At 44.3% G+C, this 115,343-nt stretch carries 97 protein-coding genes, 1 pseudogene and 2 other annotated features (1 of these 100 running past the window's edge); of the genes and pseudogenes, 28 read left to right on the top strand and 70 right to left on the bottom strand.

What is annotated here, in order from left to right; genetic code table 11:
* The 3 genes in view from AC58QT_RS30090 to AC58QT_RS30080 are tightly spaced (at most 1 nt apart) and all read right to left on the bottom strand, a layout consistent with a single transcriptional unit that may run on beyond the window.
* Positions 1 to 509, bottom strand: the 5' portion of a protein-coding gene (locus AC58QT_RS30090; RefSeq protein ID WP_497412198.1) for a metal ABC transporter substrate-binding protein. Its footprint begins 445 nt before the window's first position; only the first 509 of its 954 coding nucleotides appear in the window; it begins with the start codon at positions 507 to 509; the stop codon falls past the left edge of the window.
* 1 nt (position 510) lies between these two features.
* Positions 511 to 1,392, bottom strand: coding sequence for a metal ABC transporter permease (locus AC58QT_RS30085; protein WP_497412197.1), 882 nt, complete (start codon positions 1,390 to 1,392; stop codon positions 511 to 513).
* Complete coding sequence (locus AC58QT_RS30080) at positions 1,338 to 2,042, bottom strand: metal ABC transporter ATP-binding protein (RefSeq protein WP_497412213.1); 705 nt, start codon at positions 2,040 to 2,042, stop codon at positions 1,338 to 1,340. The genes AC58QT_RS30085 and AC58QT_RS30080 overlap by 55 nt, the downstream gene beginning before the upstream one ends.
* Before the next feature lie 278 nt (positions 2,043 to 2,320).
* Between AC58QT_RS30080 and AC58QT_RS30075 the strand changes: the two genes are divergently transcribed.
* Both AC58QT_RS30075 and AC58QT_RS30070 read left to right on the top strand, forming a co-directional pair.
* Positions 2,321 to 3,325: a permease gene (locus AC58QT_RS30075; RefSeq protein WP_497412196.1), complete on the top strand. Its 1,005-nt coding sequence runs from the start codon at positions 2,321 to 2,323 to the stop codon at positions 3,323 to 3,325.
* Between the two features lie 21 nt (positions 3,326 to 3,346).
* Entirely contained in the window at positions 3,347 to 4,306 is a 960-nt protein-coding gene (locus tag AC58QT_RS30070) for a TIGR03943 family putative permease subunit (RefSeq protein WP_497412195.1), read from the top strand.
* Positions 4,307 to 4,335: 29 nt separating this feature from the next.
* On the opposite strand, the gene AC58QT_RS30065 is transcribed toward AC58QT_RS30070, so the two are convergent.
* Positions 4,336 to 5,046 carry an AAA family ATPase gene (locus tag AC58QT_RS30065; protein ID WP_497412194.1) on the bottom strand — a complete coding sequence of 237 codons (711 nt, stop codon included), beginning with the start codon at positions 5,044 to 5,046 and terminating at the stop codon, positions 4,336 to 4,338.
* Positions 5,047 to 5,545: 499 nt separating this feature from the next.
* Positions 5,546 to 7,024, bottom strand: a complete 1,479-nt coding sequence (locus AC58QT_RS30060) for an Lsa family ABC-F type ribosomal protection protein (protein ID WP_497412193.1) — start codon at positions 7,022 to 7,024, stop codon at positions 5,546 to 5,548.
* A 181-nt stretch (positions 7,025 to 7,205) separates the two neighbouring features.
* Between AC58QT_RS30060 and AC58QT_RS30055 the strand changes: the two genes are divergently transcribed.
* Entirely contained in the window at positions 7,206 to 8,228 is a 1,023-nt protein-coding gene (locus AC58QT_RS30055; protein WP_310224349.1) for an ATP-binding cassette domain-containing protein, read from the top strand.
* Positions 8,225 to 9,037, top strand: coding sequence for an ABC transporter permease (locus AC58QT_RS30050; protein ID WP_173109143.1), 813 nt, complete (start codon positions 8,225 to 8,227; stop codon positions 9,035 to 9,037). Before AC58QT_RS30055 ends, AC58QT_RS30050 begins: the two co-directional genes overlap by 4 nt.
* Positions 9,038 to 9,116: 79 nt before the next feature.
* Here the strand turns inward: AC58QT_RS30050 and AC58QT_RS30045 are convergent.
* The 3 genes and pseudogenes from AC58QT_RS30045 to AC58QT_RS30035 form a co-directional block, all read right to left on the bottom strand.
* Positions 9,117 to 9,395: pseudogene (locus AC58QT_RS30045) on the bottom strand (zinc-binding dehydrogenase); the annotation flags it as partial.
* Positions 9,396 to 9,413: 18 nt separating this feature from the next.
* Positions 9,414 to 10,058, bottom strand: a complete 645-nt coding sequence (locus AC58QT_RS30040) for a DUF2238 domain-containing protein (protein WP_497412192.1) — start codon at positions 10,056 to 10,058, stop codon at positions 9,414 to 9,416.
* 94 nt (positions 10,059 to 10,152) lie between these two features.
* Positions 10,153 to 11,442, bottom strand: a complete 1,290-nt coding sequence (locus tag AC58QT_RS30035; RefSeq protein ID WP_497412191.1) for a DUF4309 domain-containing protein — start codon at positions 11,440 to 11,442, stop codon at positions 10,153 to 10,155.
* A 376-nt stretch (positions 11,443 to 11,818) separates the two neighbouring features.
* Between AC58QT_RS30035 and AC58QT_RS30030 the strand changes: the two genes are divergently transcribed.
* Positions 11,819 to 12,145 carry a hypothetical protein gene (locus AC58QT_RS30030; protein ID WP_497412190.1) on the top strand — a complete coding sequence of 109 codons (327 nt, stop codon included), beginning with the start codon at positions 11,819 to 11,821 and terminating at the stop codon, positions 12,143 to 12,145.
* A gap of 24 nt (positions 12,146 to 12,169) precedes the next feature.
* On the opposite strand, the gene AC58QT_RS30025 is transcribed toward AC58QT_RS30030, so the two are convergent.
* The gene (locus AC58QT_RS30025) at positions 12,170 to 12,658 is read right to left on the bottom strand and encodes a DinB family protein (RefSeq protein WP_497412189.1); all 489 of its coding nucleotides are present in this window, start codon (positions 12,656 to 12,658) and stop codon (positions 12,170 to 12,172) included.
* 144 nt (positions 12,659 to 12,802) lie between these two features.
* Between AC58QT_RS30025 and AC58QT_RS30020 the strand changes: the two genes are divergently transcribed.
* Positions 12,803 to 13,207, top strand: a complete 405-nt coding sequence (locus AC58QT_RS30020; protein WP_497412188.1) for a CBS domain-containing protein — start codon at positions 12,803 to 12,805, stop codon at positions 13,205 to 13,207.
* Here AC58QT_RS30020 and AC58QT_RS30015 read toward each other — a convergent pair.
* The 9 genes from AC58QT_RS30015 to AC58QT_RS29975 all read right to left on the bottom strand — a co-directional run bounded on the left by AC58QT_RS30015 (position 13,204) and on the right by AC58QT_RS29975 (position 24,692).
* Positions 13,204 to 14,298, bottom strand: a complete 1,095-nt coding sequence (locus AC58QT_RS30015; protein ID WP_497412187.1) for an HD-GYP domain-containing protein — start codon at positions 14,296 to 14,298, stop codon at positions 13,204 to 13,206. The genes AC58QT_RS30020 and AC58QT_RS30015 overlap by 4 nt on opposite strands.
* A 117-nt stretch (positions 14,299 to 14,415) precedes the next feature.
* Positions 14,416 to 14,940: a hypothetical protein gene (locus AC58QT_RS30010; RefSeq protein WP_497412186.1), complete on the bottom strand. Its 525-nt coding sequence runs from the start codon at positions 14,938 to 14,940 to the stop codon at positions 14,416 to 14,418.
* 482 nt (positions 14,941 to 15,422) lie between these two features.
* Complete coding sequence (locus tag AC58QT_RS30005; protein WP_497412185.1) at positions 15,423 to 16,691, bottom strand: neutral/alkaline non-lysosomal ceramidase N-terminal domain-containing protein; 1,269 nt, start codon at positions 16,689 to 16,691, stop codon at positions 15,423 to 15,425.
* An 18-nt stretch (positions 16,692 to 16,709) separates the two neighbouring features.
* A complete protein-coding gene (locus tag AC58QT_RS30000; RefSeq protein WP_497412184.1) occupies positions 16,710 to 17,927 on the bottom strand; it encodes a DegT/DnrJ/EryC1/StrS family aminotransferase in 1,218 nt (405 codons plus the stop codon).
* A 17-nt stretch (positions 17,928 to 17,944) separates the two neighbouring features.
* Entirely contained in the window at positions 17,945 to 19,675 is a 1,731-nt protein-coding gene (locus AC58QT_RS29995; protein WP_497412183.1) for a polysaccharide deacetylase family protein, read from the bottom strand.
* 27 nt (positions 19,676 to 19,702) lie between these two features.
* A complete protein-coding gene (locus AC58QT_RS29990) occupies positions 19,703 to 20,953 on the bottom strand; it encodes a DegT/DnrJ/EryC1/StrS family aminotransferase (RefSeq protein WP_497412182.1) in 1,251 nt (416 codons plus the stop codon).
* Between the two features lie 151 nt (positions 20,954 to 21,104).
* A complete protein-coding gene (locus tag AC58QT_RS29985) occupies positions 21,105 to 22,727 on the bottom strand; it encodes a type 2 periplasmic-binding domain-containing protein (protein ID WP_497412181.1) in 1,623 nt (540 codons plus the stop codon).
* A gap of 132 nt (positions 22,728 to 22,859) precedes the next feature.
* On the bottom strand, positions 22,860 to 23,747 hold the full coding sequence (locus AC58QT_RS29980; protein ID WP_310224319.1) for a carbohydrate ABC transporter permease: 888 nt from the start codon (positions 23,745 to 23,747) through the stop codon (positions 22,860 to 22,862).
* 15 nt (positions 23,748 to 23,762) lie between these two features.
* The gene (locus AC58QT_RS29975) at positions 23,763 to 24,692 is read right to left on the bottom strand and encodes an ABC transporter permease (protein WP_310224317.1); all 930 of its coding nucleotides are present in this window, start codon (positions 24,690 to 24,692) and stop codon (positions 23,763 to 23,765) included.
* 185 nt (positions 24,693 to 24,877) lie between these two features.
* Here AC58QT_RS29975 and AC58QT_RS29970 point away from each other — a divergent pair, with 185 nt between their 5' ends.
* A complete protein-coding gene (locus AC58QT_RS29970) occupies positions 24,878 to 26,278 on the top strand; it encodes an extracellular solute-binding protein (protein WP_497412180.1) in 1,401 nt (466 codons plus the stop codon).
* Positions 26,279 to 26,306: 28 nt separating this feature from the next.
* Here AC58QT_RS29970 and AC58QT_RS29965 read toward each other — a convergent pair whose 3' ends face one another.
* Together AC58QT_RS29965 and AC58QT_RS29960 are read right to left on the bottom strand one after the other, a co-directional pair.
* On the bottom strand, positions 26,307 to 28,196 hold the full coding sequence (locus AC58QT_RS29965; RefSeq protein WP_497412179.1) for a golvesin C-terminal-like domain-containing protein: 1,890 nt from the start codon (positions 28,194 to 28,196) through the stop codon (positions 26,307 to 26,309).
* Positions 28,197 to 28,218: 22 nt separating this feature from the next.
* Positions 28,219 to 28,950 (bottom strand): hypothetical protein, encoded by a 732-nt coding sequence (locus tag AC58QT_RS29960; protein ID WP_497412178.1) that lies wholly within the window; start codon positions 28,948 to 28,950, stop codon positions 28,219 to 28,221.
* Between the two features lie 129 nt (positions 28,951 to 29,079).
* Between AC58QT_RS29960 and AC58QT_RS29955 the strand changes: the two genes are divergently transcribed.
* From AC58QT_RS29955 to AC58QT_RS29945, 3 genes are all read left to right on the top strand, one after another.
* Positions 29,080 to 29,892 carry a helix-turn-helix domain-containing protein gene (locus AC58QT_RS29955; RefSeq protein ID WP_497412177.1) on the top strand — a complete coding sequence of 271 codons (813 nt, stop codon included), beginning with the start codon at positions 29,080 to 29,082 and terminating at the stop codon, positions 29,890 to 29,892.
* A gap of 121 nt (positions 29,893 to 30,013) precedes the next feature.
* Positions 30,014 to 30,157: a hypothetical protein gene (locus AC58QT_RS29950; RefSeq protein WP_497412176.1), complete on the top strand. Its 144-nt coding sequence runs from the start codon at positions 30,014 to 30,016 to the stop codon at positions 30,155 to 30,157.
* A gap of 12 nt (positions 30,158 to 30,169) precedes the next feature.
* Positions 30,170 to 31,171, top strand: a complete 1,002-nt coding sequence (locus AC58QT_RS29945; protein WP_497412175.1) for a metallophosphoesterase family protein — start codon at positions 30,170 to 30,172, stop codon at positions 31,169 to 31,171.
* Positions 31,172 to 31,424: 253 nt separating this feature from the next.
* Here the strand turns inward: AC58QT_RS29945 and AC58QT_RS29940 are convergent, their stop codons facing one another.
* Both AC58QT_RS29940 and AC58QT_RS29935 read right to left on the bottom strand, forming a co-directional pair.
* Complete coding sequence (locus AC58QT_RS29940) at positions 31,425 to 33,785, bottom strand: 3-keto-alpha-glucoside-1,2-lyase-like domain-containing protein (RefSeq protein WP_497412174.1); 2,361 nt, start codon at positions 33,783 to 33,785, stop codon at positions 31,425 to 31,427.
* Positions 33,786 to 33,809: 24 nt separating this feature from the next.
* Positions 33,810 to 34,937 (bottom strand): M14 family zinc carboxypeptidase, encoded by a 1,128-nt coding sequence (locus tag AC58QT_RS29935; protein WP_497412173.1) that lies wholly within the window; start codon positions 34,935 to 34,937, stop codon positions 33,810 to 33,812.
* A 135-nt stretch (positions 34,938 to 35,072) separates the two neighbouring features.
* On the opposite strand from AC58QT_RS29935, the gene AC58QT_RS29930 reads away from it, so the two are divergent.
* Genes AC58QT_RS29930 through AC58QT_RS29905 form a run of 6 tightly spaced genes read left to right on the top strand, consistent with a single transcriptional unit; the run spans position 35,073 to position 41,952 of the window.
* A complete protein-coding gene (locus AC58QT_RS29930) occupies positions 35,073 to 36,641 on the top strand; it encodes a helix-turn-helix domain-containing protein (RefSeq protein WP_497412172.1) in 1,569 nt (522 codons plus the stop codon).
* The gene (locus AC58QT_RS29925) at positions 36,638 to 38,344 is read left to right on the top strand and encodes a sensor histidine kinase (RefSeq protein ID WP_497412171.1); all 1,707 of its coding nucleotides are present in this window, start codon (positions 36,638 to 36,640) and stop codon (positions 38,342 to 38,344) included. Before AC58QT_RS29930 ends, AC58QT_RS29925 begins: the two co-directional genes overlap by 4 nt.
* A 37-nt stretch (positions 38,345 to 38,381) precedes the next feature.
* On the top strand, positions 38,382 to 38,918 hold the full coding sequence (locus AC58QT_RS29920; protein ID WP_497412170.1) for a helix-turn-helix domain-containing protein: 537 nt from the start codon (positions 38,382 to 38,384) through the stop codon (positions 38,916 to 38,918).
* Complete coding sequence (locus tag AC58QT_RS29915; protein WP_497412169.1) at positions 38,809 to 40,161, top strand: ABC transporter substrate-binding protein; 1,353 nt, start codon at positions 38,809 to 38,811, stop codon at positions 40,159 to 40,161. The genes AC58QT_RS29920 and AC58QT_RS29915 overlap by 110 nt, the downstream gene beginning before the upstream one ends.
* Positions 40,162 to 40,172: 11 nt before the next feature.
* On the top strand, positions 40,173 to 41,099 hold the full coding sequence (locus AC58QT_RS29910) for a carbohydrate ABC transporter permease (RefSeq protein ID WP_497412168.1): 927 nt from the start codon (positions 40,173 to 40,175) through the stop codon (positions 41,097 to 41,099).
* A gap of 22 nt (positions 41,100 to 41,121) precedes the next feature.
* Positions 41,122 to 41,952 (top strand): carbohydrate ABC transporter permease, encoded by an 831-nt coding sequence (locus AC58QT_RS29905; RefSeq protein WP_497412167.1) that lies wholly within the window; start codon positions 41,122 to 41,124, stop codon positions 41,950 to 41,952.
* 50 nt (positions 41,953 to 42,002) lie between these two features.
* Here AC58QT_RS29905 and AC58QT_RS29900 read toward each other — a convergent pair whose 3' ends face one another.
* The 6 genes from AC58QT_RS29900 to AC58QT_RS29875 all read right to left on the bottom strand — a co-directional run bounded on the left by AC58QT_RS29900 (position 42,003) and on the right by AC58QT_RS29875 (position 47,715).
* A complete protein-coding gene (locus tag AC58QT_RS29900; RefSeq protein WP_497412166.1) occupies positions 42,003 to 43,343 on the bottom strand; it encodes a sugar phosphate nucleotidyltransferase in 1,341 nt (446 codons plus the stop codon).
* 37 nt (positions 43,344 to 43,380) lie between these two features.
* Positions 43,381 to 44,184, bottom strand: coding sequence for a DUF6492 family protein (locus AC58QT_RS29895; protein WP_497412165.1), 804 nt, complete (start codon positions 44,182 to 44,184; stop codon positions 43,381 to 43,383).
* 121 nt (positions 44,185 to 44,305) lie between these two features.
* Positions 44,306 to 45,397: a toxic anion resistance protein gene (locus tag AC58QT_RS29890; RefSeq protein WP_310224306.1), complete on the bottom strand. Its 1,092-nt coding sequence runs from the start codon at positions 45,395 to 45,397 to the stop codon at positions 44,306 to 44,308.
* A gap of 15 nt (positions 45,398 to 45,412) precedes the next feature.
* Positions 45,413 to 46,072 carry a hypothetical protein gene (locus tag AC58QT_RS29885; RefSeq protein ID WP_497412164.1) on the bottom strand — a complete coding sequence of 220 codons (660 nt, stop codon included), beginning with the start codon at positions 46,070 to 46,072 and terminating at the stop codon, positions 45,413 to 45,415.
* Positions 46,073 to 46,191: 119 nt separating this feature from the next.
* Complete coding sequence (locus AC58QT_RS29880) at positions 46,192 to 46,800, bottom strand: LysE/ArgO family amino acid transporter (RefSeq protein ID WP_497412163.1); 609 nt, start codon at positions 46,798 to 46,800, stop codon at positions 46,192 to 46,194.
* Positions 46,801 to 46,839: 39 nt separating this feature from the next.
* On the bottom strand, positions 46,840 to 47,715 hold the full coding sequence (locus AC58QT_RS29875; protein ID WP_497412162.1) for a DUF3221 domain-containing protein: 876 nt from the start codon (positions 47,713 to 47,715) through the stop codon (positions 46,840 to 46,842).
* A 154-nt stretch (positions 47,716 to 47,869) separates the two neighbouring features.
* On the opposite strand from AC58QT_RS29875, the gene AC58QT_RS29870 reads away from it, so the two are divergent.
* Entirely contained in the window at positions 47,870 to 48,292 is a 423-nt protein-coding gene (locus AC58QT_RS29870; protein WP_497412161.1) for a DUF1801 domain-containing protein, read from the top strand.
* Between the two features lie 46 nt (positions 48,293 to 48,338).
* On the opposite strand, the gene asd is transcribed toward AC58QT_RS29870, so the two are convergent.
* Both asd and AC58QT_RS29860 read right to left on the bottom strand, forming a co-directional pair.
* On the bottom strand, positions 48,339 to 49,424 hold the full coding sequence (gene asd, locus AC58QT_RS29865; RefSeq protein ID WP_497287009.1) for an aspartate-semialdehyde dehydrogenase: 1,086 nt from the start codon (positions 49,422 to 49,424) through the stop codon (positions 48,339 to 48,341).
* Between the two features lie 154 nt (positions 49,425 to 49,578).
* Positions 49,579 to 49,841 (bottom strand) — a binding site (T-box leader).
* A gap of 123 nt (positions 49,842 to 49,964) precedes the next feature.
* Positions 49,965 to 50,384 (bottom strand): GNAT family N-acetyltransferase, encoded by a 420-nt coding sequence (locus AC58QT_RS29860; RefSeq protein WP_497412160.1) that lies wholly within the window; start codon positions 50,382 to 50,384, stop codon positions 49,965 to 49,967.
* Between the two features lie 183 nt (positions 50,385 to 50,567).
* Here AC58QT_RS29860 and AC58QT_RS29855 point away from each other — a divergent pair, with 183 nt between their 5' ends.
* Positions 50,568 to 51,053 carry a substrate-binding domain-containing protein gene (locus AC58QT_RS29855; RefSeq protein ID WP_497412212.1) on the top strand — a complete coding sequence of 162 codons (486 nt, stop codon included), beginning with the start codon at positions 50,568 to 50,570 and terminating at the stop codon, positions 51,051 to 51,053.
* A 37-nt stretch (positions 51,054 to 51,090) separates the two neighbouring features.
* On the opposite strand, the gene AC58QT_RS29850 is transcribed toward AC58QT_RS29855, so the two are convergent.
* Both AC58QT_RS29850 and AC58QT_RS29845 read right to left on the bottom strand, forming a co-directional pair.
* Entirely contained in the window at positions 51,091 to 52,371 is a 1,281-nt protein-coding gene (locus tag AC58QT_RS29850) for an L-cysteine desulfidase family protein (RefSeq protein ID WP_497412159.1), read from the bottom strand.
* A gap of 152 nt (positions 52,372 to 52,523) precedes the next feature.
* Positions 52,524 to 52,832, bottom strand: coding sequence for a hypothetical protein (locus AC58QT_RS29845; protein WP_497412158.1), 309 nt, complete (start codon positions 52,830 to 52,832; stop codon positions 52,524 to 52,526).
* Positions 52,833 to 52,989: 157 nt separating this feature from the next.
* Between AC58QT_RS29845 and AC58QT_RS29840 the strand changes: the two genes are divergently transcribed.
* A complete protein-coding gene (locus AC58QT_RS29840) occupies positions 52,990 to 54,114 on the top strand; it encodes a stalk domain-containing protein (RefSeq protein WP_497412157.1) in 1,125 nt (374 codons plus the stop codon).
* A 99-nt stretch (positions 54,115 to 54,213) separates the two neighbouring features.
* On the opposite strand, the gene AC58QT_RS29835 is transcribed toward AC58QT_RS29840, so the two are convergent.
* From AC58QT_RS29835 to nirB (AC58QT_RS29795), 9 genes are all read right to left on the bottom strand, one after another.
* On the bottom strand, positions 54,214 to 54,765 hold the full coding sequence (locus tag AC58QT_RS29835) for a VanZ family protein (protein ID WP_497412156.1): 552 nt from the start codon (positions 54,763 to 54,765) through the stop codon (positions 54,214 to 54,216).
* A gap of 38 nt (positions 54,766 to 54,803) precedes the next feature.
* Entirely contained in the window at positions 54,804 to 55,670 is an 867-nt protein-coding gene (locus AC58QT_RS29830) for a M15 family metallopeptidase (protein WP_497412155.1), read from the bottom strand.
* A 95-nt stretch (positions 55,671 to 55,765) separates the two neighbouring features.
* Positions 55,766 to 56,854 (bottom strand): sensor histidine kinase, encoded by a 1,089-nt coding sequence (locus AC58QT_RS29825; protein ID WP_497412154.1) that lies wholly within the window; start codon positions 56,852 to 56,854, stop codon positions 55,766 to 55,768.
* Complete coding sequence (locus AC58QT_RS29820) at positions 56,847 to 57,542, bottom strand: response regulator transcription factor (protein WP_497412153.1); 696 nt, start codon at positions 57,540 to 57,542, stop codon at positions 56,847 to 56,849. Before AC58QT_RS29820 ends, AC58QT_RS29825 begins: the two co-directional genes overlap by 8 nt.
* Before the next feature lie 134 nt (positions 57,543 to 57,676).
* Positions 57,677 to 59,812 (bottom strand): assimilatory nitrate reductase catalytic subunit NasC, encoded by a 2,136-nt coding sequence (gene nasC / locus AC58QT_RS29815; RefSeq protein WP_497412152.1) that lies wholly within the window; start codon positions 59,810 to 59,812, stop codon positions 57,677 to 57,679.
* Positions 59,813 to 59,816: 4 nt separating this feature from the next.
* Positions 59,817 to 62,198 carry a nitrite reductase large subunit NirB gene (gene nirB / locus AC58QT_RS29810; RefSeq protein ID WP_497412151.1) on the bottom strand — a complete coding sequence of 794 codons (2,382 nt, stop codon included), beginning with the start codon at positions 62,196 to 62,198 and terminating at the stop codon, positions 59,817 to 59,819.
* Positions 62,199 to 62,227: 29 nt separating this feature from the next.
* Complete coding sequence (locus AC58QT_RS29805) at positions 62,228 to 63,403, bottom strand: MFS transporter (protein ID WP_497412150.1); 1,176 nt, start codon at positions 63,401 to 63,403, stop codon at positions 62,228 to 62,230.
* A gap of 18 nt (positions 63,404 to 63,421) precedes the next feature.
* Entirely contained in the window at positions 63,422 to 63,757 is a 336-nt protein-coding gene (gene nirD / locus AC58QT_RS29800) for a nitrite reductase small subunit NirD (RefSeq protein ID WP_497287022.1), read from the bottom strand.
* A gap of 14 nt (positions 63,758 to 63,771) precedes the next feature.
* Complete coding sequence (nirB, locus tag AC58QT_RS29795) at positions 63,772 to 66,204, bottom strand: nitrite reductase large subunit NirB (protein ID WP_497412149.1); 2,433 nt, start codon at positions 66,202 to 66,204, stop codon at positions 63,772 to 63,774.
* Positions 66,205 to 66,822: 618 nt separating this feature from the next.
* Here nirB (AC58QT_RS29795) and AC58QT_RS29790 point away from each other — a divergent pair.
* Positions 66,823 to 67,284, top strand: a complete 462-nt coding sequence (locus AC58QT_RS29790; protein ID WP_497412148.1) for a GNAT family N-acetyltransferase — start codon at positions 66,823 to 66,825, stop codon at positions 67,282 to 67,284.
* Positions 67,285 to 67,352: 68 nt separating this feature from the next.
* Here the strand turns inward: AC58QT_RS29790 and AC58QT_RS29785 are convergent, their stop codons facing one another.
* On the bottom strand, positions 67,353 to 69,503 hold the full coding sequence (locus AC58QT_RS29785; protein WP_497412147.1) for an alpha-galactosidase: 2,151 nt from the start codon (positions 69,501 to 69,503) through the stop codon (positions 67,353 to 67,355).
* Between the two features lie 107 nt (positions 69,504 to 69,610).
* Between AC58QT_RS29785 and AC58QT_RS29780 the strand changes: the two genes are divergently transcribed.
* Positions 69,611 to 70,486 (top strand): helix-turn-helix transcriptional regulator, encoded by an 876-nt coding sequence (locus AC58QT_RS29780; protein WP_497412146.1) that lies wholly within the window; start codon positions 69,611 to 69,613, stop codon positions 70,484 to 70,486.
* Here AC58QT_RS29780 and AC58QT_RS29775 read toward each other — a convergent pair.
* On the bottom strand, positions 70,469 to 71,356 hold the full coding sequence (locus AC58QT_RS29775) for a helix-turn-helix domain-containing protein (RefSeq protein WP_497412145.1): 888 nt from the start codon (positions 71,354 to 71,356) through the stop codon (positions 70,469 to 70,471). The two genes, AC58QT_RS29780 and AC58QT_RS29775, sit on opposite strands and share 18 nt — an antisense overlap.
* Before the next feature lie 91 nt (positions 71,357 to 71,447).
* Between AC58QT_RS29775 and AC58QT_RS29770 the strand changes: the two genes are divergently transcribed.
* Positions 71,448 to 72,842 carry a sulfatase family protein gene (locus AC58QT_RS29770; RefSeq protein WP_497412144.1) on the top strand — a complete coding sequence of 465 codons (1,395 nt, stop codon included), beginning with the start codon at positions 71,448 to 71,450 and terminating at the stop codon, positions 72,840 to 72,842.
* Between the two features lie 49 nt (positions 72,843 to 72,891).
* Here the strand turns inward: AC58QT_RS29770 and AC58QT_RS29765 are convergent, their stop codons facing one another.
* The 11 genes from AC58QT_RS29765 to AC58QT_RS29715 form a co-directional block, all read right to left on the bottom strand.
* Entirely contained in the window at positions 72,892 to 74,625 is a 1,734-nt protein-coding gene (locus AC58QT_RS29765) for an arylsulfatase (RefSeq protein WP_497412143.1), read from the bottom strand.
* A 12-nt stretch (positions 74,626 to 74,637) separates the two neighbouring features.
* On the bottom strand, positions 74,638 to 77,346 hold the full coding sequence (locus AC58QT_RS29760; RefSeq protein ID WP_497412142.1) for a right-handed parallel beta-helix repeat-containing protein: 2,709 nt from the start codon (positions 77,344 to 77,346) through the stop codon (positions 74,638 to 74,640).
* A gap of 230 nt (positions 77,347 to 77,576) precedes the next feature.
* Positions 77,577 to 79,895 (bottom strand): helix-turn-helix domain-containing protein, encoded by a 2,319-nt coding sequence (locus AC58QT_RS29755; protein ID WP_497412141.1) that lies wholly within the window; start codon positions 79,893 to 79,895, stop codon positions 77,577 to 77,579.
* A 95-nt stretch (positions 79,896 to 79,990) separates the two neighbouring features.
* Positions 79,991 to 81,046 (bottom strand): alpha-L-fucosidase, encoded by a 1,056-nt coding sequence (locus AC58QT_RS29750; RefSeq protein WP_497412140.1) that lies wholly within the window; start codon positions 81,044 to 81,046, stop codon positions 79,991 to 79,993.
* 13 nt (positions 81,047 to 81,059) lie between these two features.
* Positions 81,060 to 82,385 carry a sulfatase family protein gene (locus AC58QT_RS29745; RefSeq protein WP_497412139.1) on the bottom strand — a complete coding sequence of 442 codons (1,326 nt, stop codon included), beginning with the start codon at positions 82,383 to 82,385 and terminating at the stop codon, positions 81,060 to 81,062.
* Between the two features lie 4 nt (positions 82,386 to 82,389).
* Positions 82,390 to 83,970 carry a sulfatase family protein gene (locus AC58QT_RS29740; protein WP_497412138.1) on the bottom strand — a complete coding sequence of 527 codons (1,581 nt, stop codon included), beginning with the start codon at positions 83,968 to 83,970 and terminating at the stop codon, positions 82,390 to 82,392.
* Positions 83,971 to 84,051: 81 nt separating this feature from the next.
* Positions 84,052 to 85,704 carry an ABC transporter substrate-binding protein gene (locus tag AC58QT_RS29735; protein WP_497412137.1) on the bottom strand — a complete coding sequence of 551 codons (1,653 nt, stop codon included), beginning with the start codon at positions 85,702 to 85,704 and terminating at the stop codon, positions 84,052 to 84,054.
* Between the two features lie 24 nt (positions 85,705 to 85,728).
* Complete coding sequence (locus AC58QT_RS29730; protein ID WP_497412136.1) at positions 85,729 to 86,622, bottom strand: carbohydrate ABC transporter permease; 894 nt, start codon at positions 86,620 to 86,622, stop codon at positions 85,729 to 85,731.
* Positions 86,623 to 86,658: 36 nt separating this feature from the next.
* Positions 86,659 to 87,612 carry an ABC transporter permease gene (locus AC58QT_RS29725; RefSeq protein ID WP_497412135.1) on the bottom strand — a complete coding sequence of 318 codons (954 nt, stop codon included), beginning with the start codon at positions 87,610 to 87,612 and terminating at the stop codon, positions 86,659 to 86,661.
* Positions 87,613 to 87,854: 242 nt separating this feature from the next.
* Positions 87,855 to 89,357 carry a hypothetical protein gene (locus AC58QT_RS29720; RefSeq protein ID WP_497412134.1) on the bottom strand — a complete coding sequence of 501 codons (1,503 nt, stop codon included), beginning with the start codon at positions 89,355 to 89,357 and terminating at the stop codon, positions 87,855 to 87,857.
* A gap of 149 nt (positions 89,358 to 89,506) precedes the next feature.
* Positions 89,507 to 92,077: a chondroitinase-B domain-containing protein gene (locus AC58QT_RS29715; RefSeq protein WP_497412133.1), complete on the bottom strand. Its 2,571-nt coding sequence runs from the start codon at positions 92,075 to 92,077 to the stop codon at positions 89,507 to 89,509.
* Positions 92,078 to 92,442: 365 nt separating this feature from the next.
* Between AC58QT_RS29715 and AC58QT_RS29710 the strand changes: the two genes are divergently transcribed.
* From AC58QT_RS29710 to AC58QT_RS29700, 3 genes are all read left to right on the top strand, one after another.
* Complete coding sequence (locus AC58QT_RS29710) at positions 92,443 to 92,871, top strand: DUF1641 domain-containing protein (protein WP_497412132.1); 429 nt, start codon at positions 92,443 to 92,445, stop codon at positions 92,869 to 92,871.
* 21 nt (positions 92,872 to 92,892) lie between these two features.
* Positions 92,893 to 94,074 (top strand): NAD(P)/FAD-dependent oxidoreductase, encoded by a 1,182-nt coding sequence (locus AC58QT_RS29705; RefSeq protein ID WP_497412131.1) that lies wholly within the window; start codon positions 92,893 to 92,895, stop codon positions 94,072 to 94,074.
* 118 nt (positions 94,075 to 94,192) lie between these two features.
* The gene (locus AC58QT_RS29700) at positions 94,193 to 95,038 is read left to right on the top strand and encodes a helix-turn-helix domain-containing protein (protein WP_497412130.1); all 846 of its coding nucleotides are present in this window, start codon (positions 94,193 to 94,195) and stop codon (positions 95,036 to 95,038) included.
* A gap of 44 nt (positions 95,039 to 95,082) precedes the next feature.
* On the opposite strand, the gene AC58QT_RS29695 is transcribed toward AC58QT_RS29700, so the two are convergent.
* The 7 genes from AC58QT_RS29695 to AC58QT_RS29665 form a co-directional block, all read right to left on the bottom strand.
* Entirely contained in the window at positions 95,083 to 96,936 is a 1,854-nt protein-coding gene (locus AC58QT_RS29695) for a rhamnogalacturonan lyase (RefSeq protein WP_497412211.1), read from the bottom strand.
* A 173-nt stretch (positions 96,937 to 97,109) separates the two neighbouring features.
* The gene (locus AC58QT_RS29690) at positions 97,110 to 98,087 is read right to left on the bottom strand and encodes a YutH/CotS family kinase-like spore coat protein (RefSeq protein ID WP_497412129.1); all 978 of its coding nucleotides are present in this window, start codon (positions 98,085 to 98,087) and stop codon (positions 97,110 to 97,112) included.
* A 159-nt stretch (positions 98,088 to 98,246) separates the two neighbouring features.
* Positions 98,247 to 99,545 carry an NCS2 family permease gene (locus AC58QT_RS29685; RefSeq protein ID WP_497412128.1) on the bottom strand — a complete coding sequence of 433 codons (1,299 nt, stop codon included), beginning with the start codon at positions 99,543 to 99,545 and terminating at the stop codon, positions 98,247 to 98,249.
* 46 nt (positions 99,546 to 99,591) lie between these two features.
* Entirely contained in the window at positions 99,592 to 100,734 is a 1,143-nt protein-coding gene (locus AC58QT_RS29680) for a GerAB/ArcD/ProY family transporter (RefSeq protein ID WP_497412127.1), read from the bottom strand.
* Positions 100,735 to 100,767: 33 nt separating this feature from the next.
* Complete coding sequence (locus AC58QT_RS29675) at positions 100,768 to 100,977, bottom strand: hypothetical protein (protein WP_497412126.1); 210 nt, start codon at positions 100,975 to 100,977, stop codon at positions 100,768 to 100,770.
* A gap of 25 nt (positions 100,978 to 101,002) precedes the next feature.
* Positions 101,003 to 102,184 (bottom strand): Ger(x)C family spore germination protein, encoded by a 1,182-nt coding sequence (locus AC58QT_RS29670; protein ID WP_497412125.1) that lies wholly within the window; start codon positions 102,182 to 102,184, stop codon positions 101,003 to 101,005.
* Between the two features lie 17 nt (positions 102,185 to 102,201).
* Entirely contained in the window at positions 102,202 to 103,704 is a 1,503-nt protein-coding gene (locus AC58QT_RS29665) for a spore germination protein (RefSeq protein ID WP_497412124.1), read from the bottom strand.
* Positions 103,705 to 103,963: 259 nt separating this feature from the next.
* Between AC58QT_RS29665 and AC58QT_RS29660 the strand changes: the two genes are divergently transcribed.
* Positions 103,964 to 104,182 carry a hypothetical protein gene (locus AC58QT_RS29660; protein ID WP_310224260.1) on the top strand — a complete coding sequence of 73 codons (219 nt, stop codon included), beginning with the start codon at positions 103,964 to 103,966 and terminating at the stop codon, positions 104,180 to 104,182.
* A gap of 19 nt (positions 104,183 to 104,201) precedes the next feature.
* Here the strand turns inward: AC58QT_RS29660 and AC58QT_RS29655 are convergent, their stop codons facing one another.
* The 5 genes from AC58QT_RS29655 to AC58QT_RS29635 form a co-directional block, all read right to left on the bottom strand.
* Positions 104,202 to 105,218, bottom strand: a complete 1,017-nt coding sequence (locus tag AC58QT_RS29655; RefSeq protein WP_497412123.1) for a Gfo/Idh/MocA family protein — start codon at positions 105,216 to 105,218, stop codon at positions 104,202 to 104,204.
* Between the two features lie 135 nt (positions 105,219 to 105,353).
* The gene (locus AC58QT_RS29650; RefSeq protein WP_497412122.1) at positions 105,354 to 105,962 is read right to left on the bottom strand and encodes a class I SAM-dependent methyltransferase; all 609 of its coding nucleotides are present in this window, start codon (positions 105,960 to 105,962) and stop codon (positions 105,354 to 105,356) included.
* A 124-nt stretch (positions 105,963 to 106,086) separates the two neighbouring features.
* Positions 106,087 to 106,269 (bottom strand): twin-arginine translocase TatA/TatE family subunit, encoded by a 183-nt coding sequence (locus AC58QT_RS29645; protein WP_310224254.1) that lies wholly within the window; start codon positions 106,267 to 106,269, stop codon positions 106,087 to 106,089.
* Positions 106,270 to 106,304: 35 nt separating this feature from the next.
* A complete protein-coding gene (locus tag AC58QT_RS29640; RefSeq protein WP_497412121.1) occupies positions 106,305 to 107,513 on the bottom strand; it encodes a ZIP family metal transporter in 1,209 nt (402 codons plus the stop codon).
* Positions 107,514 to 107,532: 19 nt separating this feature from the next.
* A complete protein-coding gene (locus tag AC58QT_RS29635) occupies positions 107,533 to 108,582 on the bottom strand; it encodes a multicopper oxidase domain-containing protein (protein ID WP_497412120.1) in 1,050 nt (349 codons plus the stop codon).
* Between the two features lie 335 nt (positions 108,583 to 108,917).
* Between AC58QT_RS29635 and AC58QT_RS29630 the strand changes: the two genes are divergently transcribed.
* Both AC58QT_RS29630 and AC58QT_RS29625 read left to right on the top strand, forming a co-directional pair.
* Positions 108,918 to 109,091, top strand: a complete 174-nt coding sequence (locus AC58QT_RS29630) for a hypothetical protein (protein WP_497287055.1) — start codon at positions 108,918 to 108,920, stop codon at positions 109,089 to 109,091.
* Between the two features lie 109 nt (positions 109,092 to 109,200).
* A complete protein-coding gene (locus tag AC58QT_RS29625; RefSeq protein ID WP_497412119.1) occupies positions 109,201 to 109,512 on the top strand; it encodes a hypothetical protein in 312 nt (103 codons plus the stop codon).
* A gap of 66 nt (positions 109,513 to 109,578) precedes the next feature.
* Here AC58QT_RS29625 and AC58QT_RS29620 read toward each other — a convergent pair whose 3' ends face one another.
* The 4 genes from AC58QT_RS29620 to AC58QT_RS29605 form a co-directional block, all read right to left on the bottom strand.
* Positions 109,579 to 110,808, bottom strand: a complete 1,230-nt coding sequence (locus tag AC58QT_RS29620) for a CapA family protein (RefSeq protein ID WP_497412118.1) — start codon at positions 110,806 to 110,808, stop codon at positions 109,579 to 109,581.
* 97 nt (positions 110,809 to 110,905) lie between these two features.
* Positions 110,906 to 112,618 carry an arginine--tRNA ligase gene (argS, locus tag AC58QT_RS29615; protein ID WP_497412117.1) on the bottom strand — a complete coding sequence of 571 codons (1,713 nt, stop codon included), beginning with the start codon at positions 112,616 to 112,618 and terminating at the stop codon, positions 110,906 to 110,908.
* 50 nt (positions 112,619 to 112,668) lie between these two features.
* Positions 112,669 to 112,888, bottom strand: a binding site (T-box leader).
* Positions 112,889 to 112,938: 50 nt separating this feature from the next.
* A complete protein-coding gene (locus AC58QT_RS29610; RefSeq protein ID WP_497412116.1) occupies positions 112,939 to 114,351 on the bottom strand; it encodes a hypothetical protein in 1,413 nt (470 codons plus the stop codon).
* Positions 114,344 to 114,913 (bottom strand): sigma-70 family RNA polymerase sigma factor, encoded by a 570-nt coding sequence (locus tag AC58QT_RS29605; RefSeq protein ID WP_497412115.1) that lies wholly within the window; start codon positions 114,911 to 114,913, stop codon positions 114,344 to 114,346. The genes AC58QT_RS29610 and AC58QT_RS29605 overlap by 8 nt, the downstream gene beginning before the upstream one ends.
* Positions 114,914 to 115,343: the final 430 nt, after the last annotated feature.

Below are 115,343 nucleotides of genomic sequence, written 5' to 3'. Positions count from 1 at the left end.
GCCTGAATCAAGCCTTGCGCAATTGCCTCTACTTCTTGTTGAGCTAAAGTTGGATCTAGCCATACATGCGGATCGGAGTCATGGGCATGGTCGTCATGATCAGCTTCATGATCCTCTTCATAATCCTCACCCTCATCTGGCACACCTTGCATGAGCGCAATCCCTTTGCTTGCTTCAATGACGACACGCTTCGAATTTGCAGCGCTTTGCAATGCCTGTTCGGCCCATCCTTCAACAAGACCGTTGTAAACAAATACGTCTGCTTCCTTGACCTTTTTCATATCCTTGGCGCTAGGTTCCCAATCATGGGGTTCTGAACCTGCAGGTATTAAGGCAATGACATTCGCATGTTCACCTGCGATTTGCTTCGTGAATTCATACATTGGATAAAAACTTGTTACGATATCGAGTTTACCATCGCTAGTTACGGTTTTGGATGAGCATCCGGCCAACAGTGCAAAGGATACTGCCGTAATAGCGATTGATTTGGCAATAACATATACGTTCATTCTAAAATTCCTCCTTGTAGGTTTGTAAGATAGGTACGGATACCTTTTCTTCAACTATGAATGGCTTCGTTGTTTTTCGTAAACTCCTCATCACTTTCTGAGTACTTAAGCCAAGGATAAGTAGGAGCAAGAGGATGATTGCAATCGTCCCTCCTGGCGGTGTACTCAGTGAGTAAGATGCCGTAAGGCCTGAAAATACCCCCAGCAGGCCCACGCCGATTGCGACTAGAATTGCAGCTGTAAAACTAGACGAAATGCGGATCGCCAAGGCCGCTGGTAGTACGATGAGGGATGAAACGAGAAGCACCCCTACAATCGGCATCGCAGCGGATACGATCATCCCCGTTAGTACACTAAAACAGAGTGATAGCCATTTCACAGGAATACCATTCGTTCTCGCTGTATCTTCATCAAATGTGATTTGATACAGTTGTCGACGGAAAAGGTAAAAGAATAAGACGCCAATGACCGTCACACTTCCCATAAGCACAAGTTCCGTTTCATTCACAGCTACAACGGAGCCGAATAAATAAGCGGATAAACCTTTGTTCATGCTGGGACTTAAACTCATTAGAATAACAGCCGAGGACAGCCCGCCAATCATGATAATGGCAATCGAAATTTCACTATAAGACTTATAAGACCTTCTGACATATTCAACAATGACAGCACCTAGCGATGCTACCACAAAGCCCGTCAAGGTAGGATGAATATGGATAAAAGCACCACCCGCTACACCGGCTAACGACACATGCGAAAGCATGTCAGCCATAAGTGCTTGTCGGCGTAATATGAGGTAAACGCCGAGTACCGATGCGATGATCGCGATCAGCCCACCGGCACAAAATGCCCGTTGCATGAAGTCGTAGTGCAGCATTTCCATCCGCCTTCCTCCTTTCTCTCCAAAGTTACAATTCTGTTTATGTAGGGGGTGACTTCCTCCAACTGATGCGTGACCATCACAACCGTTCGACCCATCTTCACTTGGTGATGCATAAGTTGATACAAGCCAAGGCGGCTGGCCAGATCCATCCCTGTCGTTGGTTCATCGAGCACAAGCATATCCGGCTCTTGCACTAAAGCCCTAGCAATACAAATTCGCTGCTTCTGACCACCTGAAAGCTCGCCAATTCTTCGCTTGCGCAAATCCCACATACCCAATTGACGAAGAAATACTTCGGTCATCGTATCATCTTCTTTGCGAAGCCTGCGCAGCCACGGTCCTTGGGCAAACCTGCCTGATCGTACAAACTCCCAAATGCTAGTTGGGAATCCGCTATTGAACGCAGCGATCTGTTGGGACACATAGCCTACGCGCAATTTATCTCCTTTCTCATTGGTCGGCGATAAGTATCTGTGGCCTTTCCACGGTGCAACCAAACCCAATATAAGTTTAAGCAAGGTTGACTTTGCGGCACCATTGGGACCAATCACTGCAACGAATTCGCCAGACTGAATGTCCACTTGAGCATCTTGGATGCAGGCGATATCCGTATATCCGAACTCCACCTGTTGTAAAGAGGCAAGTAGCATCATCTTCAACTCCCTTGTATTTAATGCGTAAATTTTACGATTATAGCATAGAATGAAATCAAAAGAAGATTGACCGTGTGTTCTCGTTATTCTGTCTATTTTCTGCTCAACCGACGACTTAATAGTAAAATTTACGCTTTACCAAATGTAATATATCTTGCTTTTTCCACGGTGTCAAGATCCTGCTTGCCAGAATTAGCATCTTCGCATATGATTTTAATCGTAATCATTACTTTTAAGTCACAGTAATAAAATGTTCATTAAAGGAGTTAACAGCCATGTTAAGTAGCGTGTACCGTACAACCATGACCGTTCTTGCAACGCTCTGTCTCATTCTTCTTGTACTTCTTCTCAAAAGAATTGATTTCTTGTACAGCTTTTTTACAGTTGAGCACTTGCAATCGTTTAAGACCATCTTCATTAGCCTTATTCTTGAAGCATTACCGTTCATTTTACTTGGTGTCATTATTTCCTCCTTGCTGCAATCTTTCGTGCCAGAGACAGCCATTCGCCGCTTTATACCTCGAAACCCTATGCTAGGCATCCTCTTCGCGTGTCTGTTAGGATTACTTTTCCCCATGTGTGAATGTGGCATGATTCCGATCGTTCGCAGACTTATTCAAAAAGGAATGCCTGTTTACATCGCTGTCGTTTTCATTGTTGCTGGCCCGATTCTTAATCCCATTGTCTTTGCAGCTACACTTATGGCTTTTCGCAACCAACCTTCGATTGCCTATTCTCGTATGGGACTTGCTCTAATGGTGACAATGGTAATCGGTTTGATTCTCTATCGATTCGTACGGCACAATCCGTTAAGGAGCGCTCAAGGTCATTCATTCCATCATCACCATCATAACCATGACCATCACGGTGGCTTTTCAAGTAAAGTAACGACATTCTTCGTACATACATCCAATGAGTTTTTTGATATGGGAAAATACTTAGTCTTCGGCGCTCTATTAACCGCACTGATTCAAGTCTTTATGCAGAGAGACAGCCTGCTAACCATCGGGCAAGGCCCTCTCTCTTCGCACATTTTTATGATGGGATTAGCCTATATCCTTTCTATTTGTTCGACCTCTGACGCTTTTGTTGCATCTTCTTTCCAGACTTCGTTTACATCCGGTTCTTTGCTCACGTTCCTAGTCTTCGGTCCAATGCTTGATTTTAAAAGCACACTCATGCTGTTATCGGTATTCAAAACTAAATTCGTCTTGTTACTTGCACTGTTAATTGCTTGCACGGTTCTTATATGTTCATTGCTTTGGGAATCTATCATGTAATCATTTCGGGGAGGAATTCGTATGAATCACATTCGAGTAACGAGCTTTCATCATGTCTTTCGCACGCTGATATTACTTGGCTTTTCCAGCTATATTGTTGTCCTATCGAAATCCGATACATTACAGCTCTATATCGCTCCACGTATGATGATTTACGTCAAACTAGCTTCCGTTTTGTTGTATATCATTGCTTGTTTTCAGGGCTATATGGTCCTTCGTTCCTACTGGGGAAGACCAGTTGCCTGTGCGTGCAATCCATCAGAAACCCGCTCGCCCTTACGACATGTCATGGCCTATGGGCTCCTTCTTTTACCCTTAATTCTAGGCTTCCTTCTGCCAGACACAGCCCTAAACAGCACGATGGTAGCTGCCAAAGGAATGAATCTTTCCGCTGCTACGTCGAGCATAGCTAGCACCCGAGTCGAGTCCAGCACGCTACCCAGCGAACCTGAGAATGTCACGATACCAACAAGGCCAGCCTCTCCAGCCGCTGCTCCAAAGGGAACACTGTCAGAGTCTGACATTGAGCAATTATTTAAAGCGCCTGACGAATGGAACGAGGATTTTGCCAAAATGGGGGTGATTCTATATCATAAGGATCGAATTATTGTAGAGCCAGAAATCTATATGGAGATCTTGTCGACCGTTGATCTCTTCAAGGAAAACTTTATTGGGAAAGAGATTGAATTAACAGGTTTCGTATATCGCGAGGATAAAATGAGGACGAACCAATTCGTTGTTGGTCGATTTGCGGTGAGTTGTTGTTCAGCGGATGCATCGCCTTACGGGGTATTGGTTGAATTCCCATCAGCGCAAACATTCCCACAGGATATGTGGGTAAAAGTGACGGGAACCGTTCAATCTGGCAACTATAACAGCAACGAGATATTCACCATTGCGGCTACTCACATTGAGGAGATCACGGCGCCAAGCTCACCGTATGTGTATCCACATTTTGAACCCTTAACGGTACTCAAATAGTTAAGCTAGTCACCGTTCTTAGCGCAACCTCAATCTTTAAATAGCTCCTCTAGAATCATCTTTCGATTGTCAAGAAATCGCTTAGTAATCATGTAGTGCAGCGTTTCCTCATACGCAATTTCACTGATCGGCTGGTCATCGAAACTAAGAATTTGTGCATCTGGATAGCCAAGCAGTATTGGAGAATGGGTGGCGATAATAAATTGAGCTTCCTTCTCCAAGTCTTTGATAACACGCATGAGGGCTAACTGCCTTGCAGGAGATAACGCTGCCTCGGGCTCATCGAGGAGATATATGGCCTTTTTCCCAAATCGATGTTTAAAAAGGGAGAGAAACGCTTCGCCATGCGATTGCTCATGTAACGAGCGTCCACCATAATAAGGTAAACTTTCTGGAATCGTGTCTAAATAACTAGCAAAATTATAGAAGGTTTCGGCTCTTAGGAAAAAACCATTTGTTATTTTCGGCATCCAAGACAGACGTAAGTGCTCCCCCAAAATGGAGTGAGCCGCATCGACGTCATAGACATTATTTTTACCGCCACTGGCCGTGTTAAATCCGCATTGGTAGGCAATCGCTTCCAGAATCGTTGATTTCCCTGACCCATTCTCGCCAACAAAAAAAGTAACATTCTTCTCAAACCTGATGGAAGTCAACGATTGAATCGATGGGATCGTGAAAGGATATTTCGAAGCATCTATATTCGCTTGTTTTTGGATTTCTAGTCTTCTCAAATACATGATGTTCAACTCCAAATCAGATTTCGAAGCTCATCTTCTATTGTAAACTTTTCTAACTCGAAGTAAAGAAATGCCGCAACCCACGATAGTTAATAACATTAACTATTGATCGTAAAAAGCGAGAAACACGACTGCTCCGTCCTCGAAAAGTTAGCATCTAAAAATGATGCGCATATACATCTTTTTCTGCTAGAGAAGTTACGTTCTATTAGGAAAGATGGGATTATGCATCTTTTTGCATCACATTTATCCTTTTTAAGAAATATCGGTAAAAAAAGATGTATTTTCGCAGCAATTCTTCGATAAACGGTCTATTCCCCTTAAAAAAGATGTATTATCGCAGTTCTCTGCACTGGCATCAAAAAAAAGCCCAATTACATCGCCCAAGGCGCCTGCTCCTCTTCCCCGCCTCGGGGTAAGACAAAAACAGCAAAAAAAACTAAGCGCTATTTACTCAGCTTAGCTCTTTTATGAATAATAAGGGGGGATCCCCTCATCCTTAAAGTTCAATGATCTTCGTTGCAACGTGATGGCAAAATTCCGCGTCATGCTCAACGAAAAGAAGGGTTGGCGCGTATTGAATCAGCAATTCTTCAATCTGCATGCGCGATATAACATCAATAAAATTAAGCGGTTCATCCCAAATGTGCAAATGAACGTTTTGACTCAGACTTTTTGCAATAAGGACTTTCTTCTTCTGGCCGCCGCTAAAAGCGGAAATATCTTTCTCGAATTGTACTCTGGCAAAATCCAGCTTTCTTAATATGGCCTTAAACAGACTCTCATCAATGCCATTTTGCTTTGCGAAATCCGTCAAATTGCCTTGCAAATGAGAAGTGTCTTGGGACACATACGAGATCTGGAGCTGACTTCCCTTTCGGAAGGTTCCCGAATAGGTGATATCCTGACCGCAAAGCAGCTTGATTATACTTGATTTGCCTGAGCCATTTTGACCTGATAGTGCAATTCGCTCGCCTTGCTCGATTGTAAAGCTGACATTCTGGCAAACGACCTTTTCGCCATACAATATCGACACATTCTCAAGCTCAGCAAGTTGGTTTCTATGATAAGCAAGTTGAGATATCTTCAAATCATCTGCGCTTTCCATATTTCGAAGGAGCTTTGATTTCTCGTCGATGGCTGTTTGCTGTCTATTCTCAATTGATTTAGAGCGTTTCATCATTTTGGCCGCTTTGTGACCAATGTACCCCTTATCCACCTTGGAACCTGAATTTCTAGTACCATTTTTGGTTTTCTCGACTTCATGTGACCAGTCACCCGTTCGTTTCGCAGAATCGGATAGCCGTTTAATATCCTTCTTCAGCTTTTCGTTTTCTGCAAGTTCGAACTGATCCTGCCTCTGTTTATTTTCCCACCAATCGCTAAAATTCCCTCTTTGAATATCAATATTCGTCTTGTTGATGGAAAGAATATGATCGACACAGTTATCCAAGAAAGCTCTGTCATGCGACACCAAGATGAATCCGCTCTTAGATTTAAGGTAGGAGCTGACCAGCTTTCGCGCTTTCATATCCAGATGATTGGTGGGTTCATCAATCAACAGAAAGCTGTTTTCCTTCAGAAATAGTGCAGCCAACAACACTTTCGTCTGCTCTCCATTGGATAATGAATCAAAGGAACGATACAGTACATCCTCAGAAACCTTCAACAAGGAAAGCTCACGCATTAATTCCCAATGTTGATAATCTGCTAAAATGTCATTGATAATATTAATGGTATTATTTCCCTTATTATTCACTTTAAAAGGAAAATACTCAAAACTGACATTTGCGGAAATATGTCCGCTGTATTCATACTTCCCAAGCAGTAAGTTGAGAAAAGTCGTTTTCCCTCTTCCATTTCTTCCAGTAAAACCTAATTTCCAATCCGTATCGATATGAAAATTGACATCCTCAAATATATAATCATAGCTGCCATCATAGGCAAACGTGAGGTTTGTAACTTGTATTAATGACATTATTGAATCCTCCTAACCACGCGTGATGCTGAACCCATCATATCATAATAGGATTTACCATTTCGAAGGAAAGGATAACTATAGATAAACTATCCTTCTCCATTCAAATACATTTGTTTACATTCAGTTTAAAAAGGTACGTTACAATCACGTTATCAATTGTTCTTTAGGAGGAATTACATTGGATGCTTCACAACGAAAAGAATTCGCACAGCATGGCGATTGGGCTGTCGAAGCGAATGGACTTGTCAAAACGTTTGGCGAAAATCGAGCGGTAGACGGTGTGAATTTGAAAGTAAAGGCAGGCACGATTTACGGCGTACTTGGTCCGAATGGCGCGGGTAAAACAACCACTATCAATATGCTTGCGACCTTATTACGTCCCGATGCGGGATCTGCGAAAATCTTCGGATACGACGTCGTGAAGGAGTCCCAAATCGTACGTCAATTGATCGGCGTAACAGGTCAATACGCATCTGTCGATGAGTCGTTAAGCGCGACAGAAAACTTGATCATTTTCTCCCGTCTCCTTGGGCTCAGCCGTAAAGAAGCTCGTCAGAAGTCAGACGAATTGCTTGAGGAATTTGGATTAACAGAGGCTGCAAAACGTCCATTGAAAAATTTTTCCGGCGGTATGCGCCGCAGATTGGATCTTGCAGCAAGTCTTATTGCCCAGCCTCCACTCATCTTCTTAGATGAGCCGACGACCGGGTTAGATCCGCGTACACGTGCTCAGATGTGGGAAACAATCCGTCGATTGGTAGACACAGGTTCAACCATATTGCTTACAACGCAATATCTGGAAGAAGCGGATCAACTAGCTGATCGAATCGCGGTCATTGATCGCGGGCGCGTCGTTGCAGAGGGTACCGTGGATGAACTTAAAGCTTCTGTGGGTACGTCTTCTTTGCAGCTTACTGTCCAGAATCCGCTAGACATTGAGCAAGCTCGTAGAACGGTTGAGCAAGTTCTCCACGTAGCTTCTACTGTGGTTGCTGGTCAAATCTCGGCTCCAATGGCGAACGCTGATCGCGTCACGGACTTGCTGATCTCCCTGCGCGAAGCTGGCATTCACTTGGCGGAGTTGAGTGTTCAGAAGCCGACACTCGATGAAGTATTTTTAACCATTACAGGCCATGGCGTCTCAGAGCAAGATTCAGAAACGTCTGATTCATCAAGTAAGAAACAGGAGGCACGTGTATGAGTACATCAATTAAACCTGTATCCGAGCGCCATTTGCGAAACCACACCAGCTTCCGTCAGTCCATACGTAATTCATTAACCATGGCTTACCGCGGATTGCTAAAGATCCGTCGTACACCTGAACAATTGTTCGATGTCACGCTTCAACCGATCATCTTTACTTTGATGTTTACCTATATTTTCGGCGGAGCCATCTCCGGTGATGTCGTGAGTTATTTGCCTGTCATTATTCCCGGCATTCTCGTTCAAACCGTGATCACCACATCCATCGTTACGGGTGTCCAGTTACGAGAGGACATGGATAAGGGTGTGTTCGACCGATTCAAATCATTGCCCATTGCCCGGATAGCCCCACTTGCGGGAGCCCTATTAGCTGACACCATACGCTACACCATTGCGACGGTACTTACCTTCTCTATGGGCTTCATCATGGGTTACCGACCTGAAGGCGGATTGGCTAACGTTGCCATCGCCGCGCTGCTTGTTATTTTCTGCTCATGGGCCATTAGCTGGATCTTCGCATTCTTCGGCGTCATTGCACGTACAGCATCCAGTGTACAAGGGATCTCGATGCTGGTCCTATTTCCACTTACGTTCCTATCGAATGCCTTCGTACCGGTCGACACTATGCCGAACTGGCTACAGTGGTTTGTCAAAATCAATCCAATTTCGCACCTTGTCTCCGCTGTCCGCCAGCTAGCGAATCAAGGAACCGTTGGTTGGGATCTAACGATCTCCCTTTTCGGTGCAATCGTGATCGTGGCGATTTTTGCACCAATTACGGTGATTGCTTACATGCGCCGGACATAGTCGTTGAACGAAAGAGGCCGTTTCAAAAAGTCGATCTAGACTTTTTGAAACGGCCTCTTATCATTTCGTAGCTTCCCATTTATTTGACATGAATCATAATCTTCCCCACGTGACGACCTTCACCAAAATAATGAAGAGCTTGAGCTACATCACCCAAGGGGTAATGCCGATCCATGACAGGCACGATTTTCCCCGCCGCTCTTAGTTCCATTAGTTCATTCTGATCCTTCTTATTTGGCTTGTGCAACAGGAGTCCCATTTTCTTCGTGCCAAACATTGAAATCAAGGGTCCCAATAACATGACTTGCAAAATCCGATGCATCGGACCTCCCACCATCACATATTGGCCTTTCGGATTTAAAGCTCGTTTGCAGGGTTACCCTTCATCCAGCTTTAATTTATCACTTTTAGTTCGCCATATCACATAAGCCAGAATTCCGAGTGTTACAAGCGCTCCAGCCAACGCAAGCCCCATGTCTTTATTAGAATCGAATACATCTCCCTGCATGCCCACGTATTCTTCTCCGTATTTCTCAACCGCATAGGCTGCACCCATTTCTACAATTTCAAAAAAGGCGCTAATCCCAAGGACAACTACTGTAGTAATGGCATATGACCAGAAGCCCCGCTTGATAGCGACCCGGGTAAGCAATTCGCGGAAGGGATAGGCCCAGAACAGTCCGAATGCGAAATGAACGACCCGATCATAGTAACTTCGCTGAGTACCCATCGTTGCTTTCAGCCAGGTATCAAAAGGTGTGGCTTGGTACGTATAATGAGCTCCGTAGGTGTGCAAGCAGAGAAAGATAAACATGCACAGATACGATAAATTTGAGAATTTGAAAACATGATAAGTGAACGCTAGAACCAATACAACGGCCACTGGAAGCAAGCTCTCCATCAGCCATTGCATACGCTGTGTTGGTGAAATGGCTGTGATTACAAAGTAAGCGAAGTAAATGACAAGCATCACATGCAGAGGCCAATTACGTGAAAATGATACATCATGTTTCGTCAGCATAGTAGCAGGCGACCTTCATTTTTAGTTAGGTTCGTGCATCTAGTGTTGACAAGGATCCCCGCTAGATATACATGAAGTCAACGTGCTTACACGACTACGGTTTCATTTTTAACATCAGGGATTCAACCTGCCCGTCTTTGGTCGCCGCATTAATGTACAATTCGTAAGCACCTACTCGGTAATGTAAGCCCCAGACACCATCTTCACCATTGATCTCACTACTTGGCATTCCTAAAGCTTTTTTCACCTCAGGTAAGCTGTAATCAACCGCCGCACCAAGTACCCGAATGGCACCGATTCGTTGATCTGGCGGCCAGAAGTACAATTGATAGTGATGCCATCGCTGAAATTCGACTTGCCTCGTTCCCACTTCATGAGGTTTACCCCATTTGGCTATCACTTCATTCTCCGCGGCTCCGATACCAAATTCAACACCAACAATTTTCCCCGTAGCGGCTATCTCCAAAAACTTCGGATTAAGCACGATCTTTTTTGTCAAATGAGCAATCGAACTTGCATCACCAGGCACGGGCTCCTTGCCATCGACCATTGAAAAGTTACTGTACGTATTCTGGAAGTTTACCTCCCTTAGATCAAAACCTTTTATTTCTAACAATACGTAATCGTTGATTAAATCCTCATCACTTCCCGCGCCATATTGATACGACTGATACGCAATCATAGCTTCTCCCGCTGAAACCAATACATCTTCCAACTCCACGGAATCAGAGTACGACGAGGAGGACTTGATTAAAGCATAAGTTCGATCACCGAAGGTTTGATATTCCTTTTTCCACTCAGGCTGCTTCAAGATTGTTTCCGCCCATGTCTTCACTTCAACCGGAGCTTGAGCTAATGAAATTCGTGTATAGAAGTCGGGCATCGAATTCTCTCCAGGTGTATAATCCGTACACGCGTGAATGAGCCATATGCCATCATGGGTATAATCTTTTCTCATTGTGACCATATAAGCAACTTGATCCGCAGTGGTAACCAGCAAGGAACGTGGATTTTGAGGTTTACCTATCGTTTGAAAGTTCATAATTTCCTTCTTCAACTGTGTCTGAACGAATTTCTGCAGCACGTGGACATAATCTTTATTTTCAGGATCGGCCTGAAGTACCTTGCGTTGATCTTCTGTGTATTCATACCCGACTATGCTATCGTGAACTCTTGAAAGCTGTTGTAACAACCTATCCCTATCCTGCAATTTGGAAATTGCTACAACGGGATTTGGGGAGGCTGTGTTCCCCTTATAAGGCGTTGGACTCGGACTAACCGATATCTTCACTTCTTTTGGAATTCTAAAATTCGAGACTGAATACCCCACACCACCGCCTATTACCAATGCACATAGAACCACAAGCAGATATTTTGTTGGCATCTATATCCCCCCCTCTTTCACCCACCAGATATTTCCAATTAGTTAGACGTAAACAGTGTAGTGAATGTTCTGTGGTTTTCAAATTTTAAGCTGCAATTCCCCCTTACATAAATCCACCATGTTTGTATCACAATAGCCTTGAGGTGTCGAAATGTACGGTATCCGAAACATACGGTATCCCTGGGCGATATCATTCATAAAGATAACCAAATTTCTTTTAAACGCATGACAAGTAAACCTGCTTATATTAGACCTGTCTATGAGCCGCACTGGCATAGTACCTATTGGGGTGGTAGATGGAGTTACCTACCTTCTCGCATTTATTATGCCTCTCATCGCCTCTTTCCCACTTATGATATTGGGACTTTCGAATTGGATGAATTTCGAGACAGAAATGGGTTTTCAGATGGACATGTTTCAAAATGAGACGGCTCTCGATATGTATCTCGTGGTTTTTCAAACGGAGGTTACAGCGGTATATACAAAAGGAAATCAAATCGTTATCGTGGGTAATCCTAAGCGTGATGGCGTTGAAGTGATTACGATTAAAACGGGAGATCTTCGACCTGAAAATAAAAAAGATATGCTGCTAGTTCAATTATCCACTGATTCAGGTCATGAGTTAGATTATTCACTAATCAACTATGTGCCGCCTGATTTTTGGTTGCAACATAAAGCTAAACATCGTAATCCAAATAAATAGGCGCTTTTACAAGCGCCTATAGCATTACATTCTATTTTGTATTTGCTTTTTCAACAGCATGATTTGTCCGATATGATACGCGTTATGGATACATAGATTCGAAATCACACCCCACCACGGTGCTTCGAAGTAGAAGGGTAATCTTTTCTCCAATTTCTCATCCTCACAACTCGTAATGGCCTCACGCCAAAGCTCGAAACCATCGCTTAACTTCAGTATTGACGCCTTCCAATGCTCTTCATCTTGATATTGGCCTGTATCGAATGTTTCGATATTGGCTATGCCACTTTCTTCAAACGGAACATCTTTTACGAAGCGATTTAACCACATCTCATTCCAAAATATGAGGTGATTCGTGATCTCCCAGATGGATTGCGAGTTATCCTCTGCTTTCCAAGCAGCCTCATCTATAGAGATATCCGATAAGATTTTTGTCGAAGATTTGAACCAACTCTCATCATTATGGCATGCAGCTAATTGATCAAGTAGTACAAGTTTCACACTTGTCAGCATAATTACCTCCAAGGTATTAGGACTTCCACCCTAAAAATAATTTTCAATTTCCAGTTATTACACCCTTCCATTTCACACTTTCATGACGAATTTATGTTTTAATTAAATAGTGAAAGTATTTTAGATGTAAAGGAGAGATACAAAGTGGAAATTAAATCGTTTTTGTTACCTAAGGACAAAGTCTCCTACCTAACGACATCAGCTTCGATGAAAGAAGCGATAGAGCGGCTGGAAGCCTGCCATTACACAGCGATTCCGATTATTGATGAGGAAGGAAAATATGTCGGCACGTTATCCGAAGGAGATTTGTTATGGAAGCTGAAGTGCACTCCGGGTCTGACTTTCGATAATATGCACGAAGTTTCTGTGACGAATATCCGCAAACGAATTTATAATGAGTGCGTCGCTATCCATGCCCATATGGAAGATATGTTGGCACTAGCTGCGGATCAGAATTTTGTTCCCGTTGTTGATGGGGACCGTGTTTTTCTCGGCATCATTCGACGCAAGGACATCATAGCCTATTATACGAGAAATATTACCGATTAAATCAAGTCAATCATAACATGAAGCGAGGAAGATAAGTCAATTTCAAAAGGTGACTTGATCTTCTCACCTCGCTCGTTCGTAAGTACTCTAACGACAGGTCTAGAGGGAATGTGCGTATTATATCGGCAAACAACACCGAGTGCACCCGTGCTTAATTTCACGCCTTGTCCAACTGGGAAAATGGCGACTTTATTCCGGAATTCCGTAACTTTCTTGATATCAAATAAGGTTCCGGCATTCGCATATAGGATTTCCAACGCGTAATGCGGCGCTATCGAATTCCGATAAGCTCTCGGATGGGTCATCGCATCATACGAATCGAGCATCCCGATCCAACGCGCATATTCATGAATTTGTGTTCCTTGAAGGTTATGCGGATAACCACTTCCGTTAATTCGCTCATGATGCTGTAAGGCACAGATTGCAGTCAACAATGGAATGCCCATATCCTCTTTAAGCATATGAAAGCCTAACTCAGTATGTTTCTGAATCTCCACAAATTCGCTAGCTGTAAGCTTCGTACGACTTAATAATAGCTTTGCTGGAAGCTGAATGTTACCGACGTCATGTAGTAACGCACCTAGTCCTAATTCCGTTAACTCTTTCTGAGAATATCCATGGAGCATACCAAGCTTCGTTGCATAGACACAAACATGAATCGCATTTTGGCAAAAATGTTGTTCTAACGTAGTAGCAGGAACCATATTAAGAGTCGTAAGGGAGACCAAATTGTGTCTCCCTTTTCTCATATCTTCAATCACCCTAGTGATACCTTCAAACAGTAAAGTGGTGATTTCTACCGAATTCGATGAACCATGCAAAGATGAGGTCGCACTGAATTTGCTGAAAATTTTACTCAACACGATTCGCAGCAATGCACGTGTCTCTTCGTGAATGGATTCTTCAATCGTAATGTCATCCGTTTCTCTATCCTCAATATACAAGAAGTCAAGTCCCATGAGGACTAACTTTCTTATCATGAATTGTGTAAGTTCTACGCCATATCCAATCATGACTCGCCCTTGTTCAGATAAAATGGCTTTACCAATCCGCATGCCCGGTTGGCATTGAGTCGTTGGAACTATAATCATGGTCTATACCTCCGCCGAAAGATACATTATGATCCCTGTATTCTTTCTCAGTATACGGAGTGAAATTCAAAAAAACTGTCGAAAGAACTGCAAGGATTGAAGCAAAATCCCTCAAAATCAGACATCTGTTACAACTTTATTTCTCGCTTTCCTCTTGCCCCAAGGCTTAAATACGGATAGTACAAAAATGGCCAGTAACGAAAGCAATTGGAGACCAATGCCTATAAATAAATACACGGTATTCGTCACATAAGCTCCTTGATTCGCGCCTTCTATACCTACATCCGTTAGTAATGTAATTCCTTTCAATGTCCACACGTACATGCCAAAAGGCCCTAGGACCACAGCAATTAGGGTAAGTATTTCTTTGACAATAATCCAATTGTATTTCACCAAACCCCAATGCGTTCTTACTGAGAGCAGCACGCCTGTTACGACTGTCCCAATGAGCGAAGCGCGAACAGAACTTCCTGATAATACATGCATGGCCTTATAACAGGCAAGTACTAGGACGGAATCTTGGGTGCTTACTGCGGTTATACTCAAAATGAGAAACGTGACACTTGTCCCCATCATGATGGCTGAGAATACAATGTGCAGGCTTAATAGCCACTTTTTATTCATCAAGCTCATGGTTTTCATCGTTCCACATTCTCCCTTGTCATCTTTCTTACATCTAAGATAATCAATGGAGATTAACTGGTTGTAAACCATTTCTTAAATATATCTAAACTGATGAAAACGCACCCCATGATGTAAGAAATACGACTGCTCCGTCCTTGGAAAGTCAGAATCTAAAAAAGATGCGAATTTACATCTTTTTCCACTAGAAAAGTCGAAATCTATTAGCAAAGATGCAATTGTACATCTTTTTCCACCATATTTTCCTTTTTTCGGCGTATCGGTAAAAAAGGATGTATTTTCGCAGCAATTCCTCGATAAACGCTTTATTCTCCTTAAAAAGATGTATTTTTGCAGTTCTCTGCTCATAACGAGATGCTGAATGGGAACCAAAATAGAGGTAAGTGCTGCTTTCCCGAAAACCCAAAACATATATTTATGTCAAAAAAAGATGTTCCCGCGCACATGGCAGGAACACCTTCGTTTCAAATATGATGACTTATTTAAGTCAGCAGCTTCAGCAAGGCATCTTTCACGGTTAACTCCACACTGTGATCGAAGCTCGCAGGCATTGCAAAGTAGAAGGTCGATTCGTGCGTCTCATAGCCACCTTCTTCCAGCTGTTGAGCGGTTGGGATGTAGCCAAACATGCCATTCGTATACCCGATTGGCAACATGCTGCCAGCTGTGATTCGCTTGATAAACAACCCGTAATCGACTACGACTTCAGCATTCATGCCAAGCAGTGAGAGGTTATCCGCGAGCTTCAATACCGTTAACTCAAGCGGTATGTAAGGCGTTAAATCGTCATATCGCTCCAGCATGAGGCGGCTCCATTCACCCAGCACGTCTGGCTTCAAGGCTGATTTCATTAACTGATCACGTTTTGGAAGATCAGCTAGCGGAAGTTCTATCACTGTCTTACGCCATCCCACATGAGAAGAGACTGCTTGACGCAAACGCATACGCAGTGTTTCAAGCACACAATCTGCAAAATCGATCCCGACTCGCTCAACTACATCGTTGTTACCACGTATGACTTGCTTACCATCCCCAGGATTGATATCACCGCAAGTTCCCTGTAGAAAAGCAACGACTACCTCTTCGCCAACAGCTTGCTCCACCAACGTCATGGCAACTCCTGAATATTCCGATGACACCAAATTGTCCCTGGTAATAACGGGGTGGCACGCGTAATGGACAAGTAGTCCTTTGGTGCCCCCGTCCTCTTTGACGAAACGAACGACACGCAGCTCATGATCCACAGGACCCGTTTCTGGCGGCGAATGTGCAATACCACGTCGATTGATCCCTAGCGGAGATGATCCGCTTCCTTGCTCAATTCGAACAGGTTCAACCATTTGCACCGCTTCAGCAATGCCTTCCAATACGCGAGCTTCTAGGTCCTCGACGTAGCTGTTGTCCATCACGCCTAAGAAGGACGTAAACAAACTGCTCGTTTGAGGACCCGAATGCGTATGTGTACCATGCAGGAAAACGGCCTCCTCCGCGATGCCGAATCGCTCGTGAATTCGCCTCTTGAGTGCCGGGACTCGGTCGCTGCCCCACCAAAGCAAATCCGCAGAGATGAGCACGGCCCGCTCTACACCCGATTCAAAGATAAAAACACGAGCATATAAGCGATGAGAAATGCCCTCGAACGGACCAAGCTCACTTCGCACGGCAAAACCCGCAAGCGGCACGGGAAACGCAGGCGTGATATCCACTTTACTAACGCCAACTCGAAAAGTCGATTTCGGATTTGTTACCATCGTCATCAATCCTTTGCCCTAATACGACGCCATCACTTTTCGAATCGCTGTCGCTATGTCATGCATGGCTTGCTCATCCGCAAGCAGCACATTCTGACCAAGCCACAGGACTTCTTTGTCACTGAGTCTTTCACTGATTGGGCATGCATAGATACGATCTACACCCGTTATGTCGCGCGTAGCTTTCACAATCGCTTCGTTCCGATTTAGCGGAACGTAACCAGCGCTGATAGGAATGCCTTCCGCATTCACTTTACGAATGAAGTCATTCTTTTCAATTCGATCTGTGACTTCTGAAGCAAGACGAAACATATACAAGTGATGTGCATGTCGTGTGATACGTGTATCCGATTTCAGCACGACAATCCCGTCAATGCGGCTCAAAAGTTCAGTTAGCAGCTTCGCATTCTTTTCCCTGAGCTGCATCTGCTCTTCCAATCGCGTCATCTGGGCAAGCACGATGGATGCTTGCAGCTCAGTCATCCGGTAATTTTGCCCGATGCGATCGTGCTGATACCAAGCTCCCGTTCGTGAGCGGCCTACATTGCACAGTGACCACGCAATTTCCGCCAGCTCATCGTTATTGGTGAGGATGATGCCTCCTTCACCACTATTCAGGTTTTTGCTTGATTGCAAGCTGAACGTCCCGAAATCCCCGATAGCCCCTACACTGCGGCCTTCCCAGCTCGCACCAACGGCTTGAGCAGCATCTTCAATCACGCGCAGCTTATGAGCAGCAGCTATTTCATTGATGCGACTCATATTCGCTGGTGCACCAGCAAGGTGAACAGGGACGATCGCTTTCGTTCGAGACGTGATAGCTCCTGACAGCTTCTCCGGATCGAGCAGGAGTGTATCCTCCTCGATATCTACAAAGACAGGAACAGCCCCATAGGCAAGTGCAGCCGCAGCCGTAGCAATAAACGTGTAAGGCGGCACGATGACTTCATCTCCTGGCTTAACACCAGCTGCTTGCAGCGCTACCGTAATGGCGACCGTACCATTTACAACACTAATAGCATGCGCTGCCTGGTGCAATTCCGCGAATTTATGCTCCATCTCAGGGAGCTTAGGCGTATATTCAGGCGAATGGACGACGCCCGTACCTCCCCATTTCCCAGAACGAACAACCTCGAGAATTAGCTGCTCTTCCAGTTGCCCGAATATCGGCCATTTCGGGAATTCATCTATTCGAACCGGCGTCCCGCCATCCACGGCTAATGCTAGCTTCTCCATATCCTCACCTCTTCCTTTTATGAAACATCTACATGCGCCTGTAGGACAATTTTACGGCATGGAAGGCCAAAATGCTGCTCATGTCCTTCATGAGGTAAGAATGCTTCCGAAGTCTGCATGGGCACCCAAACGACAAGTCCATCAACGGGATGATTTGCTAAAAGCTTCACACTTCCGTTATCCTCGCAAGCGGTAATCTGAACAGAGCGGCGTAAGCGCGTCCAATCTTGAATTTGTTTCGACGTCCAGAACGTGAAGCCCAGTTCTTCCGCTTTAGACACCAGTATCCGAATAACGTTCCGAACTTCCTCACGCGTATAAATGTGAATCTGATGAAACAGAAAATGCGCAGCACCATTCACCGCAATCGCCTGTTCCAGAAAAGGTTCAATGACTGTATTGTCCGCCAAATGTCCTAGATCGAGATCCTGTGTTAAGAACCCAATCTCAAGCACATCGTAGAACCGATTTTTCTCATCAAATAAAGCGATTGGAAAATACGGATGACAAGTGCCAAATAAGTAGCCAACATTTCCCTTTTTACTAGGCCCTCGCGTTTGGTCGCTCGGAATCCCGTTCCGTTCAAGCCACTGGAACAGCTCGCCCCAGCCTTCCGCACGCGTGTAATGGTTTTTGTTCGTCGTAATATGGTCCATCCCAACGGCTTGCTTTACCCAACTTACTTGACGATCAAACTCTTGTGCATCCCAAAAGCCATTGTCCTTCTCTAAGGCATTATAGTGAAAGGCGAGTTCATGACCTGCTTGTTTGACTTGTTCATAGATCGTGCCGCCGTAGCCGGGTTCAAGCATGCACCACGTTGTTTGAATTTGACATTCGGTCAGCAGTTGCAAGGCTGCAACGGCATGTTCATCTTTATTGGCATCACTATCGTGCGAAATCATCGCGATATGTTGGATGCCATCTGGCCAATACCCAGTAAACGGCAGTGTCAAACCTTTATCCAACGCACATTGCAAAACATGCTTCAACAGTGCTTCACGCCAATAATCCGCATATGGCCATGGGAAATAAGGGATGCCTGTTTCGGTCAAAACGCGATCAAATGTCCAATCCATTGCGATGCGATCGTCCGCTTTTAATATATCCTCATTCACGTTCGCGCTTCCATCCGCTGCCGGTGGGCCATCATCCAGAATAGGCCCTGTCCCTTGCTGCATGTGCACGATTGTATGCGGAATATTAACCGACCAGCGATGCAGATAACCTTGCCCGATGTTAAACTTCTGAAGTGCAGCGCCTAGATCTGGACCATCAGGCTGCCCCTGCTTAATCTTGCCAGTGGACTGATACGGAGCCAATGTCGCTATGTCAGGACTACATTCGCCTGCATCTGTCCATGGAACAGCTGACAAATAGCGCAGTGAACCAGGCTGTTTATCGCTTGTAGGCTCAATTTCTGCATAACCGATTCCAGCTTCTCCTGTCTGGATATAACCAAGCTGAAGGGCTATCGCGTTGCATCCCGCATAGCTAATTATTGTGCCGCCTTGCTCCGCATAATCCCATAAAATCGAAGCTTTCGCGCCACTCTCTTGCGCGCATGCAACAATCAATATATCGTATGGCAGCAGACTGCCCGCATCCAACTGGGATACCGTTTCAAATGGCATACCAACATGATGCAGTATTTCTTCCACATATTTTTCAAAAACGTTCAGTCCATATTTCCATTTACGTTCAGCTGCTTCGCGTTCCACGAGCACACCGACTTTGGCTATCTTCATCTCGTTTCCTCCATCCGCTGTCGGTGACTACACTTTCAACTCCGACTTCTTGTAATGGGCAGCCACTTTACGAATACCGGCAATGACCTCATCCCGATCTTGCTCCGTAAAAAACTCATTGACAGGCAAGCGAATCGCACTCTTCAATATGTGCTCGGCTGCAGGACATAGCCCCTCACGATATTCAATATCTGTAAGATCAAATGGAAAATGACTGCCTGTATACGCTTCCTGATTCAGAAACAAAGGCTGCATATAGACAGGCTTAGCAATATAGCCAGCGGAGCAATCAATGCCTTCCGCTTGCAGCGCCTTGGCGAATTCATCTCTTGTACATGAGAATACGTCAGGATCAACGGTGAACATGTAGAACCAATACGTACACCGACTATCTACCGTCACTTCGTGTGGCATGATGCCAGGAATCCCCTGAATACCAGCGGTAATTTGGTCACCGTAGCGATTCCGTTGGTCACAAATCCACGTTAATTTGGCAATCTGCGCAACGCCTACAGCACCTTGAAGTTCCGTCATCCGGTAATTCGGAGCAAGCAATCCCATATCGCGATTAACCTGATTACCGAAACGGCTGTAATTTTTGTCCGCAAACGCATGTGTGCGTTGAAAATCCGTCTCGTCTTGGGAATTCACAACGACAATACCGCCATCTCCTGTCGAGATGTGCTTGTAATCATTCGTGCTAAAACAGCCATAATCCCCAATCGTGCCGACTAAGCGACCTTTGTAATAGGTCATGTAGCTTTGCGCACAATCTTCAATGACGATTAATCCATGCTCGCGCGCGACTTCCATGATCGGATCCATATCTGCTGGATTGCCAGCTAAATGTACGACAACAATGGCTTTCGTCCTAGGCGTGATGCGCGCTCCAATCGTCTCCGCCGTCATATTGTACGTGTGCGGATCCAAATCAGCGAATACAGGGATTGCATTTTGATATAAAATGCCGATAACGGAGCCCGCATCTGTGATCGGGCTTGTAATGACTTCATCCCCAACGCTTATGCCCGCCGAACCGATGGCAACATGCAGCGCTGCTGTGCCCGATGAGGTGGCGACACTGTGCGTAACTCCATAAAGCGTATTAAAACGTTCAAGAAACTGCTTTACTTTGCGGCCCGAATGGTAAAAGAGTGTATTTTGCTCAAGCGCTTCGACTAACTCTTTGACCTCTTCCTCCCCAAATCGCTTGCCAGTTCCAAATGGCGTCGTCTTACTTTTGCTTCCACCGAGAATGGCCAATTGTTCTTTGTCCATGCCAAACCTTCTTTCATGTTGATATAGGATATATTCATCTATATTTCAATAGGAATTATCAGATATAAAATCACAGCACGCCTCCGTGATTCACCCTGAATACACGGGAGGCATGCGAGATAGACTTACTACCGTTTAAAGATACTTTGAATTACGGATTCTCGGACTTAAAGACGACAGGTGTTTTAAATACTTGCGAAAGGGTCTTCGCGTAGTTATCAAAAATTTCTTTACCTTTGTACGTCGTCATCAGTTCTTTCCGATATTTTGGCCAGTTGCTTGAATCCTTCTCTTCGAAGAGAACTTTCACCATATACGCACGCATTTGTGTACGGAAAGCACCGATATCATAACCTGTCGGAGGTGAGACGTTTGAGCCGAGTACTGGATACTTGTAGGTTTTCAGGATTGCAATAATAGCGCGGTCATGGTCCGTTTCACGCGGATCTATAATGGTCAGACCGATTGGACTTGGATCTTGAACGCCATAGGCAAAGATGGAGCTATACACATCGAAGAAATTGCCGTTTGCTTGATTGTCTTTCGTAATGGCGTCAGGAATAAGTGTGATCGTATTGCCATTTTTCGTATAGTTCGTGCCTTCTTTCCCATAGTGTGACAACAAGTAGCCTTCTGGGCTTGCTAACCAGTCCATGATCTCAATGCTTTTCTTGATTTTTTCTGGAGCTGTTTTAGCGCCAAACAAGAATGGCACACCTGGCAACGCTGCAAAGTTAACAGATTCCGGCGAAATATGGAATGGTACAAAGTCCGCCGTTTTGACGCCAGTAATATCAACCGTTTTCTTCTTCACGCTCGTTGCTACGTTATCAAAGGCCACTGTACGCAGCGAGCCCTGGAAAATGCCAACTTTACCAGCTTGAACTTTTTCAAACTCTTGCCCAGGTTTTGCTAAGAACCAGTCGGGGTCTACGATTTTGAGCGCGATGGTTGCCCGAATATCATCGAGTACTTTCCCTGCCCGAATATCGGATTGCGGATCGACATATTCACCATTCTTTTGATCGTACCAAAGATCGATGCCTAGGCCATTTTTATACCATTCCGGGAATTGCTTCGACACCCCGACACCGCTGCCGGTCGTAGTGAAACCGTACGTGTCATTTTTACCATTGCCATCTGGATCGTTAAACGTAAATGCTTTCATGACATTGATCATTTCGTCATAATTCGTCGGCACCTTCAAACCGACCTTATCCAGCCAGTCTTTACGCACATAATAGGATTGATACAGCTGTTTCTCATAAGGTACGGGAGCACGCATGAAGACATCTTGCACTTGATAGCGTTGAATAATTTCAGGGGTTACCCACTTGTAATAGTTAGGCATCGTTTGTGGATTCACATAAGGGGTCAGATCGGCGACCGCTTTATCAAGAATAAATTGATTCGTTTGCGCGCCGTCGGCTTGGAACATATCAGGGGTTGCGCCTGAGGTGATTTTCAAGTTGATTTTCGTCTTCATATCTTCACCCGGAACGCCGTACTCCATATTGAGCTTGACGTTGAACTTTTGTTCAATGGCCTGGCGAATATAATCTTTGTCCGCCGATGGCAATGATACATCATTGGTTGGAACGTAAGTTAACCAATTCAACGTCATCGGCGGTGCTTTCGTAGGTGCAGCAGTTGCAGGTGCCGCAGAGGCGGCTGTTGAAGCCGACGGTGATGGTGTTGTTTCATCTTTCGAACAAGCACTTAATACGACCAAGCTTACGACTACGCCGAATGCTACCTGTTTACGCATGTTCATGCAAACGACCTCCCATTTGTACTCGATTCATTCACAACATTACACCGTTTGAAATTGTGACTGATAAGCAGCTAGACAAGGCATCACTCCTTTCATGGGTGTTGCATTTTGCACCGAGTAGGTCACAAACCGCTACCCTTTGATGGAACCGACTAGCATTCCTTTTATGAAATATTTTTGGATAAACGGATAGATCGCCAGTAACGGCAGTGTCGTCACCACAACCGTCGCCATGCGAATGGTGTCTGGTGGCAATGTTTGAATAACCGAAGGATTCGTGTTCAACTCTTGGCTTACACTGGAGGTCACGATCATGTTGCGGAGAATGACTTGAATCGGATACAAATGTCTGTCGGATAAATACAAGATGGCATTGAAATATGAATTCCATTGAATAACGCCATAAAACAATCCAATTGTAACAATAATCGGCATCGATAATGGGATGACAAGTTGGAATAACGTTCGGATATCACCACACCCGTCCACTCTCGCTGATTCTTCAACCTCTGATGGGAAATTAATGAAATACGTACGCATGATAAACATGTAGAACGGAGATACGAGAGTTGGAATAATGAGCGACCAGACTGAATTAATAAGCCCCATTCCCTTAACGACGAGATACGTAGGAACAATACCACCGTTAAACAACATCGTGAACACGATCGCGAGCAGAAAAAATCTGGCGCCAGGCACTTCCTTTTTAGAAAGAGGATATGCCAAACAAGTGGTGACGAGCAGACTCAAGAATGTACCGACGATTGTAATAAATACTGAAATCTTCAGAGCATCAGGCACGAGCTTGGAGCTGAATATCGCTTTATAGGCTTGCAGCGTCAATTCATCTGGAAAAAGAACGAAGCCGCCATTACGTATTAGTTCTTTATATGGGGTAATCGATTCAATAAATACGAAGTACAACGGGATGATCGCGGTTAAGCACCCGATGGTAAGAATGGAATAAATGCTAACATCAATGACGCGATCCGACTTGGTCTTATGTACCGCATAGGACACATGTTCCACCCCCTTTTAATAGATGCCTGAACCACCAAATTTTTTGGCGATACGGTTAGCGCCAATGACGAGCACAAACCCAATAACTGATTTAAAGACGCCCATCGCAGCAGGTACGCTAAAGTCGCTCTGCTCAACGAGTCGGCGGAAGATCCACGTATCCAAAATATCGCCCACATTCGTTACCCGTGCATTGAGGAACACATAAATTTGATCGAAGCCTGCATCTAAAATCGAACCAAGCCGCAAGATTAGCAGCAGGATGAATACTTCGCGGACGCCTGGCAGTGTAACGTGCCATATTTGTTTCCAACGACCTGCCCCATCCACAACCGCAGCTTCATACAGCTCTGGATTAATGGTGGCAAGTGCAGCTAAGAAGAAGATTGCACCGAAACCTGTATTCCGCCAAATGTCAGTGAGAATAATAAGCGGCCGGAAGAAGTCCGAATTGGCAAGCACATTGAGTTCGCCCCACCCCATATTTTGATAAAAAGTGGTGAAAAGCCCTGTGCCTGGAGAGAAAAAGGAGTATACCAGACCGTAAACGATAACCCATGATAAGAAATAAGGTCCATAGGTGATGGTCTGTACGATCTTTTTGAACCAGCCAACGCGAATTTCATTGAGAAGTAAGGCGAGAATTAAATCAGGAAGTAGATTGAAGACGAGTCGGTAGACACTGATGAGGAGTGTGTTGGTCATGAGGCGAAGGAAGTCAGGTGATTGAAAGATAGTCTCGAAGTTGCGCCAACCGACCCAGGGACTATCCCAGATTCCTTTGGTGACGCTGTAATCTTTGAATGCGACAAGCAAGCCTGCCATCGGGATATACCGGAAGATGAGGAAGTACAGGAGGCCTGGGGCCATTAACAGGTAAAACCACCGATAGCGATATACTTTTCGAATAACACGATTTGACTTTATACTGGCGATGTAAGCCATGTGGTCACCCCCCGTTTACAATCTCATTATATTTTCAAAGGCAAAAAAATACAAGTACTATACATGTTTAAATATTGTCTTTAAATTGACCAAAAACCTGATGTCGTCCCGCTTTTTTTCTGTTGTATATTTTCCAAATATTGTTTAGAATACATACAACTGCGCAAATAGGTGGCGAATCCGATATGAGAAAAAAGGACCAATATATTTATTCATCATTGACCGACATCCTTCGGGAACAAATTCTTTCTGGCTTTATCAAGAAGGATGAGTTTCTCATGTCGGAAAATGAATTAAGCAAATATTACGAGCTTAGCCGCAGCTCTGTTCGTAAATCGCTTGACCTTCTGCTGAAGGAAGGGCTTGTTGTTAAGAAGGCCGGACTGGGAACTTTCGTCTCGCCTAACGTTACCGTTCAGAAATCAAAGCGGAAAGTGCTGCGTATTTTGACCATTACGCCCTCTTACTTTGTCGATCATTGCTTGCCGTTCATTTGCCAAACGTTCGAACAACATTATCCTGACGTTGACATTAAATTGCTAAGCTTTCCACTCGCTCAATTCTGGGAATCCGTGAATAGGTGCATTGAAATGGGCATTCAGCCCGACATCTGCATCATTACAGACGGGATCTTTCAAGAACTCAAGTCGATGGATGATTTCGTTAGTTTAGATCGTATCATGGAGCCTGAATTAACCAGTATGTACCCCAATCTGCTTAACGGATTCCGCAAGGACGGCAATGTGAAGGCGATACCTGTGACATTTTCGAGCATTTGTCTTGCGTATAATCCACGAATGTTCGACAAATATAACGTTGCTCCACCGGGTCCAGGTTGGAACAAAGAGGCCTTTATTCAGACAGCTGGTCAGCTGACTTTTGATACAAATGAGGACGGCATCATTGATAATTATGGCTTTTCGCTGCCTTCCACGCTTAACCGTTGGAATGTGATTGCCATGCAGAACGGGGTTGACTACAACAAGCCGAACAAGCAAGCCTTGTTAGATACGCTCACGTTCATGCACGATATGATTTATCGCAAACGGAGCGCCCTGCTCTCCCATCTGCAGCTGCATCGTGTAGCGTTTCAGAGTGAGCAAGTCGCCATGATGCTGACGACGACGATCGAGCTGGCTGGGTTTGGCGATAAGCTCCCCTTCGAGCCCAAGTTTGCACCGATGGCGTTCGGCGATACGCCCAAAACGCTGCTCATCGCCAATGCGCTGATGGTTCATGCCGCCAGTACGGAGCGTGAGTTGGCCATACAGTTTCTACAAACAGCTTGTCATCCGGATGTACAAGACAAAATTGGCAAGTCCCGCTTCCTTTCGGTGCTACATCCAATCAATGAGCGGCATTGGGATCGCCAGGATTTGGAGTCGCTCCATATCTCGGACGGGCAATTGCGTGAAGCTTACTACCAGCATGAAACGATCACGAATAATCAACGAATGTTGGAAGTGAACAATGAATTGATGCTCTACTGGGAAGGCATGGAGTCAGCTGAACAGTGTGCTCAGCGTCTGTATAAGTTGTTATCACCTCGCAAGAAAAATGCAGTTGATAAACAAACGCAAGCCTAGCTGAGTTAGGCTTGCGTTTGTCATTTCCTTATTGCAATTCAAATTTCACCGCATCTGCGCGAAGGTTTTTCGCCGTATTCCCACTGAAAGAATTCGTCACATAACCGCTAGTTCCTGCTGTAAATGTGAAATTGCCGAGTGTGTACCACCCATTGCTTCCTGTTGTATAATCCACGGAAATCGGACTGGAAAGTCCGGCAGCGGAGTTCACTCGGATCTGTGCATTGTTGTCACTCGTCGGATACACGATCCGATATATCGAAACCTTATACGTACCTGCAGCAAGTGTCGGTGTCCATTTCACACTAGCTCCCGGTGTAAAGGAATAGCGCGTCGATGAGTTGTTATATCCGAATAAAGAACTATCGCCGAATGTCCCCGAAAGCTCGGTATATCCCGTTGTGCCGTTATCCACGATGATGGAGCTACCAACACCATTATAGGTGTTATCCGCCCCGATATTAGGTGCATTGCTGCTTGACACCGAAGCTCCGAAATAGTCTCTTCCGCCGTTGGAAGCCATTAACACACCTGTATTGATCGCAGGCGAACTCGCTTGCAGCTTGAATGCGCCAAGACTGGCTATGCCATTCGGCAGCGTTGTTGGAAGCGGCCCGACAAATAAAGGGTCAGCCGAAATGTTGGTACTATTGTATCCGGAAGGAAGCGTAATGCCGTAGATGAGATTATTCGTCTTAGAGGCGCCATCGGACGGCAAGGCACCTACGGTTCCAGCCCTGTAGACGATGTTGTTCTTAGAAGGTCCTGTTGCCAGCATATTGGCCGTACTTGAACTTGAGGTAACTGCTGGATTCACTGCATTCGCAGGCACAAAGATCGTATTATTATAAGCTGTCACAGCACCCGTCGTCCCGCCTCCGAAGCCAGCTTCCATGATCATGTTGAAACGAACCACGACATTCGTCGCGTTCGGCATTACTAGCAAAAACCCGCCCGCATTGTTATGGCTATAGTTATATTGGAATATCGTAGAGGTTGTGTCTATATCAGCATCGAAGCCTTGGCGATCACATAATCCATTCGTATTTTTCACGTTAAAAGACTCATTGAACTGAAAGACAGCATTGCTCGTTGTATAGTTCCAAATTCCTGCAATGCAGCCAGTTGCCGCTGTCCCAGCCCCATTCAATACATTGTACTCAATTAATGGCGACGTCGAGTCTGTCACAACGATGCCGTCATACTTCGTATTCGTAATGGAGTTGGATCTGATGATTAAATTCGTGCTCCGCGTAGCAACAGAATTCGCCTCTGTACGTATCCCAGCCTGATCACCTGCATTGGTAATGGTGTTAATTTCGATGATGACATCGTTCCATTTACTTGCTGTCGTTCCGTCTGAGCTGAGCAGAATTCCATTCTTCGCCGTATCATGCACGTTAAGGTTCCGCAACCTAATATAGTTCTTATTTCCGCCATTAAAGTTAAGCACAGTAACGCCATTTCCCAAATTATTAGTCACATCCAAATTGCTGACTTCCCAATAATCTTGATTTTTCAAAAACACAGCGCCATTGCTGTTAAATTCCCCGCCTGAAGCTCTTACCGCAGCGATGTTATAGCTAATAACAGGTTTATTGCCTGTGCCGTATTTATCAATCTTTATTGGATTGCCGGAGGTCCCGCTTCCCTTAGGGGATAATTGCTCGCTCCAAGAGCCGCCTGATTTCAATAAAATCGTATCCCCAGCCGCGAACGTGGTCGCGTTGACCTTGGATAAGTGCTGCCATGCCGTCGTTGCGCTTAATCCGTTGTTCGTATCCGAGCCGCCGGCGGAATCCACGTAATAAGTCGATCCAACCGCCATTGCTGCCGGAACATTCCACAAAGGCAGCAAACCAAAAAGCAACACAGCTAAACATGTCCAAACGAGACTCATTTTTCGCTTCGATTTCATCACGATCAGCTCCTCGTATCGTTTATTTCATCGCCTTGTAAGCATTATCATTAATCTTAATGACCGCCTGTTGTATCAACAGCTCCACCTTTCTCAGATAACGATCTTCTGCCAATCTCATCTTCAAATCCTCTCTAACCTCTTCCAAGGTTCGATATCCTCCATCCTCTTTTTTATAGATTCGCTCCTTCAAGACTGCATACAAATCCACTGCTTCTTGCTCTGACATCTCAGGCTCCTGTGTGGCTAATTCACTTTTCAACTGATTAACCATATTGGTAAAATGGTAGGTATAATACCCCCATTCGTCGTATTGCACAGGACCGTAAATGACTTGCTTCTGCTGTACCGCCTTCTGTCTCCGTGCATTTTCTAGCGTGAATTGGGTTAAAAACGTTGAGTAACTCACATCGTCCAGAAGTCCATTCTCTTTGGCTAAAAGCTGTTGAACTTTCACAGTATTCAGTTCCTTAAGCGCCAATTGCTTCGCCATTTCGATTGGTATTTCCCCGCTGTAGGACGTCTGCCAGAAATTCGGGTGATCATTCACCCCATATTTGTCATGAAAATAGCCGAACACTTTCGACCTTTGCTGATCCAAAAATAAGTTAAATTCTTTTTCTTCGATGGGCGTGCCATTGATGGTCAGAAGAGGGGCAAGCTGCTTACTCATGACCTTTCCATAGTGGGCCCAAGCCAATGACAATAGAAGTACGATTCCTAGGGCTAGCATGAACTTAATTCGACCTTTCATCGATTAGCACCTCATCACTTCCTTCGGTTTGAAAACGCCTACATCAATTGTAATGGACCCGCATACGCATGAAAATACACAAAACTGACTCCAAACATATCTAAAATTTCACATTAAGGTGGGACGATCGTGAAGATTGAAGCTACCGCAAGTAAAGCTTTTTTCCCTATAATTAACGACTACACCTATTGGAAAAAAAAGACACATTTTCTCCTGGAAACGGATCATTACTCGTCTTGGACGCTGTTCGCCTTAGAAGATGGTTCTTTCTCCTTTGAAATTGGCGCACATCGAGATATTGCGAGATTTGGTGATATTGTTTTCTGCCCACCCGATGTTCCTGTGACTCGCCACCTGATAGAACCACTCACCTTTCACTTCATTTCTTTTACTTGGGAAGAAGCGCCAGCCGCCAAACAACTGCCCTCCATGCAAACGACCATGCCAACTGGTAAAATTTCATTTCAAAACATGAACCAACTGCTGCACAATTATGCCAATTTACGTTTGCTTGAAGAACGAATTGACCCCATTTCCTGTCAATGGCGCAACATTATACTAGCCAATCTACTATTCTCGTATTTTAACGAAATTAATATGGAGCAAAATTTGTTAATCAAAGCGGATCCATTAATGGAACAAGCACGCATATTGTTGCATCAAGAGATGTTTACCACGATCACTGTCATGAATATTGCTGAGCGCGTAGGGCTTAGCTCAGTTCAGTTTTCCCGACGGTTTCACAAATATTATGGCATGACGCCCATCCATTACATGACATCCATCCGCATTCAAAAAGGAAAAATTCTATTACAAGAAACAACCTTGACCCTGGAAAAAATAGCAGAAGCCTGCGGATATACAAGCGGATATTATTTCAGTCGTGTCTTCAGCCATCATATGAAAATGAGTCCTTCACAATATCGGAAGCTCCACCGCTAGATGCTGATAGCTCCCTCTCAATCTATGATCGGATAAAATGTGCGTCTTGCTCATTTCGTACGAGACGAAAGCTACATATGCTAGTACTAGTTGGACAACTAGATTGCGGGAGGCGATGCGTATGTTAAGCCCAGAAGATGCTAACAAAATTATTGAGACCTTTTTGAGTCCGATGTGGTTCTTCGTCACTTCCCAGGAAGATAAGGATGAAATTCACCGACTGGCCAATGCGTTAAGAGAAGCTTCAGGACAATCTCAAGATTAGGGGGAGGTTCAGGTGCTGCGAGACAATGATGCTAGTACCCTCATAGATTCATTTCTTCAACCGCGGTTGAACTTCGTCAAATCCCAATCGGAAAAGGACGAAATTCTCCGTCTAGCTAACGAACTGCGTAAAGCTGCTGATCAATCGCCACGCTTACGTTTTTCCGTGGTTAGTGATGTTCATGTTCAATACTGGGATACGACAGCTCATCGTAAATTGGGCGCTGCTTTAGATGATCTGAATAGCTTGAACTTTGGACTGGACGCCTTAGTGATCAACGGAGACCTTGGTGACGGACGTTCGAATGACTATGCCATGTTAACTTCGATTATGCAGAAGCATCCCTTGCCCAAGCAAATCAGCTACACGATCGGCAACCATGATTTTTATAAAGCCTATTACAACCTGGCTGGTGATTGGTCGCCAAGTACGTTCCCGAATGGTGAATCGGTACAAGCTTCTATCGCAAGATACCTGTCCAGCACAGGAATGCCTGGTTTGTATTACGATCGTTGGATCCAAGGCTATCATTTTATTTATCTAGGATCTGAACAGTATCGTCAATCCGCTCCATCGAATGGCGAAGATGCCTGGCTGTCCCCTGCTCAATTAAGCTGGCTGCAAAGCAAGCTCCAAGAAAACCATATCAAAGGCAGACCTCTCTTCGTCTTTCTGCATCAGCCTCTGCAAGGTACGGTATCTGGCAGCCAGCCGCGTGGAGTTGTCCAAAAGGACGAATTAAAGCGAATTTTATCGCAATATCCGGAAGTCATCTTTTTCACGGGGCATACCCATTGGGAGTTGCGATTGCCCACTACGCTGATCAGGGATGTGTTTACCATGGTCAATAGTTCGTCGGTGAGCTATCCGTATGACAGTAATGACCAATTGATTCAAGGGAATCGTTCGGAAGGTTTGCTCATCGACGTATACGACAATCGCGTGCATATACGCGGGCGCGATTTTCAGGGGAAAGCCTGGATCAGCGAAGCTGATTTCACGGTAAGTCTTTAACGTAAACAAGTGGCCGTCTCAAAAGACCTTAAATGACGCAACTACTTGAACTAACGTTACCATCACTTTATTTCCAGTTAAAATAAGAAAACACGCAAGATAAGATGATGCCATCACCTTATCTTGCGTGCTCTTCCGAGAAGCGGAAACAAAAAAAGGAACTTAGCAGGTACATTGTATCCAACCGCTAAGCTCCTTTTTCATTCGCATATCTTACTTCTGGGAGAGGCTATTTCTGTATGCCAAACGAAACTTAGTAAACCCTCACATCATCGATACTAAACGACTGTTGGTACGAATGGGCACCCACTTTGCCGCTGCTCCACGTCGTGTCTGTCGCATTCGTTATTTTTTGCACGCCGTCAACGTATCCGTTAAAGGTGCTGCCATTCACAACTAATTTGAGTGTATACCACGTATTCGTAGTAACCGACTGAGCGGACTCCTGCAATAACGTTGCCGTACCGCCTGCTATTTTGTACAGCTGTGCTTTACCGGTCTCATGTAACCTGAACATATAATAGTTGTTGCTGTCTTGGTACCGAACCATGATGCCGGAAGCTGAGGTCGAAGACATATCATGCAATTTGACTTTGGCTTCCATCGTATAGTCGGTCCAGGCGGCATTGCCCGTATAAACTTTACTGGATGTACCCCCAGCTGATTGCTTATAGGCTTTGGTCGCTCCGTCTGTTACGACAGACCAAGTGCCGGTTACTGGTGTCCACCCTGTCGCATCACCGTCTTCGAAATTGTCACTTAATAAATCAGGAGGCGGACTGTCATCATAAACCTTAACATCGTCAATACTAAACGACTGCTGGTACGAATGTGCCCCTACTTTACCGCTACTCCAGGTAGAATCCGTGGCATTTGTAATCTTTTGCACACCATCCACATACCCGTTGAATGTATTCCCGCTCAACACGAGCTTGAGTGCGTACCACGTATTGGTGCTAACGGCCTGAGCGGACTCCTGCAATAACGTAGCGGTGCCTCCTACAACCTTGTACAGTTGAGCCTTGCCAGTCTCATGAAGCCTGAACATATAATAATTGTTGCTGTCTTGGTAGCGAACCATAATGCCGGATGCCGTGTTCGCATTCAAATCATGAAGTTTCACTTTCGCTTCCATCGTATAGTCAGTCCAAGCGGCATTGCCTGCATACATGCGTCCCGATGTTGCTGCTGCGGATTGTTTGAGCACCTTCGTAGCCCCGTCGGTCACAACAGACCATGTACCTGCAGTTGAAGTCCAACCTGTCGAGTCCCCGTCTTCGAAATCATCATTGATTAAATAACTCGCTGGTGGCGGAGTTGGAGTCGGCGTAGGTGTTGGCGTGATTGCAGGTGCCTCATAATAGCGGACCCAATCCACTGAATACGTACCAGGTAAATTCGTATCAACAACAGTTTCATATTGAACAGCATTCAAATATATGTTCGTTCTGTTTTTAAGGGTAGAGCTGACAAACGAACTGTTGATTGAATTTTTGTAAACGCCATCCAAGTAAAATTTCACTTCTGTATCGGTATACAAAGCACCAAACGTATGATAGCTTGCTGCTAAATTGGGGGCTGGAACCGATATATTCCCGCCATACGAAGACGTATGCGCGCTGGATAGCCAGTGCCAATTATGATAGTTGGTAAAATACGTGTTCGGATTGCTGGAATTCGTTTCAATAATGTCCACTTCATCATAAGTATCATCCGTCGACACTTTAACTCCATTGTTTGCATATAGCCAAAACGATTGATGAAAGCCTGAACCTGATCCGCTAAATTTTAACCTTGCTTCATAGTACCCAAAACCAAGAGATGGTTTGGATATAACACCTCCGGACGTATAATTCTTTCCTCCGAAGGTTTCCTTTTTCATGGCAATGTTAAGAGAGCCTCCGGAAACCATCAAGTTCTCTGGTCGATAGGCGCCATTCGTTGAAGTAATGTCCATAATGTCCCATTTCGACGTATCCAGCGTAGATCCATTGAAGTCATCTTGAAAGGCCAACGTGTAAGCAGCAGGTACATAGCTTGGTGGCGCAGGTGTAGGCGAACTAAAGGTAGGCGGCGGCGTTGGTGTAGCTGTTGGCGCAGGCACGAATTTGACCGCATCAGCTGTCAGATAACCGGATCCATTAAACCATTTTCCCCTGGCTAACGTAACGGCACTATCGGCATTTCCCGGTGTAAAATAAAACGTCCCGAGCGTTACCCATCCGGATGTTCCTGTCGTCCAGTCCTGTGTATAGCTCTCTGAGCCCGTTGTATGCCTGATCCCGATCACCGCATTTGGATCTCCGTCTGTCGTAACAACCTTATAGACTTGCACGGTATAGAATCCTGCGGCGGATCCGCTTGGCAACCAATACATGGCCGCTGCCCCCGCTGAGTTTGACCTCCGAACCGTAGATCCCCCGTTGCCAATCGCACTCACGGTCGTCCAAGTCCCTACACGCTCACTATAGGAAGATGCATCCCCATTATCCACCATAATGTCGATGGCATAGGCGATATTTTTGGCTCCTACCACACTTAAACACGCTATGATCATCGACATTAATCCGAATGCAATCAAGTAGGATTTCAATTCCTTCTTCTTTTTCGACATCCTAACGCCCCTTCCTACAACTTGTTATTCGCCGAATACGTAGCTTTCTAAAGCTCTTGCCATATCCGCACCAAATTGACGACTGGACTCTCCTGTTACAACGTGCTCTCCGATTCCGAAATAAGGAAATTCGAAGCTGACCGCAAGCTTTGCCTTTCGATTTCTCATAAAATTACCGCATGATGCGCCCATCGTGCTTACTCCTTGATTCCACCCCTCCCCCACTTCAATATCATGACATGGGTCATACACCAAATGACCTTCGTTTGGATTCCTAAGCGATATGCCATTTAAAATTTTCCCGAACACCTCCATCTCTTCTTTCATTGGCGATTCCGACTTCACAATAAACGGGTAATCATCTCTCATCCCCCATTCCGGATCGCCCCAACGTACAGGACAGTGCAAATCTAGCGCTATATAGAGATTCAGAGATGTAGTATAATTCATGATAGCTGCAGTAGCTTTGTAAATGGGCTGATCAATATAATCGCGATTATGATCATGAGGGGCCCTAGCCTTTCCTTGGTCACCATTCTCAACGCCGTCGATATCAACGAATGGAATATAGTGAATTAAGTACTGCGACAAGAGTTCCGAGTTTCGATCCAGCAAATCGCCAAGCAATCCCTCTCCCATATGAGAAGCCGTCGATTCGCAAGCGTGGTGCCGAGCCGTTATTATAATGTGCTTCTCCGCCTGCTTATTACCGATAAGAACTAATGGGACAGATCGACCTTGTTCCGAAAGTGTCAGTATTTTTCTCTCAACAAGCTCATGTTTCTGATAAGCATTGATAAATTGTTCAAAATGGTGCAACTGATACGGCAGCGAAAAGGCAAAATACACTTTACGATTCGCCTCTTCGAACCGATATCGGAATGTACGGCGATCCATTAGACTTTCACTCCCTAGCCAACTCCAAGACTCTCCATTCAAACTAATCGCAGGACCCCAAGGTCCGACGACTTCACCATTGACAAACTCAACGAGCACTTCACCTACTTCGTTGCTTTCTGCAGAGAAATTCCAATACCACCACCACACGGTTGTATCACGTAAATCCTGCTCTACTTTGACATGTCTTCCTTCCATGGAAATGACCTTAATATTGCCGCCTGCGTGCGAACAAGCTATTTTCACTTGATCCATTTCATTCACCTGCCTGTTCATATTCTTATTACCGAGACTATATCTATAATTTATTAACTCGTTGGCCGCAATACAATGAACATTTCCTTGATTTTAATGTGATCTCATCGAATATGAGGCAAAGGGGCATGACCATTGATCCCAATTGACATTTTACTCGTGGAAGACGAAGCAGAAATATTATCAGGCATGGCCTTAGCCCTCCAATCTCTAAATGAACAGCTTCACACTGTTTATTTGGCAGCTAGTGCAGAAGAAGCCTATCATATCGTGCAGTGCTCTCACCCCGCCATCATTGTATCTGACATTGTTTTACCGAACTTATCCGGATTGGATTTGGTCGGCCAGATCAAGGAAATGCTGCACTATCACCCAAAGATTCTAATCATCAGCGGATACAGTGACTTTCAATACGCAAAGCGCAGTATTCAACTAGGCGTTGTCGATTATTTACTTAAACCCTTTCCCAAAGAGGATTTTTGCGGTAAAGTGATCAGTTTAATTAATATGATACAAGAAGAAGAACAAGAAAAAGTCCGATTACATCGGCAAAAAGAAATGGCCAATCACGGCACGCAAACACTGCGTGATAAATTTTTATTGGATTGTTTGCTGCACAAAACGACGCTTCAGGAAAACGTGTATCACCGACTGCAGTTTTGGGATTTGGAATGGTTGACCCATTCGCCTTATGTCGTCATCGCGCTTGACAAGCAGGAGCAGCCTGACACCGTACAACCCAAAGAAGAAGTAGCGCTTCACTACTTTGCCATTCGCAATATTGCGGAAGAAGTCGTCCAGAATTACCCGCACTCACTCGTCATACAGAATCAAGAGCAAACCTGTATCCTAACAGTGGAAGATGACGTGGAAGAAATGACGACTGATATTCACCACAAGGTGCTGGCGTATCAACGCATCCCGACGGTTAGCGGCATAAGTCTGCGTATGAGTTCTTTTCATCTGTTACATGACGCCTATTCCCAAGCAGTCAAAGCGTGCCAATTAGCCGTGTTAAATCCGAATACACCCGTCCTCTATTTCTCAGAGCTCAAACATTACTCCGAAACGAACAACGAACTGTTGAAAGAACATCTAATTCAAGCCGTGTATTCGGGCGATCGAGCGCACATCGCTTTGCGGATGGAACATATTTTCAAAAGCATGATTATCCAAAAGCTAGACCATCCGCAAGATATCGTGAGAAAAAGCATGGAAATGGTCATTGAACTTCATGTCTTGCTGCGAGAATCGACCCGAATCACGCTTGAGCAAATTCCAATCTCACTCTGGGAAAGTCTTGGAAGAGATACGAATTTTGAGCGAATCCAGAAATTAATTACCGACTATTTTCAGGAAGTTGGCAAAAAACTAGCCCCCTCCACATCCAATGCCGTAATTGCGCGAGCCAAACAACTAATTGAGGAACAGTTTGCCAAGGAGCTTACGCTACAGGGGCTGGCCGAACAATTAGCCATCAGTCCCGTGTGGTTAAGCCATTTGTTCAAGAAGGAAACCGGGCAAACCTTTCTGGACTATGTGACGGAGCTGCGCATTGAGAATGCCAAACACCTGCTAAGAGAAACAAACCTGAAAATTTACGAGATATGTACGGAATTGGGTTACCAGAACTTGCAGCATTTCGGCATGATGTTCAAAAAAAGAACCGGACTGACCCCAAAGGAGTTTCGATACGGCAAATGAACATTCCAAATGGATTGAACAGGCTGCAATTGTTTCAAAAGATGCTCATCCTTCTTGTCCTATCCGTTTTCGTTCCTGTTACGCTGCTAGGGTACTTATCCTATGAGAAAACGAAGGAGCAAATCGAAGCGAATACGGAGTTGTTTTTGCATGACAATTTGTATAATAATGCTCATCGTTTGAATGATTTTTTCCAGGAAGTTACCTCCCTCTCCTACAAAATTATGACATTGCAAAAGCTTCAGCTCGCCTTGACCAGCCCAGCACCGAAAAACTTCTTTCAAGAACTCGAATCAGCCGGCAAAATCAATGACAGCATTACCGATGAAATGAAGGGTCCTTATCAGATTTATGTTGTACCCAAACAACTCGAGCATTTTCCAAACTATGAAAACTTGTTCTCGTTTCGATCGGTCGATCCGGATATGCATTTATTCAATCAAATTATTGCATCCGGTGGGAAAGCCTTTTGGGCGCATGAATTGAATCCGCAAACAAAGTCCTCCAATTTCGTCTATGTCAGATACATTCCGCTGCTTACGGATTATAGCTACAGTCCGCTGGCCGTCCTGTATATACATATACCGGGCCATCTGCTGCAGAAGCAATTGGTGACCCCCACCCCCTACCCCAATTTCCAGTTACTGCTTATGGATGAGAATGGCACTGTTTTGCACAATAACAGCAATCTAACCAATCCAACCGTCAAAGAGAATGAGAAGTTAGACATTCAATTTTCTGAAAATATTCAGATCGTCAAAATCCAAAATAAGCCTTACTACGCGGCTTCCCTTCCCATTGAATACCGAGGTTGGAACCTCGTAGCCGTCATTCCCAGTACGGATCTGGTCGGCGTCATCGATCGAATCCGTTATTTTACCGTATGGATTGTCGTACTTGGACTTGCAATCATTGCCGTCTTACTTTCCCTCATCGTGACGAGCTTTTCTCATCCGGTCAAATCGTTGGTTGCCCATATGCGCAAAATTAAAACAGGACAATTAAACGAATTCAAGGACTATCAATCGCGTACAGATGAAATCGGACAACTTGTAAGCGGATACAACTCTATGGTTTCCGGTATGCTCACCTTGTTAGATACGACAAAAAACGTGGAGAGTGAAAAAAGAAAATTAGAGTTGCAAATGCTTATCAATCAAGTGAACCCTCACTTTCTGTACAATACGCTGGATACGATCAAGTGGAAAATGGAAAAGGCCGGCGAACAGAGTATCGCGCGCATGGTTACGCTCCTTGCCAACATGCTCCGCTATAACCTCAATGAGGATGAGCTGACGACCGTCGAGCGTGAAGCTGAGCATGCAAGAAGTTATCTGGACCTCGAGCTGCTGCGCAAATCGGATTCTTTTCAGGTTCTTTGGTATGTGCAACCCGCCGCTCTTCAACTGAAAGTGTTAAAACTGCTGCTTCAACCCATTGTAGAAAATTCGATCCGACATGGCATGAATAAACTCGTGGACAAAGAAGGTCTAATCCTTGTTTCGATTTTCCGAGAAGAAGACGATCTACTATGTATTATCGAGGATAACGGACCTGGCACAGAAGGTACTTTGACATATGGCATCGGACTGATGAATGTACACAAAAGACTGCAAATTCATTTTGGCGAAAAGTATGGCCTGGAGATGGATAATCGCCCTGGAAGCGGATTTAAAGTCACGCTTAGACATCCGATTGTGTAATTACGATATCAAACAAGTGTGAAACATTAAAATAACCATGTTAAAAACAATTAGCAGATCGTCTATCCTTTACTTAGAGAGGAGGCGATCCGCAATTGCGAAACGATCATTGACGGATAATCACTTGGATTCATCGGATCATGTGCAAATTAATCAAGTCATGACCTACATTGCCCTGCACTATGACCAAAACATCTCGGTCAAGTTCCTTGCGCGATACGTTTCCATGGAAGAAACCTATTTGAGCCGACTTTTCAAAACAAAACGCAGTGAAAATCTCATTCATTTTTTGCACCAGACTCGCGTTGAACAGGCGCAGCTGCTACTCGAGCAAACGTCCATGAAAATGAGTGAGATCAGCTCTCGAGTTGGTTACCTCAACGAGAATTACTTCTTCCGCATTTTCAAACGTTACACAGGCACGACGCCAAATGATTACCGGAAAATGAAAAAGGGGGATTTACATGAGAAAGCATCTTGCTCAAGCCATGTTTATTTTAACGGCATTTGCCCTAGTTGTCGGTTGTTCCAACACGGCCTCCGTCACATCACCGACACCCACGAAAGCGACTGAAGCGAAAGGAACTACAGCCCCTGCCGCAACCGCAGCACCTGTGAAAGAAGAGAAAAAGGTAAATATGGTCTGGTCCGGCTGGTCAGGTGAGGAAGAAGCCTCCAAGCCTATCATCAATCAGATGATTACGAGCTGGAACGATAAGAATCCCAATGCAACAGTGAAATGGGTTGGCTGGCCATTCGCCAATGCCTTGCAGCAGTTGATTCTACGCAATCAAGGGAAAGAAAACTTGGATGTCGCGCAATCGGATATCGGCTGGTTAAAAACGCTGGCCAGCGCTGACGCCTTAGTCGATTTAAACACGGTGTTCGATCCAAAATGGCTCAAAGACAACATTGAAGATGCCTCTTTGAAAGTCGGACAGATCGACGGTAAACAAGTTGGGATACCTTGGACACTTGCCTCCATCGGGATGGTCTACAATCCTTCGTTATTAGAAAAAGCCGGAGTAACAGCGCCGCCTAAGACAATTGCCGAATTTGAAGATGCCTTGAAGAAACTGAAAGACAGCAATCCTAACATTATTCCATATGCGATGGAGACAAAGACGCCAGCTAGTATTGTTTCCGATTTTAACGCTTGGGTATGGACGTTTGGCGGCAGTTTCTTTGACGATAAAGGGAACATAACGATTAATAGTGACCAGGTCGTGCAAGCACTTAACTGGTATAAGAGTTTGTTGGATAAAGGCTATATCAAGATGGATGTCTCCCGATTTGATGCTAGACAGCTGTACGCCAAAAACATGATCGGATTCTACGACGATGCCATCTTGGCCAAAGGAACGCTTGAGGCTACAGGTATTTCGAAAGCAGACTCACCAAAATTTATCAAACCTATGCTGCGACCTGTTGTTAAAGCCGGTGATGTGCCGCAATCCATTTCATGGGGCCATGCGCTCGTCATTTTCAAAAATTCCGAGAATAAAGAAAAAAGTGCTGAGTTCATCAAACACCTCATCAGCGAGGAACAATCCATTAGCTACTTTGAGAAAACCAGTATGCTTCCTGTGAAGAAAACGGCGCTGAGCGATCCTAAAGTAACCAACGACGAATGGGCTAAGAAATGGTCTGAGGTCAGTAAAACGATGCGAAATGGCGAAGTGAAAACGCTCAAAGAGGTCAATGAGCTTAGCACAATTATAGCGGAAGAAGTTCAAGCAGCGCTGCTGAAATCGAAGTCAGCTAAACAAGCGATGGACGATGCAGCAGCGAAAATGAAGACTCTTCTTAAGAAATGAGGCGAAGCTACGTGCATCAACACGGTGCGAAACTGACAGCTAAGAAAGCCGGTTATCGCTCCGGTGCAAAGTTAACAGAAAGCCAATTTGGCTTTCTGTTGGTTTTACCGGCTATGACCGTATTCAGCTTTATCATTCTGTATCCTTTTCTGAATTCGCTCTGGATGGGTTTTACCGATCGCAGCTTAATGAATCCGCAGACCCACTTTATCGGCTTGGAGAATTTCAAGAATATCTTTGGCAATTCCGACTTCATACGCGTGCTGAAAAACACCATTATTTTCGTCATCGGGGGCACCTTAGCCCCGTTAATTCTAGGTTTTATATGGGCGCTCATCTTGAACCAAGGTTTTAAAGGCGCTGAATTTTTACGCGGTGTTACCCTTGTGAATTGGATTATCCCCAGTACCGCTATTGGCTTTCTATGGATGTGGATCTTCAACGGTCATTTCGGCATCGTGAATGGGGTGCTGAAGGGAATGGGAATCATTCATGAAAATATTACTTGGTTAGGGAAAACGGAAACGGCCATGCTTGTCGTCATTATCGCCAAAACGTGGCAAACCCTCCCTTGGTTTATGGCTTTTCTGCTAGGCGGACTGCAAAGTGTACCAAAGGAACTCATTGAGGCCGGCCGTATAGACGGATCGGGGAATTGGCAAATATTTCGGCATATCGTCCTTCCGGAAATGAAATTTATTTTCTACCTTGTGCTTATTCTCGGCATGATGGGCAGTCTGCAGCACTTCGATCTCATCTGGGTGATGACCCAAGGTGGGCCTGCGAAAGCAACGACAACCTTTGCTGTTGATGTGTATCGCAATGCATTTCAAACCTGGAATTTGGGTGCTGCCTCCGCTATGGGGACGATTTGGGTCATTGTATTGCTCATATTCGGTATTTTATATGTAAGAAGCTTGACCAAGGATATGGACTAGAGAAAGTGTGGAGATGACGGCCATGTTTGAGAAAACACTTGGATTTCGCTTGTTTTTTTGGATTTCCCTCATTGTTCTGGGCCTATTCGTTTTCTTCCCGCTCTATTGGATGTTTATCACGGCCTTGAAGCCGAAATCCGAGTTAATTGATTTCGTTTTCTTCCCGCATCATCCTACGCTAACGAATTTCGCGGGAGTGCTGAAGGACGGTAAAATCATGCGCTTCCTAGGGAACAGTCTTTTCGTTTCCTTCGCCAGCAGCCTCTTAACGACAGCGGTCGCAGCCTATGCTGGCTACAGCTTTTCCAAGTTTAGATATAACGGAAGAAAATCGTTGATGGTGTTGATTTTAGTATCCAAAATTGCTCCGCACGCGGTTCTGTTACTTAGCATTTATCTAATGATGAAAAGCTTTGGCTTGCTGGATCATTATTTATCTCTAATTCTTGCTTTCGTTACGTTCACACTGCCTGTCGGCATTTGGACGCTGAAAACCTATTTCGACCAAATTCCCACGGCCTTAATCGAAGCGGCGAAGATCGACGGTGCGGGTCACTTAAAAATTTTGCATACGGTAATTTTCCCCTTGATGGTTCCGGGGATTGTCTCTGTCGCGATCTATGGGTTCGTGTGGGCTTGGAACGATTTGCTCTACTCTTTGACCTTAATCACCTCAGCTGACAAGCGTACGTTGGCGCCAGGTCTCATCCTCAATTACTTTGGAGAAATGCAGGACAACTGGAACAGCATGATGGCTGCTTCCATTATCGTTTCAATCCCGGTCACAATCATGTTTATTTTCCTGCAGCGCTTTTTTATTCAAGGGCTTACTTCTGGGGCTGTCAAAGGTTAACTATGACGAAGACCTGCCAATTTCAACAAGTGGCAGGTCTTCTCCTCTTTTTACCATTGAATAGAAAATCGTACGATATCTTCATCCGATAGGTCATTCCCCAACCAAACTTCCATCAATACCAGATCTGTAACTGCCTTGATCCCATGCTTACTGTTAGCTGGAATTTGCAAAACTTCACCTGACACAAGTCTAATTAGTTTGTCCTCCATAAGAATTTCCGCGCAGCCATATAAAATTGTTAGACTTTCTTGTCGAAGGCTATGCAAATGATAACTGGTCATCTTTCCTTGGGAGAGCTTCACGATTTTAATCATGCTTTCTCTCCCGTGTTCTTCCTCCTTTTCATATTTCAACACTTGATAAGAACCCCATCTTTTCTCCCCATGCATGGGAAACGGCGGTGCTTGCGTAAGTCTTTCCTTAATTAGATGAGCTTTATCTTTATTCGCAATTAAAATACCGTCTGCGTTAGCCGCGACAATCATATTTGAGATACCGATGACTTCAATTGGATAGGGAAGTTCATTAATGAGATGTGTATTCACGGAATCATCCGAAATTCGACCAGCTCCGATCTGGCTGTCAAAATGGGGGGTTAATGCCTTCCAGTTGCCTACATCATGCCATACCCCCTCATACTCCATGACGATGGTATGTGGATTACGCTCAACAACTTCACGATCGAAGCTTGTATTGATCACTTGCTCGTAATTTGCCAGCCATGACTCCATTTGCGTCGGTTGCCCATTGTCCTTCAAATAACTCAGCATGAACCTTAATGGGAAAGCAAAAACTCCACAGTTCCACAAAGCTAGATGTTCAATGAGATCTGCTGCCACTTCTTCATTCGGTTTTTCGACGAAATAACGTACAACAGCAAAATCATCGGTATCCTTCGGAAGAACAGGTACAATATAGCCAAATTGATCAGAAGGCACATTAGGTTTAGAACCAAGAAGTACTAAATCTGTCTTAGAACGCGAAATGACCTCAGGAAAACGATGTAACAGTTGGAAAAAAGCCAAATCAACATACGTGTCCACGGGGAGTATACATATCGTTTCATCTGGATGTACTTTCATCTTCTCAGACAGATAGGTAACCGATAACGCGACTGCCGCAAAGGTTCCTCTTTTGAATGGTTCACTAATGATGGGAATGTGCTCGCCTACATACGTACGCGTTATCTCTACTTGACTATGATGGGTGACAATACAGGTGGATTGCAGCAAACCAACTTCATCCAATTGTCGGCATATACGCTCAATCATCGATTCTTGACTACCATCTTTGGATTTCAAAAGCTTAAGAAATACCTTGGAGCGAATTTCGTTAGATAAAGGCCATAGTCTTTTTCCAGATCCCCCGCACAATAGTACAATACGCAAGCCAAATACTCCTTTCTTGGGACATCACAATTCTCCCTTATTTCACATATCCTTTCCGCTTATGAAGCGAAATGGATCGATAACTTTTGGCTAAGGCTGACATCCTCGACGAGGTAATTTGCGAATCACGCACATGCAAGCTTATATTTCGGGCAGGCTTAAAAATCATCTTGTGCGGTTGCGTTGAATAAAGAAAATTGCCGTACGTTTCAAATTCTGAGAAAGCAAATTGTTTGGATGTATTCATACTTTTCATAATGGCTGAATACCAGCTGCGTTTGTGCTTGGCCTCAATGGCTTGTTTCAACTGCTTGACTTTCGTTTTCTCGAACAGCATGTAATGCGTAACGAAGGACAATCGCGCCGAGCGATTTTTTCCCATTAATTTTCTATACGTCTTAAAATATTCGGGTTGACTCCAATCCCGGCAGTAGAATACGGTCTTGTTGCCCACGCGAAAGACATGAGGTCGAATAAGAACCGTATCTGCATCAATAACCATATAGTATTTAGAGGAACATAACGTATCTCCGTTCAATTTAAGTAACTGTTGATACAGCCAACCGGTACGATCCCATGTTTTGGATTGATAATGGATATCCTTCTTCGTTATGGCAAGAACCGTATCTTCATGAACAAATCGACAACCTTTTCTCGAACAAAGCTCGATAATACGTTTTTTCATCGGAGCCACTATGATGATTTCACCAATCGGGTGCTTCACATATTTTCGTATACTATCAATGACAAGGGGGAGTGTTCCCAAGTCTTTCTCAATTGCTGGGATTATCACATCCAATTGGGAGCTCTGACTAAGCTCTTCTTTTATTTGCATGAACATGCCATCATCTCCAATATTCAAACGTTTGGATTATCATATGTCAGGAGAATGAAATGGCATGGGTTAAACGAAAAAAGCCGCCAAGGATCATATCCCTGACAGCTTCTTATCTCACTATGTTTTATTCCAAAAGACCGCCTAGTTCGGACGCTTTAATTTCTGCGTTCGTTTTCGTGCCAGGCGTCAAACCTAATCTTTGTGTCATTTGCTGACTAATGCTGCCTAGTCGTTGCGTGTGTTCCGTCGCCGATTGAATGATTGTCCGATTCGATTGCTCGAAGAGATCCAATGCAGCAAAAAGATCGTTCATCCCTCTTTCAATCGAGTCCATCTGCAAGCCTGGCTTACCTAGCAAGTCATTCGTACGTTGCGTCGTTTCTTTCAACAAGCGCGAATTCTCTTCAAACATTTTGTTCAATGTCGAGTTCGCACTATTGACGGCTTCAATCGTTTGTACTTGATCCTCAATGGCCATAGAGATCATCGCAGACACCGTAAGTAGATTCTGCGTTTTATCAATCGTCGCATCCACCGCATCAATAAGTTTATCGTTGTTATCATTGATGATATCCGTTCCTGCGATCGCTTGTTGGTACAGAATGACCATCTCTTGGAAGGACTGTATACGTGTCACAACCTTACGAAGTCCTCTTTCCAAATGGGTTTTGCGGTGTTCATTCTCCGGTTTAGCAATTTCCACTTCGAAAAGCTGCTTTAAATTCTCTCCCATCGCAATTCGCATTTGCAAATTGTAGACGGATTCAATGGAATTTTTCTTCAGCGTCTTCATGTAGGCCATGTTCTCTTCCAACGTTTCTTTCCCATTACGCAAGGATTGAACGATCGCATTTACGTTTGTTTTCACGGACTGATACTTATAAATATAGTTCTTAAGTGGCGTCTTCTTCATCATTTTCTCGAAAAAGCCAAGCTGCTTGCTCTTGCTTAAAGAGTCTATTTCGCCGCGCAGCTTCAGGATGTTATTCTGCACCTCTGAGCGTTTGCCGGACATCAATTCATTGACGGGACGTTCGAGCATCGCAAGGGATTGTCCAGCTTGTTCCATCGTTTTGGAACCCATACGACCAATGGAATCCATTAACGTTTCCAGTTCCATCGTATCTGTCGAAGAGACTTTCTCAAGCAATTGCTTGGCTTCTTGTTCAACCTTCTGCAAATCCGTTGATTTTAATTGCACCAATTGTGTTGTCATGATCCCCTGCCTCCTTTAATCTTGTGAACGATAGCGCTGCTGGATTAATTCCATCCGAGTCTGTAATTCTATTAAATCTTTTTGTTCGATCGTTTCAACATAATCCGTGAGCTTGGAGTTAATATCCTTGATTCCTGTAAGCAAGAGTCGACGATTTAAGCGTTTCGCTTCCCCGCCCAGCTTCAGAAAGGGATTAATCGCCCCGTTTAAATCCTTAAAAATCAATCTTTGTATGTTATGATTCATATTTGCATCATTAAGCTCTTTCAATTGTGGAATCAATCGCCCTACCCTGGAGAGTAAGCTAAGCGTCTTCTCCACGATTTCATCATCCAGCGTATTCTTCTGCCCCTCTGAAATCATCGTCTCTTCAATGACATGAATATATTCCGAAATAGGTCCCCAAAAAGGATCTTGTTCCGTGATACGCTCATCCACATTCGCAGAAACGGCACTCGGTTCAGGAGTCGGATTCGGTGATGTTTCGGTAATAGCTCCGGGTGACGTTGTTCCCTTTAAGGTTTTGGGAGATCGTTGTAGAACAAGAACTGTGCCAAAAGTCAACGCTGCTGGCACTAATAAATTAACGGCTTCCGGTAAGAAACCAGTCGTAATAAGACTGACGACATATCCTGCAAGAGAGATGCCTGCTGCGACTTTGAATTGCTTTTGCATGAATCTTCACACCCCTGTTCGATCGTGTTACCCACTAAAATCATATATCCCCCAGCAGTTGATGTCAATTTATAGGAGCAAATTCGCACACTGGCATTCTTCCTATATGACCATTTCAATTAGAGTAGCTGGGTGATCAAATAAATGGATGTTCCCCACATAATGAGTGCAGATGCTTTATTCAGATAAGTGATAAAAGTGCGAGATTGATCTAATCTTCCAACTTGCCTCCCCATGAGAGCAAGTGCAATAAACCAAATCCATGACACCCCGATACACGCTACCGCAAAAACTAATTTTTCCGTCCCCGAATAGTGGATTGAGCTCGTTCCAATGACACCAATCGTATCTAAGATCGCATGGGGATTCAATAACGAAACCGATGCCGCAAAAGCAATTTGCCTCTTCGGGGAAAGTGCCGCTTCTTCAGACGTGCTAGATGCCGGTTTACTTTTCCAAGTAAGAATCCCCATATACATTAGAAACAAGATCCCTAGTGCGAACAGAATGATCTTAATAGCGGGAATCGTAACGATAACAACGGATACACCAAGAATGGCTAATGAAATGAGTACCGTATCACAAAGAGCAGCAGTTAGCACGACTGGTAGTGCTCGAATAAAATTCGGTTGTGTCACACCTTGATTAAATACGAAAACATTTTGAACACCTAATGGCAGAATCAGACCTGCGGATAAAAGAATTCCTTGTACTATCGCTGTAAGCATGATGTTTTTCTCCTAACTACAGATCATAAACGATATCTATTAGTTCGTAATAACAACTTTCGTTACCATTTTTTCCGGGCCAATCTCATATCCTGCAAACCAAAGCTTAACATGGTCGCCTTCTTTCATTTTCGCAGCCTCAATCAACACTCCGTCTTTCCACACTTGTGTGAACGGAAGCAAGCGATATTTCACCCCATCGACGTCTAGCATTCTCTCCAGATTGACACCTTCGCCTGAAGTGGTTACGCTCGTAACCTTGCCACTTAGATCGCCGACGCCATCGTCCAGTGTGTTAAGCTGAAGGCGTAAACCTGTTGTTTGACCCGGATAGCTCGTCAGCATCATCCCTTCACTCCACACGGTGACGGATGATCCGATTTGCACGTCAGTTACGTTAAACTTTTTACCTTCATACATAATAACAGCATCATCTGACATGGTATACCAAGTTGCATCCGGCATTTTCTGCTCTTGGTTTATGAATTTATCCGTCTTGACAACTAGAAACCTTCCCTTACCATCAATCGCGGTGATTTCCCCTTTTGTGCCGGATTGTTCATCAATGGCGTAGACCGTTATGTTCAGTGGAAACTCAGCGCCGATCGCTTTAAAAATCGCTTGTTTGAATTTCGACTTCTCCGCGTCCGACAACGTCTTATCATGTTCGCCTACGCGGCGCACTTCTAGAAACACTTCCTTGTCCGTGCTATAAGTGGACTGAGGTTTGACTTGATGCTTCTCAAAGACGGCTTCTAACGTGATCAGCTGATTCGCATATTTTTGTAAATCTTCTATTGAAAATGATTGCGCCTTTTTAGGTGACGCCTGCTGATTACCGCAACCACCAATTAGGACAGTAACTAGCATCATACAACACAACAGAGGAAACCAATATCTTCTTTTATCCATCATGATAAACCTCCTCTTTCATTCACCTATGTTCACGCAATCCGTGTGGTATGTATTAGACGATGAATCGCTTCGTATGGTTTCTATTTCAATCCCATTTTTGGTAAAATAAACATAGCTAGTCAGCATTAGAGGAAATCGATAAGGAGTGTTTTCAATGGCATATGAAGCAAAAATGAAAATAACAGATAACAGTGTCATCGAGTTTATTGAAAATGTGGAAAGCCCAAAGAAACGTGAAGATGCTTATCGTTTATTGGATATTTTTGTAGAAGCAACAGGTTTAGAAGCTAAAATGTGGGGCCCCAGTATCATTGGTTTTGGCAGTTACCATTACAAATATGCGTCCGGTCATGAGGGCGATGCGCCTCTCGTTGGTTTTTCACCGCGAAAAGCCAAGATCAGCTTGTATGTAACAACAGGCGATGCGGAACGTGAGGCATTATTAAAGGACTTTGGCAAGCATGAAGCCGCCAAAGCCTGCGTTTACATCAATAAAGTCGCAGATATCAATACCGATATATTAAAAGATTTGATAACCCAATCGGTCTCATTTCTCCAGGAACGTTACCCAAGCTAGGGATAAATATAAACAGCAAGCATACAAGATGCTTGCTGTTTTGATGTTATTTGGGTTGAATGTAACCTTCTGCTTTCAGCAATTCAGCGATAAGAACCGCACCACCTGCTGCTCCGCGCAATGTGTTATGGGACAATCCAACAAATTTATAATCAAACAACGAATCCTCACGTAAACGTCCTGCGGAAACGCCCATACCGCGTTCAATTTCACGATCAAGCTTCGTTTGAGGTCTATTTTCTTCTTCGAAGTAAGTGATGAACTGTTTCGGCGCGCTTGGCAAGTTCAGCTCTTGCGGACGTCCTTTGTAGTTCTGCCAGCGAGAAAGGATTTCTTCTCTTGTAGGTTTCTTCTCGAAAGAGGCGAATACTGTAGCAAGATGTCCATCTGTTACTGGAACACGAATGCATTGCGTAGTAATCAACGGTGAGCTCGCTTTAATGATTTCGTTATTTGCGATGCTTCCCCAGATACGCAGTGGCTCCTGCTCACTTTTCTCTTCTTCCCCACCAATATATGGGATCACGTTATCCAACATTTCCGGCCAGTCTGTGAAGTTTTTACCCGCACCAGAGATCGCTTGATACGTGGAAGCAACAACATTGGTCGGTTTGAAGTCTAACAAGGCATGAAGGGCTGGTACATAGCTTTGAATGGAACAGTTGGGTTTAACGGCGATAAAACCAGTCGATGTACCCAAACGCTTTCTTTGTGCGGCAATGATCTCAATGTGACCTGGATTCACCTCTGGGATGACCATCGGAATGTCCGGCGTCCAGCGGTGAGCTGAGTTATTTGAAATAACAGGCGTACCCGTTTTAGCGTAAGCTTCTTCTAGCGCTTTGATTTCATCCTTTTTCATATCTACCGCACAAAAAATAAAATCAACCCCAGTGGCAACTTCCTCCACTTTTGAAGCATCTTGAACGATGATCTGTTTCACGTTTTCCGGAATTGGCGTAGACAATTTCCATCTGCTCTTCACAGATTCCTCATATGTTTTACCCGCTGAGCTGCTGCTTGCTGCAATCGCAGTCACTTCAAACCATGGGTGTTGATCCAACAATTCAACAAATCTCTGGCCAACCATGCCAGTTCCTCCGACAATACCTACTTTTAATTTTCTCGACATCCTGTATCACAAATCCTTTCACATTCGTATAAGGTAGTAAAGCATCTTAATAGTAAATTCAAAGCATCTGATATTGTGTGCCAAATGTTGCAGCACCTGCGTAAAGTTTCTTACGCGATAACAAAAAAATCCCACCCCCAAGACTATTGCCAGTCTTAGGGACGAGATTAATATCCTCGTGGTACCACCCAGTTTCACCAATATGTCGCCATACTAGCCTCTTCAAGTACGACATGCCAATTGCATGCGTATACTTTAGCTCTATAACAGGAGCTCCTGTCACACCATCCCCGAGAAATTCAGTTCCGATGTGCTGCTCTGAGGCTTTGTTCAATAAAGTTCTCTTTACTCCTTTTCAGCTAACGGAGCTCTCTGTGAAAGATTTCATTTATTTACTCATCTCTTCAACGCATTTGTTATTGCGATTATATTATCAAATAACCAGAGGTACGTAAACAATAATTTTTAGAAATGTAATATTTTTTTGAATATTACCCCATATAGGGTTCAAGAAGACGCCCGCTAATAGCGTTAATTTCGTTATTTTGTATTCCTTGAATATACATAAAAACCACTTCTCTTTTCCCATCCCGTTGTTGTCCAGAAACGGTTCCCAACCTCATTATCTTCGATAACAAAAATATGACATTTATCAATACCTTCCTGGCTCAATTTATTTAAACTCGTTTGAACCAATTGGTTACCAATTTGCTGTTTACGGAAAGCGGGGCTCACAGCAAGATGATAAATAAAACCCCTTCTACCATCATGACCACACAGAATAGTCCCAACAATCTCATTATCTTGCTCGAATACAAAACTCAACCCATTATTTCTGACTAGATACCTCTTGATGTTTTCTTTAGAATCCGCGTCACTTAAAGCTAATCCCTCAATACTGTTCCACAATTCAATCATCTTTTCGTAATCATTAATTGTCATTTCTCTGATATTTTGCATAATTAATCTCCTTGTAAGTAGGTGTAATAAAGGCTATTGCCCTATATTAATGGACATTCTATGGTTTGTATAACTCATAATTTATTTTGTGATAATTAATAATTCAAATGATGGCGGGGCGCGAAGCATGGATTCATCTCAGTTAGAAGCATTTTTAGCTGTTTGTAAAATACGAAATTTACTATTGATCCAAGCTATATGGTACGTGATCTGGTGTTGGATGGGGTTGTACATGTTGCCGTTCGTTTTGATCCACCTGATCATCCTAAAGTATCAAAAGAATTGTTATTTGAGGATGAAATTATTCTAGTATCCGCGCATAAAAAAGACTCCATTATTCGTAAAACAGATTTTATTTCTCATGAATATTGCCATATTGAAAGGGGAGATCCCTTCCCTGAATGGTTCATAAGCATCGTTGGAGCTGGTTTTGTCCCATCTTTACAAACCGACCATTCCTTTATTATGGTTGCTATGCTTTTACAAGGAGCCGGATTTGGCTTTCTGCCGAAGTCAATTGCACAACCATTTCTAGATGCTCAACAATTAATTCAACTTGAATGTGATTTCCATACGCCAAAAATTCGTGCAAATGCCGTCTACCTCCTCGAAAATCGTGAACACGCCAGCGTGAAATTAGGCTTAGAATTGCTAGGAGCCTCCATGTAAAAATGAAAAATCCGCCTCTCGGCGGATCATCATTCACCTATATGTCTTTATTCAACATCATTTCAAGAACGAGTTTATCCATCTCGGAAGTCGCTTCATTGCCGATCCGACAGAAGTTGTCGATCGTTTTCTCGGCATCATTTTCGATAAATCCATTAGTGGACGAAATGGTCATCCCTTTGGAAGCAAGCAACGCAGATTGCACCGCAGCACTCGTACAAGTTGCAACTTTCATTGCGCAGCCACCTTTAGCGCCATCACACATCATCCCTGTTACATTCCCGAGCATGTTTTGGATTGCGGCTTTAATTTCATTCTTTCCACCGCCGAGTAAATACGTAATTCCGCAGCTCGCGCCTGTACCTGATACGGTAACGCCGCATAAAGCGGACAACCGTCCAAATTTGGATTTGATGTGAATCGTGACTAAGTGACTTAAGGCAACCGCACGAATGAGCTTATCTTCCGCAGCACCGAGTTTCTCAGCCGCCGCGATAACGGGATTCGTCGCTGCGATACCTTGGTTACCGCTTCCCGAATTCGCCATGACAGGCATGCTAGAACCAGCCATACGAGCATCTGATCCAGCAGCTGCAAGCGCCATCGCATGAGAGATTAAATCATCTGACAGAATACCCTTCTGTACATTCTCTTTAATCGTTCTGCCCACCTCAAGACCATAGGCATGCGTCAATCCGTCTAATCCGGCCTTACGATTCAATTCAATACTTTGTTTAACCAATTGGAGCTCGGTAAGGTCAACTGTATTCACGAAATCAACGATACCCTCGATCGTAAGCTCGCCTCGTTCCTCTTTGGAACTCTTGAAAGTCGCATTCGCACAGCCTCCCGATTCAACGACCTTACCATCTACCTCGATCAAGGTAATATTCGTGTGATTATCCGTGATAACGACCTTTGCATAACTGTCCTCCGTGTTAACGACGACCTCAATATAGAGCTTTCTGGACGTATCTGCTAAGTGAACGACCGAAACACCGCGCTCAACCATGTCCTGCGCTGCTGTAACATCTTCTGGTTGAATATCAGCAAGAACCTCTAATTGCTTATCCGCATTACCTGCAAGCGCGCCAAGCGCAGCTACAAAATCAATGCCCGTCAGATTCGTACCAGGAATCCCAACTGCCAGAGCGTTCTTAATGATCCCTGCACTCGCATGAACGGTAACCTTCTCAATGGGACCCTTCATATAACTTCGTGCCTTCGCGGCAGCCAAAGCGATCGCTACTGGCTCTGTGCAGCCAAGCGCGACGACGAGTTCCGTTCTCAATATGTTAATGAATGTATGCCTATGCATGTGACGACCCCCTACACACCCAAGTAATCTATTTCTTTCAAATGCTAATCTAACGTACATCTAGCTTGTCACCTACGACCAGCTGCGTTCAACTACTACTATAGCGTAAATGTATGAGGAGAGTATGTTGAAAATATTAGAACTTTTCAACACTAACCTTCCGCAACATCGGCTCCGAGTTCACTTGCAACCTCCAACATTTTAGGAATCACAGCTTCATTCGTGCCCGAAACATACAAATCCCCCTGATAATGACGGAATGGAATCTTTATTTCCCCATAGCTCCACATGAAAAAATCCCCTTCAATCGACATGCTGGTGGCACCAGTCACGGTATAAACCGATGAATAGGTGAAATCTGGTTGTGCAGCAAAATAGTGTTTACACTCTTCTAATGAAATGGATGTTACGGCTTGTTCATTTTGTTGAAAAGCTCTTGTAATGCGATAACGTTGACTCATAGAAAGACCTCCGTGATTATATAAATTCATCCTTACTTTATTATCTCCAAGATCCCTTATGTCTTCTGGACACAAAGCGTTGGATAACTTACGAATAGTCTTATGATAGGCCAAAACGAGAAGAAAGCCAACTAGAGACAATGGAGTGTGCTAACAAATGGGTAAATGGAAAGCAGGAACCGTTGGGTTCCTATGTGGAGCCTTATTTTTTTCAGGGCTCTCTTATGCGGCTAACGATCCAACCGGTATCAACGTTTATTTTCGAAAGCTGCAGTATTATTTCGATGGAGTGATGAAGCAACCTCCGCAAGATCTTCAAGGCTTCATTTACAAAAATACGACCTATGTACCTCTTCGTTTTCTTACCGAATCGTTAGGGAAACCCGTGGGATGGGATGATGCGACAAGCTCCATTTATGTAGGGGACAAGCCTCAGCACAATTCAGCCCTGCAAGTATTCCCGAAGAATAATCCTTGGAATACAGACATCTCCGCCTTCCCTGTTCACCAGAAATCACAGCAATATCTCAAAGCGATTGGCTTGAATACGAGTATACATGCCGATTTCGGGACGGAATGGGAAGGGGCACCGATTGGGATTCCCTACACGATTGTAAGCGGCGATCAACCGAAAGTAAACGTAACGTTTACGGATTATGGCGATGAAAGTGATGCTGGCCCTTACCCCATTCCAGCAAACGCGCCAATCGAAGGCGGACCGAACGGTGATGGCGACCGTCATGTCATCGTTGTCGATAAAGACAATGATATGCTTTACGAATTGTTCAATGCACGACCCACACCTTCTGGATGGCAGGCTTCCAACGGTGCGAAGTGGGATTTGAACTCCAACGCGCTTCGTCCTAAATATTGGACATCCGCTGACGCGGCAGGCTTGCCAATCTTCCCCGGGCTTGTCCGATATGATGAAGCAAGCTCAGGAGAAATCAACCACGCCCTGCGTTTCACAGTACAGAAGACGCAACGTGGATTCATTGCTCCAGCTACACATTTTGCTTCAAACAGCACGGATTCGAATCTTCCGCCCATGGGCCTCCGACTCCGACTTCGCGATGATTTCGATATATCAAGCTACTCGGCAACGAATCAAGCAATCTTACGAGCGATGAAGAAATACGGTATGATTGTCGCTGATAACGGCAGTAATCTCTATGTAAGCGGCGCACCTGATCCGAAATGGGATGATGATGACCTGCATAAACTCGGGAAGATCAAGGGCAGTGATTTTGAGGTTGTAGATACAGGTCCAATAGAACAATAATGACGCAAACGTGAACGCAAATAGGCTGATCTCAAGTAGTACTCTCCACTTGAACATCAGCCTATTTCAATTTCAATCTCACTCTCCCATTTCACCATCTTACGTTATGTTACTTTCTTTGGTCAGCATTATGCTCATGCTTTGCATATCAATCATACGTAACGAACGATTGATGACGGTTAGGCCTAATTTTAAGCCACAATACCCAACTAAGCCTCCACCTACATTTAAAATAAGATCATCCACATCAAAGCTCCCCATGGAAAGAACAACTTGTAGACTCTCCAAACTTAAACTTATCCCCAAAGAGCGAATGAACACACCTGAAAATGACATCTTCTTGGCCCCTGACGTGAGCAACAGAAACATGCCATATGGCATAAATACCGCAATATTCCCGAACAAATTAATAAGATCATGCTGGGATAAGCTTTGTAGATTAGCCGTTATTGAAACGAATGGCTGAAAGTTCGCAAAGGCGAGGCGATTTTGGATATACGAAGGATTCTCCAGATTCCGCTGAAGCTGATGCCACACGAATGGGAGATCAATCGAACTGAATTTGAACAAGATAATTTTGAACAGGATATACATATACAAAGCGAACAAAGCCGGCAGCAGCATCTCGTGCCATACCTTCCAATTTTTCATATCGTAAACTCACACTCCTAAAATTTAAAAATGTAACCTCAAGGAAGCACCGTGACGATGATGCCATCCATGTTGTTGCCAGACAAGGTATAAGAACGATTGTTAGGCACTTGAATGGTACTATTCTGGGTCATCGGATGATACGAGATCTCGTAGATCTTCCCTTTCACCTTCGTTGTGATGTTTTTTTGTTGTTTTAGATAAGCCAAATACTCTTCCAACGATAAATTCATTTGCTTCATAATCACACTGTGTGGTAACCCCACATAACGAAAATGCCAAGGTTCAAATTGGATGCCCGTAATTGCCGTTTTATCCTTGGGATAGCGCAAAATAAACCCAAAATCCGCCGCATTTCGAATCAACCATTCCCCTTCATCTGCTTGACTCATTTCGCCTTGTGTAGAACCAATATCAAGTCCCAAACCTAAGTTATGTTCACTATGTCCCGCGGGCAACGCGTAATTAGCTCCCATATCTTTGTATAGCTGACTCTGTTCTTTATTGTCACGGTAGCCACTGTTAATCATGAAATGACGAACCCCATCTTTGGCAGCTGCTTGGATCATCGTCGTAAAAGATTCAACAACAGTTCGCGACAATCGCACTGTATTATCTAAGATCCCAAATCCTTTAACGAGCTCTTTATTTTCAAAAAGATTAAGAATATCCGGCTGCATCCCCCCTGAATGAATCGGATAATCGTTATTAATCAGAACCAGATTTCCTTGATATATCTGATCTTTCGTCACTTTTATAGTTAGATCTTTCCCGGGGGAAGTCGCCGCGTAGGCGGTATTGACGACTTGCGATTGTTCCACTTTTTCTCGAGGCGCTTTGTGCTGCTGGTAGGCTTCATAACCTAGTAATGCGACAATAACAAACCAAAAAACCCACTTCTTCATAACTCGTTTCCCTCCTAAACCTTGCTTGCATTTAGAATAAAGAAAACAGTTTAAATTAGAAGTGGGACAAACATAAAATTTTTCTTAAATTCATTTTAGTAAAGTGGCAATCTCACTTCAAATAGTGTCCGAATCACATCGCTTTGAACCGTAATTGTTCCTTGATGCTGTTCAACAATGTTCTTCGCAATAAACAAGCCGAGTCCCGTACTGCCACCCTGATGGGTGCGAGCTTGGTCCCCTGTATAAAACATCTCAAAGAGATGAGGAAGTTCATCCGCTGGGATGCAATTGCCATAGTTGATCACTTGAACTACCGCTTCTTCCCCTTCTTGAAGGCCATTGATATCCACATATTTGCCATCTTTCCCATATCGATTGGCATTCGTCAATAGATTTTCAAATACACGAGCTAGCAACTCCCCGTCTGCCGCTATTTCCAGATGTGGAGAAACATTGACTCTGCTGATCAAATTGCTCTTTTCAAAAACGGGGTACAATTCCTCATTGAGTTGAATGAGCAGCTCGCTTAAATCAATAGGCTTCTTCTCGACACTTAACATGCCATATTTCATCCGTGTAATTTCAAATAGTTCATCAATCAGCTTCTCTAATCGTTGTGATTTATTAAAAGCAATGGTCGTATAATGGATCATTTGTTCCCTCGATAACTGCTCGTCCTGAAGAATAAAATCCAAATAACCAATGACTGAAGTAAGCGGCGTACGTAGATCATGCGCTAAGTTCAAAACGAGCTGATCCTTACTGCTTTCGGCAAAATCCCCACGTGCGACAGCTTGCTGTAATTTCTCACTCGCCATATTAATATCATCCGCGATATCCTTGAATTCGTCATTGGAATCAATATGAATTCGATTATGAAAGTCTCCACCAGCAAGTCGATGAATTCCCGTCGAAATCACGTTAAAATAGGTGGCATAGCGCTTCGTTAGGAAGAAGAAACATAAAATTGAAAGCGGTACAAACACCATCAAGAAAAAGTTTAAATCGCCAATCGTATTCACAAAATGACGCAATTTAGCTACAGGATCTTCCCTGCGAACGCCTGAATAATAAAGTTTCAATACGCGATAAAGAATAAAAGTAAAAGTGCCGGACATCAGCAAGCTGAGCCCCAACAAACCGATCATCTTAGATCGAAAGCTGCGCAATAGATTAGCCATTGAATGTATATCCCACACCCCATACGGTTTTAATTAACTTATTTTTGTTCACATCTTCGCCAAGTTTTTTGCGCAGCGTACGGATATGGACCATGACGGTGTTACCACTTTCATAGTACGCTTCCCCCCATACATGCCCAAAAATATGCTCCGCGCTAAACACCTTCTTCGGGTGACTCGCTAACAGATAGAGAATATCAAATTCTTTCGGGGTCAGCTCGATCTTCTCCCCATAGAGGAGGACAGATCTTTGATCCGCATCAATCGTCACGCCTCCCGCTTCCAAGACTGGACTACTAACAGCTGCAGGTTGGTTCAGTTGCATGGACCGCCGAAGCTGTGCGTTCACACGGGCTACTAATTCCATTGGATTAAAGGGTTTCGTCATATAGTCAACTGCACCCATTACCAAACCTGTTATCTTATCCAAGTCAGAGGATTTGGCACTCAAAAAAATAATCGGTAAGGCATACCTCTCACGTATTTGCCGCGTCACTTCATAGCCATCCATCTTCGGCATCATAATATCCAGAATCGCCAAATCAATCGCGTGAGACTCAATCGCTTGAATGGCCTCTTTCCCGTCAGATACTTTGATGAGATGGTAACCCTCTTTTTCTAAATGTAACGCAATCAAATCGGCGATTTCCGCCTCATCATCAGCGATTAATATTGTCGTTCGTTTCATCCTTATCCCGCTCCTAAAATGTAAGATCATTCCTATTATACCCGATTATGAAAAAGGGTTCATAGCTGAACCTTACACATATGCAAAAAAAGCCTAGCTCATCACGGTAAGGTCGATGAGTTCGGCTTCTTCTTTTACGCATACTCCGTTACTAATGGACTTACTCCTACAGCACAAACCTTAAAACCAGGCATTTTGCAGGTTGGATCAAGTGCGTCATTCGTTAATTTGTTGACGTTTTGCGTATCTCCCCAATGCATAGGCACGAATACCGTGTCTTCACGGATAGCATCGCTGAACCGGCTTCGCACAAAAATGTCGCCGCGCTTGGACGTCATCTTTACAAGTGTGGCATCCTCAATGCGGTACTTTTTCGCGGTTTTGGGATGAATCTCCATGAACGACTCCACTTCACGCGCGGCCAAAGACGGACTTTTACGTGTCTGCACGCCTGTCAGATAATGCGTAAGCACGCGCCCCGTGGTTAGATACAACGGAAACTCTCCACTGACCTGCTCCTTCGGCAGATGATTCTCCACCGTAGTCAATAACGCTTTTCCAGCTGGCAGCGGAAACGAGATATCAAATAACCGCTTAACACCGGGGTGCGCCACTTCTGGACAAGGCCAATAGACGCCTTCTTCTTGCCGTAAGCGATCGTAAGTAATGCCGTAGTAATCTGCGGTCCCTCCCCGACTTGCAAGGCGAAGCTCATTAAAGACATCTTCGACATCCCCAAATGGGAAGAATTGACCTTTCCCGAGCTTATCAGCTAGTTCACAGAGGACTTGCCAATCATGCTTCGATTCGCCAGGCGCTGGACGACCCGCTTCTCGCAATAACACGCGTCCTTCGAGATTCGTTAACGTCCCTGCATTCTCTAGATAGGCTGTTACTGGCAAAAGCAGATCAGCTAGCTGTGCCGTTTCAGAGATGAGGAAGTCAGCAACAACGAGAAAATCAAGCTTCTTCAGCCCTTCTTCAACGAAGTTCGCGTTCGGATTCGAGACGAGTGGATTCGATCCCATAACGAATAACGCACGGATCTCCTGCTCGTGGACCTTTTCCATCATTTCGTAAGCAGACACTCCTTTGCCTGGCAGCTCGCTTGGATCGATGCCCCATACATTCGCGATATAAGCGCGATCTTCTGGATTCTCGATCAACCGATACCCAGGCAGTTGGTCGGCTTTTTGCCCATGTTCTCTGCCACCTTGCCCGTTGCCCTGACCTGTGACAGCACCATAGCCGCAGCCAGGTTTGCCTATTTTACCTGTAAGCAATACGAGATTCAGGAAGTTTCGAACGGCCATATGGCCATCCGTTTGTTGCTCCACACCTCTTGCCGTAAAAACCATTCCCGTATTCGCTTTCCCATAACTCAGCGCCGCTTTACGAATGAGCTCAGCGGAAACGCCTGTTAATTGGGCAATTTCAGCCATATCAAGCTCATCTAGATGAGCTTTCAATTCCGCGAATCCTGTTGTCCTTCGTTCAACAAATTGTTCATCAACCAGGCCTTCCTCAAGCAGAACCTTGAGTATACCATTGGCTAAAGTCGCATCCATCCCTGGCCTCACACGCAAATGAATATCAGCCATACGTGTCGTCCCCGTTTCTCTGGGATCGATGGCAATGATTACGGCACCTTTTTCTTTCGCTCTTGTAAAATAAGGCATGAGTGTCGGCTGACACTCCGCAATATTCGTACCCGCAAGCAGGATACAGTCGGCCAATTCAATATCGGACAAAGGGTTCGTTAACCCACGGTCAATCCCAAATACTTTAACACCTGCTGACGCAGCCGCCGACATACAAAATCGGCCATTATAATCAATATACTTCGTTTGCAGTGCCACGCGAGCAAACTTACCTAGTAGATAGGCGGATTCATTCGTTAACGAACCACCGCCATACAAGCCCACCGTGTGATTGCCATAGGTTTGGCGAAGTGCACCGAACTTGTTTACGATAAGCTCATACGCTTCCGCCCATGAAATCCGTTCGAACTGACCATTACGCTTCACCATGGGGTGAAGCAACCGTTCGCCAGTAAGCACGTGTTGGTAGGCATTCATTCCTTTGATACACAATCGTCCTTCAGATGCCAGATTCGGCTTTGGTACAATGGAATAAACGGGGCGTCCGTTCGTTATATCCTTTTTTTCAATCACTTGCATTTTACACTGTACACTGCAAAATGGGCATTGTGTATCTATGACATGCAAGGCATCAGGAATGACTTGTTCTTGCTCAATTTGTATATGCATAGGCTCACCTTGCCAAAGCAGCTGTGCGCTGCGGATTTTCTTGCTGCTTTTCCGTACCTATCAGGGTTAGATTCATTCTCGCTATAAGCTCCGCGCGGTACACAAGATCGAATAGTCCCTCTCGTAGGCGAGTAATTCCCAAGCGCTCCACCCATTGTCCTGTCGTTTCACCGAAATTTGCTTCTTCACGGTACCACTGCAGGAACGCGGTTGATAACGCTAGTGCTCCATCCTCCGTCGGCACCATACAAAGAAGTTCCCCTTGTCGAAGCTTACTTCCTCCGCTGCCACCTACATAGATTTCCCATCCACCAGGAACACCAACTAGACCTAAATCCTTAGTAAGCGTACCGGCTCGGTGCAACGGACTTGCCGAAACTCCGACGTGTACGTGTGCTGGCATTTGCACATAGGCTAATCGGCTTTCGAGATTGATGCCCAATCCGATCGAATCTTGAAGCGCACCACGGTCATAATGAATCCCCGTACATGTTGCAACAGATGATATCATTCTACCATATTGAACGCTTGTCGATGCCGATTGACCGATCTCAGCGCCAATAGAACGAACTTCCTCTTCAGGTATGCCAAGAAGATCCAGCTGCGCACCTCCTGAAAGCTTCACTAATGGAATGTGATATTTATCGATCACATCAGCTAGAAGCCTTAACTGCTCGGCGCTCGTGACGCCGCCGTACATGCGTGGCGTGATGGCGAACGTGCCATCAGCGAGCAAACTCGTTGCTGAATCTATCGAAGCAGATTCAGCATTAGACTTGTCGGCAGCAGCGCCTCGCGCCTGGCCGACATAGTAGTGCACCGCCGGCCGGCAGATCGCGCAGCCGGCCGCCTGGGTCCAACCCAGCGCATGCATCGCTTCTTGCGCGGTCTCAAAGCTAGCCCTGCGCATAGCGTCGCGCAGCTCTTCATGGCTGTGCGACGTGCAGCCGCACACCGTCTCTTTGGGCGCTGCCGGCGCGTCCTTGCTCTGCAGCGCCAACTGCAGCATCGCTGCGACGAGCGGCTTGCAGCCACCGCAAGTGCTGGACGCCCGCGTGCAGGCGCGAACATCTTCGACGGATTCACAACCGTGTTCCTTGACGGCTTCGAGAATACCGCCTTTGGTTACACCGTTGCAAGAGCATACCGTCGCCGTCAGTGCTAGTGAAGCAGCGTACGTTTCATCAGCAGCGCCTCCTACGGCCGACGCTTCCTCTAATACGGACACATTGGCTTGTTGCTTGATATAGCCGAGCAGCTTATTCCCCTCGCTGCTATCGCCATAAAGCACGGCTCCTACTATTCTGTTATCGCGTATAGCGATCTTCTTGTATGTTTTTTTGATGCCATCAATGACTTTCAATGAGGTTGTAATTTCGGAATCGCGAATTTCTCCAGCTGAGAATACTTCAACGCCTGAGACCTTTAATTGGGAATATAGAATTGAACCTTGGTAGCCTTCTACATCCACACCGCATATCCGCTTAGCCAGTACTTTACCTTGTTCATACAGCGGGGCTACGAGACCATAAACCATATTCCGATGCTCCGCACATTCCCCAACTGCGTAGATGCCTGGCACGCTAGTTTCCATATAATCATTCACCATAATAGCACGATTGGTCTCAATGCCACTATCCATTGCAAGCTTAATATTCGGGCGTACACCGACTGCAATAACGATCAGATCTGCCTCTACTTTACCCCCATCCTTAAAAAGAAGCCCTTCAACTCGTTTCTTTCCAAGAATTTTCTCCGTATGCTTCCCGAGCAGAAATTTCATCCCTTGCTTTTCCAGCTCTTTGCGCATCATACCTGCAGACGTAGGGCTCAACTGACGTTCCATCAAATGGTGGTAAATATGAACGACATGGACATCCATCCCTAGATTAAGCAAGCCACGTGCTGCTTCTAATCCAAGTAAACCGCCACCGATGACAACAGCTTTCTTATAGTTTTTGGACGTTTCAATGATTTTATTGCAATCTTTAATATCACGAAAAGCTGTCACGCCAGGTTTATCTGCACCTGGCAAAGGAAGCATAAATGGCAATGAACCCGTTGCTAGTATGAGTTGATCGTATTCTACGATCCGCCCCTTCTCGCTCACTACTTTCCGTTGTGCTGTATCTATACGGATCACAGGATCTCCCGCATAAAGCGTAATCCCTTTATCCTGGTACCACTGCCAATCATTAATCGTAATATCATCAACCGTTGTACTGCCTTGCAGCACCTTCGATAACATAATGCGATTATAGTTCGGATGCGGCTCACTGCCGAAAATAGTAATCTCGAAACGTTCAGGAGCAAGAGCTAGAATTTCTTCCACGCAGCGAACGCCAGCCATACCGTTCCCGATTAAGACAAGTTTCTGTCTCCCCATCTCTCATTCACCTCCACATTCCCATAGGCTTATGCCAGCTTGCTTTGTTTGTTAACGACCATACGACCTGATGCCAGAATTAACACAAGGCAAGCGCATGCGAATACCATAAGCATAATGAAACCCAACGTATACGCACCTGAGAAATCTTTCACAATACCTAATACGATAGGTGGAAAAAAGCCCCCTAAACCACCTGCTGCGCCAACGATTCCTGTAACTGCACCTGTATTTCCAGAAGACACTTCAGGAACCATTTTGAAGACAGCTCCGTTTCCTACACCAAGCAGGACTGCAGCAGCCAGACAACACGCACTAAATGATACGAATTGATGCAATGACACGGATAATGCAATCGCAGCGATCATCATCCCAGCAAAAACTACGACAAGTACACTACGTGAACCTATGCGATCGGCCATATAACCGCCTAACGGTCGAATGAGTGTCGCGATTACAACAAATCCTGCCGTTTTCAGGCCGGCATCTGTTGCAGAAAGATGAAATAGATCCTTGAGAAATGTCGGTAAATAAGCGCCGAAGGCAACGAAACCACCAAAAGTTAGAAAGTAAAAAAATGATAAATACCAGGTTGATTGATCTTTGAGCACGACCATGGATTGCTTAAACGTCTTTTTGTGCACGGGTGAAGGCAAATCCTTCGTCCCCATCCAAAAGATAGCCGTCACAACGATAATCATTATCGCCAAACTCCAAAACACCCATTGAAACCCATATTGATTAAACACGAAAGGCAATGAAAAGCTAGCTGCCGCACTGCCTAAATTGCCAAGACCAGCTAAGCCAAGCACAAGTCCCTGTCTCTCTGGCGGAAACCACCTCGATACATAAGTAAGGGAAATGGCAAAGGTCGTCCCCGCCATCCCAATAAATAGCGCACACAGCAGCAGCATCCAGTACGTATGCACGTACCCTGCGATAAGCAGGGGAATTGTTAGAAAAAGCATCGTGATTGCGAATACGCGCTTACCACCGAAACGATCTGTATATATCCCCATCGGAATTCGCATGATCGAGCCTAGAAGCACTGGGGTTGCGATCAGCAGACTCTTCTGCATCGTACTAAGCTGAAACAGCTCTTGTATTTGTCCAGCAATCGGGGAAAAGACACTCCAGATTACGAAGGAAGCCATCATAGCTAACGTGGATAATCCTAGAGCAAGCAAAGATCCCTTATGGCGCATGATTGTTACTCCCCCTTGCTAGGATGCTAGGATACGCTCTTCTGAAATATGCAAATACATCTCTCCGGACGCATCCTCAATCTCAACCTCGAATTTCGCTACACAACCATCATCTGGCGCTTGAACGAGGCCGTTATGCAGGTCAATCTTCCAATCATGAAGCGGACAAAAGACGTGATGATCACAGACGATACCTTCTGAGAGCTTACCCGCTTTGTGCGGGCAACGATTCTCAATCGCTTTGATGACGCCATCTGAAAGCTTGAAAACGGCAATTTCTAAGTCGCCAATGCGTACAACTCGCGATCTTTTCAAAGCAATTTCTGAAATATGGCCAATGTGTATCCGTTTCATATGCCTCATCCCTTCTATTTCAATATCGAAGCTGCCGATTGTTCTTCCATCGGTATAAATGTTTGGCGCAGCGCCTTCTCTTCAATAATCTCTTTCCATGGATCTTTCAACAGTGATAATGCTTTATTGATGCGATCATTAAAGGCAGCACGATCTTCGCTTGACGCTAACGTTGTTTTAATGGTCTCTAGACCCACACGCTCTAACCACTCCGAAGTACGTTCATTGTACTTTCCAGTTTCCCGATAGTATTGCAGGTAAGCACCTGACCATTCGAGTACTTCCTCTTCCGTCTTCACTTTGCATAAAAGATCCGTTCCACGCAGCTTCGTTCCTCCGTTACCACCGACATGGAGTTCCCAGCCGCCGTCAATGGCGACAACCCCGAAATCCTTGATCGTTGCTTCCGCGCAGTTACGCGGGCAGCCTGAGACAGCCATCTTCACTTTCGCTGGTGTGTATAAGCGTTCAAACTTCTTCTCGAGCTGAATGCCCATTCCAATCGCATCTTGGGTACCAAAACGGCAGAACGTGGAGCCTACGCATGTTTTCACTGTGCGAAGTGATTTGCCGTATGCATACCCAGAAGGCATATCGAGATCAGCCCACATGCCAGGCAGGTCTTCTTTCTTCACGCCAAGCAAATCGATACGCTGTCCACCTGTCACTTTCACGAGGGGGACTTCATATTTCTCTGCGATCTCAGCAATTTTCTTTAAATCCTTCGGTGTCGTAACGCCGCCGTACATACGCGGAACGACGGAGTACGTGCCATCCTTTTGGATGTTCGCATGATTACGCTCGTTCACGAAACGAGACTCTCTTTCGTCTTCATGCTCTTCCGGCCACACCATGCCCAAATAGTAGTTCAGGGCTGGACGACACTTGGAGCATCCTTCTGTATTCGACCAGTCGAGAACGTTCATGACTTCTTTGGTCGTCGTAAGTTGCATCGTGCGAATGGCTTCTACAACTTCATCTCTCCCGAGTGTTGTGCAACCACAAATCCCTTCCTTAACGGTTTTCACACCATCAGCACCAAGGACATAAGTGAGCACATCGGCCACAAGCGGCTTGCACCCACCACAAGAAGCGGAAGCTTTGGTACATGCTTTGATATCATTCACGCTGGAGCAGCCTTTTTCTTGAATCGCTTGGACAATGGCTCCTTTGGATACACCATTACAACCACATACGATTTCATCGGCGCTCATGCCAGCAACTAGATCAACACCTGACTTCGTCTTGCCGCCACCATCACCAAGGAGTACCGTTTTTTCTTTCCCCGTTACATCCTCACCGTTGCGAATCATGGCGAACAGTCTTGAGCCATCACTGATGTCCCCAAACAAGACAGCCCCGATCACTTTCCCTTCACGAATAACAACTTTCTTATAAATACCATCAAAATCATCTTGTACGCGAACAGCTCGCGTGCCCGGTTTATCTGCATATTCGCCTGCGGAGAAGACATCAACACCAGAAACTTTGAGCTTAGTAGAAACGACAGAACCTTGATAGCCATCTGTACTTACACCTGCTAAACGCTTCGCCAATACTGCACCTTGTTCATATAGCGGAGCTACCAGCCCATAGGCGACACCACGATGTTCTGTACACTCGCCAATCGAGTAAATATGCGGGACACTCGTTTCTAGAAAATCATTCACCATGATGCCTCGATTGATGTCAATTCCGCTGGTTTTCGCTAGCGTAACATTCGGCCTTATCCCAACAGCCATCACAATAAGATCGGCTTCAACTTCCGAACCATCGGTAAACCGGAGTCCTGTGACACGTTTCTTACCTAAAATCGTTTCACTGTTTTTCTTGAGCAGAAACTTCATCCCTTGTTGTTCTAGTTCTTGTTGCAGAAGCATGGATGCCGTTCGGTCAAGTTGGAGATTCATTAGATACTCGTTAATATGAACGACGGATACTTCCATATTGAGATTCAGTAATCCCCGCGCTGCTTCAAGCCCCAGTAGGCCGCCACCGATAACAACTGCTTTTTTGTAATTCTTAGCCGTTTCGATCATCGTCTCGCAATCTTGAATGTCACGAAAAGCGATTACACCTTCCTTATCTCCTCCAGGTAACGGAAGCATAAAGGGCAGCGATCCTGTTGCTAGAATCAACTCATCATAGGGCACCGTGATTCCACGATCTGTACTTACGAACTTGCGATCCGTATCAATCTTGTTAACGATATGACCTGTATGCAAGGTGATGTTATTGTCCGTGTACCAGGACCAATCATTAATGACAATATCCTTCATATCTGCATCTCCGGCCAAGACCGAGGAAAGTAAGATCCGATTATAGTTAGGGTGAGGTTCTTTACCAAAGATCGTAATTTCGTATGAATTCGGGGCAAGTTTTAGTAATTGTTCTATACAATTTACGCCAGCCATACCATTTCCAACTAAAACTATCTTTTTCTTCATCCTCATTCACACTCCTATTTGATTTTACATAACATGAAATGTTAATTTTAATCTTTTTTAATGAGTTAGAGCTCATCACTCGTAAATAATGTAAAATAACCTAACATTTATTTCTTTTCATAAATATACTCTGCTTCTTCGTAAATTTCAACAAAAATTTACCAATGAGTTGTTATCATGAACATAAATATGTAAAAAGACGAACAATTAAAGTTAAATAACAATTAATTGTACGTTTATTAACCATTGTTTTCGCTTTCATTTTTTATTCGATAAACATTTCAGTTTGTTTATCTATGATAATCATCCTTATATGTTATGTTTACTAACAAATTGATGAAGTCATTTAAACCATTTCATGAGACTTCCTCGCCTATTTTTACATCTCTTTTTTCCTTTGTTGACTTCCGCTCAACAAAAACCATAGCAAAAATTTAAAGAATTAATTTTTCATTTAAATAACCATCGATCTGATGTTAGGTTTTCTGAATAATTAACAGAATTATTGCAATATCTCCGTTGTTTTATAAGAAAATGTTATTTGTCACCAATTTTATGTTAGTTTATATTACATACAAGGATGTTTTAAGAAACTTATGAAAAACGGAGGAGAAACCTATGATGAAAACACAACGTTACTCTACATTGGATACAGATGATTTATGGAGAATCCATTTACTTGTCATTTCTGAAGCCAATGTCGAACCTACGCATCAGCATTATCATGATATTTTGCATATACCTGAACAGTATTTAAACGATGGCGGAGAGTTTCTAGTGGGGATAGGGCCGGATGGGAATATTGTGGCTATGGGCGGGTTAAAGCTTCTACAAGAAGGCAAAGCCGAAATTAAGCGCCTACGTGTTCACCCTAGTCATCAAAAGAAGGGATATGGTCAACAAATCCTTTCTCATTTAGAACAAAAAGCAAGCGAACTTGGCATTAAACATCTCATCCTCGACACGCTTTCCAATCAATTAGGGGCACAAAAGATGTTTGAAAAGAACGGTTATCAGCAAAAAGGGTCCGCTATCGTTGATGGATTCAACGTTCTTCTATATGAAAAGACACTTTCATGAGTCTTAGAAATGAAAAAGAGGTCAGCCCTTGTTCGTACGATCACGAACGGGCCAACCTCTTTTTTTTATTAAGTTGCTATCTCGTACCGATATATGGCAAACGTGAATGGTGCTGGTCGAGTTACCACATAATCTCCTTGCGGGGTCGACTCCCATTGCCGAGGCTGAAGCGTTGAATGGCTAATTACTTCATCCCTTACATCCATTCGAATCAACTCCGTTACTTGCACAACACCCTGCACATTCCATAGTTTAATGGCTGTCGTATCCGCTTCATGAAGCTCACGGATGATCATCAGATAACCATGAGTAGGTCCACAAATACTCTGCAGTCCCGTCCAACTCGCACCATTGGGTTCCTCCCCAATTGGCAACACATGTCCTGCTACAATGTCAGAATGATAAGGCTTTAACGCTTGAATGATGTTGGTTAAACTTGCCATTTGTTTGTCCTCAAGGCTGTTTAGTTCCATCCATGCCAATGGATTTGCGAATGCGACTGCGGCGAAAGCATAGACTTGCCCACAAGCAGCAGGAGCTAATGGATCTTCCGCATACTTCTCCTTATTGCGATTGACATTCAAAAACTCCATTTGCAATCTCGAAGTCGGCATGTAAGGAGCGAGCATCCATACATTACGAAGTGTCCAATGAGGGTAATAATTGCGCCAATCCGTGTAGCGATTTTCTAAGAATATGCTGCCGTATTGCGTTTGTCCAAAGTATCCTAACCGCTTCTGAGCCGTTGTATCGATGTTGAAATCAACGTGTCCCTGCGTTGCAGCCAAAACATAACGCATCATCGTGAGTAATCGCTTCTCACCGAGTTTGGAGCGAATCTCAATACCATCTAATTTAAAAGCACAAATGTGATAATCCTTATAGAGTCGCAATAGCGTAGCGACATCCTTTTCCCAATTGACATAATCATTCTTTGCATCGGGTGAGAACCATAGACCTAAGCCAATCCCTAGTTCTTGCGCTAACACAACAATCGGTGTGAGTCCGTTTGGAAATCTGTCCGGATGTACCTCCCAGAAGTCTCCATCGCCGCTATAATAATCGCTCCACAGTCCCCCATTCCCCTTCGTTGCGGCATTTACGGAATTGACCGTAACCCCCTTCTGCCATCCATCATCAATTTGCAAAATGCTTAAACCAAGCGCCGCAGCGGCATGCAGCTCACGGATCAGAAAGGTCTCATTTATTGCACCATCTTTCGATCGATCCCCCCACGTGTTGCTCATCATGAAGCTATCCCTAGCTGAATGATGCATACGAAGATTGCGATGATAGGTATGCAGCAAATCATATCCCCCAATGGTAGTCCCATCATAAACACCAACCGTAATTCCGTAGGTGGTGAGTTCCTCCTTTTGCGCAAGATCTTCTTGCCGAATTCCCGTCCCCGTCATGCTCAAGCTCTTTCCGCGGAAATGAAAATCCATACAGGTGTTTTGATAATTCCCTAACGATGTTGGTCCTTCTTTCATTACTAACAACCCACTCTGCTGAAGCGTCCGCTTCAAGAACAGCAGATTACCCGGTAAACGCCGTTTCTCATTCACATACAGCAAGCCTGTGTCACGACTTACTAAATTGTTGTTCGTATCGGTCTGATCCAGGAACTGCCTAGTTTCCCATCGACAATGGAGATCCCGAAGCTCCAAGTGATCGCAACTATCAGCTAACTCACCCATTTTTTGCTTATTATTTGTATCTAATCGAAGCAATGATGGTGTATCCATGCCATTATCAGTGAAATCCGCCTTCGTCCAGGCTAGGTATGGCTCAATTTGTTGCGTCAATTCGAGTTCATTAGCAATGACATCATGTTCAGGAATCACGGTGATTTCATGTCGAACAAATGCAGCATCTGCATAAAGTTTTACCGTCAAACGGTATAGCGTTTGTTGAGCCTGATTGTACATATCTACATTCGTTTGTAAGTATGGTTGTGAAATGCCAAAGTCATTACTGACTAAAGTGGTTAGATAAATGGTTTCTGGCAGGAGATCAACCGACCATCCAGGAAGTTGAAACATTGGCGTATTGGATTCGTTTGCGAGCCATTCCACGCCTTTGTTTTTATCTAAAATGGAGACACTGACTGGCCAACCATGGCTAAATGACCATTTCCTTTCAATCTTGCCATTGCCGACATACAAGCAAGTCCCTTCCAGATGAACATAACAATCCAACCATTCCTTCAATAACATCGTCTCAGCGACCTCCAATATGGTAATATATTATCTATTAAAGACATTATATATCCAATGAATCGCAGAAAATATAGTAACATTTTGAACATAGGTGGTAATATATTGTGCATAAATCATATGGTTTTAGATATACAGGCGGTGCCGATCGTCACTTGTATAAACTCATTTCGATCGGGCACAGCTCGGTGAGTGAAGAGAATTATCGATGGGACGGTCTTAAGCGCGGCGGCCAAGGAATCATCTTTCAGTTTTCGTTAAAAGGTGCAGGGAAACTTCGTATTGGGAAAGAGATGTACACGGTTCCAAAAGGACATGCATTCGTCGTCGCCATTCCTAGCGATCATGAATATACATTCGATGCGTCGATTGGAGAATCATGGGAGTTCATTTGGCTTCGATTCGAGGGTGTTAAAGAGGATTGGTTGCGACAAGACATACTTCAAACGTACGAACCTGTTCTAGAATTGGATGCTGATACGGTACCAATCCATCTGCTTTGGCGATTGTATACCGATACAGCTGAGAACAAGTTGAATGACCGATTTGACCTTTCGCTTCGGATCTATGAATGGTTGTTGTCCCTTCAGCGCTGCTTTATAGAAGGGGGAGCCCCATCACAATTGGACATTCCCCCACCATACAGGCGAGTTGCTGCATTTATTCAGAAGCATCTTGCCGATGATCTTACCTTAGATCAGTTAGCCGACGTCGCTGAGTTGGACAAATATTATTTATGCAAAATGTTTCCTCTCTACTACCGGATTACACCGATGGATTATGTCCGAAACCGACGGATCGAACAGGCAGCTGAACTCTTGCGAGACCCTGGATTATCCATCACGGTCATTGCTGCACTTTGCGGATACAGCAGTTTGAGCTACTTCGGGAAAGTATTTCATAAAATGGTCGGCATGTCTCCCCTTGCATTTCGTCATTCCGAAATAAGCGAGAGTGATGACTATTTACGTTTCTTGGAGTGAGTACGTTTCTTCATGTCGCAACCCTTTTAGAGCAATTGGCGGGTAACCCATGATTTGTTTGAATTGTTTGGAAAACGAATACGGATCGGGATACCCTAGAGACAGCGCGACTTTATGCACCTTTTGCCCACTCTCGATAAGCAGTTGTCTTGCATGATTCATGCGAACTGTGACCTGGTATGCCATAGGCGTCTGACCGACTTGCTTTTTAAACAACTCCCGAAAATATTTTTCCGAAAGTCCGGCCATCTCCGCCAATTGATTCGGCAAATAGCGTTGCTGCGGATTATGTGCCATGAAACGTTGGACTCGCTCAATTCGTTCATCCAGGGATAACAGCTTGTTTTCCTCTGTGAATTCCAGTTGCATTTTCAGCAGTATTTCACTCAATACTGTCCCGCATAAAGCCTCGCCAGAGGGCTTTGCAACATGCTTAGAATAGGCAAATAGCTTCTCGAACAACAATTGAAAAGCCAGCGTGTCATGTGAGAGGTAAGAAAGACTAAATGGCTGCACATCAGGGCTCACCATCCCCTTCGTACGATTGTCATAAAAGCCAAAACGAACAGGTATGATCGAAGGTGGATTTCGTATGTCTTGAACTGCCGTGTGAACCATCCCCGGGCTGACGAGGATGATTTTCCCTTTTTCAAATGGGACCGAGAAATGATTAATGTCATACTGACCTTCACCGCCTTTGATGTACACAAGGTGATAGTCACTATTGATACGATCTTGAAACTTCCAATGCCGTGGGACAATGCGGTTATAACAGCTATGGATTTTGATATGACAGTCATAGGGCATGCTTGCCATCAATTGATGAAATAAACGGCGAGATCGCGCGAAAGAATCCTCCAAATTTGACATCTTAATCGCCTCCCCTTCTATGTAAATACTGTGATTATTCGCCTATACTTAGAGGTAACCGTATTCAAATAACTTTCATTGAGGGATGTCCATGACAAAAAAGCCGAATATTTTATTCTTATTTACGGATGATCAGCGCTTTGATACCATTCATGCTTTGGGAAATTCTGAGATCATTACACCTCACATGGATCAGCTTGTTGCCAGTGGCACCGCCTTTACCCAAGCACATATTCCAAGCGGTACTTCACCAGCCATTTGTATGCCAAGCAGAGCGATGCTGCATTCCGGGCGCACGCTTTTTCACATTGAGAAAAATGGTCAGAACATCCCGCCCGAGCACAAAACGCTCGGCGAAACGCTGCGTGGTGCTGGTTATCGAACTTTTGCAACGGGAAAATGGCACAATGGTCCTGCTTCTTTCGGCAGGAGCTTTTCGGACGGGAATTCGGTCTTCTTTGGCGGGATGTGGGATCATTGGAATGTACCGCTCTGTCACTTCGATCCGACGGGTACATATGAGAATCTCATCCCTTTTACTCAGAATTTTCTTCGTGAGAGTAAGACGACTGATGTACATTGCGATTATTTCTCCACGGGCAAGCACTCCACCGATGTATTTAGTGAAGAAGCTGTGCAATTCCTGGAAAATTACGACTCCGATGAACCCTTTTTCATGTATGTCTCTTATTTGGCGCCGCACGATCCAAGAACCATGCCCGCACGCTTTAGAGAGATGTACAATGTAGATGAGCTTACTCTACCACCTAATTTCATGGGTGAGCATCCTTTTAACTATGGCGCAAAGCAAATACGCGACGAAGAACTAGCTTCATTTCCGCGGACAGAGTCTGAGATTAAGAGGCATCTATTAGAGTATTATGCGATGATCACTCATCTTGATGAGGAAATCGGCAGGATTCTTGCTACTTTAGAGAAATCCGGTCAAGCAGAGAATACCATTATCCTCCTTGCCGGAGATAACGGGCTTGCCGTAGGTCAACATGGCCTTATGGGAAAACAAAGCCATTACGAACATAGCATCCGCGTCCCCCTCATCTTTGCAGGACCCGGTATTCCGAAAGGGCTCCAGCTTGACAACTACGCCTACTTGCTTGATATCTACCCAACGCTCTGCGAGTTAGTTGGCGTAGAAACGCCAGCCACCGTCGAGGGATTGAATTTGCTTCCGATGATGCATAATCCAACCGTACGTTTGCGGGAATCGCTCTATTTTGCCTATAGTGATCTGATACGCAGTGTGAAAAACGACCGATACAAGCTCATTGAATATGTCGGCCATGTGCGAGAAACGCAATTATTCGATCTGATACAGGATCCATTCGAAACGACCAATTTGATTCATGAGCCCGTGTATGAGTCGGTGGCAGCCGAGCTGCGGGAGTTGCTGTTTCATTACCGTGAGGAATGGGATGATCGTCTCCACCCTCTAGGTAAATCCTTTTGGGAAGCTTATGAAGGGTAATATTGAAGCTCCCGTGAGATAGACGGGAGCTTCTTTTTTGCGATATTGATCAGCCAATGAAACCACGCGACACGTGCTTACTCACATATACATAATAAGCACCTCGAATGTTACCCTCATCATCTTCTAAATAGGTTTGCAAATGTGCCGGACCCGCACGCAATGACAGCGTGAACGTGATGTGTTTGTCTGCCTCTGTCACAGCACTCGTCATCTCAACATCACGGATTTTCAAGGTAGCTTGGGTCACCGCAATCGCTACACCTCCGCTATACCATCCTTGTAAAATCCCATCAATCCCACCTGTGATATCGCGGTCTTCTTCTAGCGGCCAACGCCGGAGCTCGAAGGCATACTCGCCATCCGTCTCGACCAGCAGTTCGACATAACTATTGCATATTTTACCTGCGCGAATATCGCCCTGATTCCAAGCGCAATCAACTACATCACCTCGCCAATCGTGCGAAGTTATTTTCGTAATAAGCTCTTGCTCTGATCCAATACTTATCGGAATCTCTTCGTCAAATTGTCTCGATACCTTGCTCCACCACACCTCATAATCCATTCGCATCTGCGCAACGACAGATGGAAATTGTTCCGCTACATCACGTCTTTGCTCAGGATCCAGCTGCAACACATACAATTCCTTGCCATTGATTAACCGCCAGTTGCCTCGCATAACCGCGCTATCCTTCCATTTCACCGGTGTTGGCACACGCTGCGAATCGGTGACGACAGCCCGGTCGGGCCAAGGATGCTCCACATGATCAAGTAGCGGCTTCAGACTTTGCCCATCCAAACTCAACACCTTCGGAGAAGATACCCCACAAAGCTCCATAAGCGTAGGCATAATATCCACATATGAGGTTAAGTGGGATATGTCTTGACCTACTGTATAGCCGCCATTGGGCCAATGGAGAAAGAACGGAACGCGATGCCCCCCTTCATAGGGCGAACTCTTCTTCCCTCTCATCCCGTAATTGAAGCCGCTTGTGACGAAACCATCCGCATCAAGCTCGCATCCATTGGCTGAACCATTATCCGTAGTAAACACCAGAATCGTGTTATCAGATAATCCCAATTCCTCCAATCTACGGCGGAGTCCTCCGACATTTTCATCAATATTGGTGATCATCCCATAAAATTTGGCCCGCTTCTCGGACACCTCTTCTCGATAGGGATCCACATACTTATCCTCTACATGCAGCGGTGTATGAGGCGCATTTGTGGGGATATAACACAGAAAAGGTTTATCTTGATGACGTTCAATGAAATCCAGCCCTAAGCGAAACCAGATATCTGTGCAATAACCTTCAAACTTTCTAGGTACACCGTGATCGTAGTACGTATCGTCAAAATAATCATTTCCCCAATAATCGGGCGTCTGCCCAATCCCACCTCCACCATGGACGACGACTTCATCGAAGCCTCGATCTTGCGGCCTGTAGGGATAATTATCACCCAAATGCCATTTCCCAAAAATACCAGTGCGATAGCCCTCAGCCCGAAACACATCCGCTAAACTCACTTCATCCTTGCGGAGCAAGGATCTGCCGCCAATTGTGTGCCAGACACCGGTACTATTATGATAATGCCCTGTCAACAGGCCTGCCCGTGTTGGCGCGCAGGTCGGCCCGACATGATAATCTGTAAGACGCAGACTTTCGGTATAAAGCTGATCGATGTTTGGCGTTCGAACGATCGGGTTGCCTGAGCAACCCAGATCGCCGTAGCCTTGATCGTCTGTTATCACGATTACGATGTTTGGCTTTTTCGCATTCACATGTGACGCTCCTTATTCTTCATATTGTTCATACACATCAAACAATTTAACATCATCAAAGTAGACATTTCCCGTGGTTGTCGTATCCGCAGCATCTCCAAGATAAATTTCATCGAAAGAAGTAATAATGTCCGTCGTCGCGATCAAAGTGCCATCAATATACAACTTCGTATCGACACCCGATGAGAGATCAAACTTAAATTCGTGCCACCCCCCTGAGCGATTAACAGAAGAAGCTACCCAGGTTTGGCCATCTACTAAATACGAATATTTATTCGTTGATGTATTCGTAACCACACCAATCATGGCGTTCTCTTCCGTTGAAGTGCTGCTGAGTCTAGCGCGAACCTTCATATCGTTGAAATTGAGGTTATCATGGAACCACACCGTCAATATGCCATAGGTTTCATCACCTATTACATGAACAATCTCATCCTGCTCCTGATTAGGGAAAAAACTTTGCGTGCCCGCATGCGCTTGAGCAGTTGTTGCCGTTGGTGTACCATACGTTGGCGTCCACGCATCGAAGCCGTTCTCAAAGTCTTCTGAGAAAGAAGCATCCGGACTAGGCTCAACGATGCTCGTTTCAATACTCATCGCGGCAGCTGTATCGGTGTAGGGATAATCACTTTTTAAACCAATCGAACTCTGATCGATTTGCACAAACCCGCGTGCCAAGCTTGGCGAAGTGGATTGCAGGGTGTAATTATGATTAGCCGCATCGACGAACTGCGGGTTGGCGGTTGTGGAATTTTGATCATATTTGTGACTGTAGAGATTTTTCCAAGTTGCTAATGTATCACTTCCAGGTATATTGACGAAAGCATAGGATCCTGTCGAACTATAAAATGTATTATTGTTCGAAGCTTGCACTCGACTACTCGACCAGGAGGAGAAATTATAGAACACTCTGGCCTTAAAAATAATGTTGTTCAGCAGTTGGTTATCCCGAGTTGGCTGATCACCAATAACATTCAACTGCACACCTTTAGCACCGCCAGTGGCGTCAGCGATATTATTTTGAACCAGATTCTCAATTCCTTTGACGTTATAGGTAATTTTCGTGCCGCCTTTCAGCCCATAGACAATGTTGTTCGTTACGGTATTGTGATCTGACACATCGTCCAGATAAAGCCCCTTCTGCAGCCCAAATCTGCCGCTATCATGCAATCGGTTATTATTAATCGTTGCGTAGACAATACCGCCTGTTTTGAGAATACCTGTATCCTGCGCGTCTTGGTTCACTTTGGAAACATCATTGTATTGAATCACATTATAACGGCCTGGGTTAAAATTATACCGATTGGCTGTCGTCACTGTGACGCCTTCGATCACCGCTGGCATTTCGGTCCATTTGCTTCCTTTTACTTGAATGCCATAATGCGTCGCGTTCGTGACTTTATTATAAGAAGCTTCTGTGCTGCCGGCATTTGCAAAATAAATACCTGAACCATTCGTCGATGTACGAGCGATATCATCAATCTCATTGTTAGATACCAAATGACCGGTATGCGTGTAATCAGCCGTATTGGCGGCCCCCGTAATTCGCACGCCACTATCCCCTACATCATGAATGTAATTCCCATAAATAATCGTGTCATACGCACGGGTTTTCACGGGGGTAGTCTGAAAATCATTTGGTGGAAACGAAATGCCGTTGGAAGCTGAATTCAGAATCCGGTTGTTTTTGATCGTAATATGATCCGCGTTGAGGATGACGATATTGCCTGTTTTTCCACTATTCATATCTTGATACGTGCTATTGGAAACCATGAATGTCAATCCTTCAAACTGGATATTCGTAACACGATTCGTTGCCGTGCTCCCATTCAGCGTTACAATTCTGTCTACCTTCGGGGCAATAATTTCCTGAGCGCTTATGCTGCCATTCCTTGGATAGTAGTACAGATAGCCTGCCGCTTTATCGAGATAGAATTCGCCTGGCTGATCCAGCAGTTCAATCGCCCCTTGCAGGAAATAGCGAGAGTTTGCACCAAGCGTTCCCAAATAAGGCCAACGTTGATTCTCACTCAAAGTGATTTTCTTACTCGCTGTATTAATCGCGGTGACAGGCAAGATCTCATTAGCCCAATTGACAGCCCCTGGCCACACATAAACCTGCAGATTACTGATATCTGCTATTGCCGGCACATCGCCATTGTTGTAAATGAACGCTTTTTTCGGCTGTGAAGCATCACTACTTTTAATCTTCTTATAGCCATTATTCGGGAACCTTGCGAGTGTGGCTCTTTCCCCATTTTCATACAACGTATCGAAACTCCAGCTCGTGCCTACATTCGTTTTATAAATATTTCCCGCGTGCAGCTGCCAATTGGTTAGCTTCTGACCTCCTATCAGACGAGCGCTGCCTAGTGCATCATAATTTTTATAAATCACTTTATAACCGTTAGTTCCTGAATCAGACTCCGTGAAGGTAATTGTGGTGTCATTAAAGTAGTCTCCTGCACGTAAGTAAACCAGGATATCCCCCGTCATATTGGTATTCATAGTCCTGATTACATCCCTTGCTTTGGCGATTGTCTTAAAAGGCTGCGCGAGCGTGCCAGCATTCGTATCGCTGCCATTTGCCGCAACATAAAAAGTGGCTTGCGTAGCAGCATACGTGACCGAAGATCCAAAGGCGAAAAATTGCACAGTAAACAGTACAGTTACAACTAGCATGAACAATGAATAGCGTTTGCGCGATAAACCTAAACTCATAAATAATCTCCTCTCACCTACATAGTGTATTATTCCTATATACATAGTTGAGATTATGATATTTTGCTTAACCTGCCTACTGTAAACCTACTGATTAGCTGGATTAAACTAAGAAAAATCCATATGATTCTGCTTTTGCAATTGGATTTCATTAAGAATTCACTTCAAACAACATAGAAAAAGGAACTGGCCACAGCTTGAGCCCATGCTCCGAACTGACATCCAATTCCTTATATACTTCTTAATTGACCCGTATTTTTCCTGAACGTTCCCGGGCTAATGCCCTCCATACGCTTGAACGCCTTATAGAACGTATTCGTATTGTGATATCCGACTTGCTTAGCAATATCATCGATCGTCAGATTTTCTTTCATGAGGAGCTCGCAGGCATGGGTCATACGAATATGTTCCATGTAGCTAGAGAAATTCTCCCCTACCTGCTCCTTGAAAAATTGGGACAAGTACACTTCGCTAATATGAAAATGTTCCGCTACATTCGCTAAACACAAGTTGCCATCCGAGTAATTCTTATGTAAGTATCCTATAATGCGATCCTTCAGCTCCACATTGCGGCTCTTTTTCTGTGTGTTGACATATTGGCATAAGCTGGCAAGTGTATCGGTTATATAGCGAAAGGCATCTTGAAAAGCTTGAAATGCGCTAACATGTTCAATAAAATCTCGATACGCGAGGTCTTCCTCTTTCCCATTTAACTGAAAAACCTCATGGATTAATTTATACCCTGTCGCTGATAGATCAAAAATAAGGAGCCTCATCGTATTCGTTGTCATACGTCGTTCCTGCGTATTCTCTCTATGTATATCCTCGAACAGCTTCCGGACTTCTCTCTCATTGCCTGATTTCACTAAATTCATCATTCGCTGTTCGATTTCGATCGGATAATAGTAGCCCTCATCATCCTTAGGTATCTCGTCATAGCGAAGCACGTAGGACTCGTTCCTATTCATCAACATATCAAGCGCTTTATTGGCTTCATTAAAGGAACGATAGACATCCAGTAGGTTTTCATAGATGCCGCCAACGCCAAACGTCACTTGTATATCTGTAAATTCATTCACCCTCTCATTCAACCTGTGAATGGTTCCCATCGCTAGTTCTTCGAATTGCTCCCGATTCTCATCGGAAAAATTCATCAAAATAGCAATTCGCTCCTGCCCCAAATCATGAATGAAACCCGAAGAGCCCAGTTCTTTACTAAGCAGTTCTTTCATGATGACTCTTTTCAATGTCAGGAAATCATGAGCTAGACTACTCCGACCTTCCTCATGCCATTTCAGCCGCAGTACAGCGACACTATAATAATTGCCTGTCAAATGTAAGCTCATATCAGCGAACGAAGCTTCAATTTCATACGAATCATTGAATTCACCACGCAGCAAGCGATCTACTAAGGCAGCTCTAAGCAACGGGATCTGCTGTTGGATCTCTGAATGCAAGGCTTCGTTATTCACAATCAACTTTGAAATAGAGCCTTCTAAGAAGCTATACTCATTGGAATTGTGATCACTTATTCCAGTGAGTTTTTCACCGAAACGTTTTATTAACGCACGAATCGGTTGGCTATTCCGATTAGCAAAGAAGATGGCAATGATGAGACCGACAAAGAGTCCTATCAGAATAATAAACGCGTTGAGTTTCTTGAGGTCATCCACTTTCTTCATGACGAGTCGGGTAGGTATGGCCGAAACGTAGGTCCATTTCGTTTCCGAGGATGTATAATAGCTAACGAGCATATCTTCTCCGCTCATTCGTTGTTGAACGAAGCCTTCTTTTCCGTTAAGCGCTAAATTCTCTACATGAGGAAGCCCGTTCTGACCGCCAATTGATGTAATCACTCGACCATTGTTGTCAGAAATATAAGACCATGCCCCGTTCTGGAGGTTAAGTCGATTCAACAACCGATGAATTTCGGATTCTGGAATGAGTACGAGAATAGTTCCCTTGGGATGATTAAAGCCTAGTGGCACGGACTGAATATAAGTCACATACGGATTCCGTTTCCCGTTTACGACAATATCACGCGCTGGCAGGTACTCACCTTTATGGTATTTCTGCAGAAACTCCGAATTCCACTCTTCATAGGTAAGTCCGCTGAAATTTAACGTTTCTTGATAGTACATAGGCATGCGCATTGACATATCTTTGGGTGACATAATCAAGTCCGTATTGTTGAAATGCACGTAGAAGTTTCCAATAAAATCACTGGTGAATTTATAATTTTGTATATATTTCCAGGTGTCAATCGCCTTATAGGAATCCGAATCCCCTGTTAAGGAGGTGACGTTGAGAAGAGAGCTGATTTTGGGATGAAAGCTCACCTGGGTCACGATATTCTCAACTTCCTTCAAGCGTGCATCCACGACTTCACTACTCTGCCTGAGCATGGATACATTCGATTCGGTAGCATCCTTCTCGACGACGCGCAATGCCACAATATACATAACTGCGCCAATCGACACGGTGAAAAACATAATAATCAGATAGGATACTAATAAGCTTGAGAACGTACGTTTCAACTTACTTCTCAACGGAAACACCTCCGATCACTAGCGGTGAACCCATTATATTCACATAATTCCCATGTGTCAAGTCGGAATTACACACTTTGATGAAAACGCTATCATCAGTAAACATCACCAAGTCGTCGCCCTATTTTCGTTAAAACATCCTTATCTTTGGGATCTAAGGAGCCATCCGGAAGCACGCCAATATTCAAAAGTAAGTTATATTTCTTAGCTCTCGCTGCCATTAACTTATCCCATACTTCCCCCTCTGTCAGATGCTTCGCTTCGGCTTTGTATCCCCACGAAACAGGGTTATTAATCATCGTCGTGCAGACTTCGACTATCTTTCCTTCTGCTTGATCCCCTTGATTTAGCTTTTCAATATTATGCTCGGGAGCAAAAAAGTCCTCTGTACCCAATAAGCCTTGTTTGTATGAGATCAAAGCATGAGGGGATGTTGCTCGGATATGTTCGTATAACTCTTCACAATTGAACTGTGTATGGTCCCCCGTCCTCAATACACCAATCCCATCTAACCAAATGCCCGCAGCAGTGGGATATTGGACAAGCAATTCCGTGATCTGGGCCTTCATGAAAGCCACGTAAATGGACAACTGACTCTCTTCTCCATACTTATATGTCGGCTCATCTGGGTTATATGCTGGTCGCGCAGCACTGCCCCAAAGATTATTGTTGGGTGCATGCGGATGTTTCCAATCTCTTCCATGCGAATAGTACAAGAAGAAGCCTAATTGATATTTCTCACAGGCATCAGCCAATTCTTTCACCAAATCACGCTTCGCTGGCGAATTCAAGCTATTGAAGTCGGTCAATTGCGTCTCAAATAAGCAGAAACTTTCATGATGGCGTGTCGTCAAATTGATATAATTCATTCCGCTTTCTTTGGCAAAAGCCGCTATGGCATCCGCATCAAAATGCTCAGCCGTAAATTGATCCTTCAACTTTGCGTATTCACTGACAGGTATTTGTCGGTTATATTGCACCCATTCCATGATTTTTTCGTCTTCACGGCTATCAACGCCCAATAAGGAGTATAGGCCGTAATGAAGAAACAGTCCGTACTTAGCCTCCTTGAACCAAGCCAAATTCGCTTCACGGGGGTTGTGTTGGTACAGCTCCGCATACCGTTCTAAATAAGCAGGAACAGGTAACATGATGATCTCTCCTTTAGCTTGATGAATGCTTCAATGCGCCTTGTAATTCACGTACAACCTGCTCATGTTGCTGAGCAATATCGCTATTTTCCCATGGATCATTAACGACATTAAATAACTTCGGTTCTTCATCATCGGTCATAACCAGCTTAAATGTGCCGTCGGAAATCATTGACCAACTATGTTTATTGTGTTTGCCATCGGCAGCCAGTGACGAGACTTGATAGTCCCGAAGCTGCACTTGTTTCCCTTCCAGAAGCGGCTTTAATGAAATTGCATCCACCGCTTCCGGCATGACCGTGCCCGCATAAGCCGTGAAAGTCGCAGCTAAATCTTGCAGCTCTACTAGCGCTGCAGAAACCTCCCCGCGACGGATGCCTGGACCGCTGATCACCAGTGGAATATGCACCGAACTGCGGTGTGGGACACATTTTCCAAAACGACCATGATCTCCTAACATTTCACCATGATCCGAAGCATACACAATGATCGTATTCTCCCATTCGCCTCTAAACTTGATCTCATCGATGATCAGTCCAATATTCCGATCAATATTCTCTAGCATGGCCGCATAGTTTTGCCGAATTTCGTTAGGGTTGCGATCCCCATCCCATTCCCAATTGTAAGGCGATGGGAACGTTACATCCTGCCAAGCCGCTTTCATTCGTTTCGTGATATCCCATGGTCCATGCGGTCCCGTAAAGTTCACCATCATAAACCAAGGCTGATTTATATCAAAATTCTGCAGCATGCCCACCGCATTCGATGTAATCCAATTGTCGCAATAGGCATCATCTGGCAAATCGGTCGGTGCTGTACCATGTCCCTTGCGATTCTTCATGTCCGCCATGTGTAGCTGTGCAAGATCACGCTGATATAAATAGGCCATATAAGGATCTTTCGGGCCTTCCTTCCCAGATAGAATAGCATCAATTTTGCCAGCATTATCTATTGCTTTAGTGAATCCAAGCGCAGCCAAATCGTTGATCCAACCGTCCAACCCCCACCAGTAGGTAGGCTTGTGAAGATCGAATTTTCCTACTCCGCCGACCTGGTAACCAGCTTCTTTAAGCACACTGTAAAAGGTCTTCTTTTTTAAAGGATAATTCGCCTCATTACTCGGTGTTTCACACTGGTCATACCTGACTCCGGCAGCCAAACACGCTCTCGCCGGCGCACATAAGGGCGACGGTGTAATTGCTTGTGTAAACGTAACCCCTTCCTGCATCAATTGCTGGATATGAGGCATCCGTAACGGCAAATTCGCGCCCTCATAAGGCATCCAATCCCCCCGATGGGAATCAGGAAAAAGAAATAATAGATTCGGCTGCTTATTCATCGCATCATACCTTTCCTGTCTGTTGCTCTAACTGGTCAAATTCTTTTTTCCATACGTCATATGACATATGATGGATGCCAAATTTACCAGCCGTTTGTTGTGTGGCGATGGGCTCCAAATCCATTTGCAAAATAATCTCATCCAAGAGTTGCAGCGTAAGCTGTTTTTGGATGACACCATACTCGCTTTTGTTATACAAATTGTTCAGTTCTTGCGGGTCCTGAATCAAATTGTAAAGCTCACCATTCGGATCACCAGCGACATAAACCAACTTCCATTCCTTCGTAATCAACGCATGTTGATCAGGGCTTAATCGACGATCTCGCCCTGCATGGAGAAGGGTTAATCGATCGCGCACACTTTGGCTTTCCCCATTCACGACAGCCCATTGCGATACCCCATCCGCTGACAAAGTATGCTGGTCAATACCTACAGCTTCCAAGAGTGTAGGTACAACATCTACAAAGGATAAGAGGGCTTCTGTCTGAACGCCTTTGTAGGAAGAACCCGGATTCTTGATGAGAAAAGGAATATTAATCAGCTCTTCATAGAGACAGCCACCTTTAGCCATTAAACCGTGTGAGCCCATGTATTCCCCATGATCCGAGGTAAACACGATAATGGTATCGTCTGCTAAGCCGAGCTCTTCCAGTTTATCTAGCATTTTCCCCACATTTTTATCAATAAGACTGACTGCACCCCAATACGCACGAGTGATCGTTGCTAGATCAGACACATCCTTGACATAATGCCCACCGCCATCATAGCCTTTCCTGTTTTCGTGGCGAAGTGCTCTGAATTGCTGCGGATAATTGTCTTGCTCCGCCTCTCCGTTATAAGGCGTCACAGCTGGGATCTCCACGCCTTCATACATCTCAAAGAATGGTTTCGGCGGCATAATCGGCCAATGCGGGTCCGGGAAGCTGGCAAAGCAATAAAACGGTTGTTCACTGTCTCTCACCGATTCCAGAAAGCAGCAGGTTTGATCTCCTACATAACTAGAGGAAAATAGATGCTCAGGAATATCGTTCTTATAAACCCCTTGCCCACAGGATACATCCAGCTTCTCCATGTTTTCCGTCTTAAAATAGTGATAGTCGTCTGCATGCTCCTCTCGGAGCCACTTGCCATAATGCCCATACAGTGAATTGCTATGCCCTAGTATGAGCTGCACCGTTTCAAAACCTGCGTAAGGCCCATTCCACGCTTCAAACGTCCCATCACGCCAGTCTGCGATTGACTCCTCCGTCCCTCGATGCTGTTGTGATTTGAAATGCGCTTTACCGATAAAATGTGTCCGATACCCTTGCTCGCTAAGCACATCTCCGATGGTTCTCTCGCCGCTGCGCATGGAGTTATTGTGATGTGTCGCACCGTGGTGACTTGATTTCTTACCCGTAACCAGTGTTATCCGCGATGGTGTGCAGACCGGACTCTCACAGTAAGCGCGATTAAACTGTATCCCTTCTTGGGCAAGCCTATCTAAATTCGGTGTCTGAATATGCTCATTGCCATAGCTCCTTACTGTATCCTTGCGCTGTTGATCGGTTGTAATAAATAAGATATTTTTCCGCTTCGTCTGCATGGTGGTTCCACTTCCTTTCTGCTTTTCTACATAAAAAGAGGCACAGCCATCGTGCCCCAGATGATAACATAGTTGCTCTTCTTATTTTTTATATTGTTTGTCGTAAGCCTTCTGCGTGAGATCTACATACTTCTTCAAGCCGATTTTATCTAGCTCTTTCAGATAGGTATCCCAGTCTTTGTCAGCATCAAGGTCCCCAACGACAAATCTAGCCGTCGATTCCTTCACATATTCCATAATGGAGAAATCAATGCCATTGTACTCTTCCGCTGTTTTTTCCTCTAAAAAGATAGGTGGTAGCACTTCTTTTGGCTTAAACGGCTCATATTTCTTCTTCGTTTCTTGGTACAGAATGGCTTCTTGATCTGTCGCTTCAGCAATATTCGCGCTTCGGAAGGCTTGCGGATAATACACAGGTGTATTCTTGTTCCAGTGCACATTCTGCGTGTTGCCGAATTTTAGGATTCGGAAGAATGTGCCCTTATTGCCATCAATGCCCTTCTCTCCGTCTTTCCCATATCGCCACTCAATATCCTGTCTTCCTGCATTCGATCTCAGTGTGCCATCAATACTATAGAACCAGTCGATCCAACGAATCGCGGCTTCTGGATTTTTACTTGCACTCGTAATCGCGAACTTACCTGAATCGACTTGATACGGATAGTATCCCGTTGTTTGTACCCCTTTTGGACCTTTCAATGGCGGAACTGAGGTGTAGCTCTTCATTCTCTCTGTGCCTGCCGCCATAAACCCAGTCATCGCTCCTGCGGTAACACTACCGATCAGAACATCATTTTTGTTGTTACCCAGTTGTTTTAATTGCGCATTGTCCTGTGTGATTGCTCCTTTATCCAGTAAGCCCTCCTTATACAGCTTGTTAAGAAATTTCAAGCCTTCCTTCCACTCTGCTCTGTCAAAAGAGGTAGATACTTTCCCATTCTCCAAAATAAATGGCCGCTCATCAAAGCCTCTATCATACACAAACGCAGACATTATAAAGTGATATACGTTGGTGTTATAGCCGTTAATGCTGCCTGTCAGCGGGATTTCATCCGCTTTGCCGTTGCCATTCGGATCTTTTTCTTTGAAAGCTTTGAGAACCGTGTACAGCTCATCTGTCGTTTCCGGCATTTTGAGACCCAGCTTTGTCAGCCAATCTTGGTTAATCCACAGCTTTTGCCCTAATGTCGTATGATACGTTTCTTCAACGGAAGGCAACGCATAGATCTTGCCATTTGGCGTGGTGATCATTTGCTTAATTAGCGGATTCGCGTCTAGTAGTTTTTTAATATGAAAGCCATATTTATCAATTAGACCGTTCAGCTCCAACAGAACCCCTTGGTTCCCATACTGCACTTGTTGGACATTGCTGATCTTCGTATTCATAAACACATCGGGCAGATCCGAGTTCGCTGCTAACAATAGATTTCTTTTCTGTTCCATATCCTTGCTGCTAACAAGTGACCAATCGATATGAATGTTCGTTTTTTCCTCGTATTCTTTAGTCAGTTCATTTGTTTCGATATTTTCGATGACAGGGTCATTCAGAGTAAATATTTTGAGCGTCGTCTTTTCTTTGGTAATCGGAAAGGAACCTGCTGCTGTCACCTTCTCTTCTTTCACAGGTGTCACCGTTGGCTGATCTTGCGCAGCCTTATCGGAGCAGCCCGCAAACACGAAAGCCGTTGATACCGTTAAACTTAGCACCGCTGTTAATTTCTTGGTCTTGTTCATTGTCGTTTCCTCCTGAAAAAGTAGTTAACCTTTAATTGAACCAATCATGACTCCCTTTACAAAATACTTCTGGACAAACGGGTACATCAGTAAAACGGGGATGCTTGAAACGATAATGACAGAATACTTGAGTAGCTCCCTCACTCCTTCCCTAGCGCTCATCTCATCTAAATCCACGCCAATTAAAGATGTATCGACGGAATTGAGGATTAGAATATCGCGGAGAAACATCTGCAATGGGAACTTATCCTTATCTCGCAAGTAAATCAGCGCATCGAAAAATGAGTTCCAATGATCTACCGCGTAAAATAAGGAAATGACAGCAATGATGGCTTTGGATAATGGCAGCACGACATACCCTAGAAATTGAAAATCACTGCAGCCATCCATTTGAGCCGCTTCCAGCACTTCATCCGATATGGTGCTTTGGAAATACGTGCGAGCCAGAACCACATTCAACACGGTGATGGCACTCGGGATAATTAAGGCCCACATTGAATTCACTAATCCAAGTCCGTTTACGACCAGGTACGTTGGAATTAGCCCACCGCTGAAAATCATCGTAAAGGCCATGAATAGCATAATGCCGCCGCGCCCATAGCAATCTTTGCGAGAAAGCGGGTACGCTGCCAAAATCGTCAAGACCACATTGATGAAAGTTCCTACCACCGTATAAATGATGGAGTTCGAGTATCCTCGCCAAATCGGTTTATATTCAAATAGCGCTTTGTACCCTGCAATACTGGGCTCAACAGGCCATAGTCGTACTCTTCCTGTTAAGACAGCTTCCGGAGAGCTGAAGGATGAGCTTACGACATACAGAATTGGATACAAAACAGCTAGGAAAAACAAGGTGATACATAGATAATTAATCACATTAAAGACATGATCTTTTTTACTTTCTTGAAAAGCGTACATACAACTGCTCATCTCCTTCCCTCATGGGATTGTCGATTACCATAGACTTACTTGGCCTGCTTTTTTGGCAATTTGATTCACGGTAATGATAAAAATGAAATTGACCACGCCGGTGAATAAACCGATGGCGGTTGCGAAGGAATAGTCCGTCATTGCGGACGCTAATCCCACTTTATACACGTAGGTTTGGAGCACTTCCGCTGTTCTTAGATTCAAAGGATTTTGTAGCAGCAACACTCTTTCGAAGCCTACTTGCATGATATGTCCTGTTTGTAAAATGAGGAGAATAATGGCGGTCGGCATGATGGCAGGAACATCGATATAGATTAACCGCTGGAATTTCGTCGCTCCATCCATGAGTGCTGCTTCATATCGTTCTGGATGGACACCCGCGAGCACAGCCAAGTAGATGATGGTTCCCCACCCTGCATTCTGCCAAACCTCTGTCCCCACATAGATGGATTTGAAATAGGCGGGCTCGCCGAGAAAATCGATTTGTGGTCCCCCGAAAAAGGCAATGAGATGGTTGATGATCCCTAATCTCAAACTCAAGAACTGCAGCGCAATACCGATAATGACGACCGTCGAAATAAAATGCGGCGCATACGTCGTCATTTGTACGATTTTCTTGTATGTCTTGTTATTCATACTATGTATGCCTAGTGCCAGAAGGATTGGAAATGGGAAAGCGACAATCAATTGGTAGAAGCTTAAGCCGATTGTATTTAGCACTATTCGTTTGAATTGATAGGAAGCGAACAATTTCTCAAAGTTCCTGAAGCCAATCCAAGGGCTATCCCAAATCCCTTTCACCGCCATAAATTTCTTGAACGCAATTTGGATGCCGAACATGGGAATATATTTGAAAATAATAAAATAGATTATCGGAAGCAGCAGCATGAGGTAAAGTTGTTTGCTTCTGCTCAGTTTCCGTACTATTTTCTTAAATTTTACATTTTCGTTAATTCCCATTGGTATACTTGGTTTCATGAGGTGACCATTCCTTCTTTCCATTCGACTGGTTACTTTAGCCTACTGAAATAGCGTCGACAAAAAAACCATCACTTCACATAAACATGGATTTAATTAGGAAATCGCAGGTTGATTATTTTAAGAAAGATGGATAATTTTATGAGCTGTACCGGCCGAAAGCTTGATCTTATGCGTAAAAAGGCTCCATCATCCGTTAAGATGAGGAGCCTTTTTATTAGCGATCAGCGCGCCTTTTTCACTCATAATTCATTTCTGGCAGATACATAAACCCATTGTCCATCCGTGCTGCTACCCACCAATTCATAATCACCAGGACTAAGCTTTGCAATCACTTTCTCTTTTTGATCATCGACGTTGTAACTATACAGGGATAAAGAAGAATTGGCGTTAAAGTCCCTATTCTTGAATGACACAAAGCGATGTGTTCCTTTTTGCCAAAAACGTGGTTGTAAATCGGCAGGCAGTGTCATCCTTTCGTTTTCATGATATATCACACCATTACCGTTGTAATAATAACGATATGCCCCATCGTCTGAAGCCACAAATCCACTCCAACCATGGTCTCCAATTGGCGATTTCCACGCCTCAAACATGCCACTGCTCCACGAATAGCGGAACTCCTGACTTTCATGTGTCTCTTCATTAATCATATACGTATACACATACCTGCCATCATCTTGAAATTGAATGGGTATTTTCGTAGAGCTAACTTGGTTATCTGGTATTTGACCTATGAGTCTTTTGGGGAGGTTCACGATTTTCTTCGTTTCCAAGTGATAAATAACAAAATCCAAATCCGTTTCTTGCTTTTCTTGGCCGAGGGCGAGAATCAATTGCTTACGATCTAGACTAAATGAGGCCCCGTGGACATAGCCAGGTACGTGAATTTCTAGCTCCGTTTCGCTTCGCGGAATCTCAACACCGTTCTTCGGTTGCTCATAGAAAAAGCCTCGTGTGTCCGCGACAAAATCGCCTTTCCCTTTATATTGAATCATAAGTGGTACTGGATACGTCTTCATTTCATTAAGACCAACGTTATAGACCGAATGGGATAGCGGTAATGTCGCATCACATTCACAGTAGTCGAGGAATTGCGTAGCTAGCATGAAATCGGCATTATACAAGGCCAGCAAATGAAAGGGTTCAGTGAACTTACTGATCTTTTCCTTACGTCCATCTTCGACGGAGATACGCCATAATTGTTGAGGCTTTTGAATATAAGTCTGAAATGTAGGAGTATCTCTCAGTGCTGTACCTGAACTTGTTACTGCTCCGTTCACATCAACGGTATAGCCATGTATTGGATACGTATTGTTAACGAGACCTTTTATGGAGACGGTGAGGTTTAACGCTCTCTCATTGTGCCAATTGAATACGACGTCTATTTGTGGACTAGGATCTCCACTCATCGTGATAGCTTTACGTAATGTTTCCTCTACAGATTTGCGATTCATCCCTTCAGGAAACGTAATGGCGAATGTTTGCGGTGTGTCCGCGACAATCGTCTCAACGGGTGCTCTTAAATAACCTCTTGGCTCCAAACGAATACTGACAGCTTGTTGAGGTACTTCCACGAATGGTGTGACTTCACTTGACTTGGAAGTTGGTGATACGGCAGGCAGTTCAACTGGTTTCGTACTCTCCTTAGCAGATGTTACGGGTAGATCCTTTTCTTCTCTTTCACAGCCGACGATACAAGTAAGGATTAAAATTGCGTAAATCAACCATTTCCTATTCTTCAAAACAAACCACCCCTACATCCAATGTATGCCATTTTAGTTAGACGTATGGTGCCCCTCATTTGTTGTGCAAATAAACTAATATTGGAAAAAATCTATGTTAAAGATAAAGGGATGCCATACGCTCTTCACGTATAGCATCCCTTTATCTCTTATGGTGCTAGCGGTCCTACTTGTGCAGTTGTCAAAGGCACTTGGACTACCGAACTTGTTGCATACTCATCCGCGCCTACATCATTTGTTCCCGAACGGCTCTGACCATCCATGTCCGTCGTAACAAACGTGTAAGAACCTGCAGAAGCATTAATCGCCGGACTTGAACTAGATAACTTCTGTAAGCCGCCTGATGTCGTTAACAATGGATTCACGTTATTGATTTCAGCCGATGTTCTAGCCACATTGCTTAATGTGGAACCGAACCCAATGTTGCCTTGAAACGTAGTATTGCTGGTTTTCACCTGATTAAATAACGTACCTGTCGTGTTTTTCACGATATTGTTGGCAATGATGCTGTCTACAGGCGCTTGAGAGTAGTTTCCGCCGATCACGATCCCGGTTGTACTGTTGACAATCGTGTTGTTAACAATCTGCGCGCGGTACACTCTCCAGTGCTTGCTTAAATCAGAGCTCGTGTACGAATTACCATTCGTACCTCCGTCAAAATCCCCGCCGTCTACGTTAATCGCATCCGAGTACCCACTGCCCGTTAGGTTTTCAAAATAATTATTGAACACCTTGTGATCATTCGCATACAGACGGATACCGCCGATGCCTGACTTCACCCCATCTCCTAGGAAGAAGTTGCCGTAAAAGCTCTGAGCATGTCCATGCCGAGATGAAAGCACGCCTTGCGAGTTGCGGAACGTATTATACCGAACGGTGTTGTTACCGCTTTTCACAGAGATATATTCGGGATCACCGTCACAGTTTTCAAACAAATTATATTGAATCGTTGCATAGGCGTTCGACATGGATAGTGTACTGACGCCTAATCGTATAGCTTCCATTTCATTCGTTGCACGAGGACCGATGTCATGAAAATAGTTGTACTCAATCGTATCGTATTGCGAGATTTGAGTCGAAGATCCGTCCACTGTAATAAAGTTACCCAAATCATGCTTAGGCCCGAATTCATTATGATCAATACGGTTATGATGGCTGTTGGCACCACCAATGTACACCCATTTCAGTGAATTCCCATTTTCAGTAAGGGCAAACGTATTACGTGTCACGCGTACGTTGTTGCTTTGATCTAATTTTACCGCTGTATTGCCTGTATTCGTAAATTTCAAGCCTTCAATCGTGACATAGGAGGAATTGGCTACGATAAAATATGCACTGCCCGATATAATAGCCTGCCCGGTGTTGGCAGCTTTAATCGTAATCGGATTTGAGGCTGTTCCATTTTTGCCGCTGATACTGAAGTTCCCCCCATTGGTATAGGTACCATTGGCAAGTACAATCGTTGTCCCAGCTGTCGCGCTGCTAATCGCAGACGTTAGTTGCGCGGATGTTGACACATTGACAACCGTACCGCCTCCACCAGCTTGGGTTGTTGCTGAAGCTGTACTGCTCGCTGCAGATGTATTGCCTGCCGCATCCTTGGCTCTAACCGTATACGAATATGATGTGGATGCGCTCAAGCCGGAGTCACTGTAGGAGGTTGTAGCGGATGAACCCACAAATGCGCCAGCACGATAAATATCGTAGCCTGTCACGCCGACGTTGTCCGTCGAAGCTGTCCAGCTCAAGTTAATCTGGCTGCTCGACGCCGCGGTAGCTGCTAATCCAGTAGGCACTGTTGGCGCTTGGGTATCACTTGAACCCGCTTGCGTTGTAGCGCTTGCTGTGCTGCTTGTTGCCGAAGTATTGCCTGCTGCATCCTTGGCTCTAACTGTATAAGAATACGATGTCGATGCACTCAAACCGGAATCGCTGTAAGTAGGTGTAGCGGATGATCCGACAAGTGTGCCAGCACGATAAATATCGTAGCCTGTCACACCGACATTGTCGGTCGAGGCTGTCCAGCTCAAATTAATTTGGCTGCTGGAAGCTGCGGTAGCAGCTAATCCAGTAGGCACTGATGGCGCTTGTGTATCACTGGCCGCACTATCTGTTACCGAAACATCGTCATACTGAGCGACACCATTGGCATAAAAGCCTGGCACGCCATTCGTCAAGCTGCTATCGGTGCCTTGTACCAATAAGGTCCCATTCACGTAGCCTTTGACCGAAGTTCCATTCACTTCTAGTTGCAAATTATAAAATGTTGAGGTATTCGCTGTGAAAGGAACCTGCTGAATCGTCGATGTGGAACCGCTTACTTTTTTATTTAGAAGTAAATTTCCATTATATAAAATCAGGAAATAGTAGTTATTACTATTCGTATAACGAGCTACGATACCATTACGAACACTTGTTGATCCCACTTTCACTTTGGCCGAATACGTATAATTCGTCCAAGATGACGTACCATTCGTCATAATGTAGGTATTCGAAGTAGATGACGTTTGGGTAGCAACCTTACTTCCATCCGTAGCAATGCTCCAAGTCCCATTACCGGAAGCGTTCGTCCATCCACCGGATGGGAAACTGTTGTAGGCTTCAAAATTATCACTTAACAATGTCGCCGCGAAGGCGGGTGTGGCAAGCGGCAGTAAGGAGAATGAAAGCATACAACTAAGAGCCAAAGGAATGATCTTTTTCGACTTGTCGATTTTCATGTGCGTTTGCTCCTTAAGTTTTAATATTCGTACCGTGAAAATAATAATTACGAGCCTCCTCTTATGTATGCGCTTTCTAGTTGTCAAAGCCTATTGCCTTGTTACGTCCATGGGTCTGTCCTTCTCCTTCTCAACTCCTTTAGGCACATCTAAAATTAGCTTGTACTTGATCCAATAATGCCAATCCAACTAACAACTTCATTATAAAATCAATCCATATCCCTTAGACAGGGATTATTCTAGGTCAAGTTGTGTTTTATATAGGATTTGTTCACCAATTTGAAATATCTGCCTTTATAAATTTATTGTCAAAAGGTGTAGAATAATGTAATACGTTTTTTTCTACGCAAAGGAGGAGTTGTCATATGTCACAGACATCAGTTCAAGAAGTAGCAGCAACACTTGCTGCTGAACCCAAAACATTAGACGTACTTGACCAATTATTAAAGCCTGAGGTTCAAGAATCTCTTTCTATTCTGGTCGATAACCTTCCTAAGTTAGCTGAGATGGTTACCATGCTAACGAAGGCGTACGACTTCGCGCAAAATGTGGCGACAGACAAAGTACTCATCAACGATTTTGCCCAAGGAATTGGCGAATTCGTGAAACCCGTACAAGAAAAAGCAAAAAACATCGCATCAGCAGCTATTGAAGCTGGCGAACGCTCACAAGCTGACGCAGGAGCTACCATCGGTCTTTTCGGTATGTTGAAAATGCTGAAAGACCCTGAAGTGCAGAAGACACTTCGTTTTGCCCAAGCATTCTTGAACGTACTCGCTGAACGAAAAAATTAATCCGGACAAGGGATGATAACGATGGCTAAACAAATATTAATTCTTGGTGGCGGTTACGGCGGTCTACTGACTGCATTAACAGCACGTAAACATTTGACAGCTTCAGAAGCACAAATTACGATCATCAATAAATTCTCAACGCATCAAATCATTACTGAATTACACAGATTAGCTGGTGGTACGATTCAAGAGCAAGCCGTTGCGCTTCCTCTTCAAAAGCTTCTTGGAGACAAGAACGTAAATATCGTAGTTGACACCATTTCTGAGATTAAACCAAATGAGAAAAAAGTACTTACAAACAGCGGTGCTGTACATACGTACGATGCGCTGGTTGTAGCTCTAGGCAGCGAAACGAACTACTTTGGTATTCCTGGTTTGGAAGCGAACAGCATGATTCTGAAATCCGCGGCAGACGCTAACCGCATTCGTGCGCATGTGGAAGCTCGCTTGGACGCTTACAAAGCATCTGGCAACAAAGCTGATGCAACGATTGTTGTTGGCGGCGGCGGCTTAACAGGTGTTGAACTTGTAGGTGAATTTGCGGATAAACTTCCTGAAGTATGCCGTGCGAAAGGTATCGACTTCAAGGATGTTTCCATCTATTGTGTGGAAGCTGGCCCTGCTGTTCTCCCTGTATTCCCACAAGTACTCATTGAGCGCGCAGTAACAAGCCTTGAGAAGCGTGGCGTGACATTCTTGACAGGTGTTGCCATCACAGAAGCTACAGCCAATACTGTATCTCTGAAAAGTGGACAAACGATCGAAGCTGGTACGATTATTTGGACTGGCGGCGTGAAAGGCAACGCTGTTGTCGGCAGCTGTGGTATCGCAGAAGATCGCGGTCGTGCTACCGTAACATCAACGCTGCAATCCACAAGCCATGCTGATGTTTTCTTAGCTGGAGATTGCGCAGTTGTCTTCCCTGAAGGCAGTGAAAGACCTTACCCACCTACTGCTCAGCTTGCTTGGCAAATGGGTGAAACGGTAGGTTATAACTTGTCCGTTCAACTAAAAGGCGGCGTAATGGATAAATTCGTTCCTGTTTTCTCCGGTACACTGGGCAGCCTCGGTCGCAAAGACGGCGTTGGCACCATTGGCGGAAAAAATACACAGCTCAAAGGCTTACCTGCAACACTGATGAAAGAAGCGAGCAACGTTCGCTACTTGTCACATATTCATGGTCTTTTCGCATTAGCTTATTAATTTCTCAAAGATGTCTCACTGCCTTTTGGCTTGTGGGGCATCTTTTTTTATTCCCCATTTATTTCCCAATAAAATCCTTTATACTAAGAATGTACTGGGAAATGGAGGCGTCCACCGAATGACTGATTTCATAACCTTTTCTGCCAAAGAAAATCTAATCACGACCCCTGGGAAGCTGATATCAGGCCATTACCGACAATCCTACGGCTACCAAGTTAGACGGTCCAACGGTACGAAAGATTATTATCTCACCTTGACGTTACAAGGAACTGGCCTTTTCAACAACGGGAAAGAAACCTATCCTTGTCAGCAGAATGAGGTAACGATCATCACACCAGGTACCCCTCATTTCTATGGAACACCAGAGAATACCCTCTGGGAATTTTATTGGTGTCATTTTGTACCACAGAAAGAATGGTTACCTCTCTTACAGCTGCCCGAGGCAATTAAAGGAATCCGACTTGCCCGTTTGGATAACGATAAAGAGTTGTTCCGGTTATCGAACGCTTTTGCCCAATTACTTCAATATAACGAAGAAGCGGATCCCTTTGCAGAACGATTGGCCATGAACGCGTTGGAACAAATCCTCCTTCTGCTATCCAAAAGTACGATGCAAACCGAATACCCGCTAGATTCCCGCATCAAGCTCTCTTTAGCGTTAATTGCAGAACATTATAACCAACCCTATACCGTTGCTGATTTGGCTGCTGCAGTTAATTTATCCCCATCTAGATTCGCTCACCTCTTTAAAACGCAAACCGGTGAATCCGTTATGGACATGTTAAACAAAACACGACTTCGACAAGCTAGAAAACTCATAGAAACAACGTCATTACCTATGGCCGAAGTTGCCGAAGAAGTTGGTTTCAATCATCCCTTCTACTTTTCACGGCAGTTTTCCGCTTTTTATGGAACTTCACCTGCAGCTTTCCGAAAGCGCATTCAACAAATGAGAATGGAATAAAAAAGAAACGCTGGCGTTAACCCAACGTTTCTCATATCTACGTCTTATGGCGTGGTATAGATATTCGGCTGTGCAGGTGTTGCCATGCCTGTTCCAAGATAATAACTCGTGTGCGGCGGTTGGTTATAAGCTACATTCTGCCATGCGATGTCCAGACGGTATAAAGGATCGTGCATTAACGTCCACAGACGCGTACTTGTCACATATGGGGTTGAGTAGATACGTAAAGCTGTACTATCCGACTTCCGCCAAATGACCTCTTCACGCCAGTCTCCCAGTAGATCGGCTTGCAAGCTAGGATTCCCTTTCGTGTAGTTATTCGAATTGGTTCCTGTTGCGGTTAATAAAGTCGTTGTATTGAGACTGGTGTAGTTCCATTTATCAATGCGTCCAACACCGTTCGTGCCATCCCAATTGTGATCAAGAAGCTCACGAGAAACATCGCCGTCCCACCAAATACCGAAGTTAATGGAAGAAGGGATCGTCGAACTGATTTTGATACCGTTGATTTGATACAGCCCGACTCCGTTACTTGCCCACACTTCTTCGCCAGCGTATCGTGGATCAATATCGGCTGACATTCCTCTTCCTGTATCAGCGCCTGTATTCACGCCCCATTTAATGGCGCCTGTTCCAGCATTCCAGACGGCTGCGCCATAGGCAGCGCTTGTGCTTTCCATGACTTTGAACACTTCAAGACCAGCACTGTTTGGATCCAAATCGCCTACGTGAAGAGCATCGCCGTGACCTAAAGCTGTGTTATATTTCTTAGCGCCGTTGTCATCGATCGTCATCGCACCATAGACGATTTCATCCTTGCCATCTCCATCTACGTCAGCGGCTGTTAAGTTGTGGTTGCCTTGACCTGCATACGCAGAGTTCCCCGAGGTGTTGCTGTCAAACGTCCATAATTTAGATAATGTTCCACCACGCCAATTGTACGCTACCAGAACGGTTCTCGTATAATAACCACGCGCCATGACAATACTCGGCTTTTGCCCATCCAGATAGGCAACCGTAGCTAGGAACCGATCTACCCGATTTCCGTATGTATCGCCCCAATCTCCGACTGTGCCACGCGGAGGATCATAGCTCGTTGAAGTCAATGCTTTCCCTGTCGTCCCTTCAAATATGGTCAAGAATTCAGAACCACTCAGCACCCTTCCCACACTGTTGCGATAATCCGCAGTTGAACTGCCGATCACGACGCCAGTGCCGTCCTTCGTTCCATCCGCTGTTTTCATCGCGATCTCGGCTTTGCCATCCCCATCTAAATCGTAGACCATGAATTGCGTATAGTGCGCGCCAGCCCGAATATTTTTACCCATACTAATTCGCCATAACCGCGTGCCGTTCAGTTTATAGGCATCGACAAATACTTCACCTGTATAGCCATCTTGGGAATTGTCTTTCGCATTCGTAGGATCCCATTTCAAAATAATTTCATATTGACCGTCACCATCCATATCACCAACGCTTGCATCATTGGCCGTATAGGTATAACTAACACCGTCCGGAGTCGTACCACCTGCTGGTTTCTGCAACGGTACGTCCAAATAGTTGTTCGCCCATGGGGTAGCGGCAGCAGAGGCGGATTGCTCTACGCCACCTACTACAGCTTTGACGGTATAGCTTGAGCTCGTTGTCCCGGAGTTATCTTGATAGTTCGTGCTCGTCGTAATCGGTGTAGCATTAAGTTTCACACCATTCCGATAAACATTGAATGATGTACTAGCTGCCTCCGTACCCAACAGTCTCCAGCTGACGAGGACGCCTGTGCTCACCTTAACGGCGACTAAGCCGCGATCTAGCTTCTCCATCTGCCTGGCTACGGCTGCATGTGCGGAAGGTGCTGGGATCCCGAATGAAGTCAAGAGGAGCGAACCCAACGTAATCATACATACTGATTTGATAAGCTGCTTTGCGTTTTTCAACATTTCTACAACCTCCATGTCATCAAAAGTATTCACTGGAATGTTTGCGCTTACATTTCATTCGTTCCTCATTATAACGTGAAATTATCTAAGTTATAATGCAGACAATGGCTAACTTCCTGCACAATACTGCTACTTTATTTTCTATAAGCCTCAAGCAAATAAACGGCCTTATCCTGCTCTTTCTGGAGCAAATCCTTGATTTGTTCCCCAGTCATTTGACTGAATTTGCCCCACAAGAGATTCCGGCATACATTGTGCGGAAATGCCAGATCCAGATACATGAATTTCATTTCATGTGATGTCAGTCCATTTTGCGCTAAATAAGCTCGCATCACTTTCTTAAAAACTAGCGGATTCCAGCCTGATGATTTTTTTACTATGGCATATAGAAGTCGATTCAAATCCCTTGAAGGAACATCGAATCTAACAAATTCCCAATCCAAGATATAAATATCTTGAGACTCCTCTTGTACGATATTTTGAAGATGAAAATCATTGTGACTTACGATTAGTTGAGGTTGATTCTCCTTCCAGGCACAAGAACAAGCACTTATCTGCTCTTGGACATACTTGCCTGTTGTTATACAAAAATCGATATAGGAAAGCACAGCCAGTCGCCACGGTTCTTTACTTTGCAAGCTTGCATTCTTCCAACTTTCTATATAGCTAAGCGCTTCCTCGTATTCACGCTCCCACCTAGCCGATCCATGATAGATAGGGCCAATTGAGGCAGGATATTCTTTCGAAATCATATGGATACTTCCCAATAATGCGGCTAATTTAACCGCTTTATCTACCGTTGTGAGCGGATACGCAACACCGCAAATCCATTGTTGAAGAACATATAAATTGCCTTTATATCTCATGTAATTCTGTGCCTCATCGGTAGGATACACGAATGGAATGTGAATACCTCGACTCCTGAGAAAGTCCTCGACATCAAGCATATAGCGTAATCGGTACTCGTCCATCCGCATCCTTTTCAAAATAAACAGACCTTCGTCTGCCGTAATTTTCACGACAAAAGCCCGCGATGTATGCCGTATGAGCTCAACTCGCCCTATCGTCAAACTGTACGTTAGCGCAACGGCCTTAAGAAGTCCTTTCCCCATCTGCACCACTCTCTCAACATCGTAGTTCTTGATAGTTTATGTCCCTTGTCCAAATTGGTTTGGATGCAAGCGGAGTTGAGAATGCCTGATTGAGAGACGATAGAAACACAAAAAAGCAGAACGCCGCAGCGCCTGCTTCAGCTATTTATGTTTCATACATTAGTGTGTGAAAAAAACAATCTGTATAAAAAACAACACCGCAAAAAGATAGAAAATAGGATGTACATCCTTCCTTTTCCCCCGGATCAGCTTGAGAATCGGATATACGATAAAGCCAATGCCAATCCCGGTGGCGATACTATACGTCAGTGGCATCAGAACAACGATTAGAAAAGCTGGAAAAGCTTCCTCCAGGTCTTGCCATTCAATTTTGCGCAGTACATTCATCATGAGAAAGCCAACAATGATTAAGGTTGGAGCCGTGATGGCCGGAATACTCGCTAGAACCGCAATAATCGGTGAAAAGAATAAGGTCAGCGCCAATAACACGCAAACCACAACGGCAGTAAGCCCTGTTCTCCCGCCTACAGCAACTCCTGAACTCGATTCAATATAGGCTGAAGTTGGACTCGTCCCAAGCAGTGCCCCTGTCGTTGTGCCAACCGCATCAGCCATGAGTGCTCCTCGCGAGCGTGGAAATTTATTATCTTTCAGGAGGCCCGCTTGCTCGGCTACGCCTAGCATCGTACCCGTTGTATCGAATAAGGTAATCAACAAGAAAGTGAAAATAACGGCATATAAGCCTCCCGAAAATACACCTTGTATATCGAGTTGGAATGCTGTTGCAACTAATCCTGTAGGGGCTGCAATGAAGGTATCAGGCACAGCCAAAAGTCCGTACATCCATGCCAGAACAGCCGTGATCAGCATGCCAAAGAATAAGTATCCACGGACTTGATACGCCAATAAGACAAGCGAAATGATGAGACCAATTAATGTAAGAGCCGTCATGGGCTCTTTCAGATTGCCTAAGGTAAGTAAGGTAGCAGGTGAATCCACGATGATTTTGGCATTTTGCAACCCGATAAATGTGATAAACAGTCCTATACCAGCAGTGATTGCGTGTTTGAGACTGGTAGGAATGGCGTCGAGCAACACATAACGGAATGACGTGAGCGACAGCACGATGAACAGAATACCAGCCATAAACACAGCGCCTAGAGCTACTTGCCACGGTACACCATTGCCTCCCACCACTGTGAATGCGAAATAAGCATTCAATCCCATGCCCGGCGCAAGTACGATCGGATAATTCGCGAACAGGCCCATGATGAGTGTGGCTGCTATACTTGCGAGCACAGTGGCCATGAAAACCCCATGAAAGTCCATCCCTGTTGTGCTTAATATCCCTGGATTCACAATGACAATATAGACCATTGTAAGAAATGTCGTAACACCGGCCATCAGCTCTGTGGATACGGAAGTCCCTCGTTCTTTCATTTTGAACAGTTGATCCATGGTTGTCCTCCTAAAATTAGGAATCGTTAAGTTTAATAGTTAATTGTCATGACTTTGGTAGTAACTCAATGTCTTCATTGATCCTTTTCACTTTATCTCGACGATCATAGATATAAAATAAGATGAGCACCACAGCGGGAATCAAGATACAAAAAGTAATATCAAACCAAGTGTAGTAAGACTCCAATATGGCATTATATTGCGTAATATTTGGCGTGCCTGCAACGGTTCCTACGAGTAGCAGCATGCTTATTGGTATAGTCAGCATATGACTCTGCTTCAACTGAAATAGTTCTGCAAGACCTGAGGTCAGTGCGAAGAAGATAAGCAACGTTTTGTAAAACACCGATATAAACCACAGAAATGCCATAACGGCCTCTAGCCTCTCTAGGAAGTGTCCAATTGTTATTTTCTGCGCGAGTACGTAGGTCGGATAAAATTTCGTCTCCATTAAATTCGGCCCTAACACAAGGACACACAGAATGACAATAACAAATAAAATGGCACCACCGATCGCGTAACCCGTTAAGATTGGTTTGGTTAGTGCTGTGGAACCAGTAACATTGGGTACTAACATGAGAAGCACAACCATTTCTGAAAATGCAGTTGCAAAAGCCATTATAGCCCCCCGCCAAATCGGTCCCATTCCTTCAACTGCTATGGGGCGCAAATTGGCAAAATCCACTTGTGGCAGTAGTAAAACGAAGAGTATGAGAAATAACAGGATGAACACGGGAAATAACAGTTCCCCCATCCGAGCAAATGCTTCAACACCATACTTGTAAGCGATAATAATAACCAAAATAAATACAGCAATGATCGCATTAATTGGTGTTTCTGGCATCAATTGCGTTGTCATAAACTGACTCATCTCACTTAACAACGTTAGCAAACACATATAGAATTCGAATAGAAATAATAAGATGATCAGACTGCCAATCCAAACACCTACATGTAGTCTAATTAGATTAAAAAGCCTCCGCCTGCGAAGTATGTTCGCAATACCAGCAAAGATACATCCTGTTAGGAACCCAAGAAAGATGGCTAATAACACTGACAACCAGGCATCTTGTTTCGCAGCTGTAGCAAGGATGGTCGGCATAATGAGAATTGAATCTCCAATAACGCCAAGAATGATTAGGATCGTAAATTGGCGCACAGAAATGGTAGCATTGTCAAATGTGCTCATTTGGACCCTCCTTATCTCTGCATCCAAACTAATTTAAGCAGTCCATCCGTACATCCATTCAATGATTTTGAATGGATTTGGTAAAATAACTTCTAAGGTTAGCAAGACATAGAAACTACTTGCTAGCAACAGGAGTACGATGAAAATGAAGAATTCACGTTTATGATTTTGTCGTAATAGCTTAGGTGCTTCTAACCAGAACGTACCCGCAGCTAATGCAAGAACAGTAAGTACAGACGCCATTCACCAACAAGTCCTTTCAACATGCCTAATTCATAGTTGAATTGCCAATTGTCCCTATTTTCCTGATAAAAAATTCCATCTCATAGTTAACTTTTGTTTGAAGAAACATCTCATCATTCCAAGTATCTTTAACTTTTTTCCAATACGCAGGCTGATCCTTGCCGAGTTGACTTCCAAAACCGATGATATCCGATTTCATTGTCTTCGCACGTGAAACGACTGCCTCTACATGCGACTGTATGATTTGTTTGGACTCACTTTCCAAACGTTGAATCACTTGAGGATCTGTCAAATCGATATCTCTGCATTGTCTCCCAACGACATTCGCTTCCGTTCGTATGGACACATTCATCTCAGGCTTCCCATTCCGTACGCTTGCCTTCAATTTAGCTTCCGAGGATGTCACTTCAATACCCGTATATTTCTGCTCACCGCAAGGAATTTCGATAGATGTGCTATCCAAATTATTTGTTATGTCTGTATAACCTTTACTTTCCTGCTCATCTAGCCAGCCAATTAATTTGTCATCTTTGAAAGCCGCGATCCCGTTGTAACGGAATCGACTAGGCGGATGAAAATACTCTACATTCTTTTTCGAGTCACTCATTGCTGGGTCACCAATTATTCGAATACCCGTTAATGCTAGTTCGAAACCTTTGCCAGACAGCTTATTCAACGTTTCATCCATCGTCATAGCAACTGTTGGAGCCCACGACTTCTGTGATGTTTGTAAGGATTGCTGCATACTATAACTCGGTAATTTCTCAACAGGTGTAAATAATTTCAACACATTCTCCGCCATCGTTCCTCTTGCAACAACCAGATTAAAATCCATGCGTAATTCATTATCTCGGATTGTATTATCTAGGAAATCTTTTATCCCTCGCCTCGCCAATTCCTCGCCAATAACATACAATTGCAAATGTCCCATATAGACCTTCCGAGGCGCTTCCGCTGTCAATGACCTTGCAGCCTCAAATAAAGTCTTCCCTTTCCCCTGGTAGAGCGTGCTAGGCGGGCGATCCCCCCCTTTTCTCTGAGCGGATATTTCACTTGGATTTACGACTTGAAAAGATACCAAATACTCTCCATCCTTCCAATCAACACCGATTCCAAGGACGATAAGCAGTTCATTTAATTCACGTCTGCTCCAACAACCAGTTAGCAAAAGTAAGCAAAGAAGCATAATAGTTAATTTATATTTCATCCTAATACGCCTCCTTGCTACTGCTTCCGTATTCTATCACTGCCTTCATCGAGTGATGTCTCAGGACGTTGAAACATAAGCCATCTTGGTAACCGAAGCAGCGTATCCTCTAAATCTGCTTTGCGGTATGGTGAAAATGGAGACATAAAAGGCTCCCCGAAAGAACGAAGAGCACACAAATGAAGCAATAACACAAACATCCCCATGGCAATCCCGAATAACCCAAAACTTGCCGCCGCCCCCATAAATACAAACCGAAGTAAACGCACTGGAATAGACATGCTATAAGCAGGCAAGGTAAAGGTTGAAATTGCCGTTACCGAAACCACAATAACCATGGCTGCCGAGACGATTCCCGCTTCTACCGCGGCTTGTCCGATGACAAGAGTGCCAACGACAGATACCGCTTGTCCAATTGCTCGCGGCATGCGAAGACCCGCTTCTCGCAAAATTTCAAAAGTCACTTCCATGACAAGCGCTTCAACAAAAGCAGGTAATGGCACCCCCTCACGTTGGGCAGCTAAGCCGATTAACAATGAGGCTGGCAACATATCACGATGGAAAGTCGTAATCGCGATATAGATTGATGGCAATAACAAAGAGATGAATACTGTGCTAAATCGAAGTAGACGTAGAAGACTTGCATAGTAAGCTCGTTGGTAGTAGTCCTCTGCTGATTGAAAGAAAGTCACAAGTTGCGTAGGTACTAACAAAATATTAGGCGTTCCATCTACGATAATCGCTACTTTCCCTTCTAATAACTGGGCGGCCGTGCTGTCTGGAAGTTCAGAATTATAGACAGTTGGAAATAGCGAAAATTTATTGTCTTCGATCAATTCTTCGATATAACCGCTGTCCAAAATACTATCGATATCAATCGCTCTTAATTTTGACCGAACAAGATTGATTACCGATGGCTTAGCGATCCCATTCATGTACATGATGGTTACGTCCGTTTTCGTTATTCGACCGATGGAGATCGTCTCCATCCATAGTCTTGGATCTTTTATTTTACGTCTAATTAACGCAGTATTCGTGCGAAGTGTCTCTGTAAAACTTTCCCTCGGACCACGTACGGACGTCTGGTTGGTGGATTCAGTCACATCACGACCCTTCCATTGACGAATATCCGCGCGATAGGCGTGATTTTGTCCATTAAATAAAATAATAGCCTCACCTGAGAGTAAATTTTCATACAGACTTGCCATATCAGCTACGGTTTCAATGCAGCCTAATCCTGTTAACAGTTCTTTGGCAAGTGTTTCTGTATCCAATTGCTCTCTATACGCTTCATGAGGGGCATCCCTTAACATCATTTTTAATACATCCAAAATATACGTATTAATGGCCGTCGTATCCGAAAGCCCATCGATATACACAACCGCTGCCGCTATTGTCAGGGTACCTTCATCTTGAATCTCGCGGATGACAACATCATCACTGCCGCCTAAATCCACCGTGATCCGTTCAAGGTTCATTTCAATACTAGGGTCAATAGGAATCGTTACATCATCTGGCATGATGTGGGTCCCTCCTTCTACTCATCCCTTTCCCATTATGACCATTTGGGCAGGGGGATAAACCGGATTGAACGAATACCCTTACACCGAATAGACAGAAAAAAGCCGTTCCCAATGGGGACGACTTCGAATTATTTACTAATAGGAGAACTTCACTCTTTTATTTCGCATGTCATTTCTAATGGCGAATATACTCAAGTAATAACTGAACAAAGTAACGTGTTCGTACAATGAAAACATAGAAGGAGATGTGAATCTCATGTTGCTGACATTAACATCGGATGGCGATCTATTTGCCGCCGCCCTATCCCAAACAACGGTATCTGTCTGGCAAACCGACGAGCATGGCGTTTACAGCGAAGTGGATCGCGGCATCATCGAAGAATTCACCAGAATCTCAATCCGAATGAGTACGATTTCCGATGAAATTGCCTTTTACTTCCGTGATGACGGGACTTTGTTCCGCGCTGAAACTTAGCTCCCTGCTATCGCTCAGGTTACTGATAACTAATTCTCTTCCCAGATCTGGACGATTCATAAATATCCATAACCAGATTGAATGCCTTGAACCCTTCAGGTCCATTTAAACCATAGCTGCGGTTATGCAGGAGATGGTCATAGAAATCTGCGATCTGCGTGCCATGGCTAATTCCCCAGTAGGATTTGGCTCCCAAATTTGTTGCTTCTGGAGACGTTAATATGGATTGCTCACCATCCACTACGCGATATAGTGTATCACCTGCGAGTACTAATTTGCCTTTTTCGAAGACAAGCTCGATTTCAGGCGGGGAGTTGACCCCATACGAATTCGTTGCATAAAAGACAGCTGTAGCCCCGTTCTTATACGTCAAATGCGCATGTACGGTATCTTCAACTTCAATAATGCCCTCCAGGGAGTCTGTCGACATCGTCCCTTTCACACTAGACACCTCGCCACCAATCCACTGCAGTAAATCTAAGGTATGAATGGACTGGTTAATGAGGACACCACCACCTTCAGTTGCCCATTTCCCTTTCCATTCCGTTTGATAATAGGAAGCATCTCTGCACCATGTAACAATGCCTTTCAGACAAAGCAATTTTCCGAGTTCTCCCGAATCGACAGTTTGTTTCATAAGGATGGAGGCAGGGTTATATCGATTTTGGAAAATAACACCTAATTGCACATTCGGATTTGCTTCTGCTGCATGTAACATCGTGATTGCAGCTTCTTTCGTTTCAGCCATTGGCTTCTCCGTCAGAACATGCTTGCCAGCGTTAAGTGCATCAACAGCCATTGGCGCGTGCAAATAATGCGCTGTGCATATATGAACGACGTCAATGTCTGGATTCTTCAGCATTTCGAGATAATCCGTGTAATAACTGCATTGATACGTTTCTGCTGTTTGCGCGGCTAACTCGGCATTCGTGTCTACAACTGCCACTAATTTGGCCGTTGGTATTTCTGAAATTGCTTTTAAATGTACGCTTGAAATCGCTCCGCAACCAATAAGTGCAATGCCAATCTGTTTCATGGGAAACCTCTTTTCTGCATAAATAGGATAGTCCTGCATGATGGTGCTACTGTATATATTAGAGGTTCGCTCATCAAACAGTAATTCCTTTAGGGTCGTGCATGCGGAAATTGACTACTTATTGCTTTTTCATGACTATTCTTGGCGTGGTGTTAACGCGATCTCCCATAGCATCTTCCTGTTGGTATACCTGTCCATTTCATATTCCGCAATATGTACGTACGACCACATGTCCCCATCAAAAAAACGTTCAATTTCACCCCGATCAAAAAACCTTCTATATAACTCGTCGCCTTCTCTTATATTTACGATTTCACTGGTTGAATTCAATCTCACTAACAGAAGACCATCTTGCTTAAGCACACTATGGAGATCTCGTATGATTCTATGCGTCGTATCCTCGTCAAAATAGTGAATACTTAAATCAGCGATCAGGACTCCTACGGTTCCTTTGGCGAAAGGAAGCCCCGTTGTCATATCCAAACAGCGTGTTCGAATGTCAGGAAGGAAGGATTTCAGTTTCTTCAGCGCCTCTTCAGAAATATCGCAAGCAATCGGGGACAAGCCATGCTCGGATAAATATTGGGTATTATTCCCGACACCGCAGCCTAGATCAACAATCAATGTTTCGCTGCTATACGCTGATAGATATGGCTCCCAATATTTGTCCAACCAATTATCGTATATAGGCGTAGCTTCTAATCTTTGATACGTTTCGTTCCAGTATTGTTCGAGTGATTTCATCTCTTCACTTCCCCTCACCTATCACCATATGTACAGCCATATCTTACGGCAATCCCAAGAAAAATCCAAGTTGAGTAAAAAAAAAAGGCATGCAAGAAGCACACCTTTTTGTTGCTAACTGTCATTACTGTTCTTTTTGCTTATCTTTCGAATCTTCCTCTTCTAGTAACCCTTTCGTTCCTTGTCTAAACTCCTTAATTGTCGTACCGAAAGCACGGCCTAATTGCGGAAGTTTTGTTGGCCCGAATAAGAGTAATGCAACACCTACGATCACAATAAGTCCCGGAATGCCAATACCTGATAACATAGGAATCACCTACCTTTCATTTAGAATAGATGCATTTAAAATTTTACCATGAATGCCGTCGCATACATAATTAATATTCCTGCTGTAACGCCACTGAAGTTTAACCAAGAGACAGGTGATAGTCCCTTCTTCTCCGATTCTCGAAGAATCATTTTAGAAATGACATAAATGACCTGGAGAATTGCACCCGCTCCGATACCAAAGAACAGTGCTGCTAAGGCATCGTTAAATATGAAACCACCGGCCCATGTACCAATAATGGCTGGACCACCCGCGATCAGAGCTAATTTGACAAACGTCTGCCACGTTGGACGATCTTTCAATAACGGTGCTGCAATCCCTACACCCTCTGTAATGTTGTGCAGGGTAAAACCAATAATGAGGAACGTACCTAACGCTGCCTCCCCTACAGCAAATGCAGAGCCTATAGCAAGACCTTCACCGAAATTATGAAGCCCGATCCCGGTTGCGATTTTGTTGGCTACACGCTTACCCACATAAACTTCATTGTTAAGTTTACGTTCATTCGACTGATCTACCGCAATTAAGAAGAGACAGCTCAGCAAGGCTCCAAACCAGACCAAACCAGATCCTTGAAAAACACCAGGTGCTTCTGCAGCCATTTCAAACCCTTCACCGAAGGTATCAATAACTAGGAAGAACAATAAGCCTACGGTCAAAGCAAGAATTGCGTGCATACCTCTTACAGAGAATCTGCGTAGAAATGGGTACCATAGTAAGCCGAGTCCTACAGGAATTACGCCAACGTAGAAGCCAATCAGCGCATATTGCCCGATTAACTTGCCATTCGGCTCAGGTGTTGCTGCCGCAGCTGCGACTTCACCAATGAAGATCAGACCGTTCGAGGTGATGAATTTCACTTCATGTGGATCACCTTGAACCCAAGGGTATGGAATATGAACCATGCCTTGTTCGAACCTTTTGAGCGTGTCGCTTGGTGAAAAGGAAGCATTCCAGAAGGCGCCATCCACGACCACTTGCGCAATGGTGATATCTTCAGGCCCTGAATTTAAGACTCTTACTTGTATACCGTCATCGTTCAATGTGATTTTCTCAATATTCAGGACTTCAATTGGCGCAGCAGGCTCATTCTCAACTCCTGTGCCTACTTTAACAATAGTCGTTATGATGGCAAATAACAAGATTAGCGGAAGAATGCCCCACAGGATCGCTTTCCATTTGGAAGAAGATGATTTATTCGTAGTTTGTTCATTGATACTCATACGTTCGCCGCCCCCCTTCTTATTCAGCAATGAAGAATCCCATCCAGCCTAATTCTGCGAATTCGCTTTGATGTGCATGAAACATATATCGTCCTGGTGAAGGAAAAACAATTTCAAGAATACCTCGTTCTCCCTGGCACTGCATGATGGTATCGGTATACGCAGGTCGTGCTTCAGGATCAGCTCCAGTTGCGTAATAATTAAAAAAGTTCGCGTGTAAATGAAACGAATTTATTAAATCGAATTCCGTCAAGTTACTTAAGTAAATGCGAACGAGTTCTCCGGCTTTCACTTTAATCGGTTCTTGCTGATAAGCAAAAGCGTATCCATTCACGGTATAGATCTCATTTTCCCCGTCGAGGTCCAGATCGTAACCATTCATGAGCATGTTGAACTCCTTGGCTGCTGCTCTTGGCTTCTTCGGATCAATGATGAAATTTCCATAAAGTCCTTTATGAATATGTCTGGCAAGTGGTGCGACGTGGCAATGATAGACATGCATACCAGCAGGTTTAGCTTCGAATTCGTAAATAAATGAATCACCAGAAAGCACAGCTTCCAGTCCATCCATATTCGTCGGATGCATGCCATGGAAGTGAATGGAATGCGGATGCATGGTTCCATTCGTAAACTTCACACGGAGTACATCCCCTTCTGTACAACGAATAGTCGGACCAGGGATCGTGCCATTAAATGTCCAACCGGGAAATTTGATGCCTTTGGCGATTTCCACGTTGGTTTCCAAAGCTGTGATCTCATATTCTCTGAGTGTTCTGCCATCCGGGAGCTTACTGACCTTGCCATAATCAAAAGCAGTAAGCGCATGCTGCGCTGCTTTGAATCCTTCCGTCACTTCTGTGCTTGGGACATAACCATGCTTCATCCCCTCATGCAATTGTTCTTTCATGGCATGGTGAATATCATGCTTATCCTGTGCTAGCGCGACTGGTGGTCTGCCGAATAAAGAGGAAGGATTTAACAACGCACTCCCAATTAAAGCAAAAGCTCCTGTCGTCCCTAACTTCAACAAATTACGCCTCGACAGCTTATTGTCTGGTTTCTGAAACATCGCTTTGACCTCCTATTTTAAATTGCTTGTTTGCAATAGTTTTTACCTAGGGAAACATTTAGGGTAAAAATAAAGTTTCCAGTGGGACAAAAAGTTTACCAAAGGAAACACCGTGTTTTTAACTATATGCTGAAAGTGGCAGAAAGTAAACCTATTTGTTAAAAATTTCTTTTGCATCATTTGACACAACCCTTTTTTAAAGGTGATTTCGACAAAACTAGTAGATTTCTTACCGACATTCTGACAAATATTTTCGCCTGATGACGATATAATGAAGGTAGTTAACCGTGAAAATTTTTACGCAAGTTGTACTAACACTTAGGAGGATGATCGACATGGACGAGCAGTTTATTAAACGATTACACACGCTTAATCGCCGCGATTCATTAAGGTCTTTGCTGCTCATCGAAGGTGTTCGACTGACTCTCCGTCGTAAAAAGAAAGTTAGCTTATTTAAAAGGATTTTTCAGCGCAAAAAACAAACCGTCACTGCTAAAGGTTGGAAATAGCTCTTCACCAACCCTACTGCATGAAATTTATAGCGTCTTTACTCGCATAACGGTCCCTTTTATAGTAGAATAATGACTCAGCTACATGAAATGGATACGGGGTGTAAGAATGGCCATTAGTTTTACCAAATCAATTGTTAGTCAATTGAAAAAAGACATTACTGAGCTTGAAAATAAAATTGTAAATGAGAAGAAAAAGAAAGATAGAGCCCAAGCGAAGATGAAACAGGTTCAACGGGATATGAAATTAAGTCAATCCCACAGTGACTTGAGCAGCAAAATGTCTCGTGTGAGCAAGCTAACGGAAGAAATAAAAACAAGCGAGCGGCTGCAAAAAGATTTCGCCAAGGAATTAGCTACTAAGAACACTTCGTTAAAACAGAATCTCGCCAAAGAAACCAAACAAGATGACAACATCTAATCGGTACTCCACCGTAATGCAAAACACCGCCCTGTTTCGTAAATAAACAGGAGCGGTGTTTTTTGGCTACTCTTTTGGGGAAGTAATCATGTGAAGCTCGGGGATGTACGTTTTCATATGTTTCGTTATCATTTGGTAGTTAGAACTAACCTGCGAGAGTTGATCATTAGTTAACCTGTCCATTGATATTATCTGAAATTGTTTGCCTTGTTGGCTATACGTATACGTGGGAAGAAAACTGGGATTAGTGATCTCAATCTGCTTGGTCTTATTCGTAGTCGTTTTTACGACTTCAATGGTAGCCATGCCACCTACTTGCTTATACAAGTTGATTTGAGCAGATAGAAAGTTGCCGAGTGAATAGACCACAAAGGTTCGATGCCCATTCTTCCCTTCTACCCAAGCGGGAGGCTGCAGGACATGTGGATGATTCCCAATCAGAATATGCACGCCCATATCCGCTAGTTTGTGTGCAAGAGCCGTTTGATTCTTATCAGGAAGACGTTGATACTCGTTCCCCCAATGCATCGCAACGACAATGACATCTGCCAATGGTTTCGCCTGCTCCACATCCGAGCGAATTTGCCTGTCATCAATCCGGTTAACCAGAAAGGGTTTGCCTGCTGGCGTTGAAATCCCATTCGTTCCATACGTGTAACTTAAGAAGGCGAATGTAATCCCATTTTTCGTGAGCGTCCTGAGGTTGTCGCGGTCATTTTGAGATTTGAATGCACCGGTATAAGGAATGCCAAGGGTATCCCAGTAAGTGAGTGCACTTTGAATCACTTTTTCGCCGCGGTCCAGCGCATGATTATTAGCAATAGTCACAACATCTACTCCAGCATATTTCAGTGCATCGCCAATTTCATGAGGACTATTAAAGGTTGGATAACTGGAAAGCCTCATTTCCTTACCGCCAATCATCGTCTCTTGGTTAGCAACAAGGATATCTGGCGCTTGCAGCAAGGTTTTTACCTTTTCAAATATAGGCTTAAAATTATACGTCCCATCTTTCTGCTTAGCATCTAGATAAACCTTATCATGGATGAGGATATCTCCGATCGCGCCTAACGTAACTTTCGAGATTTGTTTTTGTGGTTGTGGTTGAGTTTGCGGTTGCAGCTCTTGCTTTGCAGTAGCATGAAATTGCGAAATAGGCGGCGGAGTAGTCTCGGTCCGAACGAGAGGTGGACTACTTTTTACATCCATACCTGTATCTTTCGGTGTCAACGAGCTGCCTACGCATCCACTTGCCAAAATGAGTGTTGAAACGATCGCTGCCATGCGCTTTATCACGACAAACCAGCTCCTTAAGCGTCAAACCTTATCTTTTCCCGTAGTATTCCCCCCTTAAAATCTCTCATGAATGAGGATTATTACCATTTCCTCTTCCTTAAATTTCATTTGGCTCTTGCAGCCCAATCAGCTTTAATCCATTGCGCAACGTGGTTTGAACGCTAGTAACAAGTGCCAAACGCGCCTCACGCACCTGTTTTTCCTCTACAAGAATGTAACACGTATGGTAAAAGCGGTTGAACGCTTGTGCGAGATCGATGAGATAACGGGAGATAATCGACGGCTCCAGCTTCACCATGGCTTGCTCAATACGTTCGGTGAACAGGTAGAGCATTTTGATAACTGCAATGGCTTCTTTTTCTAGCAAATAGGACCCATCTACCTCGAAAGTTAGGAAGTCATAGCCAAATCCCTGCTGTGCTTTCTTCAACAAACTGCATGTTCTTGCGTGCGTGTATTGGACATAGGGTCCTGTTTCACCATCGAAGTTAAGAGCATCTTCCCACGAAAAATCAATATCTTTAATTCGATTAGCGCTCAAATCATTAAAAATCACGGCCCCAATCCCCACTTGTTCAGCGACTTCTTCTTTATTCGGCAAGCTTGGATTTCTGGCTTCTATGACTTCTTTTATTTTTTGGACAGTCTGTTCCAGCACGTTTTCTAATTTAATCACATTGCCTTTACGTGTCGACAAGCCGCCTCCTTCAATGCTCACACGGCCAAACGCTACATGCTCCAGCTTGGACGCCCAGGTGTAACCCATTAATTCAAGGACCTTGAAACATTGCTGAAAATGAAAATTTTGAGCATAATCGGTTACGTATATCAATTTAGCAAAATTATAGGTCTCCGCTCTATAAATCGCAGCAGTCAGATCACGTGTATGGTAGAGGGAGCTGCCATCTTTTTTCAGCATTAGGGCTGGTGCCATATTAAAGGCATCCAATCTAACTAACATTGCCCCCTCATCTTCTTCCAAGAGCTGCTTTTCTATTAACGACTGAATGACTGGTTCCATTTTATCATTGTAGAAGCTTTCACCTTGATAAGCGTCAAATTGAACGCCTAGCAGCTTATATATCTTCTGAAATTCTGCCATGCTGATGTCAATAAACCACTGCCATAACGTAAGTGCTTCTTGATCACCATGCTCCATTTTCGTAAACCAAGCACGTGCCTGATCTTCTAGCGTAGGATCCTTCTCCGCTTCCTCATGGAATTTTACATACAGATGGAGCAGCTCATCAATTGCCCCTTGATTCACGGCCTCCTTACTTCCCCATTGCTGGTAGGCTACGATCAATTTCCCGAACTGCGTCCCCCAATCACCTAAATGATTGATCCCCACAACTCTATATCCAAGAAAAGCGTGGATGTGATATAGCGCATTTCCGATTACGGTGGATCTTAAATGGCCAACATGAAATGGTTTCGCAATGTTCGGGGAGGAGTAGTCGATCACGACCGTCTTGTCCTGTCCGACATTCTGAGACCCATATTGATGACCAGCATGATGTATGTGTTGAATCAAGGATTCTGCCCAACGCTGCTTGTTTAGGAAAATATTCAAATACCCATTAACGGCTTCAATCTGGTCGACTTCCTCATCTTGCAGGGTAGCCTGCAAGTGTTCCGCAATATCTTTCGGTGACTTGCCAAGCACTTTACTCAGTCGGAAACAGGGTAAACAAAGATCTCCTTTATCGTGATTTGCTGGGTACTCCATCAATCCAGCAAGCTCTTGTGGCTCGAAGCTGCCTAGTAACGATGACACTTTCTCAGCTACATGCAGTTTATAATTTAACATGATGTCACTCCTATCTATTTTCTGAAAATATAAAAAGCCCCCGTCTCTATAAAAGAGACGAGAGCTGAAGATTCCCGCGGTACCACTCTAAGTGTTAAACCTATGGTTTAACCCCTCAATTTCGTAACGGTCGTCTGACCGGATTCGCCTACTAACGTTCAGCAAACCATTTCCTGGGTCCGTTTCATTCATAACATCCGTACCGGCTTACACTGACCCGGCTCGCTGTGACTGTCTGTTAGGAATTACTGTCCCATTCATCAATATTTCATTATGAATTTTTCAATATCTTACAAGGGATCTCATCGATTGTCAAGGGGCTATTGCAGCTGAAATTCCCAGGGACCGCGAATAATGATATGCGCTTCTTTGATGTAGAACGTGAATGTTGTATCTTTCACAGGAAAGTCTACAACTACATACTCCATCGCACGTGTTTGATCGTTTACTCGCCAATTAGAGCCACTTGTGTTCTTTAATTTCATATAATCCAGCGTGAAGGACAAAAGCGATGAAGCCGCTTGCGCATTATACTTCATATCCAGATAGATCTTAAGCCCTCCAAATTCAGAAGCCGATGCGTTACTTGGTACTCTTTCAACTTTGGTAATATCAACGGGATAGCCACTAATCATGATCGATCTATTGACATCAATGACACCTTGAGCGGGAATCGGAACCGTGAATGATTCTGGCTTTGGAGATTGTAGCGTTGCTAAGACCGCTGGGATTTTCAAATGATAGCTTGTCGATGACGCGCCATCACGCTCGAAACTCAATTCATTCGGATTCGGGAAATTAGGATCGCGATAATACGAAACTGCTTCTCCCTTAATCGTCGTTAGTTCGGGTTTAACCACGTAGTCATATGGTGATAAACCGTACGCTTTAATCTGCATTCCCACAGGAGCCTGCGGAAGTAACGTGACCTTGGTATTGTTTTGATCTGTGGTTCGTAATAACGCTGTTAGACTTACCTCGTGATGGGTGTCTGTTACGCCAAGATCATTAATTTGATCAACCTCTTCCACCTTTGCTAGTTGAATCGGAATACTAGGAAGTTGACTATCGAGAGTTAGACGCATATTGTCGGTCACTTTGATTGACCCTTCATAATAATAAGAGCCAATCCATTCATTCCCAGCACTTGAAATACTGCCATATTTAATCAAATAGGACGTTCCTTCTCCATTACTCAGCGTGAATGACCGCATAGAAGGTGTACCTGCGCTGACTAGCGTGACGTTCGTGTACTGATCACCAATGGATATCCCGCGTATTTGGATGTTACCCACAAGTGTTGGCGCTTCTATCGGCGTCTGCAGCACATAGTGAACAAGCTGTTTCTCTGAATCTTGAACGGTGGCGAATCCAGGTAAGAACTGAAAAACTTTGTGAATTTGGGCTCTCACCTCTGGCGAGCTCATGGCGAAGACAACAATAAAAATAACGGTTGCGGCGCTAACAGCGATCATTCGATTTCTCAGTTTGGCATGACGTGCAAGCTTCTGTTTCTCCCCATCGCTACTTGTTGGAGTCGATTCCACGGTTGTTACCGGGGTCGATTGCGATATTCCCAATTTACTATATGTTTGTGCCTTGATCCGAGCTAGCGTTTCTGCAGCAATGGGTTCATCCTCATGGATCTCCAGTTGACTCATAACAAGATTAGATTGATGATCATTTAATTGATCTATTTTGCGATACCAATCACGATCACTCTTCTTATTCATGTGAGATATCCTCCTTCCAAGCGAGCATCAATTGTTCCTTCAGAGCATTTCGCGTGCGCCTCAAACGGTTTTCAACCGCTTTTCGTGTTAATCCAAGGGCTGAAGCAATCATATCCAAAGATTCATATAAATAATATTTTTTATAAAAAATCGTACGATCAACGGGACCATAGGAATCCACGATACGTAAAATCTCTTCGGTTTGTGCCTTCTGGATGACCGTACGCTCCAAATTATCGCTGTTTGTCAGATCTCCATCCATGACGACAAGCTGAGGTCGATCTGTTAATTTCCGCCGACAATCCAGTGCGCGATACTTGGTAAGCATATAGATCCATGTTTGGAGCGAGCTTCTTAACCTATCGTACTCATCAATCCTATTCCAAGCCATGATGAACACGTCACTAACACACTCCTCGACGTCCTCTCTGCTACCATACGTATCCAGAATCCTTTGCGCAAAAAGATACATCGTTGAGCCATATCTATCCATCAAAAATTCTAATGCTGTAGAATCTTTTATTTTCAGTCTTGTAATTAACTCTTCTTCAGATACGTCCAATCCATCACCTCATTTACTGTCTACTTAGTACTACGTAAGTTTGGAGTAAAAACCCTCACACTTCCAACCAATGCAATACTTTGCGGCAATGATGTAAAAGAAGAGAGTGTCCCAGAAGCAAGTTATGTTAATGATTGAGGCAGATATATGTGTTGGAAAAGTAAATAAGTGAATGAAAAAGGAGCTTAGCGGTTTGATACACGGTACCTGCTAAGTTCCTTTTTTTAGTATTCGCTTCTCGGAAGACTATGCAAGATAAGGTGATGGCATCATCTTATCTTGCGTGTTTTCTCATTTTTACTGGAAATAGAGTGATGGTTGCATCTAGAATAAAAAGTGGACGTCTCTTAGTGTAGAAGTAATAATAATCTTAACTATGAACTAAGAGGTGTTTGTCCATGAGCGATTCAAGACAACGATATAATGAAAC

It is taken from the genome of Paenibacillus sp. J31R109, from assembly GCF_059692055.1.
This window is presented reverse-complemented; position numbering and strand designations above follow the sequence as displayed.

What these genes read in the sequence shown, in the direction of transcription:
- AC58QT_RS30085 (WP_497412197.1), bottom strand. Translation starts at nt 1,392, where the DNA reads ATGGAAATGCTGCACTACGACTTCATGCAACGGGCATTTTGTGCCGGT.
- AC58QT_RS30080 (WP_497412213.1), bottom strand. Translation starts at nt 2,042, where the DNA reads ATGCTACTTGCCTCTTTACAACAGGTGGAGTTCGGATATACGGATATC.
- AC58QT_RS30075 (WP_497412196.1), top strand. Translation starts at nt 2,321, where the DNA reads ATGTTAAGTAGCGTGTACCGTACAACCATGACCGTTCTTGCAACGCTC.
- AC58QT_RS30070 (WP_497412195.1), top strand. Translation starts at nt 3,347, where the DNA reads ATGAATCACATTCGAGTAACGAGCTTTCATCATGTCTTTCGCACGCTG.
- AC58QT_RS30065 (WP_497412194.1), bottom strand. Translation starts at nt 5,046, where the DNA reads ATGTATTTGAGAAGACTAGAAATCCAAAAACAAGCGAATATAGATGCT.
- AC58QT_RS30060 (WP_497412193.1), bottom strand. Translation starts at nt 7,024, where the DNA reads ATGTCATTAATACAAGTTACAAACCTCACGTTTGCCTATGATGGCAGC.
- AC58QT_RS30050 (WP_173109143.1), top strand. Translation starts at nt 8,225, where the DNA reads ATGAGTACATCAATTAAACCTGTATCCGAGCGCCATTTGCGAAACCAC.
- AC58QT_RS30040 (WP_497412192.1), bottom strand. Translation starts at nt 10,058, where the DNA reads ATGCTGACGAAACATGATGTATCATTTTCACGTAATTGGCCTCTGCAT.
- AC58QT_RS30035 (WP_497412191.1), bottom strand. Translation starts at nt 11,442, where the DNA reads ATGCCAACAAAATATCTGCTTGTGGTTCTATGTGCATTGGTAATAGGC.
- AC58QT_RS30030 (WP_497412190.1), top strand. Translation starts at nt 11,819, where the DNA reads ATGAATTTCGAGACAGAAATGGGTTTTCAGATGGACATGTTTCAAAAT.
- AC58QT_RS30025 (WP_497412189.1), bottom strand. Translation starts at nt 12,658, where the DNA reads ATGCTGACAAGTGTGAAACTTGTACTACTTGATCAATTAGCTGCATGC.
- AC58QT_RS30015 (WP_497412187.1), bottom strand. Translation starts at nt 14,298, where the DNA reads ATGATTATAGTTCCAACGACTCAATGCCAACCGGGCATGCGGATTGGT.
- AC58QT_RS30010 (WP_497412186.1), bottom strand. Translation starts at nt 14,940, where the DNA reads ATGAAAACCATGAGCTTGATGAATAAAAAGTGGCTATTAAGCCTGCAC.
- AC58QT_RS30005 (WP_497412185.1), bottom strand. Translation starts at nt 16,691, where the DNA reads ATGGTAACAAATCCGAAATCGACTTTTCGAGTTGGCGTTAGTAAAGTG.
- AC58QT_RS30000 (WP_497412184.1), bottom strand. Translation starts at nt 17,927, where the DNA reads ATGGAGAAGCTAGCATTAGCCGTGGATGGCGGGACGCCGGTTCGAATA.
- AC58QT_RS29995 (WP_497412183.1), bottom strand. Translation starts at nt 19,675, where the DNA reads ATGAAGATAGCCAAAGTCGGTGTGCTCGTGGAACGCGAAGCAGCTGAA.
- AC58QT_RS29990 (WP_497412182.1), bottom strand. Translation starts at nt 20,953, where the DNA reads ATGGACAAAGAACAATTGGCCATTCTCGGTGGAAGCAAAAGTAAGACG.
- AC58QT_RS29985 (WP_497412181.1), bottom strand. Translation starts at nt 22,727, where the DNA reads ATGAACATGCGTAAACAGGTAGCATTCGGCGTAGTCGTAAGCTTGGTC.
- AC58QT_RS29975 (WP_310224317.1), bottom strand. Translation starts at nt 24,692, where the DNA reads ATGGCTTACATCGCCAGTATAAAGTCAAATCGTGTTATTCGAAAAGTA.
- AC58QT_RS29970 (WP_497412180.1), top strand. Translation starts at nt 24,878, where the DNA reads ATGAGAAAAAAGGACCAATATATTTATTCATCATTGACCGACATCCTT.
- AC58QT_RS29965 (WP_497412179.1), bottom strand. Translation starts at nt 28,196, where the DNA reads ATGAAATCGAAGCGAAAAATGAGTCTCGTTTGGACATGTTTAGCTGTG.
- AC58QT_RS29960 (WP_497412178.1), bottom strand. Translation starts at nt 28,950, where the DNA reads ATGAAAGGTCGAATTAAGTTCATGCTAGCCCTAGGAATCGTACTTCTA.
- AC58QT_RS29950 (WP_497412176.1), top strand. Translation starts at nt 30,014, where the DNA reads ATGTTAAGCCCAGAAGATGCTAACAAAATTATTGAGACCTTTTTGAGT.
- AC58QT_RS29940 (WP_497412174.1), bottom strand. Translation starts at nt 33,785, where the DNA reads ATGTCGAAAAAGAAGAAGGAATTGAAATCCTACTTGATTGCATTCGGA.
- AC58QT_RS29935 (WP_497412173.1), bottom strand. Translation starts at nt 34,937, where the DNA reads ATGGATCAAGTGAAAATAGCTTGTTCGCACGCAGGCGGCAATATTAAG.
- AC58QT_RS29925 (WP_497412171.1), top strand. Translation starts at nt 36,638, where the DNA reads ATGAACATTCCAAATGGATTGAACAGGCTGCAATTGTTTCAAAAGATG.
- AC58QT_RS29920 (WP_497412170.1), top strand. Translation starts at nt 38,382, where the DNA reads ATGTTAAAAACAATTAGCAGATCGTCTATCCTTTACTTAGAGAGGAGG.
- AC58QT_RS29915 (WP_497412169.1), top strand. Translation starts at nt 38,809, where the DNA reads ATGAGAAAGCATCTTGCTCAAGCCATGTTTATTTTAACGGCATTTGCC.
- AC58QT_RS29905 (WP_497412167.1), top strand. Translation starts at nt 41,122, where the DNA reads ATGTTTGAGAAAACACTTGGATTTCGCTTGTTTTTTTGGATTTCCCTC.
- AC58QT_RS29895 (WP_497412165.1), bottom strand. Translation starts at nt 44,184, where the DNA reads ATGTTCATGCAAATAAAAGAAGAGCTTAGTCAGAGCTCCCAATTGGAT.
- AC58QT_RS29890 (WP_310224306.1), bottom strand. Translation starts at nt 45,397, where the DNA reads ATGACAACACAATTGGTGCAATTAAAATCAACGGATTTGCAGAAGGTT.
- AC58QT_RS29885 (WP_497412164.1), bottom strand. Translation starts at nt 46,072, where the DNA reads ATGCAAAAGCAATTCAAAGTCGCAGCAGGCATCTCTCTTGCAGGATAT.
- AC58QT_RS29880 (WP_497412163.1), bottom strand. Translation starts at nt 46,800, where the DNA reads ATGCTTACAGCGATAGTACAAGGAATTCTTTTATCCGCAGGTCTGATT.
- AC58QT_RS29875 (WP_497412162.1), bottom strand. Translation starts at nt 47,715, where the DNA reads ATGATGGATAAAAGAAGATATTGGTTTCCTCTGTTGTGTTGTATGATG.
- AC58QT_RS29870 (WP_497412161.1), top strand. Translation starts at nt 47,870, where the DNA reads ATGGCATATGAAGCAAAAATGAAAATAACAGATAACAGTGTCATCGAG.
- asd (WP_497287009.1), bottom strand. Translation starts at nt 49,424, where the DNA reads ATGTCGAGAAAATTAAAAGTAGGTATTGTCGGAGGAACTGGCATGGTT.
- AC58QT_RS29860 (WP_497412160.1), bottom strand. Translation starts at nt 50,384, where the DNA reads ATGCAAAATATCAGAGAAATGACAATTAATGATTACGAAAAGATGATT.
- AC58QT_RS29850 (WP_497412159.1), bottom strand. Translation starts at nt 52,371, where the DNA reads ATGCATAGGCATACATTCATTAACATATTGAGAACGGAACTCGTCGTC.
- AC58QT_RS29845 (WP_497412158.1), bottom strand. Translation starts at nt 52,832, where the DNA reads ATGAGTCAACGTTATCGCATTACAAGAGCTTTTCAACAAAATGAACAA.
- AC58QT_RS29840 (WP_497412157.1), top strand. Translation starts at nt 52,990, where the DNA reads ATGGGTAAATGGAAAGCAGGAACCGTTGGGTTCCTATGTGGAGCCTTA.
- AC58QT_RS29835 (WP_497412156.1), bottom strand. Translation starts at nt 54,765, where the DNA reads ATGAAAAATTGGAAGGTATGGCACGAGATGCTGCTGCCGGCTTTGTTC.
- AC58QT_RS29830 (WP_497412155.1), bottom strand. Translation starts at nt 55,670, where the DNA reads ATGAAGAAGTGGGTTTTTTGGTTTGTTATTGTCGCATTACTAGGTTAT.
- AC58QT_RS29825 (WP_497412154.1), bottom strand. Translation starts at nt 56,854, where the DNA reads ATGGCTAATCTATTGCGCAGCTTTCGATCTAAGATGATCGGTTTGTTG.
- AC58QT_RS29820 (WP_497412153.1), bottom strand. Translation starts at nt 57,542, where the DNA reads ATGAAACGAACGACAATATTAATCGCTGATGATGAGGCGGAAATCGCC.
- nasC (WP_497412152.1), bottom strand. Translation starts at nt 59,812, where the DNA reads ATGCATATACAAATTGAGCAAGAACAAGTCATTCCTGATGCCTTGCAT.
- nirB (WP_497412151.1), bottom strand. Translation starts at nt 62,198, where the DNA reads ATGGGGAGACAGAAACTTGTCTTAATCGGGAACGGTATGGCTGGCGTT.
- AC58QT_RS29805 (WP_497412150.1), bottom strand. Translation starts at nt 63,403, where the DNA reads ATGCGCCATAAGGGATCTTTGCTTGCTCTAGGATTATCCACGTTAGCT.
- nirD (WP_497287022.1), bottom strand. Translation starts at nt 63,757, where the DNA reads ATGAAACGGATACACATTGGCCATATTTCAGAAATTGCTTTGAAAAGA.
- nirB (WP_497412149.1), bottom strand. Translation starts at nt 66,204, where the DNA reads ATGAAGAAAAAGATAGTTTTAGTTGGAAATGGTATGGCTGGCGTAAAT.
- AC58QT_RS29790 (WP_497412148.1), top strand. Translation starts at nt 66,823, where the DNA reads ATGATGAAAACACAACGTTACTCTACATTGGATACAGATGATTTATGG.
- AC58QT_RS29785 (WP_497412147.1), bottom strand. Translation starts at nt 69,503, where the DNA reads ATGTTATTGAAGGAATGGTTGGATTGTTATGTTCATCTGGAAGGGACT.
- AC58QT_RS29775 (WP_497412145.1), bottom strand. Translation starts at nt 71,356, where the DNA reads ATGTCAAATTTGGAGGATTCTTTCGCGCGATCTCGCCGTTTATTTCAT.
- AC58QT_RS29770 (WP_497412144.1), top strand. Translation starts at nt 71,448, where the DNA reads ATGACAAAAAAGCCGAATATTTTATTCTTATTTACGGATGATCAGCGC.
- AC58QT_RS29760 (WP_497412142.1), bottom strand. Translation starts at nt 77,346, where the DNA reads ATGAGTTTAGGTTTATCGCGCAAACGCTATTCATTGTTCATGCTAGTT.
- AC58QT_RS29750 (WP_497412140.1), bottom strand. Translation starts at nt 81,046, where the DNA reads ATGTTACCTGTTCCTGCTTATTTAGAACGGTATGCGGAGCTGTACCAA.
- AC58QT_RS29745 (WP_497412139.1), bottom strand. Translation starts at nt 82,385, where the DNA reads ATGAATAAGCAGCCGAATCTATTATTTCTTTTTCCTGATTCCCATCGG.
- AC58QT_RS29740 (WP_497412138.1), bottom strand. Translation starts at nt 83,970, where the DNA reads ATGCAGACGAAGCGGAAAAATATCTTATTTATTACAACCGATCAACAG.
- AC58QT_RS29735 (WP_497412137.1), bottom strand. Translation starts at nt 85,704, where the DNA reads ATGAACAAGACCAAGAAATTAACAGCGGTGCTAAGTTTAACGGTATCA.
- AC58QT_RS29730 (WP_497412136.1), bottom strand. Translation starts at nt 86,622, where the DNA reads ATGTACGCTTTTCAAGAAAGTAAAAAAGATCATGTCTTTAATGTGATT.
- AC58QT_RS29725 (WP_497412135.1), bottom strand. Translation starts at nt 87,612, where the DNA reads ATGAAACCAAGTATACCAATGGGAATTAACGAAAATGTAAAATTTAAG.
- AC58QT_RS29715 (WP_497412133.1), bottom strand. Translation starts at nt 92,077, where the DNA reads ATGAAAATCGACAAGTCGAAAAAGATCATTCCTTTGGCTCTTAGTTGT.
- AC58QT_RS29710 (WP_497412132.1), top strand. Translation starts at nt 92,443, where the DNA reads ATGTCACAGACATCAGTTCAAGAAGTAGCAGCAACACTTGCTGCTGAA.
- AC58QT_RS29705 (WP_497412131.1), top strand. Translation starts at nt 92,893, where the DNA reads ATGGCTAAACAAATATTAATTCTTGGTGGCGGTTACGGCGGTCTACTG.
- AC58QT_RS29700 (WP_497412130.1), top strand. Translation starts at nt 94,193, where the DNA reads ATGACTGATTTCATAACCTTTTCTGCCAAAGAAAATCTAATCACGACC.
- AC58QT_RS29695 (WP_497412211.1), bottom strand. Translation starts at nt 96,936, where the DNA reads ATGATTACGTTGGGTTCGCTCCTCTTGACTTCATTCGGGATCCCAGCA.
- AC58QT_RS29690 (WP_497412129.1), bottom strand. Translation starts at nt 98,087, where the DNA reads ATGGGGAAAGGACTTCTTAAGGCCGTTGCGCTAACGTACAGTTTGACG.
- AC58QT_RS29685 (WP_497412128.1), bottom strand. Translation starts at nt 99,545, where the DNA reads ATGGATCAACTGTTCAAAATGAAAGAACGAGGGACTTCCGTATCCACA.
- AC58QT_RS29680 (WP_497412127.1), bottom strand. Translation starts at nt 100,734, where the DNA reads ATGAGCACATTTGACAATGCTACCATTTCTGTGCGCCAATTTACGATC.
- AC58QT_RS29675 (WP_497412126.1), bottom strand. Translation starts at nt 100,977, where the DNA reads ATGGCGTCTGTACTTACTGTTCTTGCATTAGCTGCGGGTACGTTCTGG.
- AC58QT_RS29670 (WP_497412125.1), bottom strand. Translation starts at nt 102,184, where the DNA reads ATGAAATATAAATTAACTATTATGCTTCTTTGCTTACTTTTGCTAACT.
- AC58QT_RS29665 (WP_497412124.1), bottom strand. Translation starts at nt 103,704, where the DNA reads ATGCCAGATGATGTAACGATTCCTATTGACCCTAGTATTGAAATGAAC.
- AC58QT_RS29660 (WP_310224260.1), top strand. Translation starts at nt 103,964, where the DNA reads ATGTTGCTGACATTAACATCGGATGGCGATCTATTTGCCGCCGCCCTA.
- AC58QT_RS29655 (WP_497412123.1), bottom strand. Translation starts at nt 105,218, where the DNA reads ATGAAACAGATTGGCATTGCACTTATTGGTTGCGGAGCGATTTCAAGC.
- AC58QT_RS29650 (WP_497412122.1), bottom strand. Translation starts at nt 105,962, where the DNA reads ATGAAATCACTCGAACAATACTGGAACGAAACGTATCAAAGATTAGAA.
- AC58QT_RS29645 (WP_310224254.1), bottom strand. Translation starts at nt 106,269, where the DNA reads ATGTTATCAGGTATTGGCATTCCGGGACTTATTGTGATCGTAGGTGTT.
- AC58QT_RS29640 (WP_497412121.1), bottom strand. Translation starts at nt 107,513, where the DNA reads ATGAGTATCAATGAACAAACTACGAATAAATCATCTTCTTCCAAATGG.
- AC58QT_RS29635 (WP_497412120.1), bottom strand. Translation starts at nt 108,582, where the DNA reads ATGTTTCAGAAACCAGACAATAAGCTGTCGAGGCGTAATTTGTTGAAG.
- AC58QT_RS29630 (WP_497287055.1), top strand. Translation starts at nt 108,918, where the DNA reads ATGGACGAGCAGTTTATTAAACGATTACACACGCTTAATCGCCGCGAT.
- AC58QT_RS29625 (WP_497412119.1), top strand. Translation starts at nt 109,201, where the DNA reads ATGGCCATTAGTTTTACCAAATCAATTGTTAGTCAATTGAAAAAAGAC.
- argS (WP_497412117.1), bottom strand. Translation starts at nt 112,618, where the DNA reads ATGTTAAATTATAAACTGCATGTAGCTGAGAAAGTGTCATCGTTACTA.
- AC58QT_RS29610 (WP_497412116.1), bottom strand. Translation starts at nt 114,351, where the DNA reads ATGAATAAGAAGAGTGATCGTGATTGGTATCGCAAAATAGATCAATTA.